Origin of the sequence: Gracilibacillus phocaeensis (assembly GCF_900626275.1) — a bacterium.
Lineage (GTDB): Bacteria > Bacillota > Bacilli > Bacillales > Amphibacillaceae > Gracilibacillus > Gracilibacillus timonensis.
The window spans coordinates 1,007,368-1,122,710 of the sequence record NZ_LR131144.1; the positions used below are offsets into that span (position 1 = coordinate 1,007,368).

Annotated in this window: 114 protein-coding genes, 1 other RNA gene and 1 pseudogene (2 of these 116 only partly in view); 95 read left to right on the forward strand and 21 right to left on the reverse strand. The window is 39.2% G+C overall.

Annotation, left to right across the window (positions count from 1 at the left end; translation table 11 throughout):
• The 8 genes from E0E32_RS22275 to E0E32_RS12685 all read left to right on the forward strand — a co-directional run.
• Window positions 1-69, forward strand: the end of a protein-coding gene (locus tag E0E32_RS22275; protein ID WP_161485719.1) for a hypothetical protein. The gene continues 75 nt to the left of window position 1, outside the view; only the last 69 of its 144 coding nucleotides appear in the window; its start codon lies off the left edge, out of view; the stop codon is at window positions 67-69.
• A gap of 180 nt (window positions 70-249) precedes the next feature.
• Window positions 250-627: a DUF1798 family protein gene (locus tag E0E32_RS12655; protein ID WP_286171905.1), complete on the forward strand. Its 378-nt coding sequence runs from the start codon at window positions 250-252 to the stop codon at window positions 625-627.
• A 91-nt stretch (window positions 628-718) separates the two neighbouring features.
• Complete coding sequence (locus E0E32_RS12660) at window positions 719-1,042, forward strand: CotD family spore coat protein (protein ID WP_078060122.1); 324 nt, start codon at window positions 719-721, stop codon at window positions 1,040-1,042.
• Between the two features lie 284 nt (window positions 1,043-1,326).
• Entirely contained in the window at window positions 1,327-1,872 is a 546-nt protein-coding gene (locus E0E32_RS12665; RefSeq protein ID WP_066193270.1) for an SLOG family protein, read from the forward strand.
• A gap of 75 nt (window positions 1,873-1,947) precedes the next feature.
• Window positions 1,948-2,235: a cell division regulator GpsB gene (gene gpsB, locus E0E32_RS12670; protein ID WP_066193272.1), complete on the forward strand. Its 288-nt coding sequence runs from the start codon at window positions 1,948-1,950 to the stop codon at window positions 2,233-2,235.
• Between the two features lie 69 nt (window positions 2,236-2,304).
• Window positions 2,305-2,698: RNase P RNA component class B (gene rnpB, locus E0E32_RS12675), an RNA gene on the forward strand.
• 107 nt (window positions 2,699-2,805) lie between these two features.
• A complete protein-coding gene (locus tag E0E32_RS12680) occupies window positions 2,806-3,942 on the forward strand; it encodes a THUMP domain-containing class I SAM-dependent RNA methyltransferase (protein ID WP_130859880.1) in 1,137 nt (378 codons plus the stop codon).
• A 48-nt stretch (window positions 3,943-3,990) separates the two neighbouring features.
• Window positions 3,991-4,269: a DUF6123 family protein gene (locus E0E32_RS12685; RefSeq protein WP_066193274.1), complete on the forward strand. Its 279-nt coding sequence runs from the start codon at window positions 3,991-3,993 to the stop codon at window positions 4,267-4,269.
• Here the strand turns inward: E0E32_RS12685 and E0E32_RS12690 are convergent.
• Window positions 4,264-4,659, reverse strand: coding sequence for a ribonuclease HI family protein (locus E0E32_RS12690; protein ID WP_130859881.1), 396 nt, complete (start codon window positions 4,657-4,659; stop codon window positions 4,264-4,266). The two genes, E0E32_RS12685 and E0E32_RS12690, sit on opposite strands and share 6 nt — an antisense overlap.
• Window positions 4,660-5,194: 535 nt before the next feature.
• Between E0E32_RS12690 and E0E32_RS12700 the strand changes: the two genes are divergently transcribed.
• A complete protein-coding gene (locus tag E0E32_RS12700; RefSeq protein WP_130859883.1) occupies window positions 5,195-5,755 on the forward strand; it encodes a hypothetical protein in 561 nt (186 codons plus the stop codon).
• A gap of 116 nt (window positions 5,756-5,871) precedes the next feature.
• On the opposite strand, the gene E0E32_RS12705 is transcribed toward E0E32_RS12700, so the two are convergent.
• Window positions 5,872-6,072, reverse strand: a complete 201-nt coding sequence (locus tag E0E32_RS12705; protein ID WP_066193285.1) for a cold-shock protein — start codon at window positions 6,070-6,072, stop codon at window positions 5,872-5,874.
• Between the two features lie 647 nt (window positions 6,073-6,719).
• On the opposite strand from E0E32_RS12705, the gene E0E32_RS12710 reads away from it, so the two are divergent.
• The 12 genes from E0E32_RS12710 (at window position 6,720) to E0E32_RS12765 (ending at window position 27,597) form a co-directional block, all read left to right on the forward strand.
• Window positions 6,720-7,688: a LacI family DNA-binding transcriptional regulator gene (locus tag E0E32_RS12710; protein WP_066193287.1), complete on the forward strand. Its 969-nt coding sequence runs from the start codon at window positions 6,720-6,722 to the stop codon at window positions 7,686-7,688.
• A 195-nt stretch (window positions 7,689-7,883) separates the two neighbouring features.
• A complete protein-coding gene (locus E0E32_RS12715; RefSeq protein ID WP_130859884.1) occupies window positions 7,884-9,266 on the forward strand; it encodes an ABC transporter substrate-binding protein in 1,383 nt (460 codons plus the stop codon).
• Window positions 9,267-9,296: 30 nt separating this feature from the next.
• A complete protein-coding gene (locus tag E0E32_RS12720) occupies window positions 9,297-12,215 on the forward strand; it encodes an extracellular solute-binding protein (protein WP_130859885.1) in 2,919 nt (972 codons plus the stop codon).
• Window positions 12,205-13,089, forward strand: coding sequence for a carbohydrate ABC transporter permease (locus tag E0E32_RS12725; protein WP_130859886.1), 885 nt, complete (start codon window positions 12,205-12,207; stop codon window positions 13,087-13,089). The genes E0E32_RS12720 and E0E32_RS12725 overlap by 11 nt, the downstream gene beginning before the upstream one ends.
• Before the next feature lie 20 nt (window positions 13,090-13,109).
• Window positions 13,110-13,988 carry a carbohydrate ABC transporter permease gene (locus E0E32_RS12730; protein WP_066193292.1) on the forward strand — a complete coding sequence of 293 codons (879 nt, stop codon included), beginning with the start codon at window positions 13,110-13,112 and terminating at the stop codon, window positions 13,986-13,988.
• Between the two features lie 12 nt (window positions 13,989-14,000).
• Window positions 14,001-16,028 (forward strand): YIP1 family protein, encoded by a 2,028-nt coding sequence (locus tag E0E32_RS12735; RefSeq protein ID WP_130859887.1) that lies wholly within the window; start codon window positions 14,001-14,003, stop codon window positions 16,026-16,028.
• Window positions 16,021-18,291, forward strand: coding sequence for a DUF5696 domain-containing protein (locus E0E32_RS12740; RefSeq protein ID WP_130859888.1), 2,271 nt, complete (start codon window positions 16,021-16,023; stop codon window positions 18,289-18,291). Before E0E32_RS12735 ends, E0E32_RS12740 begins: the two co-directional genes overlap by 8 nt.
• Window positions 18,288-19,154 (forward strand): carbohydrate ABC transporter permease, encoded by an 867-nt coding sequence (locus E0E32_RS12745; RefSeq protein WP_130859889.1) that lies wholly within the window; start codon window positions 18,288-18,290, stop codon window positions 19,152-19,154. Before E0E32_RS12740 ends, E0E32_RS12745 begins: the two co-directional genes overlap by 4 nt.
• A 13-nt stretch (window positions 19,155-19,167) precedes the next feature.
• Window positions 19,168-20,127 (forward strand): carbohydrate ABC transporter permease, encoded by a 960-nt coding sequence (locus E0E32_RS12750; RefSeq protein WP_078060125.1) that lies wholly within the window; start codon window positions 19,168-19,170, stop codon window positions 20,125-20,127.
• A gap of 71 nt (window positions 20,128-20,198) precedes the next feature.
• Complete coding sequence (locus E0E32_RS12755; RefSeq protein ID WP_130859890.1) at window positions 20,199-23,561, forward strand: GH36-type glycosyl hydrolase domain-containing protein; 3,363 nt, start codon at window positions 20,199-20,201, stop codon at window positions 23,559-23,561.
• 274 nt (window positions 23,562-23,835) lie between these two features.
• Window positions 23,836-25,155, forward strand: a complete 1,320-nt coding sequence (locus E0E32_RS12760; RefSeq protein WP_205410332.1) for a glucoamylase family protein — start codon at window positions 23,836-23,838, stop codon at window positions 25,153-25,155.
• 21 nt (window positions 25,156-25,176) lie between these two features.
• Window positions 25,177-27,597 (forward strand): beta-galactosidase, encoded by a 2,421-nt coding sequence (locus E0E32_RS12765; protein ID WP_130859891.1) that lies wholly within the window; start codon window positions 25,177-25,179, stop codon window positions 27,595-27,597.
• Here E0E32_RS12765 and E0E32_RS12770 read toward each other — a convergent pair.
• Window positions 27,578-28,348 carry a helix-turn-helix domain-containing protein gene (locus E0E32_RS12770; RefSeq protein ID WP_066193301.1) on the reverse strand — a complete coding sequence of 257 codons (771 nt, stop codon included), beginning with the start codon at window positions 28,346-28,348 and terminating at the stop codon, window positions 27,578-27,580. The genes E0E32_RS12765 and E0E32_RS12770 overlap by 20 nt on opposite strands.
• Before the next feature lie 158 nt (window positions 28,349-28,506).
• On the opposite strand from E0E32_RS12770, the gene E0E32_RS12775 reads away from it, so the two are divergent.
• Window positions 28,507-29,943, forward strand: a complete 1,437-nt coding sequence (locus E0E32_RS12775) for a sulfatase family protein (protein ID WP_130859892.1) — start codon at window positions 28,507-28,509, stop codon at window positions 29,941-29,943.
• Between the two features lie 95 nt (window positions 29,944-30,038).
• On the forward strand, window positions 30,039-31,289 hold the full coding sequence (locus tag E0E32_RS12780) for a hypothetical protein (RefSeq protein ID WP_130859893.1): 1,251 nt from the start codon (window positions 30,039-30,041) through the stop codon (window positions 31,287-31,289).
• Between the two features lie 62 nt (window positions 31,290-31,351).
• Here E0E32_RS12780 and E0E32_RS12785 read toward each other — a convergent pair whose 3' ends face one another.
• On the reverse strand, window positions 31,352-31,711 hold the full coding sequence (locus E0E32_RS12785) for a type II toxin-antitoxin system PemK/MazF family toxin (protein WP_130859894.1): 360 nt from the start codon (window positions 31,709-31,711) through the stop codon (window positions 31,352-31,354).
• Between the two features lie 6 nt (window positions 31,712-31,717).
• A complete protein-coding gene (locus E0E32_RS22280) occupies window positions 31,718-31,873 on the reverse strand; it encodes a hypothetical protein (protein WP_165445027.1) in 156 nt (51 codons plus the stop codon).
• Between the two features lie 436 nt (window positions 31,874-32,309).
• Between E0E32_RS22280 and E0E32_RS12790 the strand changes: the two genes are divergently transcribed.
• Entirely contained in the window at window positions 32,310-33,161 is an 852-nt protein-coding gene (locus tag E0E32_RS12790) for a DUF72 domain-containing protein (protein WP_130859895.1), read from the forward strand.
• A 148-nt stretch (window positions 33,162-33,309) separates the two neighbouring features.
• Here the strand turns inward: E0E32_RS12790 and E0E32_RS12795 are convergent, their stop codons facing one another.
• Complete coding sequence (locus E0E32_RS12795) at window positions 33,310-34,413, reverse strand: C40 family peptidase (RefSeq protein ID WP_286171906.1); 1,104 nt, start codon at window positions 34,411-34,413, stop codon at window positions 33,310-33,312.
• Between the two features lie 271 nt (window positions 34,414-34,684).
• On the opposite strand from E0E32_RS12795, the gene E0E32_RS12800 reads away from it, so the two are divergent.
• The 18 genes from E0E32_RS12800 (at window position 34,685) to E0E32_RS12885 (ending at window position 53,569) form a co-directional block, all read left to right on the forward strand.
• Window positions 34,685-35,971 (forward strand): IS110 family RNA-guided transposase, encoded by a 1,287-nt coding sequence (locus E0E32_RS12800; RefSeq protein WP_130859896.1) that lies wholly within the window; start codon window positions 34,685-34,687, stop codon window positions 35,969-35,971.
• 538 nt (window positions 35,972-36,509) lie between these two features.
• The gene (locus E0E32_RS12805) at window positions 36,510-37,463 is read left to right on the forward strand and encodes a thymidylate synthase (protein ID WP_130859897.1); all 954 of its coding nucleotides are present in this window, start codon (window positions 36,510-36,512) and stop codon (window positions 37,461-37,463) included.
• Between the two features lie 10 nt (window positions 37,464-37,473).
• A complete protein-coding gene (locus E0E32_RS12810) occupies window positions 37,474-37,971 on the forward strand; it encodes a dihydrofolate reductase (protein WP_066193316.1) in 498 nt (165 codons plus the stop codon).
• An 83-nt stretch (window positions 37,972-38,054) separates the two neighbouring features.
• Window positions 38,055-38,231: a twin-arginine translocase TatA/TatE family subunit gene (locus E0E32_RS12815; protein WP_066193318.1), complete on the forward strand. Its 177-nt coding sequence runs from the start codon at window positions 38,055-38,057 to the stop codon at window positions 38,229-38,231.
• Window positions 38,232-38,258: 27 nt separating this feature from the next.
• Window positions 38,259-38,435: a twin-arginine translocase TatA/TatE family subunit gene (locus E0E32_RS12820; RefSeq protein WP_066193320.1), complete on the forward strand. Its 177-nt coding sequence runs from the start codon at window positions 38,259-38,261 to the stop codon at window positions 38,433-38,435.
• Window positions 38,436-38,550: 115 nt separating this feature from the next.
• Entirely contained in the window at window positions 38,551-39,309 is a 759-nt protein-coding gene (gene tatC, locus E0E32_RS12825) for a twin-arginine translocase subunit TatC (protein ID WP_066193324.1), read from the forward strand.
• A gap of 2 nt (window positions 39,310-39,311) precedes the next feature.
• Window positions 39,312-39,533 carry a YozE family protein gene (locus E0E32_RS12830; protein WP_066193328.1) on the forward strand — a complete coding sequence of 74 codons (222 nt, stop codon included), beginning with the start codon at window positions 39,312-39,314 and terminating at the stop codon, window positions 39,531-39,533.
• Between the two features lie 280 nt (window positions 39,534-39,813).
• Window positions 39,814-42,846 carry an ATP-binding protein gene (locus E0E32_RS12835; RefSeq protein ID WP_130859898.1) on the forward strand — a complete coding sequence of 1,011 codons (3,033 nt, stop codon included), beginning with the start codon at window positions 39,814-39,816 and terminating at the stop codon, window positions 42,844-42,846.
• Between the two features lie 233 nt (window positions 42,847-43,079).
• A complete protein-coding gene (locus tag E0E32_RS12840) occupies window positions 43,080-44,228 on the forward strand; it encodes an exonuclease SbcCD subunit D (RefSeq protein WP_130859899.1) in 1,149 nt (382 codons plus the stop codon).
• 1 nt (window position 44,229) lies between these two features.
• Complete coding sequence (locus tag E0E32_RS12845) at window positions 44,230-47,334, forward strand: AAA family ATPase (protein WP_130859900.1); 3,105 nt, start codon at window positions 44,230-44,232, stop codon at window positions 47,332-47,334.
• Between the two features lie 175 nt (window positions 47,335-47,509).
• Entirely contained in the window at window positions 47,510-48,022 is a 513-nt protein-coding gene (gene vrrA / locus E0E32_RS12850; RefSeq protein ID WP_066193339.1) for a VrrA/YqfQ family protein, read from the forward strand.
• Between the two features lie 90 nt (window positions 48,023-48,112).
• On the forward strand, window positions 48,113-49,075 hold the full coding sequence (gene msrA / locus E0E32_RS12855; protein ID WP_130859901.1) for a peptide-methionine (S)-S-oxide reductase MsrA: 963 nt from the start codon (window positions 48,113-48,115) through the stop codon (window positions 49,073-49,075).
• A 159-nt stretch (window positions 49,076-49,234) separates the two neighbouring features.
• Window positions 49,235-50,278: an AbrB family transcriptional regulator gene (locus E0E32_RS12860; RefSeq protein ID WP_066193343.1), complete on the forward strand. Its 1,044-nt coding sequence runs from the start codon at window positions 49,235-49,237 to the stop codon at window positions 50,276-50,278.
• 81 nt (window positions 50,279-50,359) lie between these two features.
• Complete coding sequence (locus tag E0E32_RS12865; protein ID WP_066193345.1) at window positions 50,360-50,563, forward strand: DUF6501 family protein; 204 nt, start codon at window positions 50,360-50,362, stop codon at window positions 50,561-50,563.
• Window positions 50,564-50,643: 80 nt separating this feature from the next.
• On the forward strand, window positions 50,644-51,210 hold the full coding sequence (locus tag E0E32_RS12870) for a histidine phosphatase family protein (protein ID WP_066193347.1): 567 nt from the start codon (window positions 50,644-50,646) through the stop codon (window positions 51,208-51,210).
• 112 nt (window positions 51,211-51,322) lie between these two features.
• Window positions 51,323-51,562, forward strand: coding sequence for a ferredoxin family protein (locus E0E32_RS12875; protein WP_066193349.1), 240 nt, complete (start codon window positions 51,323-51,325; stop codon window positions 51,560-51,562).
• Window positions 51,563-51,784: 222 nt separating this feature from the next.
• Window positions 51,785-53,116 carry an alpha/beta hydrolase gene (locus tag E0E32_RS12880; protein ID WP_130859902.1) on the forward strand — a complete coding sequence of 444 codons (1,332 nt, stop codon included), beginning with the start codon at window positions 51,785-51,787 and terminating at the stop codon, window positions 53,114-53,116.
• Window positions 53,117-53,119: 3 nt separating this feature from the next.
• A complete protein-coding gene (locus tag E0E32_RS12885) occupies window positions 53,120-53,569 on the forward strand; it encodes a DUF3887 domain-containing protein (RefSeq protein ID WP_130859903.1) in 450 nt (149 codons plus the stop codon).
• A 31-nt stretch (window positions 53,570-53,600) separates the two neighbouring features.
• On the opposite strand, the gene E0E32_RS12890 is transcribed toward E0E32_RS12885, so the two are convergent.
• Complete coding sequence (locus tag E0E32_RS12890) at window positions 53,601-53,876, reverse strand: acylphosphatase (protein ID WP_066193352.1); 276 nt, start codon at window positions 53,874-53,876, stop codon at window positions 53,601-53,603.
• Between the two features lie 61 nt (window positions 53,877-53,937).
• On the opposite strand from E0E32_RS12890, the gene E0E32_RS12895 reads away from it, so the two are divergent.
• The 6 genes from E0E32_RS12895 to E0E32_RS12920 all read left to right on the forward strand — a co-directional run bounded on the left by E0E32_RS12895 (window position 53,938) and on the right by E0E32_RS12920 (window position 59,591).
• On the forward strand, window positions 53,938-54,930 hold the full coding sequence (locus E0E32_RS12895; RefSeq protein WP_187374482.1) for a P1 family peptidase: 993 nt from the start codon (window positions 53,938-53,940) through the stop codon (window positions 54,928-54,930).
• 162 nt (window positions 54,931-55,092) lie between these two features.
• Window positions 55,093-56,250 (forward strand): FAD/NAD(P)-binding protein, encoded by a 1,158-nt coding sequence (locus E0E32_RS12900; protein WP_066193354.1) that lies wholly within the window; start codon window positions 55,093-55,095, stop codon window positions 56,248-56,250.
• Between the two features lie 410 nt (window positions 56,251-56,660).
• Window positions 56,661-57,965: a Y-family DNA polymerase gene (locus E0E32_RS12905; RefSeq protein WP_078060128.1), complete on the forward strand. Its 1,305-nt coding sequence runs from the start codon at window positions 56,661-56,663 to the stop codon at window positions 57,963-57,965.
• Window positions 57,966-57,967: 2 nt separating this feature from the next.
• Window positions 57,968-58,372: a hypothetical protein gene (locus E0E32_RS12910; protein ID WP_130859904.1), complete on the forward strand. Its 405-nt coding sequence runs from the start codon at window positions 57,968-57,970 to the stop codon at window positions 58,370-58,372.
• Window positions 58,373-58,508: 136 nt separating this feature from the next.
• Complete coding sequence (locus tag E0E32_RS12915) at window positions 58,509-58,811, forward strand: hypothetical protein (protein WP_130860199.1); 303 nt, start codon at window positions 58,509-58,511, stop codon at window positions 58,809-58,811.
• Between the two features lie 54 nt (window positions 58,812-58,865).
• Window positions 58,866-59,591: a hypothetical protein gene (locus E0E32_RS12920; RefSeq protein ID WP_165445028.1), complete on the forward strand. Its 726-nt coding sequence runs from the start codon at window positions 58,866-58,868 to the stop codon at window positions 59,589-59,591.
• A gap of 188 nt (window positions 59,592-59,779) precedes the next feature.
• On the opposite strand, the gene E0E32_RS12925 is transcribed toward E0E32_RS12920, so the two are convergent.
• The gene (locus E0E32_RS12925; RefSeq protein ID WP_066193362.1) at window positions 59,780-61,150 is read right to left on the reverse strand and encodes a catalase; all 1,371 of its coding nucleotides are present in this window, start codon (window positions 61,148-61,150) and stop codon (window positions 59,780-59,782) included.
• Between the two features lie 242 nt (window positions 61,151-61,392).
• Here E0E32_RS12925 and E0E32_RS12930 point away from each other — a divergent pair, with 242 nt between their 5' ends.
• Together E0E32_RS12930 and wrbA are read left to right on the forward strand one after the other, a co-directional pair.
• A complete protein-coding gene (locus E0E32_RS12930; protein ID WP_066193364.1) occupies window positions 61,393-61,848 on the forward strand; it encodes a MarR family winged helix-turn-helix transcriptional regulator in 456 nt (151 codons plus the stop codon).
• Between the two features lie 363 nt (window positions 61,849-62,211).
• On the forward strand, window positions 62,212-62,823 hold the full coding sequence (gene wrbA / locus E0E32_RS12935; protein ID WP_066196506.1) for an NAD(P)H:quinone oxidoreductase: 612 nt from the start codon (window positions 62,212-62,214) through the stop codon (window positions 62,821-62,823).
• Window positions 62,824-63,006: 183 nt separating this feature from the next.
• Here wrbA and E0E32_RS12940 read toward each other — a convergent pair whose 3' ends face one another.
• Window positions 63,007-64,137: an Rpn family recombination-promoting nuclease/putative transposase gene (locus E0E32_RS12940; RefSeq protein ID WP_165445029.1), complete on the reverse strand. Its 1,131-nt coding sequence runs from the start codon at window positions 64,135-64,137 to the stop codon at window positions 63,007-63,009.
• 281 nt (window positions 64,138-64,418) lie between these two features.
• Between E0E32_RS12940 and E0E32_RS12945 the strand changes: the two genes are divergently transcribed.
• The 8 genes from E0E32_RS12945 to E0E32_RS12980 all read left to right on the forward strand — a co-directional run bounded on the left by E0E32_RS12945 (window position 64,419) and on the right by E0E32_RS12980 (window position 71,061).
• Window positions 64,419-65,153: a MerR family transcriptional regulator gene (locus tag E0E32_RS12945; protein ID WP_130859907.1), complete on the forward strand. Its 735-nt coding sequence runs from the start codon at window positions 64,419-64,421 to the stop codon at window positions 65,151-65,153.
• Between the two features lie 39 nt (window positions 65,154-65,192).
• Window positions 65,193-66,206 (forward strand): ATP-binding cassette domain-containing protein, encoded by a 1,014-nt coding sequence (locus E0E32_RS12950; RefSeq protein WP_207302286.1) that lies wholly within the window; start codon window positions 65,193-65,195, stop codon window positions 66,204-66,206.
• A gap of 6 nt (window positions 66,207-66,212) precedes the next feature.
• A complete protein-coding gene (locus E0E32_RS12955; RefSeq protein WP_066193369.1) occupies window positions 66,213-66,983 on the forward strand; it encodes an ABC transporter permease in 771 nt (256 codons plus the stop codon).
• 366 nt (window positions 66,984-67,349) lie between these two features.
• Window positions 67,350-68,075, forward strand: a complete 726-nt coding sequence (locus E0E32_RS12960) for an ABC transporter ATP-binding protein (protein WP_286171908.1) — start codon at window positions 67,350-67,352, stop codon at window positions 68,073-68,075.
• Between the two features lies 1 nt (window position 68,076).
• Window positions 68,077-68,790 carry an ABC transporter permease gene (locus E0E32_RS12965; RefSeq protein ID WP_066193373.1) on the forward strand — a complete coding sequence of 238 codons (714 nt, stop codon included), beginning with the start codon at window positions 68,077-68,079 and terminating at the stop codon, window positions 68,788-68,790.
• A gap of 2 nt (window positions 68,791-68,792) precedes the next feature.
• Entirely contained in the window at window positions 68,793-69,005 is a 213-nt protein-coding gene (locus E0E32_RS12970) for a hypothetical protein (protein WP_066193375.1), read from the forward strand.
• A 29-nt stretch (window positions 69,006-69,034) separates the two neighbouring features.
• On the forward strand, window positions 69,035-70,312 hold the full coding sequence (locus E0E32_RS12975; protein ID WP_165445030.1) for an MFS transporter: 1,278 nt from the start codon (window positions 69,035-69,037) through the stop codon (window positions 70,310-70,312).
• Window positions 70,313-70,506: 194 nt separating this feature from the next.
• Entirely contained in the window at window positions 70,507-71,061 is a 555-nt protein-coding gene (locus E0E32_RS12980) for a PadR family transcriptional regulator (RefSeq protein WP_130859909.1), read from the forward strand.
• A 192-nt stretch (window positions 71,062-71,253) separates the two neighbouring features.
• Here E0E32_RS12980 and E0E32_RS12985 read toward each other — a convergent pair whose 3' ends face one another.
• Entirely contained in the window at window positions 71,254-71,718 is a 465-nt protein-coding gene (locus tag E0E32_RS12985) for an SRPBCC domain-containing protein (RefSeq protein ID WP_066196514.1), read from the reverse strand.
• 646 nt (window positions 71,719-72,364) lie between these two features.
• Here E0E32_RS12985 and E0E32_RS12990 point away from each other — a divergent pair.
• Both E0E32_RS12990 and E0E32_RS12995 read left to right on the forward strand, forming a co-directional pair.
• Window positions 72,365-73,900, forward strand: coding sequence for a multicopper oxidase family protein (locus E0E32_RS12990; RefSeq protein ID WP_130859911.1), 1,536 nt, complete (start codon window positions 72,365-72,367; stop codon window positions 73,898-73,900).
• 323 nt (window positions 73,901-74,223) lie between these two features.
• Window positions 74,224-74,718 (forward strand): LysM peptidoglycan-binding domain-containing protein, encoded by a 495-nt coding sequence (locus E0E32_RS12995; protein ID WP_235817541.1) that lies wholly within the window; start codon window positions 74,224-74,226, stop codon window positions 74,716-74,718.
• A gap of 201 nt (window positions 74,719-74,919) precedes the next feature.
• On the opposite strand, the gene E0E32_RS13000 is transcribed toward E0E32_RS12995, so the two are convergent.
• Together E0E32_RS13000 and E0E32_RS13005 are read right to left on the reverse strand one after the other, a co-directional pair.
• Window positions 74,920-75,558 (reverse strand): NAD(P)H-binding protein, encoded by a 639-nt coding sequence (locus tag E0E32_RS13000; RefSeq protein ID WP_130859912.1) that lies wholly within the window; start codon window positions 75,556-75,558, stop codon window positions 74,920-74,922.
• 107 nt (window positions 75,559-75,665) lie between these two features.
• Window positions 75,666-76,388, reverse strand: a complete 723-nt coding sequence (locus E0E32_RS13005; protein ID WP_130859913.1) for a dihydrofolate reductase family protein — start codon at window positions 76,386-76,388, stop codon at window positions 75,666-75,668.
• A gap of 235 nt (window positions 76,389-76,623) precedes the next feature.
• On the opposite strand from E0E32_RS13005, the gene E0E32_RS13010 reads away from it, so the two are divergent.
• Both E0E32_RS13010 and E0E32_RS13015 read left to right on the forward strand, forming a co-directional pair.
• On the forward strand, window positions 76,624-77,880 hold the full coding sequence (locus tag E0E32_RS13010; RefSeq protein ID WP_130859914.1) for an ATP-grasp domain-containing protein: 1,257 nt from the start codon (window positions 76,624-76,626) through the stop codon (window positions 77,878-77,880).
• A gap of 277 nt (window positions 77,881-78,157) precedes the next feature.
• Entirely contained in the window at window positions 78,158-79,141 is a 984-nt protein-coding gene (locus tag E0E32_RS13015) for an aldo/keto reductase (RefSeq protein WP_066193389.1), read from the forward strand.
• A gap of 185 nt (window positions 79,142-79,326) precedes the next feature.
• Here the strand turns inward: E0E32_RS13015 and E0E32_RS13020 are convergent, their stop codons facing one another.
• On the reverse strand, window positions 79,327-79,722 hold the full coding sequence (locus tag E0E32_RS13020) for a RidA family protein (RefSeq protein WP_066193391.1): 396 nt from the start codon (window positions 79,720-79,722) through the stop codon (window positions 79,327-79,329).
• 409 nt (window positions 79,723-80,131) lie between these two features.
• Here E0E32_RS13020 and E0E32_RS13025 point away from each other — a divergent pair, with 409 nt between their 5' ends.
• The 5 genes from E0E32_RS13025 to E0E32_RS13045 all read left to right on the forward strand — a co-directional run bounded on the left by E0E32_RS13025 (window position 80,132) and on the right by E0E32_RS13045 (window position 85,005).
• Window positions 80,132-80,803, forward strand: coding sequence for a response regulator transcription factor (locus E0E32_RS13025; protein WP_066193393.1), 672 nt, complete (start codon window positions 80,132-80,134; stop codon window positions 80,801-80,803).
• A gap of 1 nt (window position 80,804) precedes the next feature.
• The gene (locus E0E32_RS13030) at window positions 80,805-81,791 is read left to right on the forward strand and encodes a sensor histidine kinase (RefSeq protein WP_066193395.1); all 987 of its coding nucleotides are present in this window, start codon (window positions 80,805-80,807) and stop codon (window positions 81,789-81,791) included.
• A 121-nt stretch (window positions 81,792-81,912) separates the two neighbouring features.
• A complete protein-coding gene (locus E0E32_RS13035; RefSeq protein ID WP_130859915.1) occupies window positions 81,913-82,680 on the forward strand; it encodes an ABC transporter ATP-binding protein in 768 nt (255 codons plus the stop codon).
• Entirely contained in the window at window positions 82,673-84,691 is a 2,019-nt protein-coding gene (locus tag E0E32_RS13040) for an FtsX-like permease family protein (protein WP_130859916.1), read from the forward strand. The genes E0E32_RS13035 and E0E32_RS13040 overlap by 8 nt, the downstream gene beginning before the upstream one ends.
• A 29-nt stretch (window positions 84,692-84,720) precedes the next feature.
• On the forward strand, window positions 84,721-85,005 hold the full coding sequence (locus E0E32_RS13045; protein WP_066193404.1) for a hypothetical protein: 285 nt from the start codon (window positions 84,721-84,723) through the stop codon (window positions 85,003-85,005).
• Between the two features lie 75 nt (window positions 85,006-85,080).
• Here E0E32_RS13045 and E0E32_RS13050 read toward each other — a convergent pair whose 3' ends face one another.
• Entirely contained in the window at window positions 85,081-85,371 is a 291-nt protein-coding gene (locus E0E32_RS13050) for a sensor histidine kinase (RefSeq protein ID WP_130859917.1), read from the reverse strand.
• Window positions 85,372-85,801: 430 nt separating this feature from the next.
• On the opposite strand from E0E32_RS13050, the gene E0E32_RS13055 reads away from it, so the two are divergent.
• The 11 genes and pseudogenes from E0E32_RS13055 to E0E32_RS13100 all read left to right on the forward strand — a co-directional run bounded on the left by E0E32_RS13055 (window position 85,802) and on the right by E0E32_RS13100 (window position 93,392).
• Window positions 85,802-85,885 carry a GTP-binding protein gene (locus E0E32_RS13055; protein ID WP_207302293.1) on the forward strand — a complete coding sequence of 28 codons (84 nt, stop codon included), beginning with the start codon at window positions 85,802-85,804 and terminating at the stop codon, window positions 85,883-85,885.
• Window positions 85,886-86,042: 157 nt separating this feature from the next.
• Window positions 86,043-86,429 (forward strand): (2Fe-2S) ferredoxin domain-containing protein, encoded by a 387-nt coding sequence (locus E0E32_RS13060; protein ID WP_130859918.1) that lies wholly within the window; start codon window positions 86,043-86,045, stop codon window positions 86,427-86,429.
• Window positions 86,430-86,573: 144 nt separating this feature from the next.
• Entirely contained in the window at window positions 86,574-87,029 is a 456-nt protein-coding gene (gene sufU, locus E0E32_RS13065) for a Fe-S cluster assembly sulfur transfer protein SufU (protein ID WP_130859919.1), read from the forward strand.
• A gap of 193 nt (window positions 87,030-87,222) precedes the next feature.
• A complete protein-coding gene (locus E0E32_RS13070) occupies window positions 87,223-87,852 on the forward strand; it encodes a TetR family transcriptional regulator (protein ID WP_130859920.1) in 630 nt (209 codons plus the stop codon).
• A gap of 5 nt (window positions 87,853-87,857) precedes the next feature.
• Window positions 87,858-88,412 carry a GNAT family N-acetyltransferase gene (locus E0E32_RS13075; protein ID WP_130859921.1) on the forward strand — a complete coding sequence of 185 codons (555 nt, stop codon included), beginning with the start codon at window positions 87,858-87,860 and terminating at the stop codon, window positions 88,410-88,412.
• Between the two features lie 134 nt (window positions 88,413-88,546).
• A complete protein-coding gene (locus E0E32_RS13080; protein ID WP_130859922.1) occupies window positions 88,547-89,380 on the forward strand; it encodes a helix-turn-helix domain-containing protein in 834 nt (277 codons plus the stop codon).
• A complete protein-coding gene (locus tag E0E32_RS22635; protein ID WP_165445031.1) occupies window positions 89,377-89,478 on the forward strand; it encodes a DUF2000 domain-containing protein in 102 nt (33 codons plus the stop codon). The genes E0E32_RS13080 and E0E32_RS22635 overlap by 4 nt, the downstream gene beginning before the upstream one ends.
• 28 nt (window positions 89,479-89,506) lie before the next feature.
• Window positions 89,507-89,701: pseudogene (locus E0E32_RS22830) on the forward strand (DUF2000 family protein); the annotation flags it as partial.
• 70 nt (window positions 89,702-89,771) lie between these two features.
• Window positions 89,772-90,392 carry a LysE family transporter gene (locus tag E0E32_RS13090; RefSeq protein WP_130859924.1) on the forward strand — a complete coding sequence of 207 codons (621 nt, stop codon included), beginning with the start codon at window positions 89,772-89,774 and terminating at the stop codon, window positions 90,390-90,392.
• A 297-nt stretch (window positions 90,393-90,689) separates the two neighbouring features.
• Window positions 90,690-92,564, forward strand: a complete 1,875-nt coding sequence (locus tag E0E32_RS13095; protein WP_130859925.1) for a heavy metal translocating P-type ATPase — start codon at window positions 90,690-90,692, stop codon at window positions 92,562-92,564.
• 144 nt (window positions 92,565-92,708) lie between these two features.
• The gene (locus E0E32_RS13100; RefSeq protein WP_207302287.1) at window positions 92,709-93,392 is read left to right on the forward strand and encodes a hypothetical protein; all 684 of its coding nucleotides are present in this window, start codon (window positions 92,709-92,711) and stop codon (window positions 93,390-93,392) included.
• A gap of 161 nt (window positions 93,393-93,553) precedes the next feature.
• Here E0E32_RS13100 and E0E32_RS13105 read toward each other — a convergent pair whose 3' ends face one another.
• The 3 genes from E0E32_RS13105 to E0E32_RS13115 all read right to left on the reverse strand — a co-directional run bounded on the left by E0E32_RS13105 (window position 93,554) and on the right by E0E32_RS13115 (window position 95,942).
• Entirely contained in the window at window positions 93,554-94,051 is a 498-nt protein-coding gene (locus E0E32_RS13105; RefSeq protein WP_130859926.1) for a hypothetical protein, read from the reverse strand.
• A gap of 254 nt (window positions 94,052-94,305) precedes the next feature.
• The gene (locus tag E0E32_RS13110) at window positions 94,306-95,169 is read right to left on the reverse strand and encodes a DUF3307 domain-containing protein (RefSeq protein ID WP_130859927.1); all 864 of its coding nucleotides are present in this window, start codon (window positions 95,167-95,169) and stop codon (window positions 94,306-94,308) included.
• Entirely contained in the window at window positions 95,166-95,942 is a 777-nt protein-coding gene (locus E0E32_RS13115; RefSeq protein ID WP_130859928.1) for a hypothetical protein, read from the reverse strand. Before E0E32_RS13115 ends, E0E32_RS13110 begins: the two co-directional genes overlap by 4 nt.
• A 255-nt stretch (window positions 95,943-96,197) precedes the next feature.
• Between E0E32_RS13115 and E0E32_RS13120 the strand changes: the two genes are divergently transcribed.
• Both E0E32_RS13120 and E0E32_RS13125 read left to right on the forward strand, forming a co-directional pair.
• The gene (locus E0E32_RS13120) at window positions 96,198-97,199 is read left to right on the forward strand and encodes a phosphotransferase (RefSeq protein ID WP_130859929.1); all 1,002 of its coding nucleotides are present in this window, start codon (window positions 96,198-96,200) and stop codon (window positions 97,197-97,199) included.
• Between the two features lie 149 nt (window positions 97,200-97,348).
• Window positions 97,349-97,669 (forward strand): antibiotic biosynthesis monooxygenase, encoded by a 321-nt coding sequence (locus tag E0E32_RS13125; protein WP_130859930.1) that lies wholly within the window; start codon window positions 97,349-97,351, stop codon window positions 97,667-97,669.
• Between the two features lie 125 nt (window positions 97,670-97,794).
• Here E0E32_RS13125 and E0E32_RS13130 read toward each other — a convergent pair whose 3' ends face one another.
• Window positions 97,795-98,847 (reverse strand): helix-turn-helix transcriptional regulator, encoded by a 1,053-nt coding sequence (locus E0E32_RS13130; RefSeq protein ID WP_130859931.1) that lies wholly within the window; start codon window positions 98,845-98,847, stop codon window positions 97,795-97,797.
• Window positions 98,848-99,060: 213 nt separating this feature from the next.
• On the opposite strand from E0E32_RS13130, the gene E0E32_RS13135 reads away from it, so the two are divergent.
• Window positions 99,061-99,735, forward strand: coding sequence for a class I SAM-dependent methyltransferase (locus E0E32_RS13135; protein WP_130859932.1), 675 nt, complete (start codon window positions 99,061-99,063; stop codon window positions 99,733-99,735).
• Window positions 99,729-100,757: a saccharopine dehydrogenase family protein gene (locus tag E0E32_RS13140; RefSeq protein WP_130859933.1), complete on the forward strand. Its 1,029-nt coding sequence runs from the start codon at window positions 99,729-99,731 to the stop codon at window positions 100,755-100,757. Before E0E32_RS13135 ends, E0E32_RS13140 begins: the two co-directional genes overlap by 7 nt.
• 260 nt (window positions 100,758-101,017) lie before the next feature.
• Here the strand turns inward: E0E32_RS13140 and E0E32_RS13145 are convergent, their stop codons facing one another.
• Window positions 101,018-101,674 carry an alpha/beta hydrolase gene (locus tag E0E32_RS13145; RefSeq protein WP_207302288.1) on the reverse strand — a complete coding sequence of 219 codons (657 nt, stop codon included), beginning with the start codon at window positions 101,672-101,674 and terminating at the stop codon, window positions 101,018-101,020.
• Window positions 101,675-101,677: 3 nt separating this feature from the next.
• A complete protein-coding gene (locus E0E32_RS22640; RefSeq protein WP_286171912.1) occupies window positions 101,678-101,800 on the reverse strand; it encodes a hypothetical protein in 123 nt (40 codons plus the stop codon).
• Window positions 101,801-102,405: 605 nt separating this feature from the next.
• Here E0E32_RS22640 and E0E32_RS13150 point away from each other — a divergent pair.
• The 7 genes from E0E32_RS13150 (at window position 102,406) to E0E32_RS13180 (ending at window position 107,751) form a co-directional block, all read left to right on the forward strand.
• A complete protein-coding gene (locus tag E0E32_RS13150) occupies window positions 102,406-102,924 on the forward strand; it encodes a cupin domain-containing protein (protein WP_078060131.1) in 519 nt (172 codons plus the stop codon).
• A 235-nt stretch (window positions 102,925-103,159) separates the two neighbouring features.
• Window positions 103,160-103,840 (forward strand): Na-translocating system protein MpsC family protein, encoded by a 681-nt coding sequence (locus tag E0E32_RS13155; protein ID WP_130859934.1) that lies wholly within the window; start codon window positions 103,160-103,162, stop codon window positions 103,838-103,840.
• A gap of 119 nt (window positions 103,841-103,959) precedes the next feature.
• Complete coding sequence (locus tag E0E32_RS13160) at window positions 103,960-104,541, forward strand: DUF6431 domain-containing protein (protein WP_066189519.1); 582 nt, start codon at window positions 103,960-103,962, stop codon at window positions 104,539-104,541.
• Between the two features lie 86 nt (window positions 104,542-104,627).
• Window positions 104,628-105,896 (forward strand): TnsB C-terminal domain-containing protein, encoded by a 1,269-nt coding sequence (locus tag E0E32_RS13165; protein WP_066189521.1) that lies wholly within the window; start codon window positions 104,628-104,630, stop codon window positions 105,894-105,896.
• Complete coding sequence (locus E0E32_RS13170) at window positions 105,889-106,689, forward strand: ExeA family protein (RefSeq protein ID WP_066189525.1); 801 nt, start codon at window positions 105,889-105,891, stop codon at window positions 106,687-106,689. The genes E0E32_RS13165 and E0E32_RS13170 overlap by 8 nt, the downstream gene beginning before the upstream one ends.
• On the forward strand, window positions 106,686-106,940 hold the full coding sequence (locus tag E0E32_RS13175; protein WP_066189527.1) for a DUF5348 domain-containing protein: 255 nt from the start codon (window positions 106,686-106,688) through the stop codon (window positions 106,938-106,940). The genes E0E32_RS13170 and E0E32_RS13175 overlap by 4 nt, the downstream gene beginning before the upstream one ends.
• Before the next feature lie 400 nt (window positions 106,941-107,340).
• A complete protein-coding gene (locus E0E32_RS13180; RefSeq protein ID WP_434059213.1) occupies window positions 107,341-107,751 on the forward strand; it encodes an anti-sigma regulatory factor in 411 nt (136 codons plus the stop codon).
• Window positions 107,752-108,066: 315 nt separating this feature from the next.
• Here the strand turns inward: E0E32_RS13180 and E0E32_RS13185 are convergent, their stop codons facing one another.
• A complete protein-coding gene (locus E0E32_RS13185) occupies window positions 108,067-108,393 on the reverse strand; it encodes a four-helix bundle copper-binding protein (RefSeq protein ID WP_130859935.1) in 327 nt (108 codons plus the stop codon).
• A gap of 303 nt (window positions 108,394-108,696) precedes the next feature.
• Here E0E32_RS13185 and E0E32_RS13190 point away from each other — a divergent pair, with 303 nt between their 5' ends.
• The 6 genes from E0E32_RS13190 to E0E32_RS13210 all read left to right on the forward strand — a co-directional run.
• Window positions 108,697-109,128, forward strand: a complete 432-nt coding sequence (locus tag E0E32_RS13190) for a MarR family winged helix-turn-helix transcriptional regulator (protein WP_130859936.1) — start codon at window positions 108,697-108,699, stop codon at window positions 109,126-109,128.
• Window positions 109,129-109,282: 154 nt separating this feature from the next.
• Window positions 109,283-109,735 carry an anthrone oxygenase family protein gene (locus tag E0E32_RS13195; RefSeq protein ID WP_165445032.1) on the forward strand — a complete coding sequence of 151 codons (453 nt, stop codon included), beginning with the start codon at window positions 109,283-109,285 and terminating at the stop codon, window positions 109,733-109,735.
• A 540-nt stretch (window positions 109,736-110,275) separates the two neighbouring features.
• Window positions 110,276-111,067: an MBL fold metallo-hydrolase gene (locus E0E32_RS13200; protein ID WP_066193452.1), complete on the forward strand. Its 792-nt coding sequence runs from the start codon at window positions 110,276-110,278 to the stop codon at window positions 111,065-111,067.
• A gap of 53 nt (window positions 111,068-111,120) precedes the next feature.
• Entirely contained in the window at window positions 111,121-111,801 is a 681-nt protein-coding gene (locus E0E32_RS13205) for a class I SAM-dependent methyltransferase (protein WP_130859938.1), read from the forward strand.
• Between the two features lie 15 nt (window positions 111,802-111,816).
• The gene (locus E0E32_RS22645; RefSeq protein WP_286171913.1) at window positions 111,817-111,942 is read left to right on the forward strand and encodes a hypothetical protein; all 126 of its coding nucleotides are present in this window, start codon (window positions 111,817-111,819) and stop codon (window positions 111,940-111,942) included.
• Between the two features lie 736 nt (window positions 111,943-112,678).
• Window positions 112,679-115,343, forward strand: partial view of an ATP-binding protein gene (locus E0E32_RS13210; RefSeq protein ID WP_130859939.1) — the 5' portion only. 386 nt of this gene lie beyond the right edge of the window; the window shows 2,665 of its 3,051 coding nt (coding positions 1-2,665); it begins with the start codon at window positions 112,679-112,681; its stop codon lies beyond the right edge, outside the window.

The following is a 115,343-nucleotide window of genomic DNA, read 5'->3' on the forward strand; positions in this document are numbered from 1 at the left end:
CAAATAGAAGAAACATGGCCAGAATCAGAGGAGCAGGAAGTATATGTGCCGATAAAAGAGGGGGCGTAATGGCATTCTTTCGTAAAACATGTTAGGGTGTATATATAAATTGAACGTATAAAAACGTGTGATAAGCAAGTCTTTGCTCGCTTGATGTCCTGATAATACTTTGTTTGATCCACTCACACGAATGGTTCAAGAGCAGCTATACAGATCCATGAGAAATTATTTCATTCAATTTATATAGTAATGAGGCAGAAAGGCGGTTCATTATTTATGCTGCTAACCTATATAGAATCACTGGAAGAGATTTTGCTCCAATTGCAACAACGATATTTGACGCATGAGCGCCCGGACAATAGACGAGATCCTGACTTTTTTTCACTAGTAAAGGAAGAAACGGACCCCATCTTTACCTTAATTGATCAATGGTATCAAGAGGCTGTTCCTTTCGTACAGGACCGTGAAGTGCGTGTTCATCCGCAGCAAGTCGACTCTACAGAGGAAAACATGAAGCTGTTGTTGCTGCATAGTTATTATATCGATACCCCAAAATCACGGTATATGGAATTACATCAATCGGTTTTGTACGTGATGGAATTATTGAAGCAGGATCTCAAACAATAAAAAAATTAGCTCTGCATAGGTAAGTGTCTTAGACAATCTCTCACGCATGACATACGCTAGTATGGAATAATAAATAGTGAGGTGACTTATAATGAGACATTGTCGACCTAACATGGGTTGTGGAATGCCTACGAAAACCATTGTTCATCCAACCAAGTGTAATGAGGTTCATACCTGTAGCGAGAGCCTTGTTAACCATATTCACCCATCCCATACCAATGTAGTAAATCATCATTTAGTAAAGAATGCACACTATTATCCACATACTACCTCTAACCAAAACACGGTTAATTCGGTGAATGTAAATGGTGGTGGCATGATGCCGCAGCAAATGGGCCCAATGAACAACTCCATGAATCCGATGAACCAGAACCAATCCATGAATCCAAACGGGAACGGTTCCTGCGGTTGCTAGCTCCTTGAATCAGGAAGTCCTGCGTGTGCAAACCTGTCATAATCAGACGTTATGACAGGTTTTTTTGCATGGGGAAAATAGGATCTGTGATATGGATCAGATCATTCGCAGCGAAGGCGGCAAAAAAGTTTGTCTGACAGTAAGACTAGAATATATTTGTTATTTGTTTTATACTAAGGTAAAGTAAGACATAGCAGGATATAAAGTTCCTGTTGTTTTAGCTGTATTTGTTTATACAGGGAGACTCACGGACGCAGCGAACGAGGTAAAGGCAGGGTCATAAAGTGAAAATTATTACAATTTCAGGTAATAAGCCCCATGAACTCCAAATTCGTAATGAGAATGATCCGCGTATCCCTTACGTGAAGTTAGCATTAAAACAGCGGTTAATTGCTTTATTGGAAGAAGGACTCGAATGGGTGATTATGACGGGTCAAATGGGAGTGGAATTATGGGCAGCAGAAGTTATTCTGGACTTAAAGCAAATGTATCCCATTAAATTAGGCATATTTCCTCCTTTTTTAGAATATGAATCTAGATGGCCGGACATTTATCAAGAAAAATATTTGAAAATAACGGAAAAGGCGGACCATTTTCAGCCTTTATATAACGAAACCTATCAAGCAGCATATCAACTCATCAATAAAGACCGCTGGCTGATTGATAAGACAGAAGGGGCCTTATTGCTAGTGGATGAGGAACATCCTGGAAGTGTGCACTTTTTGTTGGACAAGATCAAGGTTGCAGTTGATCAAAGGCAGTACTTGTTGATGTACATTACACCAGAGGATTTAGAAGAAGTGGTACGAGAACAACAAGACTTTTTTTGAATAGGCAGCCGGTTCATCTTGGGTAGTGTGACTTGCTTACAAACGAAAATGGACTGATTAAATGAGGTGGAGAGAATGGCAAATCAACTGAATGGCAAAGAAATTTTGGAAAAGACATTTAAAACTTCCATGAGAGGTTACAATCAAGAGGAAGTCGATGAATTTTTAGACACGATTATTCAAGATTATGAATTCTTTCAAGATGAAATAGCTCGACTACAGCAAGAGAATGACCGCATGAAGAAAAGCACTGAACAAACGAGGTTACGTCCGTCTACATCCAATCATCAAGTCAATTATGATGTATTAAAACGATTATCGAACTTGGAAAAAGAAGTGTTTGGCAAAAAGTTTGAGGAGTAGACGTTTGGGCTGTTTTTCCATTGACTATTGTGCGATTCATGGTAAAATGGTAGAGGCTTTAATGAATGAATGTGGAAGTAATCGCTGCACATCCCTTAGAGGATATGTAGAGGAAAGTCCATGCTCACACAGGCTGAGATGCCTGTAGTGTTCGTGCTTGACGAAATCATAAGTCAAGGTAACCATGCTTTCATGGTTAACGGCAGGGAAAACACCTACGTCCGACTGGATAGGGTGTGAATACCTTGAAAGTGCCACAGTGACGTAGCTAAAGAGGAAACGATTTAGGTGGAACGAGGTAAACCCCTCGAGTGAGCAACCCAAATATTGGTAGGGGCATCTTTTAGTAGGGAATTCAACCGAACGAAGGACAAGCTTTTGCTTGTAGACAGATGATTACGCCTTTTGTACGAGGCTGACCACCGCTTGTAGTACACAAAAGGACAGAACATGGCTTATGACATATTCATTTGGTCCTTGTCTATAGTAACGAAACCCCTTTTTACATGTTAAAAAGGGGTTTTATTCTTATATGTATCGCTCGTAATATATGCTGAAAGGAATGACATAATGAAGAATAAGGTAACCTTGATTGCTACTGCAGCAATGGGTTTAGAGGCTATCGTTGCAAAAGAGGTGCGCGACTTAGGGTATCATGAGGTAACCGTAGAAAATGGAAAAGTACGATTTGAAGCGGATGTAAAGGCGATTGCGCGCTGTAATTTATGGCTTAGAACAGCAGACCGAGTCAAATTATTAGTGGGGGAGTTCAAAGCATATAGCTATGATGAGCTCTTTGAACAGACGAAGGCGCTGCCATGGGATCAGTATATCCCTGAAGAGGGGATGTTTCCTGTCACAGGAAAATCACATAAATCTACTTTATACAGTGTGCCAGACTGTCAAGCGATTGTGAAAAAGGCGATTGTCGAGAAATTAAAACAAAAGCACGGGGTGGCTAACTGGCTTCCAGAGACAGGGCCACTTCACAAAATCGAAGTAGCGCTGTTAAAAGATGAGGTAAGCTTGACATTAGACACATCTGGTGCGGGATTACATAAACGAGGTTATCGTCTTCACCAAGGAGAGGCTCCTTTAAAGGAAACATTAGCCGCTGCCTTAGTCAAACTGACCAATTGGCGTGCAGATGCCCCATTTTATGATCTATTCTGTGGTTCAGGCACGATTCCCATTGAGGCTGCCTTGATTGGACAGAACATTGCCCCCGGTTTTAATCGTTCCTTTGCGGCAGAGGAATGGGGATTTGTTCCGTCTAACTATTGGGAAGAGGCGCTGGAGGAAGCGGAAGATGTCGCGGAATATGATCGTCCGTTAGCGATTTATGGTTCGGATTTAGATCCGCGGATGCCTGAAATAGCTCGCGAGAATGCACTAGAGGCTGGACTGGCTGACTTGATTGATTGGAAACAGATGCAGGCAGCGGATTTTCATTCCAAAGCAGAAGGCGGTTATATTGTCAGTAATCCGCCATACGGGGAACGAATAGGGGATAGAAAACAAGTGGAAGAGACCTATCGAAGACTCGGGGAGACATTGCGTGATTATCCGTCCTGGAATATCTATATCTTAACGGCAAACGAAAACTTTGAACAGCTCTTCGGCAAAGAGGCATCCAAGAAACGAAAGCTGTTTAATGCTTTTATCAGAACTGATTATTACCAATACTTTGGTCAAAGGAAACGATAAATGGCCTTTTCAATATAGTGAATTTTCTAGAAAAGGGGGAGGGTTAACATGAGAGATAGTGAGAGGCTGGCCTACTTTTTAGAGCATTTATGGTCTAAAGGCTTTAAGCTAACAGACGATGAAGTAAACTTTATCTATTTTGGTCATAAATACACGGATTCCTCTGTAGAACATGTCCAGTTAGCCATCCGCTTTACTTTACAGCTGCAATTAACCTTTGACCGAAGCTTCTATATCAGTTTATTGGAACTGTTTAATCAGCATCAAGTGGCACATGAAGATCAAGCCATTGCCTTACTGCAGCAAAATGGCTTGATTACTTCATGATCCCTGTTGATTTAATGCCTTCCGCGCCAAAAGATCCGCTCGTTTATTCTGTTTTTCAGGAATCCATTTTACAAATACATAAGAAAAGCTGGCGGCAATATGATTGATTTGCTCTAGATAAGATTGAAAAGGTTTATTCTTGGCATAATTCTTTTCATATGCATCGGCAACCACCTTGGAGTCGGTGCGGCAAGAAATAATCTCATCAGGAAAGTGCTCCTGACATAGCTGCAACCCCTTAATCAATGCAATAAATTCCGCCTCGTGGTTGGTTTGTTCACCAATAAAAACATACTCCTCCCATTGACGGTTCCCTTGTTTCATATAAATACCAATACCACTTGGACCGGGATTGCCCCTGGTGGCAGCGTCTGTATAAACCTCTATCATATACTATTTCTCCCTTGTTTCTATTCGTGTTTCGCATGACGTCCAGCTTGCATGGTGTTTGGAAGGATTCAACTTGTATATTAAAGTACCATATTGCTTTTATTCCTGCAAATGATCGTGTTTTATTATAGCGCTTACAAAAACAAACCTATTTTCCGAATTTCCAAAGAGAAGTTTTGTTACGATAGACAAACAGTGGGGGAGTCCATATTTGTAAATTAATATACAAATATCGGTAAGGGGGGTTGTTTTTATACTAATATATGTTACTATGAACTTACTAAATTCTCATTGGTTCCTTATCCTACTATTTTTGGAAAGGAGAGTGAGATTATAAAAGAGAAAAAACTTAACATGACCGCTACTACATTGTCCATTATTTATTCTATCGTTCTGTATTATTTTTTAACAAAAGCACCTCCAGGAGAAGCTCCAGATCATCCACTGTGGGTATTCTCTTTAATGCCCGCCGGAGTTGTAGTAATTTTGTTCTTTTTTAAATATATTATTAAAAAAGACTTTCTGCGAGATTTCTTTGATAAGAACGAATGAGACTCAACTTGTTCAAAAAGAAGACTTTTATATCACCAAAGACGAAAATGGGAATGATGCCTATAAAGTTACTCAGATTAATGAAAATAAAGTGAAGTATGAAAATTTACAGACTGGTGAGGTGAATTTTGCTGAGAAAGAAACGGAAGAGTACGTAGAATCTGAACGTGAGTTATTAGAAATGGACAAGCTGATTAGTAAATCTGCTTCAGAGGATGCTTTTGATTTGGGAGCGGTTTCACCTAGTGCTTCAAGTGGATTCACTTATGATAGAACGGTTAATAACTCTACAAGCCTTACTGTAGAATCTATTGCATTGGTTGCTGGTATTTTAGCTTCTTTTATAGGTTTAACAACAGGTATTGTGACAGCAATTGCTGGTTTTTATGTAAGTCAGTCTATTCCCAAAGCCTGGTGGAAAGAACGGTACTATGGTAAAAGTGAAACGGATGGTCATAGAGTAGTGTTTACAGAGAAAATTCAATATGTATATTACAAATATCATGATTATACGAATTATATTAATACGGTTACAACGTATTAGGACATAACTAATTTAGGTGGCAGGGGACCGATAAGAAGTACTCCTTAAGTGAATAATTACCCCAAAACCAACCAAGAAAAAGGCGATGCATCCGCACCGCCTTTTTATATGATCTATTATTTTTTTTCAACATTAGCAGCTTGTGGACCGCGTTCGCCTTCAATGATTTCAAATGATACTTCCTGACCTTCTTCTAGCGTTTTGAAACCTTCTTCTTGGATGGCGGAATAGTGTACAAATACATCATTTCCTTCTTCCAATTGAATAAAGCCGTAGCCTTTTTCTGCGTTGAACCATTTTACTGTACCGTTTTCCATGTTACGTTCCTCCTAAAAGCTTTCACGCAAATAACGTGGTAATACAAACAAGATGGTGGATAATGAAAAAGGTAGCAACTACAGAAGTATAGGATCATCATTCCCTTTACTCCTTGTAGAAGCTACCTGATCATAATGAACCCAAACATCTTCTTTGCTTGTAAACACTATAGCTTATTTTTCCAATGACGTCAAGGGGGGAATCGACAAAAAATCCTTTATTTATAAGGGAGTAACCACTTACATTTGTCTTTGAATAGTTGGAATAAACAGATGTTCCTGTTGTTCAATTTCTGACATTCTTCTTTCCTATCTAATGAAAGTTTTCTCACCTATCTATATAATCTGGTATGTGCTCTTGATCCATTTACGCAGCAGAACTGAAAGGCGTGTGAATGGTTATTCACACGAATGGATCAAACTAGTTATTATCAGGAAATAATGCGAGCAAAGACTTGTTTGTCACACGTTTTGTTACATTTATAAGTTCAATTTATATAGAGTTGTTTCATAGGAGAAAGTGAAAGTAATATCCCTGAGTAGAAAAAATTTCACAAAACACTTGAAAACGATTACAGAATCGTTTATAATCAGTTCAAACGTTTCAATGAATATTTTTTGTTTTAGATGGGAGAAGTGGAAAGCCTGTGACTACGCTAAAAGATGTGGCGAGAGAGGCGAATGTCAGTGTATCAACGGTATCTTATGCTATTAATGGAAGTAACTTAATTTCCAAAGGTACAAGAGATAAAGTATTGCAGGTGGCAAATGAATTAGGTTATCACCCTAATGGAAACGCCAAGAATTTAAAAAAGAATAAAAGTGACATTATTGGTTTATTTCTCAGCGGTTTCAAGGGTCCTTTTTTTAATGAAATGCTGGAAGGGATTCAGAACGAGGTAGAGAGGAATGGCTATGAGATGGTGGTTTGTGCCTCGTCAGATATGCATCGATTGTTGAAAGAGCGTTACGTTGGCGGAGCGATTATTTTGAATTATCATATTCCCGATGATTTGTTGCAGGTATTGGCTACCGAGAAATATCCATTTGTAGTGCTTGATCGTGAAATTGATCATCCTCACATTGAACAAATACTGCTGCCAAATAAAAAAGGAATCAATCATGCCATTGATCATTTAGTAGAGAATGGTCACCAGCGTATTGGATTTATTGCAGGATCAAAGGAATCGTTCGATGGTGAAAAGCGTTTAGAGGGTTTTGGAGAAGCACTGCAAAGACATCAACTACCATTCGACAGGCAGGATATCATAAGGGCAGATTTCACCGAAGTAAGTGGATTGTTAAGCATGAAGGCCTATTTGAAAGATCGAAAAGATTACCCAACTGCCTTTGTATCTGCGAACGATGAGATGGCCATGGGTGCGATTAAAGCGCTGCAGCAAGAAGGTTTTAAGGTGCCAGAGGATATTGCCATGGTTGGCTTTGATGATATTGAATTGGCAAAGCATTTTCAGCCAGCGTTATCCACCATACGTGTCCAACAGAAGGAATGGGGGGAGATATCGGCTAGAACATTGTTTCAAATGATCAATAAAGAAGAGAGGCAACAGCCAACAACGATTCCCATTGAACTTGTTGTGCGCCAAAGTACCTGATTGTATTTGTATCACCCTTAATATATTGATAGCTTGGCTTTTAAGGGTGATATGATGTGCCGATTGTGAAAGCGGATTCATAAAATAGTGAAATAGAGATGAGCCCATCATCCTTTTTATTTGGCAATTCATTGAAACGTTTCAATTCAAAACAAAATGCTTGGTTTAAAAATTCAAAATAAGGAGTGTTAGGTGATGAAAAAGCTAGTTTCCGTTTTATTGTTTGGACTGTTAATCATGATTCTTATCGCTTGTAGTAATGATGAGGAAGCCAGTGACGCAGGTGAAGGCGAAGATTCCAGTGAAAATGGGGATCAAGTTGTATTGAAAATGGCAAGCTGGTCCTTCGGTACGGAGGGAGATCAAAACATTAACCGCTTAATGCTAGAAGCCTTTATGGAAGAACACCCTAATATTAAAGTAGAAATTGATGAATCATTTGGTGATCCTTGGCAGGAATCACTAGCGGCTGCAGCAAGTGCAAATGCCATGCCAGATGTATTTTCCATTACCAATATACCGACTGGAATAGCCAATGATTGGATGATGGATGTAAAGCCGTATCTGGAAGAAGATGAAGAGTTTGAAACATTGCCGGACTCTGTGATAGAAACCATTACCATGAATGACCAAATTTATGCCATTCCAGCTTCTCAGCATCTGCTCGGCTACTATGTGAATAAAGAACTATTTGAAAACGCTAATCTGAATGTCCCAGAGCTCGGTATGGATTTAGATAGTTTTAATGAGGCCGTTCGAAATGTAACGAATGTGAACCAAGGGGTTATTGGCTTAAATGAGACATTTTCGATCATTGATTGGTACCCAGCAGCAGCAAATGAGGATTTAGGATGGTATACCTATAACGAAGATGGATTCCATTTGGATAGTAATGAATTTATCGCTGGTCTTGACTTCGCACAGTCACTGAACAGTAATGGTTATGTGTATCAATCTCTAACAGATGATCAAAAGACGAATTTCAACGGAGAGGATGCCAATGAGGTTTGGTTTAACCAAGGTATCGGCATTAGATGGGATGGTACTTGGGCAATTAGTGGTTTAACAGAAAATGCTGATTTTGACTGGGATTTTATTGGGATTCCAGGTGAAAGAGACTTACTCACGCACGATTATTATGGTATGTCCAGTTCCACGGAACATCCGGAAGAAGCTTATTTATTGGCAAAATGGATGGGATTCGGTAAAGATGGCTATTTAAAACGCTTAGAGATTGCAGAAGAAGTGGATGGTGTAACGATTGATCGCTTACCATTAACGACCGACCAGGAAGTGCTCGATTCCTTCTTTGATGGCTTGGACGTACCTGGGTTAGAACAAGCCTTTGAGAATATCGATGACGCCGTAGTAGAACCATTTAAAACAACACCAGGTTATGGCCAGGCTCGTTGGGAGGCATCTACTGGTGTGGAAATAGGCGATGAGGCAAATGCTTCTATTGGTACGTTGATCGACAATGCCGTAACTGGAGAAATTAATTATGAGAATTATGCACAGCAGGTGAATGAATTAGCTAACGAAAAATATCAAGAAGCCCTTGAAGCATTAGAAAATTAAGTTATTGGGTAAAGTTGAGGAGGTAACAACATGAAATGTAAGTTAGTGGTTGTATCGATAATAATGTTTCTGGTTCTTCCTGTTCTATCTGTGCAAGCAGAGGAGGCCAATGAAGCACAAATAGAAGAACCACATTATTATAATAAACTCAACGAATGGCAAGAAGCAGGATTGGATCGGATTGCTCCTTATGAGCAATCCATCCCTCCGTCTGCTTTTATCGATGGCGGAGAAAATATATTGCCTGCTGAAGAAAGTAATGAATACGGGGATAGCGTATTCTATTGGCATAATCAGAATGCTGCAACGTTAGAAGTAGAAGTAGAGGAAGCAGGATTATATGAGCTTTCGATCGATTATTCACCTCAAGGAGATTCGATTATCCCAGTAGAGGGTGCCATCCAGGTTAATGGTGAATACCAATACGAAGAAAGCAGACGGATCGTGTTTCCAACCTTTTGGCAAAACCAAACGGATCAGTTTGAAACGGATCGTTCCGGAAACGAGATGATTCCTGAGCAGGTAAAGGTACCAGATTGGAAGCAGATGAAGATAGAAGACTCACAATATTTATACAAGGGTCCTCTGCGCTTTCATTTGGAAGAAGGGGAAAATACGATCACCTTAAATAACTTACGCGGGGAAATGCTGATTGGAAACGTAGAAATAAGCTCTTTCCAATTAGATAGAACGTATGAAGAATATCGTGAAATGCATCAAGAAGCTACTATACAAGAAGAGATGATCATACATGAATCAGAGCAACTGCTGGAGAAGAATAATTCCTATATACGCCCAGTTTCTACTTCAGATCCATCTGTTCATCCTTACGATAATGATATGCTTCACCTGAATACATTAGGTGGCGAGTCATGGGATACACCAGGTCAAGCAGTCAGCTGGGATATAGAGGTGGAGAACGCTGGGTTATATCAGCTCTCTTTCAAGGCCTTACAAGAAAAGGAATCCAGTTCTCCTGTTTACCGAACGTTATTAATCAATGATGAAGTACCTTTTGAAGAGATGGAAGCTTACTCGTTTCCATACAGCAAAAGCTGGTATCAAGAAACCTTAAGCAACCCAGACGGAGAACCGTACTTGTTTTATTTAGAAGAGGGGACAAACAAGATTACTCTACAGGCAAATGCATACCCTCATGCACAAGCACTTTTTACCATAGACGAAGTGATGCAAGAAATCGAAGAACTCTCGCTATCTATTCGTAAGCTGACTGGCAACCAGGAAGGAGAAAGAGATTGGGAGATTGATGAGTACTTACCTGGTATTGATGAGGAATTAATGGCATGGACGGAGCGTCTAGAAGAAGAGATGGAACACTTGCACTCCTTAAATGGAGGGGAGGAAACAACGGAAATCTCTTCATTAAAAATAGCCATTGATAAATTAACGACGCTTGCCAATAAACCAGATGAAATACCTAATCGACTAACGGAACTATCGACAGGATCGAACTCGGTGGCACAATTTTTAGGTGATATTCGATCAGAACTACAAAGTCAACCATTACTTCTCGATCAGATGTATGTACATGGTGAAGAAGAGTTACCTGCTGTAGAAGCAAGTTGGTGGGTGAAGGTACAGGATGCTGTATATAGCTTTTTCCGCTCTTTTACAGAAGAAAATTTAGCAACCTCTGATGTAGCAGATGATACCTTAGAGGTGTGGGTAAACCGACCGCGCCAATATGTGGAAGTGTTACAAAATATGGCTGATCAAAACTTTACTCCAGAGACAGGAATCGAAGTGAAGTTCTCGTTAATGCCGGATGAACAAAAATTGGTGTTAGCAAGTGCTGCTGATACACAGCCCGATTTGGCTATTGGTGTTAGTAATTGGATCCCTTATGAACTAGCTATTCGTGGATCTGCTGTAGACTTACGCCAATTTGATGATTTTGCTTCGGTTGGTAAACAGTTTTCACCTGGTGCGTTTTTACCAATGATTGTTGAGGACAGTGTATATGCCTTACCGGAAACACAAGATTTCTTCGTTCAATTTTATCGGAAAGATATTATGGATGAATTGAATTTACCTATCCCTAATACGTGGGATGATGTAACAGAAATTCTGCCAGAATTACAAAGGTATGGCTTGAATTATTATACACCGTTAGCTGAGGAATCCGCCTTCAAGGCATTTCAAACGACATCTCCGTTTATTTATCAGTTTGGAGGCGATATTTTTCAAGAGAACGGTTTTGGATCAACGATTGATGAGGATAATGCCTTGGAAGGGATTCAGTTTATGTCTGATTTAAGTACTATTTATAGTATGCCATTACAAGTGCCAAGATTTTATAACCATTTTCGCTATGCTACGCTGCCCATTGGTATTGCTCCATTTGGAACGTATGTCGAACTGACAACCGCAGCGCCTGAAATCTCTGGGTGGTGGGATATTACTCCACATCCCGGCATTGAAAATGAAGAGGGCGAAGTAGAACGTTGGGCGGCAGGATCAGGTCAAGCTGGCATGATTTTTAATGGAAGTGATCAAACAGAGGAAGCTTGGGAGTTACTGAAATGGTGGATGTCTACAGAAACACAGGTGGAATATGGATCTACCTTGCAAACCTTATATGGACCAGAATATATGTGGAATACGGCCAATTTGGAAGCATTTAAGGAATCTCCATTGCCCGAAGAGCACAAAGATGTCATTTTGGAACAATGGGAGTATTTACATGAGGTACCGAAAACACCATATGCATACATGGTCGAACGGGAGATCAGCAATGCATGGAACCGATCGGTATTTGATGGAGACAACGTAAGGGCTTCCGTCGATGACAGTGTGATTTTAATCAATCGAGAAATGCGGAGGAAAATGGAAGAGTTTGGCTATATGCAAAATGGAAAAGAGGTTGAGCCATATCCAGTACCAACTATTGAGAAAGTAGAAAGGTGGCTGGAAGAAGATGAAGAATAATCAGGTGAGTACGACGATTTTTTTGGCGCCTTATGTCATTTTGTTTACTACCTTTATTATTATACCGGTGACGATAGCGATTGGGTTATCCTTTACCTATTTCAATGCGATTGAGAGTCCCAGCTTTATTGGGTTAGACAACTATGTCAATATTCTGACGCAAGATAATACTTTCATGCAGTTTGTTTTGCCTAACACACTCATTTTTGCATTGATTGTCGGACCTGGTGGATATATTATGGCGTTTTTGCTGGCATGGATGCTGGCGCAGGTTTCCAAGGTACCACGAACGATTTTAGCGCTTATCTTATATTCTCCATCGATGACAGCAGGGATTGCGATGGCAGTAGTATGGAAGATTATTTTTAGTGGAGATGAAGCAGGTTATTTAAATAGTCTTTTAATTTCGATGGGATTTATTAATCAGCCGATACAATTCCTCCAATCCCCGGAGTATTTAATGGTTATTATGATCGTAGTCACTCTTTGGGGCAGTATGGGTGTAGGGTTTCTTGCGATGTTATCAGGGGTTTTAAACATTGATCAAGAGATTTATGAAGCAGCCTATATCGATGGGATTAAGAACCGCTTTCAAGAGATTATCTACATCACGATTCCATCAATGAAGCCACAGATGCTGTTTGGTGCCGTAATGGCAGTTGTTACCACGTTTCAAGCAGGTGCGATTGGTGTGGAGTTATCTGGTCAAAACCCGACCCCGCAATATGCTGGACAGTTAATTGTGAATCACTTAGAAGACTTTGGTTTCATTCGATATGAAATGGGTTATGCGGCGGCATTATCCGTTTTACTACTATTGTTTATATATGGATTTTCGAAGATTGCGATGAAATTATTTGGCGAAAAGGACTAAAAGATAGGAGGAGAAGAAGTATGGCATCATTTCATGGGTCAAAAATTAATCCAGATCGTTTTCACCGAAGTCAGTTAAAATTCTATGCCATTTTGATACCGATTAGTATCTTGATGTTGTTACCCATTGTATATATATTCTCGCATGCCTTAAAGCCGATTGATGAATTATTTGCTTATCCACCTAGGTTCTTTGTCCAAAAGCCAACCTTTCAGAACTTTCAGGATCTAGTCAATAATTCAAATGAAACGGGCGTACCCATGTCACGATACTTGTTTAATAGTATTACGGTTACGGCTATTGTGGTATTTTTTACCGTGATCATCAGTACAATGGCTGGGTTTGCGTTATCGAAGAAACATTTTAAAGGGAAGAAAACGTTGTTTGAGATTAACACATTGGCATTAATGTTTGTTCCTGCCGCAGTAACGATTCCACGTTACCTGTTGATGGATGAAATTAGTCTATTAGATACGTTTGTTGCTCATATTTTCCCTTTATTAGCAATGCCAGTAGGACTATTTTTGGTCAAACAGTTTATTGATCAAATTCCCGATGAATTAATCGAAGCGGCTAAAATTGACGGGGCCAATGACTTTCAAATTTTCAGGAAAATTATTGTACCACTTGTCAAGCCTGCCATAGCTACGATAGCTATTCTATCATTCCAAGCCGTTTGGAATAATGCGGAAACGTCGACTTTATTTGTAGATGATGAGAATTTAAAGACGTTTGCCTTCTATATGTCTACCTTAGCAGTGGACACGGGAGGAAATACGGTTGCTGGTCAAGGGATGGCAGCGGCTGCCGCGTTAATCATGTTTATACCAAACCTGCTTATTTTTATTTTTATGCAGAGTAAAGTCATGAACACGATGGCTCATTCAGGGATTAAGTAAGGAGGAACGGGGATGAAAAAAAATGTAACCATTTTACTTTCGATTGTTTGGTTTTTACTCATGTTTCCCGTTTATTCCTCTGCTTCCGTTTCTGTGCCCTATAAAACAGAAACACTGACAGCTGATGGGAACATTATTGAGACGCAGACGGCCTATGTACCGATTGGTTTATTTGCCAAAGGAGCGGAAATCATTAATCCTGAAGATATTTACATTAGTGCAGAGGATGAAGTGATTGTTGCTGATTCTGGTACACAAACGGTTAAGAAGTTTGATGTAGAAGGTAACTTGATTCAGGAATACGGCAGCGAAACATTACAACAACCAATGGGTGTGACCGCTGACCAAAACAATAACGTTTATGTAGCCGATTATGGACAGGAAATTGTCTTTAAGTTTAGTGAATCAGGTGAACTGCTGCAAGAATATGCCCGGCCTGAATCCCCGTTATTTGGACGGTCTGCTCCATACAAACCACAAAAGGTATCCATTGATCAACGGGGAAATATCTATATTATTGGTGAAAGTGCCACTAACGGCATTATTCAACTAAGTCAGGATGGAAGTTTTCTTGGGTATTACGGTGCAAATACGCTGGAGCCGACCTTCAGTGGAGCACTAGAAAGCTTTATTACCACACAAAGACAGCGAGCAAATTTATTTTTACGTGAACCTCCTGCAGCACAAAATATAGCGATCGATGATCAAGGGCTAACCTATACGATAACGTCAGGAACGGCTTGGGAAGCGATTCGCAAATTAAATATTGCAGGAGATAACATCCTGCCTCCAGACATCACAGAGGAGACGAATCTGCTCGATGTTGCGGTTGGTGGCATTGGAAATATTTACGCTGTTGGTAATGACGGGGTGATCTATGAATTTGACAGCTCCGGTAACTTTCTCTTTTCGTTTGGTGGCAGTACAGAGGAAACCAATCGTTTAGGCTTAATGGTGCAGCCGACTAGTATTGAAGTGGATAGTGTGGGTCGCGTCTATGTTACTGATCAAGAGTTGGGTGTTATTCAAGTTTATGAACCTACGGAATTTACGACAATTCTTCATCAAGGCTTATCCTTGTTTGAAGATGGCTACTATGTTGAAAGTGAAACATATTGGGATGAGATTCTAAGCCTAAATTCCTCCTTTGGGTTAGCCCATTCTGCCAAGGGGGAGGCTTTATATAAACAGCAATCATTTGATGAAGCATTAACGGAATTCACCTTAGCCAATGATAAAGATGGATATTCTACGGCTTTTTGGGAGGTTCGTTATCAATGGATGGAGGATAACTTAGCGACGGTATTTATCGTATTATTCACGTTACTTGTTTTGCGATTTGTGATCCGCATATTAGATAAGAAACGTAACCTATTACAACCGTTACGACGACTCCGTTCCAAATGGCAACAACGATTTAATTTGCTGAATGAAGTGCTTTATGTGAAAAATTTTATCAGGAAGCCGCTTGATAGTCTGTATTACTTGAAAGAGTATGAGAAAGTATCGATTTTATCGGCTTCGATTCTGTATATGGTGTTACTTGTCGAATACATTCTGATGATTTATTGGACTGGGTTTTTGTTCAGTGATCAAGCCCTGGAAGAAATAAATATTTTCTTTGAAATGGGTAAAATCGTGCTTCCATTGATCTTGTTTATTGTGATCAATTACTTAGTTAGTACGATTACAGAAGGAGAAGGCAGGTTTAGGGATGTATACAATGGTACGATCTATTCCTTAGCGCCGTTTCTATTATTTGTTATTCCGATCACACTGGTCTCCAATGTGCTCACTTATAATGAAGCCTTTATTTATACACTTTCTTTTCAGGTTATCATAGCGTGGTGTGTCATCCTATTGTTTATGACCATAAAAGAAATTCACGATTATTCATTCTGGGGAACAGTGCGAAATATATTGCTTACATTGTTTGGTATGTTTTTAACGGTGTTAATTTTCTTTGTGTTGTATGTATTGTTTGATCAAGTTTATGACTTTGTACGTTCGATTATACAGGAGGTGATTCTACGTGTTTAAGAAATGGAAATGGTTGATGCTTGTCATGGTCCTTGTCTTCCCCGTTCAATTGCTTGTGCATGGAACCACCGAAGATGCTGCAACAGAAGAAGTAGAAGAGATCGAAGAACAGCGATCGAATGATATGCTGCGGTACCAATCGAATCAATACACCCAGCCAGAACAAGAAGATGGGGCATTAGAGGAAAATCGGTTACTGGAAGGATATGAACTGGTGACGGAGAATGATCAGCTAGCCTTATATGTAGAAGAAGCCTCCCTTGCTCTGCAAATCGAAAATAAACAAACGGGTCATATTTGGAACTCGGGTGTGGATCGTACGCAAGAGTACAATCTAAATGATACATGGTTGAGTATGGCACACTCTGCGCTAACTATCAGTTACATGGATGAGGGAGGCGATGAATCCAGTGAAAGTATTTTATCTAATGATTCAAACGTTGAGCTTGAGCTAGTGGAAGATGGGTTCAATGCAAGAGTAGACATGGAAGAAGCGGATATCGGTATTGCGTTAGAAGTCCGTTTAACCGAAGATTCTCTGGAATTTCGGGTACCACAAGAAGCGATCGAAGAGGGCGACAATCTATTAACAAAAATGAGAGTCTACCCATTTCTTGGTGCGGAGGAAGGAACGGCTAATGAGAGCGGCTACCTCTTTATTCCAGATGGAAGTGGCGCACTAATGCGTTTTTCGGAACAACAATTAGCTTCATCTGCTCCTTATCAAGCGGCGATATACGGTGAAGATGTAGGGTTTACTAGAACAGTGACGAGTGAGGAAGAGAGCCGTACTAGAGAAGCCCAGCAAATTACCGTCCCTGTTTATGGCGTAACCCATGCTGCTAATCAGGATGCCTATGTCGGGGTGATTGAAGAAGGGCAGAGCTTTGCAGAGATATTGGCATATCCTTCGGGGGTGTCGACTGATTTTCATTGGATTACGGCGGAATATAACTATCGTTATCAATATTATCAACCGACTAGTCAAAGTATGAATGGTTATAACGTATTTCAGCAAGAAATGAATGGGTTTGATATTCAAGAAAAAATAACATTTTTAAGTAACGATGAGGCGAATTATACCGGCATGGCCAAGTCTTACAAAAATGATTTGCAAGAACAAGAACGTTTGCCAGAAGTAGAAGATACCGTTGATGTACGTCTAGAGTTTTTGGGTGGTGAAGTGAAAAGCGGTTTGATTTGGGATTCTGTCCAAGTGATGACCAGCATAAACGAATTGCCACAAATGGTCAATCGCTTGCAGCAACAAGACGTGACAGATATGCATCTTGTATACCGTGGATGGTCGGAAGGTGGATTGACGGGCGCACTGCCTCAAAAATTCCCGCTGGAAGATAAGCTAGGCAGCTCTTCTGATTTCGAAGAGATGAATCAACAAATGGAGGAACAAGGTATCCCACTTTATTATTATACGGATTATACGAAGGCTTATGAAGGGGCAGGGGATTTTTCGGGGAGCACGGACATTGCTCGTAAAATCAATGCCGAACCTATCTTTGGCAATCAGCAAAGAGAATATTACTATTTAAATCCGGTAAAAACAGAGGAAATGATGGCAGCGGACCGTGAACAATATCAAGACCATCAAATGCATCAGTTAGCCATTGACACAACTGGGAACACCTTATTCTCAGATTTTAATTCTAACACGATCCGTTCCGCGTCTATTCCGCTGTATCAAGACATCTTCTCGCAATTAAAGGATACGATGGAATCGATCGCTTTGTACACACCGAATGATTATATGTTTCCTGTCATGGATCGTTATTTAGATGTTCCGATGTATTCATCTAACTATCAATTTGTAACGGATACCGTGCCATTCTTACAGATTGTGTTAAAGGGAGATGTCCCTTATTATGCATCTTTTGCTAACTTTCAATATAATCCAGAGGATGAGTTATTAAGAATGATCGAATACGGTGCTTATCCATCCTTTTATTTAACGTCAGAGCCGTCTCATGAATTAATGCACACACCTTCTAGTGATCTGTATACATCCCAATTTTCCGATTGGGAGGAGAAGATAGTCAACCAGTATAACACGATGAAGCAATCACTAGAGCCGGTGGCAGGAGAAGCCATTAACAAACATATCGTTCACGAAACAGGTGTTGTTGAGGTGCAGTATACCAATGGCATATCGATCTATGTGAATTATACGAATCAAGCAAAAGACATTCGTGGTGTGACGGTAGAAGCGAAAGGTTATCAAGTGGTAGAAGGAGGCGATCCTTCGTGAAACAGCTATCCTTAAAAAACAAAAAAAGTCTAATTGGTTATACTTTTATTCTGCCGTGGATTGTGGGGTTTTTGGTTTTCACAGCTTTTCCGTTTATTTATTCGTTGTTTTTAAGTTTCCAGCAAGTAAAGATTACACCAAGTGGGATTGTCACCACAAATATCCAATGGGAGAATTATGCATCTGCCCTTAGCGCAGATCTAGAATTCACCCAAATTTTGTTACGATTTTTACGAGAATTAGTGATCTCGACACCGATTATTATCGTATTTGCCTTGATTATTGCCTTACTGTTAAATCAGCCGATTCGGTTTCGAACGTTTTTCCGAATGGTGTTCTTCTTACCTGTTATTATTGCCAGTGGCCCCGTTATTACGGATTTGATGGATCAGGAGGTTACATCGATTCCTGCGATAGAAGATTATGCGATCTTTGCTGCGGTATTGACGAATACAGAGGGTACACTGCAAACGATTTTGACTTATTTAATGGATAACCTGGTGATCATCTTATGGTATTCAGGGGTGCAGATACTCATCTTTTTGGCAGCACTACAAAAGATGGATCGACAAGTATATGAGGCTGCCAAAATTGATGGGGCCTCCAACTGGGAATGTTTTTGGATGGTGACATTGCCATCTCTATTCCCGATGATTCTAGTGAACTTAATTTATACGATTGTCACCTATTCCATCTTTGCACTTAATCCGGTAGTAGAACATATTCAAAATCATATGTTCGAGGTATCAACCGGCTTTGGTTATGCATCGGCACTTTCTTGGATTTATTTTGTCGTAATTACGATTGTCCTTGCTGTTGGAGCAGGAATTCTCATGATACAAGGAAGGAAAAATTATCGCTAAAAGGAGGGATTGGATGTCCCTAGCAAAACGAAATAAACAAGACAAGCGGCAAACGTATTATTCATTAGGGAAAGTCCGGAGTTTTTTCTTAGGTGCGCAAGGTAATCATGGTTTTTTGTTGAAGCTATCTGTCTATTTACTGTTAATCGGTATCGGATTTGTTTATTTGTATCCGCTCATCTATATGGGTTCCTATAGCTTGAAGTCATTGGAAGATTTATTAAATCCATTGATCAGCTGGATACCAACAGCCTTTTATTTCGATAATTACCTTACCGCTTTTCAAGTGTTAGATTTTTGGCCGACGTTGGCTCAAACATTATATGTAACGGTGATTCCTGCTGTGGCACAGACCGTTATTGCTGCGATCATTGGCTATGGTTTTGCCAGATTTGATTTTCCTTTTAAACGAATCTTCTTTGTGATTGTGTTGATTACGTTTATTATTCCACCGCAAGTATTGATGATACCAAGATATGTGTTCTTCAATGAATTAGATTTAATCGGCAGTATTTTTTCCTTTTTGTTACCGGCAGCTTTTGGGCAAGGGCTAAACAGCACCATTTTTATCCTGATTTTCTATCAATTTTTTCGTATGATGCCTCAAGCGTTGGAAGAGGCAGCTCATCTGGATGGGGCAGGGAATTTTCGGGTGTTTTTGACCATTGCTATTCCTATGGCTGTGCCGGCAATTATCATTTCCTTTCTCTTTTCTTTTGTATGGTATTGGAATGAGACGGCTTTGGCCAGTTTATACTTTGGTAACAGTTTAACGACATTGCCGGTTGAACTAGAGAAATTTAGTGATACCTTTAATGAAATGAGCAGCACGGAAACGAGTTCCAATGATATCAATGAAGGGATTAGTATGGCGGGAACGATGCTATCGATTTTACCACTATTAGTCGTCTACATCTTTACACAAAAATGGTTTATTGAAGGGGTGGATAGGTCTGGTATCACTGGTGAATAGAGGAATATCGTTTATTCCTCTCGCCACCCTTTGAAACGTTTAAACTTGCAGAATAATTTAGGAGGGATTATATGATTCAAACGGAATCTAGTATGGTGCATGTTGCAGTAAATCAACTTAATTTTTCTTTTTTAAACAGTGGAGATATTTACGAAATAACCAATCAATCGGTGCTACTTAATCAGTTGCGAGGAAATCCCATTGATGGATCTTTAAATCAGCTTTATTTACGCATTCATAAAGAAGACTCGATGACGTTCTATCCCTTATTAGGAATAGAGGCGAATCCGTCGGTTAGTTATGGAACAAATCTGGTTCGCTGGACAGGAAGTGTCGAAGGAATTACCTATCAGGTAAGCTTTATACTGACAGACGAAAATATCTGGTTTTGGGATGTCAAGCTGAATGGGAATGGACAAGAAGTTGATCTAATTTATGGGCAGGATGTCGGTTTGGCGGATAAGGGTGCCGTTCTCAATAATGAGGCCTATGTTTCCCAATATATTGATCATCACATTTTTGAAGAGGAAGAGAGCGGTTATGTTGTCTGTTCTCGCCAAAATCAAACCCAATCGACTGGTCATCCTTATTTACAGCAAGGAAGTCTTACCAAAACGGTGGGCTTTTCAACAGACGGCTTTCAATTTTTTGGTAAACGTTATAAGGAAACCAATCAGCCGGAAGCACTCTCACAAGCAAATCTAGCTAATGATGTATATCAATATGAATTTGCTTATGTCGCTTTGCAATCAGAAAAAGTCCGATTACAAGAAGAAGCACAATTTGTTTTTTATGGTTTATTTGAAGAAGACCATCCAGAGGCCGTTATGAAATTAGCGTTTCAAAACCGTATCTGGGAAGTATGGAATAAGTATGCAAAAGAAGATCTATCTACTTCCCATCAGTTGCCAGCTGTTAGCAAACAAGCGGATATCGGTGCACCTGTTCAGACGATACCGATGACAACGCAAGAGATCGAACAACGCTTTCCCAAACGTCATCAAGAGGAGCGGGAAGATGCTCAATTGCTATCTTTTTTTACCGATACGTATGAACATGTCGTCCTAAAAGAAAAAGAATTACTGGTTGAACGGCCGCATGGTCACATGATAATGTCTGGAAATAATCATCGCATCAAAGAGGATACCATGTGTACTACTTCTTGGATGTATGGCATCTTTAATGCCCAATTAGTGATTGGTAATTCTAGTTTTAATAAATTATTATCGAATGCAAGAAATCCATTAAACATCCAGAAAATATCTGGCCAAAGGATTTATGTAGAGTTGGACGGGGAATTTTGCTTATTGACGCTGCCATCCCTATTCGAAATGGGCTTTAACTATGCGCGTTGGTTTTATAAAACAAAAGAGGAAATGTTTATCATCACTAACTACACCAGCGTTGATCATGCAGAAGTGGTATTAACCATGGAAACTCAAAGTGGAAGAAATTACCGTTATCTAGTCACCAATCAATTGGTTATGCACGCCAATGAAGGAGAAGTTCCTTATCAGGTCAAACAAGAAGAAAACATCGTGACGATAACTGCAGATAGGCAAGCAATGAATGCGGAGGTTTACCCGCAATTAAACTATCGTCTTCAATTAAACGGTACAGGATATCAATGGCTGGATTCAACGAGACTGGCTACACATCATTCGTTTCAGCCGGAAACGGTTCAAATCTATCAACTAGAACCAACAAATGCCTGGCAATTAACGATCCAAGGTAGTTTAAAAGGAGAACAGTCATCCGAACGAGCAGCCGATTGGCAAACGGAAACAGAGCGTTATCGTGCGTATTACCAGCAAATCATGAATCAGTTTCAATTAACAACGCAAGCGGGTATGACCGAAGAATTAAATAAAATGAATGCGACTGCCTGGTGGTATACCCATAATATGCTGGTGCATTTTTCTTCTCCACATGGCTTGGAACAGTATAGTGGTGCGGCTTGGGGAACGAGGGATGTATGTCAAGGTCCTTTCGAATACTTTATGGCCACACAGAACTTTGCAACGGTTAGAGAGATTATTAAAACCGTTTACCAGCACCAATTTCACGAGGATGGTAATTGGCCACAGTGGTTTATGTTTGATAACTATTATACGATTCAGGCTGGGGAAAGTCATGGTGATATTATTGTTTGGCCATTAAAGGTTGTTGGGGATTATCTAGCGGCTACGGAGGATTTTGGACTGCTGGAAGAGCGTGTACCTTACACTTGTAGAGATGAAGGCTTCCAACCGACAGATAAACAAGCAACCATCTGGGAACATATGGAGAAGCAGATACAGTATATACAAGATCATTTTTTACATGACACTTTCCTCTCATCCTATGGTGACGGGGACTGGGACGATACACTGCAACCAGCTAATGCCCAATTAAAACAAAATATGGTGAGCAGTTGGACGGTTGCTTTAACCTACCAATCCTTTAGTAAGCTGGCAACTATTCTCCGAGAAGTGTATCCAAAAAGAGCTCAGCAACTAGAAATGTTAGCTCAAGGGGTTGCTGGTGATTTCCGAAAATACATGTTAACGACACAGGTTATACCAGGTTTCCTCTATTTGGAGGAACCAGATCAACCGAAACCAATGCTGCATCCGCAAGATCAAAGCACATCGATTGATTATCGTTTATTACCAATGCAGCGCAGTATGATTAGTGAATTATTCAGCAAAGAAGAGGTAGAAGCCCACTATCAATTAATCAAAACCTATTTGTCATTTCCTGATGGTGTGCGTCTTATGAATCGCCCTGCTTTCTATATGGGAGGGATAAGCAGACACTTTAAACGGGCAGAACAAGCGGCTAATTTTGGCCGGGAGATAGGCTTGCAATATGTTCATGCCCACATTCGCTATGTAGAGGCAATGGCCAAATTAGGTAAAAAAGAAGAAGTGTGGAATGGCCTGCAAGTGATTAATCCGATACAAATTCAAACACAAGTACCTAATGCAGAACGTCGGCAAAGTAACAGCTATTTTAGCAGTTCGGATGGAGCTTTTCACACGCGTTATGAGGCACAAGCCGATTTTGATCAATTAAGGCATGGGGAGAAGAAAGTGAAAGGCGGCTGGCGTATTTATTCTAGCGGTCCAGGGATTTATATCAATCAGCTGATTTCCCATTGTCTCGGTATTCGTATCGAGCACAGGCAGCTTGTCATAGATCCCGTCTTAGAGGAACGATTAAACGGTTTAATTTTTCACTTTGAATTATACGGAAAAAAAATAGCGTTCATCTATCATTTAGGAGCCCAGGAAAACAGAATAGAGATCAATCAGCAAAAGATAGACCATCTGTCAAACGTTCACAATCGCTATCGAGAAGGTGGATTTATTATTCCAGAAGAAACATTGGAAGCCTATTTACAGGAAGAAGAAAATACGATTGCTATTTACCACCGCGTTAAGTGTCCGTAAGTTTTCCTGCTGTAAAAGCGTTAATCGATAAAGAGTATGGAAAACAACGGACTCTAAACATCCTGATAAGTCTCGCTATCGTTCAGGGGCAAAAAGCAGCCCCACAGAACGAAGTCTCGCTTTACCACCGCGTTAAGTGTCCGTAAGTTTTCCTGCTGTAAAAGCGTTAATCGATAAAGAGTATGGAAAACAACGGACTCTAAACATCCTGATAAGTCTTGCTTTATTTACCATAGTGGTTACTTACGAATAGAAACATGAAAGGAGCAATGCAATGCTGTTGTTAGTTACAAAACGCTTCATCGTTATGGCTCTGTCACTAGGTATGATGAGTATGCTGATCAGTAGTTGTTCGGTATCGGCCCCAACAGAACAGCAGCAAACGGAAAAAACACTGCCAGATATCCTAGAGCAAGAAAGTGAGCTTAGTTTTACGTTTTTTTGGGAAGAAGTAAATAACAACAAACAAAGCAAGGGCTATGGTCTGATTAGAGACCGGGCTCCCAGTAATCCAGATTTATCAAGTGTAGCTTCTACTGGTTTTGGTTTAACCGCTATTCCTATTGCGGTAGAAAGGGGTTGGATCAGTAAAGAAGAGGCGATAGATAGGGTGAATGGAACATTGGATACTTTGTTACAGCGGGCAGATCACGTAAATGGTGTGTTTTATCACTTTTTAAATATGGAGGATGCCACCAGAGCAGGCAACAGTGAAGTTTCCATTATTGATACCGCTTTGCTAGTCAGTGGTGCGTTAACGGCGGGTGAGTATTTCGGTGGGGATATAAGTGAAAAAGCAGAAGATATCTATAAGCGAGTGGATTGGGAATGGTATCGTAATCCGAACACCAATCAGTTTTACATGTCTTATTCGCCTGAGGAGGGCTTTTCCGGAGCATGGGATTTTTATGCAGAACAGCTCATTCTTTATGTATTAGGAGCTGGTTCTCCTACGCATCCTACGAATCCAGAGATGTTTTACGACTTTACACGTGAACAAAAGGCATATGGGGATGGGGAACCATTTATTCATTCTTGGTTTGGCTCCATTTTTACGCATCAGTTTTCGCATGCGTGGTTTGATTTTAGGGGGCTCCTGGATCAAGAAGGGGTGGATTGGTTTGCTAATTCGATCGAGGCCTCAAAGGCAAGTCGTTCTTTCTCCATCGATCATGCCGAGCAGTTTCAGACATTTGGTCCAACTGCCTGGGGATTAACAGCCAGTGATGGTCCGGACGGTTACAAAGGAGAGTATGGCTCTAGTCCGTCTGGAGGCGATAATAGTGCTCATTTTACCGATGGAACGATTCCACCTTCTGGAGCGGCAGGCTCGATTGTCTTCACTCCTGAGGCCTCCGTGGAAGCGCTAGAACACTATGCTACGATTTCGGAGCTATGGGGAGAGTATGGGTTTTATGACGCCTATAATCTTGATGTCAACCCGGCATGGTTCGCCTCTGATGTGATTGGTATTAATAAAGGGATCACCTTGTTGATGATCGAAAACTATCGCAGTGCATTGGTTTGGAAATGGTTTATGCAGAATTCGTATGTCCAACAAGGGATGGAGCGCATCGATTTAACGGAAGAATAATAATAGAAAGGAAGTGGGAACATGATAGAAGTCAAAGAGAAACAGATCCTGATTGATGGCAAAGCCGAGATCATTATGAGCGGAGAAGTGCATTATTTCCGCTTAGATCGCTCCGAATGGCAAGATCGTTTGGATAAGTTAAAAAAGGCTGGTTGTAATGCCGTTGCTAGTTATGTACCGTGGATTTGTCATGAAGAAGTAGAAGGGGTGGTCGACTTAACCGGTACGACCAGACCGGAATTAGATTTGCAAGGATTTATCGATCTGTGTGCGGCCAATGATTTGTATTTTTTCTTACGACCTGGTCCTTTTATTATGGCAGAAATGCGTAATGAGGGTATTCCAGATTGGTTGATTGAAAAGCATCCAGAAATCGTCCCGGTTACATGGGATGAGAAGAAGACATTAGCAAAAACGTTAGATTATACAGCACCTGCCTTTTTGAAGTATACAAAAAAATGGTATGAACAGGTTATGAAGGTTGCTGCACCGCGGATTCAGCCAAATGGTGGAAATATTATTGCTTTGCAGCTGGATAATGAGGTAGGCATGTTGTCGTGGGTCAGTAATTCCCCGGATTTGACAGATAACAATATCGATCATTTGATCGAGTGGTTGCATACAACCTATGACAGAGAGGAATTAAAGACGCGTTATCCCTTTACCCTAGACAAGGAGGGCCCCAACTATCAGGCTATCCGTTCGCCTGAGCAATCCTATCAAGCTAGTTTGCATCATGATCTGGGATATTATATGCGCCATCGTTTTGCTCGCTATGTTGCGGAGTTAAGGAAATATGCAGAAACCTACGGGGTAAAGGATATCCCATTTGTTGTCAATATACACGGTATGGGCGGGGGAAGGGCCTTTACCTTTCCCATTGGCATTAGTCAATTATACGAATCCTATACACAAACGGAAGGCTATTTATCAGGATCTGATATCTATTTTGGCGATTTGAATATGGAAACCTTTCAAGATTTGTATTTGATTAATGCCTTTATGGATGCCGTACATCGGGAAGAACAGCCGCTAACTTCGGTTGAATTTAATTGTGGCGATGGCAATTTTGGCAACAACTTTAGTGGACGTGTTGATCCCTCTGCCACTGATTTTAAGGCCAGAATGTGTGTGGCGCAAGGGAATCGGCTGCTTAATTATTACTTGATGACAGGTGGGAGAAACTATCGCTTCCAAAACAAGAAACATGATGGAAATGATCGTATTGCTCACACCGGTGAACGACATGGATTCGCTGCACCAATTAGTCCAGAAGGAAAATTGAATTATACGTTTCCGCGAATGGCACGATCGATCGGAGCGATTAGAGCGGTTTCCGATAAACTCGCAGCCACGAAAGAAGAACGCGACGACGTAAGCTTTGCCTTTATTCCCGACTATTATATGACGGAATCTTGTTATCCAGATAGTTTCCAAATGAGATCGATGTATCAGAACCTGCAAGAACACCGGGCCCATGCAGCTTGGGAGAATATGGCGAGAGCTATGTTGCTTGCCGGTTACCGTTTTGGTGCTACCGATATGCAACATAAGCCGCTAGAAGTAACAACGACACCTGTGCTTGCGTTACCATCGGCAAGCTATATGTCACTTGCCATTCAAGAAAAGTTAGTGCTCTTTCTGCAACAAGGCGGCTCCATCCTGTTGTACGGCGAAGTGCCACGTTATGATATGGAAGGGAATAGCTGTGAGTTATTGGCAAAGGCACTTGGTGTGCAACACAAAACGATGCATCATGCCAGTCAAGATTTCGCCTTATCTGTTTATGGAGATGGATGGGCGAGAGAACAAGCAGAAATTCGCGTTCCTAAGGCACAAGCATTTACGTTTGATCGAGAAGTAGAACCTCTATTTCGTGTATACGGCAGTGATGATATTTGTGGGTTTGAATGTCAGGCAGGTGCAGGCAAAGCAATTATTATGGCAACACCTTATGTATGTGATTTGCCCTTGTTTACGCAGGCATTGGAACGTTTAGGAGCAAAAGCGAAGTTAACGCATGATGGCGCAGAACACGGTATCTTTATGACTTCCACCAGCAATAAGCAGCAGGAAACCTTTCTACATCTTCTGAATTTAGACGGTTTTGATAAAGAGATTCATATCAAGTATGAAGGAGAAAAACTGTTTGATGGGCGAACGTTATCGATACAAGCAAAAGAAGGTGTGATGCTGCCGATCAATATCGAACTAGGCAATATCAAGATAAAGTATGCAACAGCTGAGATTAGTAAGATAGGGGAGCAGCAGCTAGTGTTTCGGCTGACACAGCCCCAAGATATTATCGTATTAGAAACCGAGCGTTCTGTTCTTCCTAGTGAAGATTATGATGTGCATACCGAAGGCAACACACACTATCTTTTATCTAAAAAACATGCCAAAGTGGACGATGACTTCATTGTTACGTTTTCGGATGAGTAGAGCGTCTTGCATGGGATGGTGCTATTCCCATCCACTTTTTAAACATGCGGTTAAAATAAGATTGATCACAGTAGCCTAGATATTCTGCTACCTCCTTAACAGACATATTCGTTGTGGTCAGCAGGTTATGGGCCGCATTAATCCTTGTTTGGTGCAGATACTGGATCGGCGTCATTCCCATGACCTCTTTAAATAAAACCGTCACATAATTGGGCGTGACGTCGACCAGTTCTGAGAGTTCTTCAATAGTGACATGGCTGCGGAAATGATATAGCAGATGGTTTTGCATTTTACGTACAACCACTTCTTTAGCAGGAGAAGCATTTTGTTCAAACCGTTCTTGGGCAATGAAAAATAATAATTCTCTGATTAACTGTTGCGATAACTGTTGATAATAAGCGCGTTTGCCTAGCCATTGCACATATAAAAAAGAAAGTCGCTGTTCATAATAGGCCATGTTTCTTGGGCGATAGGAAAAGAATTGCCCCTTTTGTGGAAAGGGGAGTTCTTCCTGCTCGATCTCACATAGCAACGTATATTTCGTATGATTGATACTAGGCGCACTTTTCCAAGAACGATAAACATCGTCTGGAATCCAAAGAAAATCACCTGCTGTTAATATAATTTGTTCGTCATTGATAATATAATGGACTTCTCCCTCTGTGACAAAAACGATGGTATACAAACCACGTGCTTTCCCTGTATGCCAATGAGGGGCGATGTCATGATAGATGCCTTCGACTTGTATCATTTTTGAACACTCCTATGATTTAATCGATGAATTATACAAATATATTGATTTTGTTTATGGTGATTATAACATGAATATCATATAATTTGTTTTAAGAAGTTCACAATAAATAGGATAGTACAAGAAATGAATTATCCAAAGGAAGGGTGAAGAGAAAAATGAAGATTTTGTATATTGATGTAGATTCATTAAGACCAGATCATTTGGGAGCTTATGGGTATCATCGGAACACCTCCCCAAATATCGATCGGATTGCTGCAAACGGGGTGCGATTTACCAATTACTATGCCTCAGACGCACCATGTGCACCGTCCAGGAATGCCCTATTTAGTTCTCGATTTGGTATTCATACTGGCTCTATTAATCACGGTGGGTTAGACGCAGATACCCGGCCAATCGGGAGTGATCGACCATTTAATCATCACCATACACCTTATCAGGCGTGGGTAGAAGATTTGCGTTTTAAAGGTCATCATACCGCCATGATTAGTCCATTCCCAGGGCGCCATGCGAAATGGAATGTATTGGAAGGATTTCTTGAAATGCATGATACTGGGAAGCATGCTGGAGAGACGGCAGGAGACGTATCCAAGCAGGCAGTCAATTGGCTTCAAAGTACAGGGGTGGAGAAAGATGACTGGTTTTTGTATCTCAATTTTTGGGATCCACATACACCATATCGCACCCCGGAAGACTATGGTAATCCTTTCAAAGACGACCCTGCTCCAGAGTGGTTAACAGAGGAGATTATCCAACAACAACGAGACAGTTTTGGACCAATGAGTGCCAGAGAATTACCTAGAGGGGATCAATGGCCAAACTTACCAGATGAAATCCGCCATCCGGAAGATTTTAAACGTTGGATTGATGGGTATGATACAGCCATCAAACACGTCGATGACCATATCGGTCTTTTATTAGATACCTTGGAAGAGAATGGCATGCTAGAAGAAACGATCATTATTCTTTCGGCAGACCACGGGGAGAATCAAGGAGAGCTGAATGTATATGGAGATCATCAAACGGCTGATCATATCACGAGTCGTATCCCATTAATTATCAGTGGACCATCCTTTAAAAAGGGATATGTCGATGAAGATTTTCACTATCAAATCGATTTAGGACCAACATTAACCGAGTTTGTTGGCATGGAATCTAGTGAAAGAAGAGACGGTAAAAGCTTTTTGCCTGCTATTACAACGGGAGACTCGGCAGGTCGCCCCTATTTAGTAGTGAGTCAAGCAGCTTGGAGCTGCCAACGTAGTGTGCGTTTTGACCAATGGATCTTGATTCGTACCTATCACGACGGTTTAAAGGATTTCCCTAACCTCATGCTTTTTAACGTCGAGGAAGATCCGCATGAAACGAATAATCTAGTCGATCAAAGGCCAGAAATTGTAGCAAAAGGATTGCGCCTGTTGGATGAGTGGGTAGCAGAGCAAATGGCAATCTCTGATTCGCCAACAGATCCTATGTGGAGCGTTATTCAAGAAGGTGGCCCTTATCATACAAGAGGAAATCTTCATTCCTATGTCGAAAAGCTGCAAAAACAAGGCAGACACGAAGCAGCCAATCGCCTGCTTAGCAGACATTAGAAAAACGCGCATTCACTCCAACAAAGAGTGAATGCGTTCGTTATAAAAAAATGAATCTTACAAAAATTAGACATGAATAAAGGGGTAAATCAGGTATGGAAGAAACAACTGCGTATTATCGTCACTTACCAAAACAGGTTCAAGCATTTGTCGACCAGCAATATCAGGATGCCTTTCAGCTAATCAACGCTTCTCGTCATCCAGAAACAGGGTTGTATGCGGATAGCTATATGACGTTTGGTCAGAATCCTGATCACCGTTGTTCGATTGCAGCAACAGGTGTCGGTTTAATCAGTCTTTGTATAGCCGATCAAGAGGAATGGGATCCTCAGGCTGCGACGAAAGCGCTTAGTACACTACAGACAGTTTTAGGAAAACGAAAAGGATGCCAGGTAGCTCGCGATGCACAAACTGGTTTCTATGCCCATTTTGTCGATATGGAAACAGGTGAAAATATCCGTTCCGAGTTTTCTACGATTGACACGTCACTATTAGTCGCCGGAGCGTTGTTTGCAGGTAACTACTTTGAGGCATCTGTTCCAGCTATCAAACAACTGGCGCTTGAATTGCTCCACGAGATCGATTGGTCGGTGATTGTTGCTGATCTTGCTACCGGATCGATTCATATGGTGGTGGAAGAAGGGCAAGGAAAATTACCACTGCCCGCCTTTAATGAATATGTGCTTGCTGCCTACTTGGCCTTGTTGGCTCAACCAGATGATGAGAATATTCAGGCGTTATGGCACCATTTTAGTGAAGAAAAGATAAAAGATTTACCGCACACGTCTTATCGTGATATTCCAGTGCTAACTGATACAAACGGAGGGGCGACTACATTTCTTTCTTCGTTCGTGCATCAATTTCCTTTTTATTTGGTACCTGAGTATGCAACGAGTGACGTCTATCGTCATTATTTTGAGAATGCCTGCCTTGCCGATCGATTGAAATGGAAAGAGCTGTCTGACGTTCCTTCTTATGTTTGGGGATATGGCGCAGGTTCTAATGATGGCTTACATGGCGGTTATCATGCCGATAAAATAAACAATGCACCAGGTGATATCGCCTCGGCTTATATTGTAGCTGGTTTTTTACCGGTATACCCTGCAGGTGTTTATGATTTGTTTGCCGTGTACGAGCAGCATATACCATATAATAAAGACCATGTCGATCCTGGTTTACGTTCGGCTTATCGATTTGGCTTGCACCGTTATTCATTTTGGCATTTGGATGAAGGTACGCGCTGGTACCCAGAGAAGGTTACGTTGATTGACTGGAGTTCGATGCTCTATGGATTGGCTGCGTTTAAGCGCGGAATGGGTTTCTTTGCTGATAAGGTGAAATTGTAAATGAGTCAGAACGGTCAACTATGGATGGTTGACCGTTCTGACACGAAAAAAATGCATATAAATCATGCGTCATGTAGTCTGCTCAATTCATCTTGAATGTAGATGAAATCAACTTCGACCAATTTTCCTATATAATCATCGTCTTGAACGGTATCTTTAAGTTCTGATAATGACAATTCTAATAAAACTTTCCCTCTGCACCAAGAAGGCTCCGTTAATCCGGATTTTCTCCAATTGTGAATCGGTATTTTATAATAATCATGCCTATGGAACGGATGGTTACGTTCTTTGCTAGTAGTAGTAATTAGTATTTTTAAATCTTCTTTATCTTCGCTTATAATAATTGCTGGTCTTCTCTTTGATTGTGTTGGATCGTCATCATAAGCAACTTCTATATAGAAGATGTCTCCTAGTTCAAACAATTATCCCTAATCGTCCTCTACAATGTAACGGTGATCTGATTTTTTTCTACTAAGCAATAATTTTCCATCTTTCACTTTTGGCTTGATCGATATTTTTTTCAATTTATTTGAGGATACTGAGGACATTTTTTGGCTACCACTTCTGTGGACTAATGCATTCATCTTTTTTTCCTCCTCATTGTTTCCCACTATACAACACCACCTTTAGAATCAGTGTTACAGTATATGAAGGAACCTATACATTGTGTTTTCTCTATACTTCTAGTTTAAACCAAAAGTACTATATCTGCAATCATTTTTTATTTTTTTATGAGAGTGAGAATAAGTGAAATCAATGTATGATCTATATTTATAGGCAGGTTTCGCTAATCTTTTTCTTAATGACTTTTGAAGCTCCAATGATTCGGACTAAAAAAGAACAAATCATTGATATAACGAAGAAGTTTTGATGTAAGATGGGGATAACAAGTGGTAAAATGGAAACAATTCCTGCTTAGTTGACGTTGTATTTTTAGAGTTGGATCGTTTCTAAGCAGAACATAATGACTAATATTATCCTATCCATGTTAGATATAGACAATAATCGGAGGTGAATAATATGTCCATATCCGTTGGCTTAACAGGGTGGGGAGATCATCACTCTTTGTATCTCACACCTGAAGAAAGACAAAGCAAACTATATACATACAGTGCCCATTTTCCCGTCGTAGAAGTAGATAGTTCCTTTTATGCTGTACAACCAACCACTAATTATCAAAAATGGGTGGAAGAAACACCAGAGGCCTTTCGTTTTGTAATTAAAGCGACGCAAAACTTAACTGGTCATGATCGAAAACCCCGTACGAATAAAGAAATGAAACAATTGGTGGAAGAATTCAAACAATCGATTGTCCCCGTAAGACAGGCCAATAAATTAAAAGCTGTGTTGTTTCAGTTTCCGCCGTGGTTTAATCTAAAGGCCAATAATATTCAAAAAATAAAAAAACTAAAGGAATGGATGGGGGAAATCCCCCTTGCGATTGAATTTCGCAATCAAACATGGTTTACTGAGGAGTCACGAGAGCAGACCATTACATTTCTACAGACGCTGGGCGTTACTCATGTGATTTGCGATGAACCACAAGCGGGAGAAGGATCTGTTCCATTGGTGTTGGCGACAACCAATGACCATGTACTCATTCGCTTTCACGGGCGAAATATACACGGTTGGAATAATCATGGACAGGAGAATTGGCGGGAGGTTCGTTTTTTATATCGCTATAACGAACAGGAGTTAATGGAGTGGGTCGAGCACATTCGGCAATTACAGCAGCAGACAAAAGATATAACCATTCTATTTAACAATAATTCCGGTGGAGATGCTGCTGATAATGCCAAACAATTCATTGACTTGCTAGGTATTCAATATCAGGGACTCCATCCAAAGCAGATGGATCTTTTTGACTTATGATAGAGGCTGTTCAAGGGGGAACTACGCCGCCTTGAACTTTATCATTGCACGGACATGGCAATTATCGTCGCGAGTTCAGCTATATGTTTAACAGGATATCGCGGTTCTAACCGACGGGACCTGTTAGTTGGATTTTTGGAACATGCCATTATAGTGCTTCTACTCTTTTGGCACCTAAGTATCGTTCTGTCCAATAGCTGTTACTTAATTCGCTGATCTGCACACCATTCGAAGAACCGGCGTGGATAAACTGGCCATTCCCAACATAAATACCAGCATGGGAGGGGCCGGATTGATAGGTCTCAAAAAAGACAATGTCTCCTACGGATGGTTTTTCTACTTGGCTGGTGGCGTTCCACATTTCACTAACCGTTCTTGGCAGGCTAATATCAAGCTGTTGGTAGACATATTGTAAATAGCCGCTGCAATCAAATCCATCGGTTGACGTCCCGCCCCATACATATGGTATCCCGATATATTGTTTCGCAATAGCGACGGCATCGGCAGGCGGGGCACTTTCGACTTCTACCATTGTTTCTGCTTCAGCTGGTGGTTCTTCTTCGGATGAGCTATTTTCCTCTGTCTCTGGTAGGGTTTCCTCTTCTATCTGTGTGTCCGTATTCCCTTGCGCTTCCTCGTTTGCAGCAACCGTCTCTGCTGTCTCCACAGATTCTTGTGGTGGCTCTAGCTCTGGTTCGGGTTCTGGCTCGACTTTTTCCACGTGAAGAATTTCTTGACCGCTATCTTGTTTATATGCCGTAACCGCCTGCTCAGATAGCGGACCATAGATTCCATCCAATTCTGCTTGATAATAACCCAAATAAAAAAGAGCTTCCTGAACCTCTTTAATTTGTTTGCTTTGTTCTCCTTGCTCGAACTCCAGCTCATTTGACCTCAAGATATTATGGTAATAGGATTCTTCTTTTTCTAAAATAGCTTGAACGGTATCCTCATCTGCTTTACCATTAGAGGGAAGCACTTGTTCATCCTGAAATTTTTTGACGGCATATTCCGTCAATAGACCATATTCTCCGTCTATGGTATCTTCGTAGTAATTTAATTTCTTCAATTTGTGCTGCAGGATGCGCACGGCTTGATGTTGCACACCATAGTGTAACTCCTTTGTTTGTTCTAATAGCTGGTTCTGCATGAATGGGTAGGCATCCACATAGAACGCAAATGGCTGGCTAAAGGCAAAGCTGTAGGCAACAGAGTGTTTCACTACGAGTGATAGTTGATCTTGTAACAACACAAATCACCCCTTAAAAAATTACTTACTTAGGGCAAATTTATGTTAAAATAAATAGAATATGTGTAGTTAATGATTTTGTTACTTTTTTGTAATACTTTATAGTGTGTGTTCAAACACTTGGAACATGTATTTAGAGAAAGCATTCCTGTATATAAAAAAATATGAAGGTAAGTGGGGCTAGAATCGATTGTACAAAAATAGAGCCCTCTTGGTACGATAGAGAGTGTCATCGCGATGACCTCGAAATTAGATACCAAGGAGGACTCCTACCATGGATTCTACACAAAATAATCGCTTAGAGCAAATCACAGACAAGACACTTATTATCGGAATAGACGTGGCCAAGGACAAACATGTCGCGCGTGCCATAGATGATCGTGGACGCGACCTGGCTAAACGATTGGTGTTTGAAAATAGTCTAACAGGTTTTCAATCATTGTTGGATTGGGCAGAGCATCTTGCTGAGCAACAACAGCGCCCCCATTTTATGTTTGGGATGGAACCAACAGGACATTACTGGCTCAACCTGGCTTATCATTTAAAGGCACAAGGGTTGCACGCTGTGGTTGTTAACCCAACGAAAGTCAAACGCACCAAAGAGTTGGATGATGACTCGCCAACGAAAAACGATACAAAAGATGCGAAAGTAATAGCACAGGTAGTGCGGGCAGGACGCTTTCATGAACCGATTTTACTGGAAGGTCTTTATGCTGAATTGCGGGAAGGGATGAAACTCCATGACATAATGGAGAAAGATTTGACATCTATAAAAGCGCAGGTACAGAATGCGCTAGATCGCTATTTCCCGGAGTTTACAACTGTTTTTAAAGACTGGACGAAGAAAACACCGATCCATTTCTTGAAAAAAGGTTATCTTCCCGTTGATATCGCCTCCTGTTCGGAAGAGGCTTTACTGGCGGAAATCAAAGAAGCGGCGAAGCGTGGCGTTGGAATCAAGCAAGCTCGATCCCTGAAACATGCGGCTGAAACGAGTGTAGGTATGACCGTTGGACTGACCATGGCACGAGAGGAAATCAGCTATTTAATCGATCAATATGTAGCTATAAAGGGACGTATCGAGGCTCATGAAGCACGATTGGAAGAACTTGTTCTCCAGGTGCCCGGTGCCCGTCAAATGATCGCGATAAAAGGGGTTGGTGTCATGACCGTTGCCGGGTTTTTCGCTGAAGTAGGAGATTTATCCAATTATCAAGATCCACGCCAAATCATTAAATTAGCGGGACTTAATCTGCAGCTGAACCAATCGGGCAAATTCAAGGGTCAAACAACGATTACGAAACGTGGTCGCCGTCGATTAAGATCTATATTGTACCTTGCCGCACGCCCTTTATCAGCTAATAACGAAGGTTTCAAACAGCTGCATCATTATTATAGAAATCGCCCGGACCATCCACTGACAGGCAAAGAATCGTTCGTAGCACTTGGCCGAAAGCTTATCAAGATCTTTTATGTCATGGGTACGCGCAACTGTGCATTCGATGGAGAACGCATGATGAGGGATATCCCTTCATTGAGATCCCTGCAGAAAGTAGCTTGATGAGACAGATTGCAGACAGAAACGCGTGAATGCTTGATACAGGCGAATGTAGGATAGCTTGTATAACAGGCTATGCCTCCACCAAAACCAAATAATGCATGATATACAGGAATGTGGCGTGATACAACAGAAAATACGCTGTCTATTTGTTTAAATTCGATGACATCTGAAGCACGGATTAGCCGGTCGGTATCTACTCCGTTAGGGCATAGACCCACTTAGAAAGCATATCCGGCATCCACACATGGTAAGGTTGAACAAAGGAATCTACGCGCACGACGCCGAGAAACATGGGAGGATCCACCGCCATGTTGAATGTGGAGATCCAAAGGTGCAATCATACGGTATATTTTACTTAGTTTTCATAAATATGGATGCTAAGTTCGTGAGGGGCTACTTATTATTTCCATACTTAACCCCCCGGGCGTATACTTTCCTTCACCTTAACCAGATAGCTTCACCAAATGTGGTAGAAAAAGATAGAAAAACAGCGATATTTTAAGGAAATCAAAATAAATTGAGGGAGGAAGAGTAAAAGATGTCTACGAACGAGCAACAATACATAAATCTTTGTCAGAAAATATTAACAGAAGGCATGAGAAGAGAGGATCGTACCAAGACGGGGACACTATCGATTTTTGGCCACCAAATGCGCTTTGATTTAGCGGAAGGCTTTCCCTTATTAACGACCAAGAAAGTTCCATTCCGTTTAATAGTTAGTGAATTACTTTGGTTTATTAAGGGAGATACGAATATTCGCTATTTATTACAGCACAATAATAATATCTGGAATGAATGGGCCTTTAAAAATTGGATAGAAAGCAGCGACTACCACGGGCCGGATATGACTGACTTTGGAAATCGATCCCTTGCTGATCCCTCGTTTAAAAAGGTGTACGAGGAACAAATGACCCTTTTTAAGGAAAAAATCCTGGCAGATGATGATTTTGCCAAACAATACGGTGAGCTGGGATCGGTATATGGCAAACAGTGGCGCGCTTGGCAGACAAGCAGAGGGGAAACGATTGATCAATTAAAAGAGGTTATCGAATCGATCAAGCATTCTCCTTACTCCAGAAGGCATATTGTATCTGCCTGGAATCCAGAAGACTTGCCATCGATGGCGTTACCACCTTGTCATACCATGTTTCAGTTTTACGTAGCAGATGGCAAGTTAAGCTGTCAATTATATCAACGAAGCGCTGATACTTTTTTGGGAGTACCCTTTAATATTGCCAGCTACGCCTTGTTAACGATGATGATCGCACAGGAATGCGGCTTGGAGCCAGGAGAGTTTGTTCATACACTTGGTGATGCTCATATTTATGCCAACCATCAAGAACAAGTTCAGCAGCAATTAGAACGTGAACCACGTTCGCTGCCAAATGTGGTGATCAACCAACACAAATCCATCTTTGATATGGAAATCGAGGATATCCAATTAGAAGGATACGATCCACATCCAGCAATTAAGGCACCCATTGCCGTATAGGAGGTAAACAATGATTTCATTATTATTTGCAATGAGTAAAAATAGGGTAATTGGCAAGGATCAACAGCTGCCCTGGCATTTACCGAAAGATTTGAAATTTTTCAAAGACAAAACATTGGGACAAACGGTGATCATGGGAAGAAAGACGTTTGAGTCCATGAATGCTCCCTTACCTAAGCGCCATAATATTTTATTGACGACAAAAGAAGTGGACCAGCCTGATGGTTACGATGTCATTCATTCGATAGATGATATTCAGGCACTGGAGGCGCAAGATCCAACGAAGGAATGGTTTGTGATTGGTGGTCAAGAAGTGTATCGAAAAGCATTAGCATTTGCCGATCGTATCTATATGACTTTGATTGAAGAGGAATTTGAAGGGGATACCTTTTTCCCAACATTTGATGAAAGTAAATGGGAGATCACCTCCAAAGAAAAAGGGATCAAGGACGAAAAGAACCCCTATGACTATTATTTTATCCAGTATGATCGAAAAAAGTCGCAATAAATGTTGTGTTATTACAGACAAGCAGATAAAATCATGTTAAGATAAGAGGTAATGAAATTCTATACAAAAGGGGAGTAGCTGTCATGCTATCATCAATTGGTATTCCCGGATTGATTTTGATTTTAGTCATTGCTTTAGTGATCTTTGGTCCAAAGAAACTACCAGAGATTGGTAAAGCTACTGGTGAAACGTTGCGTGAATTCAAGAAATCAGCACGTGATTTGACGGACGATCAACAAGATCAAAAAGAAAATAAATGATAAGCCATTAATCGAGGTGAAGATCGGATGTTATCAAACATTGGCTTTCCAGGTTTATTTTTAATCCTTATTGTTGCCTTAATCATTTTCGGACCATCGAAACTCCCGGAAATAGGCAAAGCGGTCGGCAGTTCCTTACGAGAGTTCAAAAAGGCAACTAATGATTTACTTCGTGAGGATAAAAACAATTCAGAACATAAGTAGAGCGAGAAGGGCTGTCAACACGTTCGTAAGTGACAGTTCTTTTTTGTGGGATAGAAAGACAAAGCGTTTGTTTTAATAAATGGAACAGCTTTATATGTAGGAAGGAACGTTGCCCATGACGCAAGATAATGCAACATCAACGGAAAAAGAAATGGGGTACTTAGACCATTTTGCAGAATTGCGAAACCGGCTGTTATGGACTGCCGTTGTCTTTATCGTTTTTTTTATTGTCGGTTTTTATTTCGAGAGCCATATTCGTGCATTCTTTTTACAAGATATAGATATTAACTTACACTTAATGGCGCCAGAAGAAATGCTCTGGATTATCATTATGATTGCTTTTTTGGTTGCCTGTACCATCACGTTGCCATTTCTATGTGTGCAAATTTGGCTGTTTGTGAAACCAGGATTAACGAGACATGAACAACGGACAACGGTTTGGTATATTCCCGTTATCTTTCTTTTGTTTCTTGGCGGTTTGGTGTTTGGTTATTTTATCTTTATTCAGTTAATCTTGCCATTTGTATTATCACTTAATGATGGTATGTTTGATACGGTATTTACGGTAGAGAGATATTTTCGCTTTATGTTTCGAGTAGTCTTTCCGTTTGCGATCTTTTTTGAAATACCTGTTATTACGATGTTTTTGACTAGTTTAGGCATGGTAACGCCAAAATTCTTAAGCAAAACGCGAAAGTATGCCTATTTTATCTTGATTATTATCGGAACGATGATTTCACCGCCAGAGTTTATCACACAAATTGTTGTTGCCATACCACTTATCGTTTTATATGAAATCAGTATTATGCTCTCCCGCATGATCTATCGCAGAAAAGAGAGGCAGCGGCAAGCGTTTATGAAGGAAGGTGAATGATCATGAAGTCTTTTTATCATTTTATGATGCGCTATCGCGGTAATAAACAGCTGGATGATGCACGTAAGCTAGCAGATTGGATGTTCTATGAATCAGGTTTTCCTAAACATTCGAAAGATTATCATGAGATTAGCGAATTTATGGAGTGGCATGCTCCGTTTCCATCTGCCGTAGCAACTTTTGATCAATTATGGAATGAATACGAGGAACAAGAAAGGCCTTGAGCGGGAATGCTCATGGCTTTTTTTAAAAGATAAAAAAGCATAAAACCATTGATATAATAGGATTTGGGACGATTTGACCTTGAATGAATCAGAGTACCAATAAGATGGATTATGTAAAGTAATAAGAAATTCCAAGTAATCATGTTGAACGTTTTTAATGTGCTAGGAAAAATAATGCTCCCTCCTAACAATTATCGCAATCCCTTCGACAGTTCTCGATTCTTCTTATATCAAGAAGAATAATTTGAATCTATAGTAAACTAATAGCTAAAAAAAGGTAATGATTATTCTGCTATTCCTATTATTTCTCACTGGCCTACGACTTCTATGGTTTGCTTTTGTTGAGACAGGAGAGTCCAGTCCAGTTTTAATTCAAGAAGGTCATGGACACATTCAAGAGCAAAACGCGGAAAAGTCAGAGATTTTTCAACTTGAAGGAGAGTGGGAATTTTATCCTGAACAAATAATTGATCCAGAGAAAGTAGAGGATGGAGCAGCATTTCAAAATAAAAAATATACCGTATTCCCGGATCAGTGGTTTTCCTATATAGATAATCAAGCATTCTCCTCAGGCACCTTTCGCATGCAAGCTAGCCTTGATGAAAGTTTTGTGGATCAACCGTTAGCGATTTATATACCAAGGATCCCCTCGGCTAATCATATATATATTAATGGAGAACTGATAGGGAAATCAGGGAATCCATCTATGCTTCGAGAAAGCTTTGTAGCAAATACTTTGCCGTACTATATTATGTTTCAGGTGCATTCACCTGATTTGGATATCGTAGTGCAGGCAAGTGATGATGGCAGAGTATCTAATTTTGGTATACAACCACTCTTATTTGGTTTCACAGCAGATATTCAGCATACCTATCAAATGAATATGCTGTGGAAGGGAATCGTTTTGATTTTTATGCTACTTCTTTTCATTGCAGCTGTTCTCTTATTTTGTATGCAATATAAAACGAAATTAGCATTATATTTCGGTTTGTTGATGATGAGTGCTTCTCTCATGATTTTGTTTGACCCAGATGGAGCCCCTTTATTATCGCTTTTTATCGATGCTACTATACGATCAAAAATAATATTCTTAATACATATTTCCATTGCAACCTCTTTATTGAAATTTATAGAATATTTTTTGCCAGGCTATTTCCCTGCGTTGATTTATCGAATGGTTACAACGATGTATCTGCTATATGGTTTACTGATTATCCTATTACCTATTTCTATTATTTGGGAATATCAATTCTTACTTGGTATCGTGTATTTTAGTTGTCTTTCTATAGTTATTACGCAGATTGTTAAAGCGAATTTAGCTGGAGAACCGAATACATTGTTACTGATACTAGCTGCTATCGCCGTATTAAATAGTATTATATGGTCTACATTAAAGCATGAAAAAAATATGATAATGAATTTTTACCCTTTTGACCTCTTCATTGCTTTGTTTCTATTTGAGTTATTCTGGATTTGCATGTTTTTGAAACATGTAAGGGATGTAGAAGAAAAGAATACCAAATTGCAGTTAGCAAATAAAAGCAGAGATGACTTTTTAGCTAATACCTCCCATGAAATGCGAAATCCATTACATAGTATGATGCATATCGCGCAATATGTGTTGGATAACCCAGCAAATAAAATCACCAATAAAGATCGTGATGACCTTCTCTTATTAATACAGGTAGGAAGAAGAATGTCGATGCTCATTAATGATTTAATTGATCTGTCCCAATTAAAGGAACATCACTTACGATTGGATAAAAAGTCTGTTGATCTTCATGTGCAAATGAAGATGGTTTTGGATATGTTAACGCATGTAGTGGAAGGGAAACCATTACAAATTATAAATCGGGTTGATCCATCCTTTCCTTTATTAGATGCGGACGAAAATCGTTTGAATCAAATATTATTGAATCTTTTACATAATGCCATTAAATTTACTGATGAAGGTACCATTATGGTTCGATCACATGTAGCAAATGATATGGCAGTGATAGAAGTTATTGACTCAGGAGAAGGTATTGAAGCCGATAAGATAGAAAAAATCTTTTTACCATATGAACAAATCATTACAGAATATAATGCCTATCATTCCGGAACAGGGATTGGCTTAGCAATTACGAAGGAACTGATTGAATTACAAGGTGGTACGATTGATGTAGAATCAGAGTTAGGAAAAGGCACCACATTTCGTTTTACACTTGATTTATATCAAGGAAAAAGGGAGAACCTAGAGAATTTAGAAATTCCTACAACAGAAATCATTATGCCAGAAGGGTTGGAAGATGCATCACCTGCTGCTAGTAATCAGAAGCACTTTAAGTTATTACTCGTAGATGATGAAAAGATCAATTTAACTGTGGTATCTAAAATATTAGATCAACATCGGTATGAAATTACTTTTGCTAATAATGGGGAGGAAGCATGGCATTATATCAATAACCAACGATTTGATTTAGTAATAAGTGATGTGATGATGCCAGGCATATCAGGATTTGAACTAACAAGAAAAATAAGAATAAAACACAATTTATCAGAACTGCCAATCCTTTTACTTACTGCTAGAGCACGAGCAGAAGATTTAGAGGCAGGTTTTAAAGCGGGAGCTAATGATTATGTTGTGAAACCTATTGAACCATTAGAATTACGGGCAAGAGTACAGGTACTTACAGACCTAAAAGAAGCTATCTCCGATCGATTAAGTATGGAAGCTGCATGGTTAAGAGCACAAGTTAATCCACATTTTATTTTTAATACTCTTACGTCTATTCTAAGTTTAATGGTAGTTGATAAAGAAAAAATGACGGAATTATTAGATCATTTTAATTATTTTATGCAATCTAGCTTTGCCTTTCAAAATATGGATGAATTGGTTTCATTGAAACAAGAATTGAAATTAGTTGACGCCTATCTTGGTATTGAACAAGCTCGTTTTGGAGATAAAATCAAAGTGAATAAACAAATTGACGTAAAAACAGAGGGCATTTTAATTCCACCACTTACGGTTCAGACATTAGTAGAAAATGCGATCAAACATGGCATATTGAAACGCCAGCAAGGTGGAGAAGTTACTATTCAGGCAGTTTATAGCAAAGGAAAATGTGAAATGAGAATAAAAGACAACGGTGTTGGATTCCAAAAAGAGGTAAAAGAAAAATGGCGTAGTGAGAAAAGGAAACATGGAGTGGGATTATTAAATACGGAAAAAAGATTATTTCAATATATGGGAGAAGGTTTGATGATTGATAGCAGTCCGGATAAAGGAACGATAATTAGTTTCCGACTTCCCGTTGTTAATGATGTAAAATAATGTTTTTAGTCTATAAAACAGAAAAAATAATCCACCTAATACGGACGAGGATGATTGGCTTATTCATCTTGTCGATAGTTCAATAGACAGTTGTATGATTTGAAAAAGTAACAAACTTTAATGAGGATGTGCAGTAATGAAAAATAATATTATTTTTAAGGCAATTTGCTGACAGCGATCATTTGTTCGTGTATAATGATAAGTAAGATTAGAGGAGAAAGGCTGGGAACGTAATGAAGATATTACATACGGCGGATTGGCACTTAGGCAAGATTGTACATGGATTACATATGACTAATGATCAAGCGGAAATGATGCAGCAATTACTAGCTATTATTAAAGAACAAAAGCCAGATATCATTATCATTGCAGGCGATTTGTATGATCGCGCTGTGCCCCCGCGAGAAGCGGTGGAGTTATTGAATGCCTTTTTTACAACGATTACTACAGAATTACATATTCCGATTATGGCGATTTCAGGTAATCACGACAGCCCTGATCGGTTAGGGTTCGGTGCTAGCTTATTTCATGCTAACCAATTGTATCTAGCAACCACAATGGCAGATATTTTTCAGCCGGTGACCTTTACACAGGATGGACAAGATGTGACCTTCCACCTTGTTCCATATGTAGAGCCTGAGCAAGTAAAACACTATTTTCAGGAGTCAGATATCCAGACACATCAGCAGGCTATGGAACGTATTATTCAAGAAATAAAAAAACAAATGAACCCAGAATCGAAGCATGTGCTTGTTGCCCATGCCTTTATTGCCGGAGGAATGGAATCGGAATCGGAAGAACGACTCACCATGATTGGCGGCAGCCCCTATATCGACGTCTCTCTCTTTGATGCCTTTGATTATGTGGCACTTGGGCATCTTCACCAGCCGCAGAAAATCAAGCGGGATACGGTTCGTTACAGCGGTTCTCCCATGAAATATTCTTTTTCCGAAGCCAATCATCAAAAATCGGTGACCATCGTAGAAAGCACCGATACGATCGAGCTAAGCACCATACCTATTAAGCCTGTTAGGGATTTACGTATTGTTGAAGGTTATTTTGAGGAGTTATTGACTGGTAATTCAGAACCTCCTAGTGAAGATTATTTACAGATTCGCCTTCTGGATGATGGAGCTATCATCGATCCAGTTACCAAGCTGCGGCGATTATTCCCTAATATTTTACGATTGGAACGAAAGCAGTATTTCATCCATCAATCTTTAAAAGAGATCGAATCCATCAAAGAAAAACAGCAAATGACGCATGAGCAATTGTTTGCCGCTTTCTATAAAGAAATGAAAGGGGAAGACCTGCCGAAAGAACGGGAGCCTTACGTAAAGGAAGCGATAGATCAGGTTATGCAAGCAGAAAGGGAGAAGTAATATGCGAGCGATAAAATTGGAACTAACGGCATTTGGGCCCTATCGAAATAAACAGGTCATCGATTTTTCGAAACTAGGGGAAGAACCTATCTTTTTAATCACTGGTCCAACTGGAGCAGGAAAGACAACGATTTTTGATGCGATTTGTTATAGCCTATATGGCAAGGCGAGTGGAATGGATCGAGATCAAGAAGCCTTTCGCAGTCACTTTGCTGAAGTAGGGGAGCCAACGTTTGTGCAATTTACCTTCCAGCTTCATGACTCCTTATATTGCGTTACCAGAAGTCCAAAGCAACAGAAGCTTAAGGCGCGTGGTGAGGGCTATACGGAGGAAGTGGCAGCCGCCAGTTTATATCAATGTAACGCGCTCGGTGAGTGGGTATTGCAAAGCTCTAAGATTAAGGACGTCAATGAGGCGATAGAGTCGATGATCGGTCTGGATTACGAACAATTTAAGAAAATGATTATGATCCCCCAAGGTGAATTCAGAAAACTGATTTCGGAAAATAGCCGAGAACGAGAAGAAATTTTGCAGAAGATATTTCGGACGCATTTTTATCAACAGATGACCGAGGCGTTCAAGGAAAAGGCCAGCAAATTAAGCGATGAGATTGCTAAGCTGGATTGGAAATATCAGCAAGCAATCGCTAAGCTGCCATCCGAGTGGATAGATCAAGCGTTGCCTGCGGACGTTACAGACCAATTGGAGGACCGTCTGCGTCAATTGACAGAGCAGAAACAACAGGAAGAGCACATTCAGACAGAGCTAGCTGAGAAATTGCAACGATTACAAGAGGCATATTATCAGATGAAACAGCTGCTTGAAGTTTTTCAACAATATGAACAATTGCAACAGCAACAAGCGGAACTTATTTCAGCTCAGCCAACCGTGAATAAACATCGGGAGGAGTTGGAACTTGCCAAGATCGCTGATCAGGTCTATCCGCTGGAACAACAAGCTAAGGAAAGAGAAGAAGAGCGACAGATACAGTACAAGCAGTTGCAGACCTTAACACAGCAGTATCAACAATCGGAGGAGAACTACCAGGATGTCAAGCGTCGTTATGTGGTAGAGAAAGATCGAGAACAGGAACGGACAGATCTCCAATTTGAGTTGAAGAAACAACAAGAACTTCTGTCACAAATGGACCGGTTTCATCGTTTGCAAGAGAAGCTCCAAACAAGTAAAGTTAAACTGGATCAGGAGGAGAAGGATAGCGCCGAATGGGGAGAACGGCTGGAAAAACTCGATCAATTAAGAAAAAAGATTTATCAGGATAAAGATGAATTACAATTCATCAAAGAGCGAACGTTTGAACTGTTTCAACAACAAGAAAAATATAAGCAAGTCATTCAAATGGTAGCAGAATTTGTACAGAAAGAACGAGAACGACAGGAATTGGGGGAACAGGTTCAGAAAGAAAGTCAGCGTGTAAAGGAACTGCAAAGCAAGCAAAAACAGCAAGAGGAAACATGCCATCATATTGAAATACAGCAGCAAGAACAACTATCCAGTTATTTAGCGACGACACTGACCAGTGGGGAGGCATGCCCAGTTTGTGGTTCCACTACACACCCATCTCCAGCGGAACCAACAGACGCCTTGGTGTTGCAAGATGAGCTGGAACAAGCCAAACAGCGCCTGAGAGATATACAGCAAGAAACCAATCAAGCGGAACTAGCAGTACTTCAGGTAGAACAATCACTTAAAAATAATCAACAGCAAAGACAACACATGGCTGATCAATTAGAATGGCCGGTTACTGATCGTTCACTAGATGACATACAACAGCATGAACAACAACTGGAAGAAAAGCGCCAACAACTAAATGATGAACATAAACGGCTGATGGCAGAACAAGAAACGATCACTACAAGACTATCTGCTAATCAACAAGAAGTAGACCGGTATGATGAGTATAAGCAGCAACAGATGAACATAGAACAGAAACATCAAGCTACTCAGCAAGAGTATCATCAATATGCTGCTGAGTATAAGCAGCTGCAGCAGCAAATGCCAGAGCACATTGATTCAGACCAAGCCTTCCAAGACAAGGTGGCCTCGCTTGAGAAAGAGGTAACCCAACAAATACAAGCTTGGGAGAACATACAATTAGAATTGGAAACTGCCTTGACCGATAAAAACAAAAAAGAGAGCGCCTATCATGAAGCGGTGAAATATGATCGTCAGCTGCAAGAGAAGGCGGAGGCGGCAAAGCAACAGTTTCACCAAACCTTACTAGAATATGGATTCAAAAAACAGGCCGATTATCAGGAGGCGCTTCGATCTTCGCAGGAAAAAGTTCGGTTAGAAGAAGTGATAAATAGACATAATAAACAGAAGGATCTTGTCCAACACCAGATGCAAGAACTTGATAAACAGATTGCTCAAAAGCAAAAACCAGATTTAGCTAAGGCAGACAAGGAAATTCAACAAGTGTCAGCAGAAAAAGAATTGGCAAATGAGCGTTTGCAGCATAGGAAACAACAGTTGCAGCAACTGCAAGAAACGATTGGACAAACCAATCAATTAACCAAAGAAAAAAAGGAACTGGAAAAAGAATACTTGCATGTTGGGGAATTAGCTGATTTGGCGCGAGGTGATAATAGCGCTCGTTTATCATTGGAACGATTTGTTTTGGCTACCTTTTTAGATGAAATTGTCTTACAAGCCAATTTGCGCCTGAGCCAAATGACGGATCATCGTTTTCAGTTATTGCGCAGCGAATCCTTGGCTAAACGTGGAGCTCAAAGTGGGTTAGATTTAGAAGTACTTGATCATTACACCGGTAAACAAAGATCTGTGAAAACATTGTCCGGTGGAGAAGGTTTTAAGACGGCTTTAAGTTTGGCTTTAGGTATGGCTGATATTGTACAAGCACATGCGGGCGGGGTGCAGTTAGACACGCTGTTTATTGACGAAGGTTTTGGAACATTGGATGAGGTATCACTGGAGCAAGCGATTAAATGTCTTAAAGATTTACAGCAGGATCATCGAACCATTGGTGTTATCTCTCACGTAGCTCAGTTAAAAGAAGAAATCAAGGCAAAATTAGTGATTGAAACCTCACCATCTGGGTCCTCCGCAGCTTTTCGGATCGATTGACGGCATGATATGACATGATCTAACAATAAATAACAATTATATGTCAGTTCCTGCGCTTGCCCAGGAAATAATCGAAGTCAAGAGAGATTATTTCCTCTCTTGGCTAATGACCTATAACTTTTTGCAGGTGGGAACATATACTATATAGCAACTAGTGTATGGAAGGAGAATGTCTATGTTTCGACCACCTAATCAACCTCCATTCTTTCAGCAGCAACAGATGCCGCCTCCATCATCCTTTATGTCGCCCTTTCCGAACCAAGGTCCCAGCTCGTTTGTACCGAATCAAGCAGCTAATCCAAGAGGTCTCCAAGGTTTGCTGCAACGATTTTTACCGTCGCGAGGTGCTGCCGGCGCAGCACAATTGCCAGCCAATATAGCGAGCGGTGCTGCCTCAACCGGTTCCGGTCTAACCAATACCTTGTCAAATGTGCAGCAAGTAATGAAGGTTGCCCAACAGGCTACGCCACTCATTAAAGAATATGGACCAATGGTTAAGAATGCACCGAAATTAATCAATATGATGAAGGCATTAAGTGACATTAATAGTGAGGAAGAAGAAGAGGCGGAAGTAACAGCCGAAACTGCGGAAGAAGTTATTCCAATTGCAGAGGACGCAGAAAAGGGGGAATGGGCGGAGCCAGAAGAGCAGACGTCACGCGAATCCCAACCGAAACTTTTCTTCTAAATAAGTAACCAACAAACAGACCACTTGCATTTTTTGCAGGTAAATAGCAGAATAATTAGTAAGAATGTATCGATATAGGAGGCTTTTTTCATGACAGATCAAGCAATAGAAAAAGCAATTTTTGCCGGTGGTTGTTTTTGGTGTATGGTAGAACCTTTTGACCAACAGCCAGGTATTAAACAAGTGATTTCTGGATATACGGGTGGGGATAAACCAAATCCAACTTATGAAGAAGTCTGTACGAACACAACAGGCCATCGAGAAGCAGTCGAGATTACATTTGATCCAACGGTTTTTCCTTATGAGAAACTACTATCGCTTTTTTGGAAACAAATAGATCCTACTGATGCAGGAGGACAGTTCCATGATCGAGGTGAATCCTATAAAACAGCGATTTTCTATACCAATGATCGCCAGAAAAAACTAGCTGAGGCGTCCAAACAGGAACTGGAGGAAAGCGGGAAGTTTAATCAATCTATAGCAACAGATGTCCTACCGGCTAAGACCTTTTATCCCGCTGAAGAAAAGCATCAAGATTATTATAAAAAACAAAGATTTCACTATAAAATGTATAAAAAAGGGTCCGGCAGGGAAGATTTTATCAAACGAAATTGGTCTAAAACGCCAAATAAAGCGGAGTTAAAAGAAAAATTAACACCCATACAATACCATGTGACACAAGAAAACGGGACGGAACGCCCGTTCGATAATGAATATTGGAATAATAATCAGCAAGGAATTTATGTCGATATTGTGAGTGGCGAACCTTTATTTTCCACCACTAATCAATATGATGCTGGATGTGGTTGGCCAAGCTTCACCAAACCATTGAATCGAAACGCTTTAAATGAAAAAATGGATACTTCCCATGGAATGAGAAGGATTGAGGTCAGAAGTGATGAGGCTAATTCCCATCTGGGACACATCTTTGACGACGGTCCTATTGATCAAGGTGGTATGCGATATTGTATCAACTCAGCAGCCTTGCGATTTATCCCTAAAGATGAATTAGAAGAGAATGGACTGGAAGCATACCGAACCATCTTTGAATAAATTCTATAGAAAATAGAGTTGTCCATCAGTGCAGTTTGCTGATGGGCAACATCCATTACTGTAAATGAAAACGATTGATATTATAACATGATCCGGGGGATGTGGTTGGAGACCCTCAGACAATAAAATATGTTTCCAGAAATATGAAAGAGGATGTTTATGCCTTTGCAAATTGGTTATCTTATAATGATGTATACCGTTGGTTTATTGGGTACTGGGTTGTTTTACATTTTACATATACCACTGCCATGGATCTTGGGTCCCTTAATCGCTATATTTACATTAAATTCCTTTATCAAACCTTCCTTACATCAATCAAAGTCGCTTTTACAGTGGAGCTTTCTGATTACGGGGGCCCAAATCGGGACCAATTTCACCGAGGACACATTAGCACAAGTCTTGCCGTACTTTATTCCTTTTTTATTAATGACCGTCATTCTTGTTTTCATCTGTATTAAAAGTGGAGAATGGATGGCTCAATATGCAGAAATTGACCGCACGACAGGTATACTAGGAAGTGTTCCTGGCGGTTTGTCCGTTATGTTGGAAATTAGTGATTCGGTCAAGGCGAATACCGGTATGGTTGCGATTTTCCATACCATTCGTTTAATGAGTGTGTTGATGTTAGTACCTATGTTAGTGATGTTTTTGTTTACTCCTGAGCAAAGCGGAGGTATTTCTTCTGAAGAGGTGATTCCGCTAAATGGTTGGACGATTGCTCTATTTATTGCCTTATTTGGTTTGGCGTATCTCGTTCGTTTTAAAATGCCTGCTCCGTTTGTATTGATACCGATGTTTATCATTGCTATTTTACGAATTATATCCATTCCTGTCAGTGATGTGCCGATTGAAATATACCATGTGGCTCAACTGTCTATTGGCATTCATTTAGGATTATCGATTTCTTTTTCTGATTTTAAAACTATTGGCCGCTATTCTTTTTTATTCTTTTTATTTTCGACAGCGCTCATTGCTATATCTGCCTTATTCGGTTATTTATTATCTCTTTGGTCCAGTCTGACGTTTGCTACGGCAATGCTTAGTTTAGCACCTGGAGGGCTAGTAGAAATGGCAATAACGGCCCATGAAGTAAACGCAGATCCTGCCATTGTTGGTTCCTTACAATTAATTAGGATGTTGTTTATCAGTTTGATTCTTCCTTTTGTGTTGAAAAAGGTGTTCACACAACATAGTAGTCAATAATATTATTATGTAAACTAAAATGAAAAAGCTCTTGTAATCAGCCAAATATATGTTTATGATAAAGGTGGGGAGGGATAATAGATGATTCACCATGGTTGGGAAAACAATGAGACCTTGAAAAAAGTAAAATGTATACACACTAACGCAAAAAAATATAAAGTGGATTCGGTATTAACAGTAGGTAATTTATATGAAGTCAAAAATGAAACGGATGAATTTTATTTTATCATAGATAATACCAATCGCATGGCTGGCTTCAAAAAAGATTATTTTGCGGATGCCTAATGTTTATTCAAAGAAAATAAAGGGAAAATTAAGTAATAAAACATATTTTTAGTAATAGATTCTCCATAGGAGCTGATGAAATGAAAAGAATTCTATTAATTCGACATTGCCATGCACCAGGGCAGCATAGTGATTCCCCGTTATCGAAGAATGGTATTAAACAAGCCCATGCATTATCGTGGAAGTTGGAAAATATGAGTTTCCAAATAGATCGTATTATTTCCAGCCCTTATTTACGTGCCCAGGAAAGTATTAAACCCTTTGCGGAGAAACAGCATGTGGATATTGAGATAGATGACCGGTTAAAAGAACGTATCCTAAGTGAAGAGCCGGTAGATGACTGGATGGATATACTAGAGGAATCTTTTCAAAATTCACACTTTAAATTACCTGGTGGAGAATCATCCACAGAAGCATATGATCGTGGAGTAGCAGTCTTAAACACTTGTATCCAAGATGAAACGAGCGAGAATATTGCGATCGTCACCCACGGTAATTTACTGGCACTGATGTTAAGAAAGTTTCGTGTTGATTTTGGTTTTCAAGAATGGAAAACATTAACAAATCCTGACATTTTCCTAATCCAACGCATCGGTGGAGAGTTTATTACAGAAAGAATATGGGACGATACCAAAAGTTATGACTAAATAACTTGCAAACTCGACAAATTGAGCTATAATGGTATTCGTTTTTACGAAAATATGATAAGATAAACATATGTCAAGCTACATAGAGAGTTAGTGTAAAGGAGGGACAGTCATGGCATTTATTATTACTTCACCTTGTGAGGCTGAAAAATCAGGCGAATGTGTAGAAGTTTGCCCTGTTGATTGTATAGAGGAAGGCAAAGATATGTTTTATATCGATCCGGATATCTGTATTGATTGCGGTGCATGTGAAGCGGTATGCCCCGTTGAAGCAATCTATATGGAAGACGAGGTACCGGATGAGGAACACGAATATATTGCACTGAACCGCAAATTTTTTGAAGAAAAGTAAGATTTTTCAATATGCTTCGAAAAGAAACATTCATAAAGACGACTGCACATATTCTTCAGAAGGTGCAGTCGTTTTTATTTATTATTATAACCTTTTTGCTAGACATAATGAAGATGGGGCTGTCATCAGTTGGGTCTGGTAGATAAAATATTGAAACTATTTGCTCGTTTTTTTCGTATAGTTCGTATAGATGGATGAGAGATTTTTTAGGGGGCAATACGCATGATGAAAAGATTATGGATCGTCACCGCCTTAGTGGTGTTAGTGAGTTGCGCAAATCAGTCAGAAGAAGATGTCGAGACAAAATCTCGTGATTTGCTTTCTTTACTTGCAGATGGTTCCTATCAAACGCTAGTGGAGGATTATTATGCAGAGACACTTCAGGAGCAATCAACTGCGGCTGACTTACAACATAGTTGGGAAACAAATAAAGGAGACAACTTTATCGAATTAGGTGAACTGAATGCAACTACGCAACAGGATTATACGATCATAGAAACAGAAGCAAGATTTGAAGAGACGTCAGTACATATCAGATTAACGTGGAATGAAGATGAAAAGCTGCAAGGAATATACATACAAGCGAATACACAAGAGGTGGAGAAGAGTCAGCCTCCGGAAGATGTAACCGAGGAAGAAATCGTCCTTAACCAAGGGAAGGCGTATGAATTGTCTGGTAGGATAACTATGCCGACAAAGACAGATGCAGAAAGTCCGATTCCTGGTGTAGTGTTGGTGCATGGTTCTGGGCCCTCTGATATGAATGAGGCCATCTATGCTTATCAACCATTCCAAAATATAGCTTACGGCCTAGCAGAGCAAGGAATAGCTGTTCTGCGTTATCACAAGCGTACCTATCAATACGGAGAAGAGTTGATGGAAGACGTGGGGAATAAGCTTACGGTCCAGGAAGAAACGATAGATGACGCAGTGGAGGCAGCAAAGTTGTTACAAGAGGATGAACGAATCGATCGAGTATACATTATCGGGCATTCACTCGGTGGCATGCTAGCCCCGCGCATCGGTCAGCAGGCAGAAACGGAAGGTCTAGTAATACTGGCAGGTTCTCCACGATTCTTTTGGGAAATCATTTCGGACCAACAGTTAGCAGCTATCCCATCAGACATGGATGAAGAAGAAAAAGCACAATATGTTAAGGAAATAGAAAAACAAAAAGAACTTGCTTCTAGTATGCTGGATGTGTCGGATGAAGCAGCTGCTCAACAGGAAATTTATGGAGTAAGCGGTTATTATTTAAAAGAAATGGCACAATATGACGCAGGACAAATCGCATTAGAATCAGACAAACCTCTATTGATTTTACAAGGTGAAGCGGATTTTCAAGTTAGTATGGAGCACGATTTCTCCGAATGGCAGGAGCTGATGCACAATCACTCATTAGCTACGTTAAAAAGTTATCCTGAATTAAATCATTTCTTTATCGAATCACAGGGAGAACAGCAAGGAACTGTTCAAGAGTACACCATTCCAGATCATGTAGATGAACAAGTTATTTCCGACATAGCCGAGTGGGTATTTCAACAAGGAGGGTAAAGCATGAAAAAAATCATTTGGGTATTATGCATAGGGTTATTTACGCTTGTGGCATGTAATGATGACGATGATACAGTCATATTATCATCAGATGAAGAGGAAGAGCAAACAAATGAAGAGATAGCTTCAGCAGATCAAAACGAAGACGTACCAAGTGAGGTAACAATGGCTGCTGATTCTTTTCTATCATCCTTTGTCCATGAAGAATTTGACGCGGCAGCAGAGAATTTAAGCGCGGAAGTGAGCGCTGAATTAGGTTCTACTGAATTGCAGCAGTTATGGCAGCAGCTTAAGGAACAATATGGTGATTTTATTGATTATGAATACCAACAATCGCAACAAGTAAATGGTTTTTATGTGCAGAGCTATGCAGGACTATTCTCAGGTGAAGAAATTACCTTCGAGGTGACGGTAGATCAAGCTGATCAAATAGCGGGTTTTTATTTGAAATAAGCGTAAAGCCAAAGAGCTGATTCTCTTTGGCTTAACCTTTAATACCAAACGATGTAAACCCAGGATCGCCTTTAAGTTTAGTCACATCTGCCTCTTGCACCTTGGCAAATCGTGAAGGGCCTTGTTTGATTTGGGTAATAAAGTTTTTCATATCTTGATCATCAGCCGTTGCCTCGATTAAGACACTGCCATCATCCTCATTCCTTACCCAGCCGAACACGTGATGTTCCATGGCTAGTTGCTGGGTAAAAAAACGAAATCCTACACCCTGCACTCTTCCTCTAACGTGTATACGCACATATTTCATTTTAATCACCTCTATTTACATGATATCATAGTTAAAAAGCTAGCAAAAAGAGAAAGGGTAGATGAATGTGAAAAGGCTTTCTTATGCAGGGTTAGTTGATTTTAAAATAGGCCATGCGACCAATGAACAAGCATTAACCGGCTGTACGACGGTGATTTGTCCGGAAGGTGCTGTTGCAGGCGTAGATGTAAGGGGTGGCGCTCCAGGCACAAGGGAAACAGATCTCTTGCAACCAACGAATACCGTGGAACAAGTCCATGCTGTATTTCTTGCTGGTGGGAGTGCTTTTGGGTTGGAGGCAGGCTCTGGAATCATGCGCTTTCTAGAAGAAAAACAAATTGGTATGGATACTGGAGCGGCTAAGGTTCCGATTGTACCAGGTGCTATTTTATTTGACCTTGGTGTGGGAGATGCTCGTATTCGTCCGGATCAAGCATTAGGGTATCAAGCGGCTTTAAACGCTTGGGAAAACTCATTTGAAGTGAGCGGTGGTAATGTCGGGGCAGGTACTGGTGCCACAGTGGGTAAATTGCTTGGTGAAGATTATCTGATGAAATCAGGCATAGGGTATGCTGGACTTCAAGTAGGGGAAGTGCAACTAGCAGCCGTTGTCGCCGTAAATGCTATCGGTGATATTTTTGACCCTGCCACTCATACCCAAATAGCTGGTCTCTATGATCGAGAGAAAAAGCAGTTATTAAACACGAATGATTGCCTGACAGCCCAATTCGAACAGGACGGTACAGTGGCGAATAGAGACAATTCTGGCAAAAATACCACTATCGGCGTCGTCATGACCAATGCTAAGTTAACCAAATCACAAACAAATAAAATAGCCCAGCTTGCCCATAACGGTATAGCACGCACGATTCAACCTGCCCATACAGCGATGGATGGTGACACCTTGTTTGCGATGTCGAGCAGCAGAGTTGATGCACCAGTTGATTTGGTCGGAATGCTGGCAACGAGGGTGGTTGAATCAGCCATCGTCCATGCTGTTAAAGAGGCGGATGCCGTCGGTAATATTCCTTCTTATCATTCCATAGGTTTTTAACTTGCTTCTCCCTTTGTGAGTCTAGTTAAAGAAAATAGGTGCCAACATCTCATACCTAAGGGAATGACAGACATATACCACAAAAACATTGTACTTCTTCCTATTTCATGATAAAGTAAATCGTAATGATTACGTTTTTTACAAGTGAAAGAAGGTATATATATGTTTAAATGGATCATCATTGGCGGGGGGATGCAAGGGAGTTGCATAGCTTCCCGGCTGCTTGAAGAGAAAAAGGTGGAGAAAGAAGATCTATTAATCATTGATCCGCATCAACAACCATTAGCAAGGTGGATAACCATTACGGATAAGATTGGAATGGAATATTTACGTTCCCCTTTGGTTCATCATTTAGATAAAAATCCCTACAGTTTAAAGAAATATGCAACGGCACATGACTATGCGGCTGCCTTTAAAGGTCAGTACAAAAGACCGCGTTTAGATATGTTCAATCAGCATAGTTTAGATTTATTTAACAAAACTGGAGTAATGGAATGCTGGCTGCAAGGAGAAGTAAATGGACTCACGTGGACAGAACAGGGCTGGAAGGTTTGTGTATCGGATGGTCATTGTTTCTTTAGTGAACAGGTGATACTAGCTGTTGGTGTAAATCACATCCCGCATTATCCAGTATGGGCAGAGGAATATAAAGGAACCAGCTCCATTAGTCACATCTTTGAAATGCAGCATAACCTTCCAGAAACAGGGGATGTTGTAGTGGTGGGCGGTGGAATGACGGCTGCACATCTGGTATATGCCCTTACCCAAAAAGAAACAATCAACTCGGTTACCATGATCAAACGCCATCCGCTCCGCATTCACCATTTTGATAGTGACCCAGGCTGGTTGGGACCTAAATATCTCAATAAATTTGAAAAGCTAACCAGCTATAAAGAAAGACGAACAGTTATACAAAAGGCAAGAAATAAAGGCTCGATCACCAAAGATTTATTAATCAAATTGAGAAAACAGGAAACGTTAGGGAATCTTTGTATATACACGGGCAGTATTCAAGGGGTACAGGAAGAGGCAGAACAATGGCAACTTTGGTTGGAAAATGGTGAGAGATTAAAAGCAAGTTCTATCTTGTTAGCTACTGGTGCAGCCATTGAAAGACCGGGGAAAAACTGGCTGGACTCCGTGATAAAACAATTGCAGTTGCCATGTGCACCGTGTGGATTTCCGATTGTTCCAGCTTCCCTTGAATGGAAAAATGGGCTTTATGTGGCAGGGCCATTGGCGGAACTGGAACTTGGTCCGATTTCTAGAAATATTTCCGGTGCAAGGAAGGCAACCGAGAGAATATTACAACAAGCATAAGAAAAACAGACGAAAGAGGCTGATCATTCATCAGTCTCTTTTTTGATCATTGTGCTAACACGATCTGTAGAGCAGCCGCTTAAGATGCCAGAAGATCAAAGAAGCTAAGAGGGGGCAACAGATGCTAAATATCCTGGTTAGTCTTGCTTTATTAGCATAAGAGAATAATAATACTTCTGTTGATAAACTTGTAGAGAATCAAGCAGGTTTTGGTCTGACTCTTCTTAATCATAGAAAACTACTTTCTGTAAAGATGATCTTATCAGCATGCTTATTTACGCGATGATAATGAACTGCTTCCAATCTATCCACATATTGGCATGTGTTTGCAGCCTTACGTCACTTGACTACAAGAATATTTGTTCGTATAATAAAAACACAAACACTTATTCGTATTAGGAGAGAGTACAATGTCACGGATGATCATGATGGATTATACAAAAGAGCCACGCAGGGATATTTTATGCATTGATGTCAAATCATTCTTTGCAAGTGTTGAAGCAGCTGAAAGAGGGGAGGACCCTTTGCATGCCCGAATTGCCGTGGTCTCCAAACCAGCTAATCAAGGAGGATTAGTTTTAGCATCATCCCCTTTAATCAAACAAGAATATGGTGTGAAAACAGGTACTCGAATATATGAAATCCCTAAACAAGCGAATATTCAAATAGTAGAGCCGCGAATGGCCTTGTATCTGGAAAGAAATTTAGCCATTATGCGTATCTTTAAACGCTATATTCCCGAAGAGGATCTGCTGGTTTATTCGATAGACGAATCACTTCTCGATGTAACGAAATCACATAAGTTATTCGGCAGTACGTTCAATATCGCCAAGAAAATTCAAGATGATGTAAAGCGAGAATTAGGGTTAGTATTGACAGTAGGAATAGGTGATAATCCGTTGTTAGCAAAATTGGCTCTTGATCATCAGGCCAAACATGATAGAATGAATGATTTTATTGGAGAATGGCATTATGAAGATGTACCAAATACCGTGTGGAAAATAGAAGCACTACAAGATTTTTGGGGGATAGGGGCGAGAACAGCGGCCAGCTTGAATCGGATGGGTATTCAAAATATTTATGATTTGTCCCAATATAGTATCGATCGATTAAAGGCCAGATTCGGTGTCATTGGAGAACAACTCTTTTTTCACGCTCATGGTATCGATCGAACGTTGTTATCCGACAAGTATACACTCCAAAGTACATCCTTCAGCAAAAATCAGATACTCAACAGTGATTATCTGGTGAAGCATAACATAGAAGTGGTGATTCGGGAGATGACAGACGAGAATGCAGCAAGACTCAGAAAGCACAAGTTGACGACCGCTGTAGTAAAACTATCGATTGGATATTCAAGAAACAGCCTACAAAGTGGTTTTAATCATCAAATGAAGATCAACGCCACTGATTCATCCAAGAAATTGAAAGCGTACATGCTGCAAATTTTTCATAAATATTATCAGGAACATATCCCTGTAAGAGTGATTAATGTCACCTTTGGGAAGGTTCGTCCGAAACAATCATTGCAACTCAATTTGTTCGAACCAGCCGAAGAAACGATGGAAAGGGAAGAACTGGATAAAGCTATCGATTCTGTTAGAGAAAAGTATGGCTATACGTCTTTGTTACATGCTTCCAGTTTATCAGAAGGGGGGATGGCCAAATATCGGGCTACCTTACTTGGAGGTCACAGATCTGGAAAGGAAGAGTGAATATGGAACCGACATCGATCACACGCATCACTCCGGAACAATTGGGCTATAGAGACAGAGGTATTGTGAAGTGGCTCGGCATGATGCTGTCCGATCACTCAGAGGCGCTAAAGAAAGAGAAAAACAAGCTAGAAGTGAAAGCGAAAGAAATGATGACAGAAGAGGAAGTAGCCATGGTATTGCAGCAAGCTTTTGCAACGAAATCACCTGTTTTGATTCAAGCTAACACGATTCGAGATGGCAATTATTATAAAGATGTAGAGTGCAAAGTTGCTGGGTACGCTGAAAATCAGATATATCTATGTTTAAAAGATGGCCGGGTAACTAGTTGTACCCTAGAGGAAATAAGAAATATTGAATGGATGAATCCTCTTAATTGGTATGATAACAGAAATAACGAGGTTTAAAAGGTAGGCCGTTCTCAAAATTTAAATTAGTATAAGATGCGTAACGATGGCGGGTTATGTTACCATAAAGTAACTATCCGTCCATCTCACTATAACATTTAGGGAGATGGACCTCGTGAATCAACGGGAGGGAGCTATGCAAATTATTGCGCAACAACCATACGTAAAAATTGTTCGTCAGGTTCGTTCATTAGAACAAAAGGATGTAGAAGAACAGCGTTATTTATACCTTTATCCAGACAAGATTGTTACTAAATATCGGGAATTTCCCATCGAGAACGTTCTGGATATGTCCTATCGTTTTTCTGGAGACAGAGGTTTGCTTTATCTACACACACTTCAAGGGGTCTATTCTTATATTATTAAATCTTCACCACAATCGTTTGTCGAGGCATTTAAAGCTCGAACGGAAAGTACAATCTATCCTGCTAAGAGGTAAAGCGATGGGAAATGAGGTTTTTGATCCTCCTTTGTCGTAAACTTTTGTCCCTCTGTGCATAAGCTGATGTTAGAGGTGATGAAAATGGTGTATCTGAATCAGCAAAAGCCTATTTATGCGGAAAAGATACAAGGCGCTTCGTCCAATCAGGAAATATTTACGTATAAACATGCTAGTGAACAAGAGCGAAAGCAGTTGGAAATGCAGCGAGAGTCTGCAGAATTGTTACGAGGTCTCCAGCGAGAAGTGTACGCAAAAAAACAGCAGTTGAAACGTATGGAGAAAAGCTTAAAAGAGATAGACAAAAATAAAAAGCATAACCAACAGCTGCAAGAAAAAATAGTTCATCGCTTAGATTTGCTGGATGACCATGCCGAAGCTAAAAACAAACAATGGCTCGATGTTCTTGCCACACAAGAAATGGCAAAACAAGAAGCGAAAGACTTCAAGGATAATCAAATATTAATGCAGGCTAAGCTTGAAAAAATCGAACGAGAGAACAAAAATAATGCAGAAAAACAGCAGAATAAACTGGATGAAATCTATCATCAAACAAAACAACGAGAAGAAGCGTTTACTAAACTGCATGAAAGGCTCGATAAGCATGAGGCATGGCTGGAGAAATTGATGCGGCAAGTGCATGATTTAAGGGGTATTATTTATGAAAGAGCAGATGAAATCATCAAAAAGCTAGAAAAAAGCATGCACTTATTTGGTAGTAAGTGGAGTATGATGCAGCGAAATGATACAACGTCTTCTAAAGAGACTAGCAAACAATGAGAAAGCGAAATGCAGTTGAGAAAACAACAGCTCTAATAGATAGCTGTTGTTTTCTTGTATCCCAATTCGTAATGCCAGTTGGATGGCATAGGTAAGTACACCAAAGTCGTTACCAAACGGCGACAAACTAAATTTTGTTCCTCCCATCCTTCGTTTTCAGCCCTAGATCTGCGCTTCAGTAGTAATTTTCATCCTTGCAAGCCTTCCGAGACATGTTCACCGAGATCCTGAGAAGCAAGCGAAAGGTATTCGAGCACCTTGACCTGTAAATTACGCTGTACTCCACTCAATGCCGTGACAAGATTGGAGATAAGATGGGATTTTCCTACTTGTGATAACGATTGATAGAAATCCCCTGCTTGTGAAAAATCATCTTGTTTTGCGATGTCCGCGCGCACGAGTTTACCTTCCACATATCTGCCTTCACCACTAGTCTGTAAATCGCTTGGGCGCCAATACTTTTGCGCATTCACCGGCACCTTACGGAATCCTGGGCCGATACGATAACGCTGTGAATCCCAGTATACATTCGCTCGTCCTTGTAGAATCTTATCATCCGACAACTCTGCCCCATCCAATAAGTTCGATGGAGAGAAGGCAATCTTCTCGACTTGCTCCATATAGTTTTCTGGATTGCGGTTCAGTACCATTTTTCCGACAGGATGTAAGGGGTACTTCTTTTCATCCCACACCTTGGTGTCGTCAAGCGGGTTGAATAGAAGTTGTTCTGCCTCCCGCGGATCCATCACCTGCACGTATAAACCGTATTGCACGGACTTCCCACTTGCAATCGTTTGGAAGAGATCTTCACCGGCGTAATCAGGATTGATTGCTGCAATTTTTTCGGCTTCCTCACTTGTGATGTATTCGACACCGTCAAATGGCATCCACAGGTATTTAATGTAGTGACGTTTCCCTTCCAAATTTCGCCATACATACGTACTGACACTGTGACCGGGAATTCGCCGCAAGCTTTTAACCGTACCGTGATCAGAATAAAGACGGACGATAAAATGAATAGATTCGGGATTACGGGCGACAAATTTCCAAAGCAGATTTGGGTCCATTAAATTGTTCCGCGGTGATGGTGATAATGCTGCGATACTTTCTGGAAAACGCATTGGATCACGTAACAAAAAGACCGGGATATGGTTGCAAATCAAATCAAAGATTCCGTCGTCTGTATAAAATTTGGTTGAAAATCCACGAATGTTTCGTGAGGTATCTGGTGTACCTTTATTGCTAGCCCCGAGTGAAAAACGAACAGCAACAGGAACGGTTTGCCCAGCCTGTTGAAGAAAAGGCAGTTTGGTATATTCACTCATGTCATGCAATGTTTCAAAATAGCCAAAGGCACCAAATCCTTTTACATGTAAAGGGCGCTCCACAATTTTTTCGTGAACAAACGTTTCCAACTTTTCATGCAATATGTTATCTTGCTCCAGGATAGGACCATTCTTGCCAATCGTTTGTGCAAAAAATGGAGCGGAGTGATCCAATTGCTTGTTTTCTTTTGCTTTTTGAGAATTGGGAATATTTCTCTCTTTATTATCGTTCATTGCTACCTCCTCGTAAAAAAATGATCTACATTCTATGGTTATGAATGAGGCTTGTTTCAATATGCATGATGTGCAAAGAACAATCGAAGGAACGAAAAGATTGATGGCATAATGGGAGTAAGTCTAAACATCTCGCGACATTTTATGTTAAATCAAATGGTTGACAAAAATAGATAGTCGATATATAATTTATCTCGAGTTAAAGATATATGAATTCAAGATATTTAGAGAGAAGGATAAAAATGATTGAAAACGAAAAAATCGCACAAGAAGAAGAATTATCTTTGAAGTTATTTGTTGTCTTGAACCGAGCGCTAGATGCACTTCAAAAACGGGCAGAAGAAAAAATAAGATCTTTAGGGTTAAACCCAACCGAATTTGGTGTTCTTGAGCTCATTTATCATAAAGGTGAACAGCCTATTCAGAAAATCAGTCAAAAGGTATTGATTGCTAGCAGTAGTATCACGTATGTAGTCGATAAATTAGAAAAGAAAAGGTTGTTAAAAAGAAAACCATGCCCGGACGACCGACGCATCACTTATGCAGCCATAACAGCGGAAGGAACAGCATGGATGGATCAAGTCTTTCCAAAGCATCAATCGGCCATAAAGGAAATATGTGCAGGTTTAGATACAGAAGAAAAGAAAGGAATGATTGAACAGTTAAAAAAGTTGGGTTATTACGCACAACGATGGTGATTTTTTTATCCAATTATCTCGAATTCAAAATATATTAATTCATAATAAATAAAGTATGTTATTTTCAAAAACTTAAGGCTGAATCTAGCTGATTTAAATAACCGGACTATTGGAAAGGATAAATAAACGTTTTTGACAAATAATAGGTAAAGCTTCAAAAAGACGGTGTTGCCGGACGCATTTTATTAAAAGTTCGTATTCAAAAAATTTGATAAAAAGGACCAAGAAGTTCCTTGTTTGACAACACAGAGACTCGGTGCGTTCATTTTGTTGGATTTTTGAACAACCTCTAAAAGGGGGATAAAGATGGGGTTTTTAAATAAACTATTTGGAAGGTCAAATGAATCAAGGGAGATGGAAAATATGTCAAATGCAAAAGTAGCAGTTATTTATTATAGTATGGGTGGTACAAACTATCAAATGGCGAAATGGGCAGTGGAAGCAGCTGAAGCTAATGGTGCGGAAGCAAGATTATTAAAAGTGGAGGAATTAGCTCCAGAATCCGTAATTGAGGGAAATCCGGTATGGAAAGCAACAGTGGAAGCAACAAAGGATGTTCCAGTAGCTTCTTCAGCAGATATTGAGTGGGCAGATGCCATCATTTTCAGTGTTCCTACACGTTTTGGAAATATGCCTTCTCAAATGAAGCAATTCTTGGATATTCAAGGCGGTATTTGGGGAGAAGGAAAAACAATTAATAAAGTAGTAAGTGCCATGTCATCAGCGCAAAACCCTCATGGCGGTCAAGAAGCAACCATTTTATCTCTTTACACGAGTATGATGCATTGGGGAGCTATTATTGTCCCTCCAGGTTATTCCGATCAGGCTTTATTTGCAGCTGGTGGTAATCCTTATGGTACAAGTGTTACCGTTGGTCAAGATGGAAAAATGGTGGAAAAAGTAGAGGAAGCTGTTAAACATCAAGCACAGCGTACCATTACTACAGCAGAATGGGTTAAAAAAGGGAATCAATAACCACTTTCACTATGATCTATTACGTAAGGCGCAAGAACCGGGATTTCTCCTGGTTCTTTTTAATGGTTCTGTTAAAGTTTAACATTGATATAATGAACAAGAATAATCTTCATCGTAATGCCAGTAAAGGCAATATCTTCAGCCTGCTCTTACGTCATAATAGTAAACTTACTTGTTTTGACATTAATGCTCAAGTGATTTCCGAAGCTTCATTATTTCTTCCAATTCCAGACTGGTTAATTCCAATATTTCTTCATCTGAATAGTCCCGACCTATCAGCTTTTTGGCAACATTACGTTCCGCTTCTTCGATGCCTTCCATTTTGCCTTCTTCTCGTCCTACTTCTCTCCCGCGCTCCATCCCTTGTTCCATCCCACGTTCCATGCCTTGCTCCATGCCTTGTTCCATGCCTTGCTCCATCCCACGTTCCAATCCTTGTTTTGTAGCTGCTTCTTCAATCTCTCTAATCAATCGGCCAAACGTCGGGGTGTCTCTTAATTTTTCCATTCCCATAATGTTTTTGCCCTCCTTCTCGTTTTGGATGATGGGTAATGATTCGTAAAATTGTTCCTGTAATTCGTCTGGTAGCTTCATGATATAATCAATAAAATACAATAAGGCAGAAAGATACATGGGATGATGCCGATATTTTTCGTAGGCTAGGTCGACCAGTATCTTCTTATGATCAAACTTGGTTTCCTCGCGTTCTTGCTTCTTTTGTTCCTTACTCTTTTTGTGTTCATCTTTTATTTTGATTTTTTTACTGGCATAGATACCGGCAAGCACCACTAATGCGAAGGGGTTCGGCGATTGTTTCAGTTCTTCTTCGTCTTTCCCGTAAAAGTGATAGGTGTTGTAACGATACGTGATTTCCGTGCCATAAAAGGCATCATGAAACTGATCTTCATAGTTTGCTTCGCTGGCATCCGTTAACAGTGCGATGGCATAAATCGGTTCTGTATGGTTTTCGTAGATGCGGTAAAAATATTGAAACATGCGTCGGGCAAATTTTTTATTCCCAACTGCCTGCACTTCAATATGGATATGGACGTATTGATTTTCCCCGTTTTTTAGTGTTACTTTGGCTAGCTTATCCGTATATCTTTTCCCTTTTGCCTGTCTCAAAATATGCGGGAGAAGCTCTGTACCTTCAAAGTCGATGCCTTTGTCAAAATCAATGTCCGGATACAAATCGGGCGCAAAAAAGGCCATAAATGCTTGAAACAGTTCTTGAATAATGTTTTTCCATAGGCCATCATAATCCGGAGGTGTCGAGCGATAATCATGGGTATCTTCTTTTACTGCGGTTAACATTAGTATACCACATCCTTTCGTTAGCATAAATTTGTTTTCATCTTATCGCTTTATGGCGGGCAAGGCAAAACGGTAAAAGTAGATTTTCATGAGGTGTAGAGGGGAGATAATCGGAATAGTGCCTGGCTATTTGATGATTTTTGCTGAGGTGAACACCTTCAAAATGGGATGTTGCTTTTTTTCAAGAAAGTACAGCAGCAGGTATAGAATTTTCCCTTGAATCACACGTGACGTGATGTTTTATACTTAAATTGCAAGATAAACGGAAAGGAGCAGATGTTATGTATTCCATCGGCCAATTATCCAAAAAAACCGGTGTGACCGTTCGTACACTGGATTACTATGACGAGGTCCAATTACTTCAGCCATCTTCTGCAACGGAGGGAGGCCATCGTCTATACGATGACCAGGATGTATTACGGTTACAGCAAATATTAGCCTTGAAATATATGGGTTTTTCGCTGGAACTAATCAAAGAAAACTTGGATAATCCAGCAGCAACGTGGGAGCAATCACTGGAACAACAGTTGGAGATGGTGAAGCAGCAACAGAGGCAGTTACAGGCACTAGAACAAGCGTTAAGGGGAGTGCTGCACTCTGTTCAAATGGAAGATGAGCTTAAATGGCCCCTTATCTTCGACATTATTCACTTGTTTCAACGCGATCAAGATGCCGTTAACCAACTATATCAGAAATATCTAAGTGAACAAGAACAAGAGATGATTATGCAATTACAAGTAGAAAGAGATAAAGACGATATTCAGGAATGGGCTTGTATTATTCGTAATGTACGTGCCATTTCACACGAACACCCTGGGTCGGAAAAGGCACAAAGATTAGCGGAACAGTGGATGAATAAAGTTCATGCGATGTTTGGGGATAATCATCAGTTACAAGAAAAGATGTGGGATGTAATCCGAAATCATTCCGGAGAGGTTGAATTATATCCCATGGATGAAGAGGTAGTGACGTTTATGGAACGAGCTGTTCGTATCATGAATGAGCGAAAAGGGTAATCATAATGACGAGTTCAAGGAGTGGGGGGAGACGATCAAGTGAAGAAAACGGCGCAAAATCAATATAAAAAGAAGTACCACATTGCTTCCGATAAAAGCTTGGCAATAGAAGTGCAAGCACTGACGAAAAGGTATAATCCAGATGTCCTTGCTCTTAATGGTTTGACTTTCTCTATTAACCGAGGGGAGATTTTTGGATTAATAGGCCCAAATGGTGCGGGAAAATCGACTGCAGTAAAAATAATGACCACATTATCACGGCCAAGTCAAGGAAAGATTCGGCTTTATAATATCGATGCTACCCAGTATCCCAAAAAGGCTCGCCATCTATTTGGATACGTAGCTCAACAATCTGGAGTAGATGGAGAGAGTACAGGTCGTGAAAATCTGATGCTGCAAGGACGTTTATATGGATTAAGAGGGCTCAGATTGCGTGAAAGGGTTGGACAATTATTGACACAATTTAATTTGATAGAGGCTGCGGATCGCCTGACAAAGACCTATTCGGGTGGTATGCAGCGCAAACTGGATTTGGCTATGGGACTGATTCATCGTCCACAACTATTGTTTCTCGATGAACCAACGACTGGACTAGATCCAGAAGCACGCACGTCCCTATGGAAGATGATTCATCACTTAGCTGAGGAAGAAGGTTTAACAGTGTTGTTAACCACGCATTATTTGGAAGAAGCGGATCAACTCTGTAACCGCATGGCCATTATCGATCAGGGGAAGGTTGTCAAACAAGGAACAGCGGGAGAGTTAAAAGCAGAATTAAATGGTGACGTCGTACATATGGAGATAACAGAGACAATAACAGAGTCACGAGCGACAACGATTTTACAAGATATTTCGGGCCTAGATGAAATAATCGTTGAGGCATCCACCTTATATGTTCGTACGAATCGCGGTGCGGAACAACTACCCACATTGATCAATGCTATTAAATCAGCAAATATAGAAGTACAGTCAGCAACTATTTCTCGTCCATCGCTAGATGATGTGTATTTACGTCATACCGGGCGAATATTTGCTGAAAATGAGGAGGTATAACCCAAGATGAATATAATGATAGATTCTTGGTATATGATGATGCGCAATCTGCGGCAAATTGCTCGTTCCCCATTTATTATCGCCATCAATCTTATACAGCCAATTCTTTATATGCTTTTGTTCAGTTCGATATTTACCAACGTTGTACAGCTTCCAGGATTTGAAGCAGATGCTTATATTGATTTTCTTAGTCCGGGGATTGTAGTGATGAGTACGCTGACGGCAGGAAGTTATGCTGGCATGGGTATCCTTTCTGATTATAGACAAGGAGTACTGCAGCGTTTTCTTGTTACGCCGATTCACCGTTCATCCATTATCATTGGTTTCCTTTCCCAACATGTTGTCACGTTGATGGTGCAAGCAAGTATGATGATTGGTCTGGCATTTGTTATGGGCGCTCGTTTTGAAGGAGGTCTCAGCGGCATTGCCATCCTTCTTTTATGTAGTGTCTTACTTGGCGTTTCCTTTGGCGCATTATCCATCGCGTTTGCTATTATCATTCGCCAAGAAGAAGGATTAACCTCTATTGTCGCTTTTTCGACGATGCCTCTCTTATTTATCTCAGGCTTGTTTATGCCTTTACAGCTGGTGCCAAACTGGGTACAAACCTTAGCTGGTTTCAACCCAGTAAATTGGGCAATCGAAGCAAGTCGAGGAGCATTAACGATGAGTATTAATGGTAGTATCTGGATTCCTGTCGGATATTTAATTATTTTCACAGTTGTTGCCCTTGGTTTAGCTACTTATGCTTTTTACCGTTATCAGCGTTCTGTATAAAATGGAATGTGATAAGGGTGGTCCTGAAAAAATGGATAGTATGGTCATCACGTATCTAAACCTAACTGTTTTTAATCAGTTAGGTTTTTTCATGCTCTATTAGAAGTTGACAAGCAAAACGGGAACGTCTATACTAAATAAAACCGACCGGTTGGTATTTTTATAGTATAGGAAGTGATTCGTTTATTTAAAAAATAATGCGCAGCACAGGTAATGGTTGAAAATACAGTAATTGTTCGATATTTCAAGGAGACGCGAAAAGATAGAAAGGCGGTTACCATTTTTACAGTACATGATGAAGTTATTGGCAGCGGCGTATGTCGTAATATATAGATTGCAAACGTTATATTAGAGGAGGAATGAACATTGAGTAAATCGTACGTGGTAGAGGTAGAAAATCTGACAAAAACCTTTTCTGGAAAGGAAGTGATCAAGCAGTGTGATATGCATGTGACAGAAGGTACCATCTATGGCTTTTTGGGGGCAAACGGAGCAGGGAAGACGACGGTATTCAAGCTCTTGTCCGGGTTACTGACGCCAACCATGGGTGAAGTATATGTTTTAGGGAAAGAGGTTAGCTCGCAGCGCCATTCGATTTTAGCGAAGATTGGTACATTAATTGAAACACCATTATTTTATGAGCACTTATCCGCAACAGAAAATCTCAAGATACATCTAGCTTATATGGCAAAGGATCATGGGGATATCGCTTCTGTTTTATCCAAAGTTGGACTCCCTCATACAGGAGCTCAGCCTGTTTCGGAATTTTCACTAGGTATGCGGCAGCGCTTAGCAATTGCAAGGGCCATTATTCACCAGCCCAGATTGTTGATCTTAGACGAACCAGTAAACGGGCTGGATCCGGTAGGTATTCGAGAAATGCGAGAGCTCTTTTTGGATCTTGTTATCAACGAACAGATGACCATCCTGATATCCAGTCATATATTAAGTGAAATGGAGCAGGTAGCCGATGAAATTGGTGTGATTGTCGATGGTCAGATCATCGAGGAAGTTCCTTTATCTTCTATCCAACAACAATTTCCCAATGGCTTAGAACCATATTTTTTTGATTTAATGAGTGGGGGTAAGTAACATGGTTGCTTTAATGAAACTGGAATTAAGAAAACATCATATAAACACCTACCTCATTGCGGCTTTGGTTCTTACTATGGTGATGCTGGCTTTTATTTATCTATTTGCTTATGTACCGCAATTTGATCCCAATGATGCCGATTTACACTTGTTTGTTGGTTACCAAAACATTATCTCTTTATTTGGTGTCATCCATATGACAGTCTTTTGTATATTAGCATCCGTTATGTATACACGTTTCGTGATTGACGAATATACAGGAAAACGAGTGATACGTCTTTTTTCGTACCCTGTCAAAAGAGGAAAGGTATTCTTTTCCAAGGTGCTGGTTATTTCGTTATTTACCATGATAACGATGCTGATTAGCAGTATCCTTATTTTCAGTATTTTTGGATTAAGTGAAACGATCTCTCCAATAGTCGATGAAAGGATGACAGTTGCCTTTATCACCAAAGCCATAAAAACTACCATTGTGCTGGCCATTGCTGCTGCAAGCTTAAGTATCATTGCCATGGGGATTGGATTCATCCAGCGATCGGTTCCGACAACTATTATTTCTGCTATTCTGCTTAGCTCTATTTTTTGCAATATCGTCGCTGGGACCTTAAGCACATCAGACACACCGATTATTCTCGCTATGATCTTGGCCATCTTAGGTGGAGTCTTTGTAGTCGGCATGTTAGCAAAGAAAATTAATCAAATGGAGGCCGGATAACCATGGAAGAAAAAATCGAAAACAATATAGACAATGCTTTAGGCGTGATCGCTCCTCAGCTTACAATATTTAGTATGATAATAGGTATGGTGCTGATTGTCTTAGGTATGATATTCTGCTTGAAAAAATCATCCAAAAAACACTTGAAAACAACCTGGATCCTATGTATCGGTATTGGTATTCTTGCCATCATCAGCAATTTAATGCAGCTATGATCATTTGCATGTGACGAAGGAGTGTTATTTTGAAGGAAAAGAATAATCGCAATAGAATATGGAGTAACTTTAATTTTGTTGTCCTGTTAATAGGGCGGTGTCTTTCCAATATCGGCAGCAGCTTGTATGCAGTTGCCGCCATGTGGCTAGTGTATGAATTAGGTGGTTCTAGTTTTTATACAGGGCTGGCACTTTTTCTCACCCAGGCACCTGCACTTTTGCAAGTGATACTTGGCCCTGTGATCGATCAATTCCACATAAAAAAATTGTTGGTTTATACGCAAATGTTACAAGTATTACTTCTGCTTGTCATTCCTATGGCGGATCTGTTTGGATTTTTAACGATTACGGCCGTGCTCATCATCATGCCGATGATTGCTTTATGCAATCAATTTCTGTACCCAGCTCAATTATCGCTCCTGCCAAAAATTCTAAAGAAAGACCAGCTAACAAAAGGAAATTCCCTTTTTGCGGTTGCGTATCAAGGAACGGAGGCGCTCTTTGATGCCATTGCTGGTTTACTGCTGGTCTTGATCGGAGCTGTTACCATCTTGTATATTAACAGTTTTATGTTTATATTATCGGGACTTATGTTTTTAGCTCTTCGTTTTCCTTTTACATCACTTTCTAGAACGTCAGATTCTCAAAAGAAGACGATAAAAGAGCTGGTCTCAGGCTATTACATTCAATTAAAGGAAGGCATACAAACGCTCTTGCATCCATTTTTTATGTGGCTGCTCGGAGGTGTTCTATTTGTAAATTTGGCAGGCTCTGCAATGTTTGCCATTCTTCCTGCATTTAGTGCTGCACAAGGCGGAGCTTCCTACTATGGATTCTTTTTGTCTGCAGCGGGGATCGGAATGATTGCAGGTGCAGGACTTGTATCCGTCTTCCAACTTCAGAAAGTTCGAGTCGGGAGATTATATACGATAATCATAGCTCTAAAAGGAATTTGCATGATTATCCTTGCCTTCATTACTACTCCTTGGATGTCTATTATATTGTTTGGTTTAGCTTGGCTTCCAGCAGGGATTATAAATGTCACGTCACAAGTGATTATTCAGTCTTCTATCTCGGAAGATAAATTAGGTCGTGTGATGGCAGCGGTATTAGGTATATCTGCAGGTATTGCACCGATAGGCGCTTTGCTTGGCGGCGCTATAGGAGCTATTACATCAAGTGTGTTCATTATTCTTGTAGGAGGTATATGGATGTTTAGCGTAGGTGTGATTTGGCGATTTAGTAAAACGATGCGAAATGTTCCTGCGATAGAAGAACTAACGCCGGACTCATGGAGCATAAGATAATGTTTCACCTACATAAGTGAGGGTGTCTTATTTTCAAACGAGGTACTATCAGGAAATAAAGCGAGCAAAGACTTGTTTGTCACACGTTTTTGTGCTTTTATCCCAAACCAAATCGCAACAAAAAAAGAGCATTTTTTGACTTCTACATATATTCATTATATAATACTCAACATTAAGTAAAGGATGTGATGTTGATGACAAGGTTGCTGGTTCTCTGCATGTTGGACATAAAGCCAATGTCTGGTTATGATATTCAACAGGCATTGCGAATGACTGACGCAGAAAGGTGGGGCGGTGTACTCATTGGTTCGATTTATCATGCACTTAAAAAATTAGAGAAAGACGGCTATATTATGATAGACCGGGTGGAGCAAACAGGTCACCGGCAAAAATTCACCTATCGAATCACAGAAAAGGGTAAAGAGCACCTTCAAGAGTTGATTCGTGATGCATTAACCAATCCTTCTATCTCCTATCCGTCGTCTTTATATGCAGGCATCTCTTTTTTTGATAAGTTACCTGTTGAAGAAGCGCGACAAGCATTGGAACAACAACAAATCCATTTGGAAAAAGAATATACAAGTGTTCAAATGGGATGGGAGGAAAAGCGTGAAGCCACGGAAGGTGCGATTCCTCCTATGGTACAATTGGTTTTTGATCATATGTTCGCCACTATTAGGCAGCAACAGGATTTCGTTGAAAAAGCTTTGGCCTATTTGCAATCAGACGATTCGTCATTCTCTCTCTAAGTGGGGCGGTCTCTGAGTGATTCAGTTTACCAATCAAACTATGTTGCATCGGACTGATGGTATTAGTGTATATGCTATTTTTTGCCGGAATGACGTGGTTAAAAGGCAGAGCCAATGAAAAGTTATAAGATATGGAAAGCATCTATGATGGATAGATGCTTTTTGTTTGGTATGAATAAAAGAGCAAGTTGATCATTCTGTAAAGGTTGCAAGGTTTTCTAATGTGGAGTTTAAACCAACATCATGGTCTTCCTTTGTCACTCCTTCCGGTACATTCTCACAAACAACCGTAACTTTTGTACCATTTGAAACAGGTTCCAATACCCAGCTTTGGATCATTTCACCTGAAAAGGCTGGATCATCCGAAGCAAATAGGATCGCTTGCACAATCCGTTTATTCGGAACTAGTTCTAAAAACTTACCTTGTATGGCATCTGTGTTTTCCGATGACTTACCATGTATAGAGGTAGCCTCTTCATAAGTAAGAGTTATGTTGAAAAATCCTCCCTCTACAGGATCAAACTTGCCGATAGTACCTGTCATACCCTGTGGAGGAAGCCATGAGATCAGCGCCTCCGGATTTAGAAAGGCCTGATAAATAGTTTGGATAGATGAATGAATGACTCTGGAAGCAGAATCTGTTCTTCTATTACGCATCATATTCACTCCCTTCTAGAGTTGGTCCATTCTAAGTATAGCAAATAGTGAATGTCTAGATTTCTTTTCGATTGCTAAAACTTAAGGAAATTAGTTATCGACTAGACGAATGAGCCTTTTATACGTTTTGTTTTTGTGTGTTCAAAAGACAACGCCTTATTAGTTTCCGGCTCTTATACTCATCCATCAAATGCGTAATAGGAGGCTTACCTATTAACGGGTCCAAAAGAGAAATTGCTTTATGGGATATTGGAGTGGGCCTGGCTACTATGGTGACACAGATTTAAAAAACATCCAATATGCTCAAATACTTGCTTTTTTGGCGACTGTATGAGGTGGCTTATTGGGTGCCCATCACTTGATCGCCACTTTAACTTATTCGGCTAATACTTCCTTACATTGGCTTGGAGCGATAGAAGTGCTCGGAATCGGAAACTTACTTGGTTTGTTCGCTCTTTATCAATCTTCGTTTTTTCATAACCTATTTCAACGATCGGATACTTAGTTCACCGAACGGTCAGGAATATCTTTCTGGTTTTGATTGGACAAACGCAATAAGGAATTTAGTTGATACCGTACATTTGCCTTTCCCCTTTGGCCTGTAGTTACATTTACTATGTTAAGGAAAGAAATGGGGTGCATACAAATGCGTTATCAACTAGAAAAATATGTCGATCCACTTCCAAGAATGAAGCGTCTCCAACCGATGAAAAAAACGAAGGACGGCGTTCATTATGAGATGACGATGAAGCCATTCAAGAGTAAGTTGCATCGTGATTTACCAGCTACCTCTTTATGGGGATATAACGGACAATTTCCTGGGCCGATAATAGAAGCAAATCGTGATGAACCTGTTCACGTCACCTGGCTTAATCAATTGCCAAATAAACATCTTCTGCCGGTCGATGTATCCATTCATGGACTCAACCAGCTTCCTGCTGTACGCACGGTCGTACATTTACATGGAATAGAAACTAAACCAGACAGTGATGGTCATCCAGAAGCATGGTACACCAATGGTTTTCGCGAAATAGGGCCTAATTTTTCCAGAAAAACGTTCACGTATCCGAATCATCAGCGCAGCAGCCTCTTATGGTACCATGATCATGCGATGGGCATTACACGATTGAATGTGTATGCAGGGCTAGCTGGAATGTATATTCTTCGAGATAAGCAAGAGAAAGAATTAAACCTGCCAAGCGGTGAATATGAGGTTCCTCTTATGATTACAGACAAAAGCTTTCAGGAAGATGGGTCGTTATTTTACCCATCACAGCCTGATGGAGCAGCAGCAAGTTTGCCCAACCCATCTATTCTACCCGCCTTCAATGGTGATACGATATTAGTGAATGGAAAGGTATGGCCATACTTGGAGGTGGAACCTAGAAAATATCGTTTTCGAATGTTGAATGCTTCCAATACAAGGTCTTATCGACTACAGCTTGATCCCAATATAGGCCTCCAGCAAATTGGCTCTGATGGGGGATTACTCAGAAATGCGGTAGGGATGGAAGAAATCCATTTTCATCCCGCCGAACGAATCGATGTCATTATTGATTTCTCGCAAGCAGGGGGCAGGTCCATTTTGTTGAAAAATAACTTAGGGCAAGACGCAGATCCAAAAGATGACACCAGTCATATCATGCAATTTCGTGTTACAAAGGGATTAAAAAATAAAGATCAAAGTCTCTTGCCTGCAGATCTATCTACTATTCCTTCGTTAAAACAAAATAATATTTCTACCATTCGCTATTTAAAATTAGTGGGGTCATCAGACCAATTTGGTCGCCCTTTATTGCTGCTAAACAATAAGCATTGGCATGATCCCGTTACCGAAAAACCAAAGCTAGGGGCAACGGAGGTTTGGGCTTTTACCAATACCACCAATTTTTCTCATCCGATTCACATCCATCTAATACAATTTCAAATATTGGATCATCAGCCATTTGACCTTGAACGATATAATGCAGACGGTCACATCACCTTTACAGGCCCACCTAAAGCACCAGCCGCCAATCAGCGCGGGTGGAAAGATACATTGGAGGTTCCTGCCGCCAATATTACCAGAGTCATTGCAAAGTTTGCACCATATAGCGGGGAATTCGTCTGGCACTGTCATATTTTAGAACATGAAGATTATGATATGATGCGTCCTTATATAGTGGAAGACGACGAACAGTAGCCCTGATGGAGATCAACTAGAATGGTTTCGGATTGCTTGGTAACGTAGAACGGAATAATAACGATAAAAGGGGCATCCACATTTCGTTGCTTCTTTTATCGTTTTATTATAAATAGCCGCCATCTATTCGAACAGATGAATAAAACCTTTCTATATGGATGATGTATTAAAAAACACAATTTAGTCATGCGGTACATGATTTGCATGATCGTTAATCAAGTAAATAGAATAGAAGTTTACAAATTTAAAAGTAGGGTAGATAGTAATTACATAATAGAGAGGGAGGCGTTATTATCAAGTATACTTCTTTAATCATCCTTACGTTGGTCGGGTTCGTACTCTTCGCAGGGACAGTAGCGGCCGAGAAGCATTATGAAGTACAATCAGGAGATACGGTATACCGTATTGCGCAGGACTATCAAGTAGATGTAAATACAATCATTGCCGCCAATTCATCTATAGCAGATACTGCTTCTATTGTACCCGGGCAAACATTAAACATCCCAGATGAAACGGGAACACCTTTTACCGTTACAGCTTATACGGCTGGACCCGAATCTACAGGAAAAGAACCCGGTGATCCCGCTTATGGTATCACAGCGTCTGGTGAAGTGGTAGAAGAAGGAAGGACCATTGCGTGCCCGTCATCTCTTTCTTTTGGTACGAAGATACATATTCCCGAGTTAAATGAAACGTATGTGTGTGAAGACCGGGGGAGTGCGATTACAAATGGCCATTTAGATATTTATATAGAAGACTTAGACGAGGCATTGGAATTTGGTGTACAACAATTGCAAGCGAAAGTGTGGACCTATTAAGCCGAAGAGAAAGATGGAGGAATTTAACACAACAAGCAGTCGATCTATAGAATGTATGTAGGTTGGGTGCTTTCTTTTTTTGCGAATGGTAGGATGAAGCTTCATTATAAAAAAAGTGCCCGCTGGATAAGTAAGCAGACACTTACAAGAATCGTTCAACATAGCAGGGATCAAAATGAATGATTTCAATCACTTCTACACTTAATAAAAAGAAGGTTTGGACCAATTAGTATTTGGTTCCACTACACCTAAACTGTTGTTTCGATATTTTTCCGGGTCCGAAAGAATATCCATAATCAATCGCACAACGGCTTCGCGCGTCACTTGTGCACCGGTAAAGGGTTCCCCCTTTTGAGAAATTTCATAGTTTTCGTTTCCTTTTTGATTGTATAACCAGGTTAGTCTTAAGAGCGTATAATGCAGTCCTGAAGTTTCCACTATTCTAGCAGATTCTTTATGACGATTAACAGCCCTTTGACCAACCATTCGAACATTCCATTTACCAAATTCACCTACTACTTCATCGTAAATACCTAGCACACTTGCGCAAATAATCCAGGATTTCTTCTCCTGTTTCATTACTTCTATAATGTTTTGAGTTGGTTCTGGATAAGTCATATCATTCAAGAAAACCAAATCAACATCTTGCATGGCTTGTGCCAAAGTCGCTGTATCCTCGAAATCTCCTGAGACAATTTTCTCTCTGTAGGGTTCCTGGATATGCAAGCGCCGAACAGCATTACGTGCATATAGAATCAGTTGATGGTCTGTTTCAGCCAACAGTCTTTCCGTCAGCATGCGGCCAATTTGTCCTGCAGCTCCTAAAATTAATATTTTCATTGGTTAAAGACTCCTTTCATTTCCTGCATCCGTATACGTATGTCAAAAATGCTTTCTGAATCCGAAGATACAGAAAGCATAGTGACAGACTATTGGATATAACAGGATTAATTTTTTACTTTATAACGTAACCAAACCGTGCCATCTTCCTTACTTTCCACATGATCTAAGTCAAACGAAACAGGGGTATCCGTTGACAATCCCTCTTTTGTTTCAAATAGAGAGGCAGCGGAAGCAGAACCATCAGCAAACGGGGCCATAACAACACTCACTTCATCACATAATCCAGCTTGTACAAAAGACCAGTTAAGCACAGCACCGCCACCAAGCATCAAGGTTTCAATATGGAATAAATCACTTAGCTTTTCCATGAGAACTTCGTAATCGAGTGCGTCCTTTCCTGCAATAACATAAGAAATATTTAACTTTCGCAACATCGCTTTGTATTCATTACTTGCTTTTTCTGTTAGTACCTCAATGACATGCGCTTTCGTGTCTCGATACTTTAACGTATTATTGTCCCAAGCAAGCTTTCCAGATGGATCTACGGAAACATAATATTTTGGTAAATCTGTTTCAACGATGAAATCACCCTCTGGTACAGGAGCGGCGCTCTTGTCTACATCAGGTTCTTTATATTTAGTAAAGGCCTCGTCTGTTGTGGTACGTCCAGAAAGCCAAGCTTGCATATCATAGTGTGAGTCTTCTCCAAAGGCAACATTATAAAAGAAATCAGCACTTGACTTTCTTTCCGGTAATGCCTTATGTGTTCCATCAATTTTTCCGTCAATGGACACAATCATATGGCAAAAGATATAAGGTTTCTTCATTTTGAAAAACTCCTTTTTCCTTTATTTCTTTTTAATATAAAGGATAGAGTGCACTCTATGTCAACTAGAAAGCCTTAGCTAACATTTTATATACGAATCACTTGACCTAGAGTTCACTCTAATCGGTAAACTTTATTATCAAGTGGTAGTACCGATATTTTACACAACGTTTCTAATAGTCATGGAATGATTCAAAGGAAGATATTGACCATTCATTTTATAGGGAGGATTTATATTGAAGACTTTATTGTATGTAAATATTCGAAATTACAAAGTAGAGCGGTTGAAACCTATTTATACGGCAAAAAAAATGGGGTATAGAATCGCTTTACTGGCAGATGTTGATCCAGGATTAGATGAAGGACTGATTGATGATTTAATCTTAGTTAACACGTATGACATGAAAGCTTCGGTTAAAGCAAGTGTTATCTATGCGAAAAAACATGCAGTGGCCGGTGTACTAACTTGGTCGGAAAAAGATGTGGAACTAGTAGCAAAGATTGGGGCTGAATTAAGGCTGCCTACCATTAGTACAGAAGCAGCTAAAAGGGCAAGAAATAAATATTTCATGCGAGATGCATTAAGAGAGGTGGAAGGGATTTGTCCAAAATTCAAGCGAGTCTTGTCGTTGGATGATTGGAAGCAAGCGGTTGATGAAATTGGTACACCAGGAATTTTTAAACCAGTCGGGGCAGCGGGAAGTAAAGGGATTTTTAAAATTGAGGCCGATACGGATATTCATGAAGCGTATGAAGTAATGATTAACTCCACTTCTCCGGATGACGATAAAATTTATACCTACTACCCTAATGAATATATTTACGAAGAGTATTTGGATGGCGCCGAAGTATCTGTTGATGGCGTGGTGCAGGATCATAACGTATATATTACCGGGGTGGCTGATAATTTAGTTTCGGAAGAATATTCTTTAGACTATATGGAGATTTTCCCATCTGAGAAGGATGAGGCGACCGTTAACGAGATAAAGAAAAGCGCGGAAACGGTTGTGAAAACACTGGGATTTAACCATTGTTCTTTTCATTTGGAAGGCAGGGTGACTACAGATGGCTTCAAATTGATTGAAGTGGCAGCTCGACCGGCTGGTGGGTTCATTGCTTCTCATGTTATGGAGAATGCTTCAGGTATTTCTTATTTAGAGTTCATTATTAAGGTTGCAGTTGGGGAAAGTATTAAAGACAGCTGGCCAGACTTTGATACAATCAGCACCCATAGTGTATGTCATTATGAAGTATTAGCTGATCAGGAAGGTGTTGTTACAGATATACGTGGCTTGGATGATGTCATGGAAGATGAGGATGTTATCTTGATTATTCCTGTAAGACAAATCAATGAGGAAGTGGTCCTGCCTCCTGAAGATTTTGAATCAAGCTACTTGGCAACAGCGATTATTAGAGGAAAAGGGTACGAAGAAGTGAAGAAAAAAATAGATAGATTAGAAAGCAAATTAGAGTACAAGATAAATGAACAATGACGGATGATTTGAAGGAGAAATAGTAAGGAGAGTCGCACAATGCAATGCTTAAGAAAAGTGTTGGTGTAGGTGATCACTCTTGGACCTTTCATTAGATGGTGACAGCAGTCAACTGTGGGGCTTTGATTAAGAACTTCCCAGTGTCAGGTGCTTGTTCTTAACCAAGTCATGCGTTAATATATGATTTCTTTATTGGACTTCTAATGTATCTTTTAATAGTATTATTTATTAATAGAATATTGCAAATAACAATTCTACATTTGGAGGAGGATATGTAATGGAATATGTAAAGTTCGGAAATACCGGTTTAGATGTATCACGTATCTGTTTAGGAGCAATGGGGTTTGGAGACCCTGATAAATGGATTCATAAATGGGTGTTAAATGAGGAAAAGAGTCGCCCTGTCATTAAGAAAGCAATTGATTTAGGCATTAATTTCTTTGATACAGCTAATATTTATTCCATGGGAGAAAGCGAAAAAATTCTTGGTCGGGCGTTGAAAGATTATGCCAAACGAGACGATATCGTTCTTGCAACCAAGGTTTACATGTCGATGCGTCCTAATCAACCGAATAGCAGAGGTTTATCCCGAAAAGCCATTATGACAGAGATAGATCATAGTTTAGAACGATTGGGAACAGATTATGTCGATCTGTATATTACTCATCGTTGGGATTATGATACACCAATTGAAGAAACGATGGAAGCTCTTCATGACGTAGTGAAATCAGGAAAGGCACGCTATATTGGGGCTAGCGCCATGTATGCTTGGCAGTTTCAAAAAGCGCAACGAGTGGCGGAGCGTAATGGATGGACAAAATTTGCATCGATGCAAAACCATTATAATTTGATCTATCGGGAAGAAGAACGAGAAATGATTCCTTTCTGCCAGGATGAAAAAATAGCATTAACGCCTTATAGCCCGCTTGCTTCTGGTCGATTAACTCGTGACTGGTCAGACACGACCTTCCGCTCTGAAACAGATGAGGTTCAGCAATCCAAGTATGATGCAATGATGGAATCAGATTCTGGGATCGTAGAACGCGTAAAGGAGCTTGCAAATAGGCACCAAACGACTAGAGATAAAATTGCCTTAGCGTGGCTTCTTCATCAGGATCAGGTGGTTTCTCCTATCATTGGCGCTCAAAAAGAAAGTCATATTGAAAGTTCTGTAGCTGCGCTGGACATTCAGTTAACACCGGAGGAGTTAGCATATTTGGAAGAATTGTATATTCCTCATCCCGTAGTTGGAGCTCTTTGAAAACTCCAAAATCACAGCTGAAACTTTTTAAGTAAAGGAATACGATAACAAGCACCCAAAACGAGTGTTTATAAATCGCTAGTTTTGGGTGCTTGTTTGTAAATAATATACTCAATTTTTATGATGAATCTGATGACGTTAACGATTGGTTACAATGTAATGATAGTAATGGACCTCACACTAGTTTATGAAACGTCTGCACACCAAAGCTCGATTTCTATTTTCAATTCAGGCCATCCTAATGCAGTAATATAGGCAACGGTCATGGAAGGGTAGGCTGTTTCGAATAGCTTATCCCATTCGGTGTAAAAATGATCCCAGTCTATTTCCTCGGTTGCCCAAATGTTCACTTTTATTACGTTGTCCTCCGTCAAACCTTCGGAGGCCAGCACCTTACTCATGTTGACAAACGTATAGCTCACCTGTTCGTTTAAATGGGAGGGAATATGAGCCTCTTCATCTATTCCGACCTGACCTGATGTCACGACCAAACCAGCACCTTTGGGTACCCTTGTAACATGGCTGTAGTTACCTACCGGTTTAGGCATAAAGGTTGGATTGCTTCTCGTAATTTTTTGCATAGTATTTACCTCACTTATTATTATTTCTGCTGAAAGAAGACAGACTCCACCAATTTGTTGAAATCTAAAAGAAAACAGCAGTAGAGTATCCATAGCCCATCGATAAAAATAGCAGTATTTTTTTCTTCATGACTAGAACACTCCTTTCCCTCCGTCTGTGAAGTAATCTATTTACGTTTCTTAACCATTCCATCAAGATAGATCGATTAAATCAAATATAATTCTAACAAACCGCAACATTCCTGTCCAACGCAGTATCGATCAAAGTAGCACGCTGCCTAATGATATCATAAGAAGATTTGTTGTGAAGGCCCGAGCTTATTCTTTACGTGCACCCTGTTAAAAAGCATCATATTAGATGCAATAGTAGGATAAACTCTGTACAATCATAATAAAAAAGGTTGATAAAATGAAACTATTTATCGTAGAAGATGATTCCGTCATTGCTCAAAAGATGAAAGAACATGTAGAAAAATGGGGATACGAAGGTACGGTGACAGAGGATTTTCAGCATGTCCTCTCCGAATTCATTGCCTTAGATCCGCAACTAGTACTTATGGATATTTCGCTTCCTTTTTTCAATGGCTATTACTGGTGTGGCGAAATACGCAAGGTATCCAAAGTACCGATTATTTTCATTTCTTCCGCTGTAGATAATTTGAACATTGTCAGGGCGGTTGAAATGGGAGCGGATGACTACATTACTAAACCATTTGATTTGGAGGTGTTGATGGCAAAGATTCAAGCGATTCTCCGCCGGACATATGACTTTAGTGGAGATAGTCATTTAATGGAACATCAAGGGTTAATTTTTAATGTGAATAATTTTACGATTTCCTTTGCGGATAAAACAGAAGAATTAACCAAGAATGAAGCAAAAATATTTCAAAAACTATTAGAAAATAGAGGGAAAATTATCAAACGGGATGCGTTAATGATGGCTCTGTGGGAGTCTGACAGTTTTGTCGATGATAGCGCATTATATACCAATATCAATCGATTGAGAAAGAAATTGCATCACATGGGGTTGGAGCATTATATTACGACAAAAAAAGGGGAAGGGTATATCATTGAGAGTTAACATGAAAATCTTATTAACCTATATAAATGATTATAAACGACCGATTGGTTTATGGCTATTGTTTGGTTTAATCCATGTTCTCACCAGCTTTTTATATCAACTGCCGATGGAACGTTCTATGTTATGGCTGGTGGTGTGTGGCTTTATTGGAATGATTGCGGGGTGTTTCCATTTCTATAACTATTACACGAAACATAAGGAATTGGAAGTTCTCCCTAGACAACCACATCTGGATATAGAGCAATTACCGAAGCCGGAAAACGTAATAGAGGCTGACTACCAGGCAATACTAAAAGAATTAACGACTGCACTTTCTCAGCTTGAACATACGAAAGCGCAAAACGAACAGGAAATATTAGACTATTTTACGATGTGGGTACACCAAATAAAGGTACCAATTTCCGCGCTTCATTTAATTCTCCAAGAAGAAGACAGGGAAGTTTCTGCTGAAATGAGGGATCAGTTATTCAAAGTGGAACAATATGTGGAACTCCTCCTACAGTATGTACGGTTAGGCAGTTCATCTACTGATTATCAGTTCCATAAGATAGACTTGGATACAATGATTCGAGACACACTCAAGAAGTATGCCTCCCTCTTTATTCGAAAAAGACTGCCTGTCCGTTATGATGGGGTAGATCAACGTGTGATCACGGATTCAAAATGGTTGGGCTTTGTATTAGAACAACTATTATCTAATGCCTTGAAATACACCAATAAAGGAGTTATTTCAATTTATTGGGAAGAACATGCAATAGTGATAGAGGATACTGGCATCGGGATTCGTCCAGAAGATATACCGCGTGTAGGCGAAAAGAATTTCACCGGTTTTACCGGCCGCCAGCATAAAAGTGCCAGTGGTATTGGACTTCATCTTTCCAAGCAAATTCTAGCGAAACTCGGGCATAAGATCGAAATAGAATCAGAAGTGGATAAAGGTACGAAGGTTTCCATTCTGTTTGATCCTGGGCAAATAACAATCGAATAGCTATCTAACAAAAACGTTAGAAACAAAGGAGAAATGTCAGATCGAACGGTAGAATGGCATTTCTCTTTTTTGCTATCGTATAAGTAGCAACAAGATAGTTGCTCAAAGAAAGGAGACTAGTATGACACTGTTACAAGTTCAACATTTAGGAAAAGTTTATACAACAAGATTTGGAGGGAATCAAGTAGAGGCATTATCTGATGTTTCATTCAGCGTTGATTCCGGGGATTATATCGCTATTATGGGTGAATCGGGTTCTGGTAAAACAACGCTATTAAATATTCTTGCGGCATTGGATAAACCAACACGAGGCAATGTAATATTAAATCGAAAAAATATGGTGCACATACCCGAAAACGAAATTTCTGCATTTCGGCGTAATCATTTGGGATTTGTCTTTCAGGATTTTAACCTGTTAGATACGTTTTCCATTCAAGATAATATCTTTGTTCCCTTGGTGCTAGCTGGAAAAAAGCATAAAGAAATGGAACAAAAACTAATGCCGATAGCAAAGAAACTTGGTATTGAGAATATCTTAGCCAAATTTCCCTATGAGATATCTGGCGGTCAGAAGCAAAGAGCAGCTGTTGCCAGAGCATTAATTGCGAATCCGGAATTAATCTTGGCAGATGAGCCAACTGGTGCACTGGATTCAAAATCTTCTGATGACTTATTGGAACAATTCGAACAAATTAATGCGGAAGGTCAGACGATTCTCATGGTAACTCATAGCATTCGAGCTGCCAGCCATGCCAAACGAGTATTGTTTATCAAAGACGGCAATGTATTTCATGAGTTGTATAAAGGGGAGACATCAAATGAGGAAATGTTCCAAAAAATCTCTCATACGTTAACAATGTTAGCTACGGGGGAGGATAGCAATGCGTAATGGCTTTTATTTGAAAATGGCGGCAGACAGTATTCGCAAAAATAGCAAAATGTATTTACCTTTTATCATTTCTTGTATTAGTACGATCATGATGACGTATATTATCCAGGCATTATCCACCAACCCGGGACTTGCGGATATTCCAGGCGGAGCTAACTTACAAACTATTTTGTCCATGGGATATTTTGTCTTGCTTATCTTTTCCACTATTTTTCTTTTTTATATGAATAGTTTTTTAATGAAAGATAGGAAAAGGGAATTTGGCGTCTACAACATTTTGGGTATGGATAAAAAGCATATCACGAAAATGCTTGCTTACGAAACATTTTATATTGGTGTATGCAGTATGATCGTAGGGTTAATTGCCGGCACAATCCTGAATAAAGTATGCGTACTATTGATTCGCCAAATGATGGGGGCGAATGTAGCGCTTGGATTTGAATTTTCTTCTGGAGCCGTTATATGGACACTAAGCTTCTTTACCATCATTTTTCTAATGATTTTAATGGGGAATGTCTATCAAATTCGCTTAGCTCATCCGATAGATCTGCTGAAAAGCGGAAATGTTGGAGAAAAAGAGCCGAAAACCAAAATTTTTCTTTCCATTCTCGGTGTACTACTAACGGGTTGGGGATATTATATTGCGTTAACCTTACAATCTCCCATTCAAGGCATGCCTTATGTCTTGCTAGCAGCAGTCGTAATTATTGCAGGTACTTACCTCTTATTTACGACGGGAAGTATTGCCGTACTCAAAATCTTAAAAAACAATAAAAATTATTATTATCAGACCAACCATTTTATTCCGGTTTCCGGTATGATCTATCGGATGAAAAAGAATGCGGTAGGGCTTGGAAACATTACGGTTTTATCTGTGGGTGTTATTTTATTACTTTCGATTGCTGTTTCCTTATATATTATATCGGAGGGGGATGGCGATTCACAATATTCTGGCAATGTCATTTCAGAGGTAAGGTTATCAGAAGATGTAGCGGACACGGGGGAAGAAATAAAAGCAGATCTCAATGAACTCATTGATCAAACCGCTACGGAAACGAATCAAACAGTTACCGGGTCATCCACTAATCTCTATCTTACTTTTCAGACGATAGCTACAGACGATGGTTTTGAAGTCACCAAAGATGCTTATTCGATGTTAGGGAATCAGCGTACAGTCGGTTTATATTTCACGGATCAGGATAATTACAATCAGTTAACAGGCGATCATATATCGCTTGATGAAAATGAAGTGTATATACATGGGACGAATGATGAATATCCAAACGAAACTCTTTCACTGATGGATTATCAATTTACTGCCAATGTCATGGGAAATATGGAAGAGTTCTCAATGGGCAGTGAAACGACAAGTGCCATTGGGGCTACCTATTATATCATTGTCGAAAATGTAGCTGTTCTTCGACAAATTGACCAGCAGCAACAAGAAATATTGGAGGAATATGCTGCGGGCACGAATGTGTCTACACAAATCCATTTAGAACAAGGGATCAATGAGCAACAAGAAATAGCATTTGGCGACCAGCTGCGATCTAACATGGAACAAGCAGGTATGGACATTGTTGTCGTAGATACCAGAACAGAAGCAGCGAGTGATCTACAAGCTCTCCGAAGTGGTGTGTTGTTTATCGTCTTGAATTTAGCGATCTTACTGTTGTTAATGACGGTACTGATTATTTACTATAAACAGACATCGGAGGCGTATGATGATCAAGAGCGCTTTTCCATCTTACAAAAAATTGGTCTGAATCAATCAGAAATTAAAAAAGCAATCAAATCTCAGATTTTGACTGTGTTTTTCTTACCTGTGATCGTAACAGGAATCCATATTTTAGCACTTTATCTTCTGATGAGAAAATTGATGATTCTAGTGATGATCAATCAAGTGAATTTATTTCCCGTTGGTCTGCTTCTCGCTTTTTTGGTTTTCTTGATTGCTTATGTGATTGTTTACCGGATAACGGCTCGGGTTTATTACAAGATAGTTCAATAAATGATGTCATAAGAGGGGGGTGATGCTGTATGCATTTGAGTCTATTCGAGTTACTGCTTATTTTTGTTGGCGGGATGGTTATTTTAGGGGTTCAATTTTTCTTATCGACTAGAAAGAATCGATTAATGGGGCTTCTTTTCCCGCTAGTATCTTTGGGCTACTTCCTATATATGTTTTTACAATCAGATATCTTTGCTGATATGTCCTTCGGTATGAAAACGTATATGCTAATTGCTCAAAATATCCCAACACTTCTTTTGCTGGGGATTTACTTTGCCTCCCGTTACCGTATGAATAAGCGAAGGGAGGGGTAACGGAGTATTCAATGTCATTTCCATGATAAAGAACCGGACTGTTTTTTGTCCGGTTTTCCTTATGATTCAAAGAGATCAGCGTGGTAAAACAATACGACACTCTGTTCCGATATTTGGCTTGCTTTTGATCGTAATATCTCCATGATGAGCCAAGATAATTTGTTTGGCAATGGCCATTCCCAGGCCAGTTCCCGCATTACCCTCGGCAGAATTAGTTCCCCGGAAATAGCGATCAAATAAACGGTCGACAGTTTCTTGACTCATGCCAATTCCATCATCCTGTATGGTAATATGAATGCTGTCTGTTGTTTGCTGTAGTTTGATTCGGACGCTAGTGTTAGCTGGATTATGCTTGCTGTTTAGCATCTGGCATTTTCTCCATTTGCTTCACAATTCCTTTAATAAAAGATACCAAATAATGGTTGACTTTTACTGCTGAAGTTTAATATAATGATTTCGAATCGTAATAATTACGATTTAATGAATGTCTGTAGATTATGATGGTTTCAACCGTAACTGTAGTGTACGGAGAAAGGAAGAGGAAACTTGGCAGTAATCAACACACAAACAGAAGAAACATGGAGGTATCACAGCCTTCATGGTCTGAGTTAGGATCTCAACGGATTATCTTTTCAGCTATTTCATGCATGGAGTTAGAAAAATGGGAAGAAACAAAGAAGGATTTATCCATTCTTGAACACATTCGGATAATCGTGTTCATTTCTTTGAAAACACAGCAACAACGTTTCATAAAAGGAAAGAAAACAATAAAATTTATAGAAGTGAGGGAAAAAAGATGAGCTTTCTACAATCTAAAAAAATACCTGTTACCATTTTGACTGGTTACCTAGGGGCAGGAAAAACTACGCTGTTAATATGAACAATCATTCTATGGTGCGCTGCTTTCCTGGAAACCTATCACTAGGTAAGTGTGTTTTCAATGATTAGAAATGCAAAAGAAATAGGAAAATAATAAAAGAAGAAGGAGAAATAATAGGCTAAGCAGTCATTTTTATAATGTTTGGGGGTAAATGATAATGACAACATGGGATTTAAATAATATGGAGCATCACCTCCTTATTTGTAATGGGAGCACTTGTAATAAGAAGGGGGCTGAGGAACTAACACAAGCCATTCGAAAAGAAATTACAGATCGTGATCTAGATGATATTATTCATACAACACGGACAAAGTGCAATGGTAGATGTCTTGATAAGTGTGTGGTGATCGACTATCCGAAAGGGACATGGTACAAGGATCTGCAACCAAAAGATACGACACCCTTTATTCAGTCTCTTCTTATCAATGAAGATTACACAAAAAAAGTGAGCCATACCTTTGGCGACCAAAGTTTGGAACGTGTGGAAGGGATTTATGCAGAAATCTCGAAAGATAAAGAAAGAGTACGTAGAGTATCGAAGTGACAGAACATTCGTATTACTAGAAAACAAATATCAGATACGATAGTGATAAGAGCTATCAGGACATCACCCACCATAAAGGAGACAGTGAAAAGGGATAACGTCCAATCTTTTCCGTGTTTTTCTAATAAGAGGGGGGAGCTTACAATGCTTGATAACATATATCGCAAAGTGATTATGGATCACTATAAATATAAGAGAAATTTTGAGGAATTAGAAGGAGAAAATATCGTAAAAGTACATTATAAGAATCCGACGTGCGGTGATGTGATGTCTTTATTTTTAGATGTGGATTCGGATAAAGTAAGAAAAGCTGCTTTTCTTGGTGAAGGATGCAGTATTAGTATGGCTTCTGCGTCCATGATGACCGAATTGATCGAAAATAAATCATTAAAAGAGATTGCTATACTAAGAGATAAAATGGAAGATTTAATTCGTCATGCTAAAGCATCAGGTAATGAAGAATTGGGTGACAGCTTATCGCTGCAAGGAGTTCACGCTTTAAAAGCAAGGCATAATTGTGCGTTAATGACTTGGCAGGCTTTAGACAAAGCCTTGGAAGATACAGCCGGGTACGATGTTGGTACATGTCATCCAAAATAAGACCCAAAACTTTGAATATCAAATGACAACATGAATATCATGGTTTTCTCCTCACTTTTGTGGGGAGTTTTTTTGTGATGACGATTTTTTCAAGTGCGTCTTTCTTGAAACTATACACTAGTGTCGTTTATAATGGATACCATAAAACGACAACACTGTATAGTTTTATATCATTCAAATTGGAGGTGGTTTTATGGCGCCAAAAGTTAGTGCCGAATATAAAAGGGAAAGAAAAAAGGAACTGGTAGAGATAGCGAAGCAGGTGTTTATCGAGCAGGGTTTTATTCACACATCGATGCAGGATATTATGAATAAAGCTGGCATCTCAAGAGGGGCATTGTATAGTTACTTTGATAATAGGGAACACGTTTTTCTCGAAGTATTGCGCTATGATGACGAAAAAGATATGCCAGCTTTTGTGTCTGCAGCAGGGGAGTCCGTATGGCAACAATTAAAAAGCTGGCTTGATGAACAGCGATCCTACATAGAGCACATTGATCAAACATTGCTTCAAGCAAGAGCAGAGTTCTTTCTGTCATCTAATGATGCAAAGAATAAAGATAATTCCCCTTATATTTCGGAACGTTACAATCGAATAACGGAGGCTATAGCAACTGTATTAGATGAAGGAAAACGAAAAGGCGAATTAAATCCTCAACAATCTACACGCTCCATTGCGCGGTATTTGATATCTTTTATCAACGGTTTAATGTTAGATACGTATCATCTTGGGTATGACCAAACAAAAGTAAAGGAACAATTAGAGGTTTTGCTTTTTACTTTAGAAATAGTAGTTAATCCGAAATCTGTGAACAAGGAGTGAGGCTATTGTTGTTTGAATCATCCAGAGTGCAGCTGAGAAAGATGACAGAGGGTGATGTAACGGTGTATCACAAATGGAGAAACGACATGGAAGTGATGTACACGACCAATCCATCCATAGATGTTTATCCGATGGCAGCAACGCAGAAATTTGTCGATCAAGTTATCTTGGGATCCACTTCAGCCAAAAGTTATATCATGATGGAAAAAGAAGACGAAATCCCCATCGGTATTGTATCTTTAATCCATATCGATTATGAGAATAGAAATGCGGAATGTATTATAGATATCGGGGAAAAGGAATATTGGGGCAAAGGCTATGGTTCAGAAGCATTGCGGTTACTGTTAGATTACGTTTTCTATGAAATGAATCTTCATCGCGTTTCCCTTAAAGTATTTTCGTTTAATGATCGAGCCATTCATTTGTATACGAAAATTGGTTTTCAACCAGAAGGAACCAGTAGACAAAGCCTGTTTAGAAATGGCGAATGGCATGATATCATTCATATGGGATTGCTTCAAACGGAATACTTTGAGCAAAAACGAGGAATGAACAAGTAATGATGAGGAAAAAGGCATTACTTTCGTGATGAAGTAATGCCTTTTTTATATCCAATCGCAATATCATACAAGAAACCACAAAGAATACTTGTTATCTTAGAAAAAGATAAAGCAGGTTGAGAGGAGAGCAAGGGATGTCAGATACAACTCGAACGATTTACTTGGACCCTGATTTGAATTTAGAAGCCTATCGATTTAAAGGGATCACGCAAAAGTTCCTAGCACACTTTCATGATTATTATGTGATTGGTTTTATGGAGGAAGGAGAGCGGCATCTTATCTGCCAAGGAAAAGAATTTATTATTAACGCAGGAGATGTACTTATTTTTAATCCATACGATACCCATAGTTGTGAGCAAATCGATGGAAAAACATTAGATTATCGTTGTATCAATATCAAGATAGAAACAATGAAAAAGGCCGTTTTTGATATAAATGGTGAAGATAATTTACCGCATTTTCAAGCTAATGTGCTTTATCAAAGTGAAGTGGTATCTAATTTGAAGGAATTACATTTGAAAATAGGGCAGGGAGAGGATGCATTTGAAAAAGAAGAATTATTTTTATATGTAATAGAAGAACTAATGAAAACAAACTCGGACATGCCTATTCCGACCACAGTTCCGGAGTCTTCTCATCAAATTCAAGAAATAAGTGATTATATGGATGTGCATTATAACCAGAAAATTTCATTACAAGAGTTAAGTGATTTAATAGGATGGAGCAAATATCATTTATTGAGATCTTTCACTAGAAACAAAGGAATATCTCCGTACAGTTATTTGCAAACCAATAGGGTGAACCATGCAAAAAAACGGTTAGAACAAGGCATTAAGCCAATTGAAACAGCTTATGCAACGGGATTTAGTGATCAGAGTCATCTGACCAAATGTTTCAAAAGTATGATTGGATTGACACCTAAACAATATATGAAGACGTTTGAAGCAAAGGAGAGATCTAGTAAATGAAGAAAATGAAAACGGTACTTGTTATGGATGGAAATCTTCCGTTAGGATTGATCGTGAATACAGCAGCTATTCTAGATGCACCTGAAATTGTGAGCTAACCTATCCGTGATCAGTCTGGTGTAAAGCATGCAGGCATTGTCAAAACACCTTGACAGAAAACGCCGAGCTTCCATCAAATTGCTGATAGAGGAATTTACGAATCTAACGGTTGTTGATTTTTCCAATGCGGTCCAAAGCTATCCAACGTATGACGAATACATAAAGAAGCTTCAGGCAATGGATAAAACAGATTACCTGTACTATGGTCTAGGTATATATGGCGAAGAGAAAAAAGATCAATCAATTAACTGGCAGTCTTGCTTTATTAAGATAGTAGGAAGGGGGAGAGCGGATGGACCATTTAGCAGCATATATGTTGATGGCGCTGATGATGTCGATGCTACCTGGCACAGATACGGTATTGGTGATGAAAAACACGATGGCTCATGGCTCCAAGGCTGGCTATTATACCACGCTGGGGATAGCTTCAGGGCTAATTTTTTGGACGATGATTGCGGTATTCGGTTTGGCTGTTGTTATTGCCCGATCTGTCTTTCTGTTCCATGTTATTAAGTATCTAGGGGCCGCATATCTGATTTATTTAGGACTCCGGGCTTTTTTTACGAAAAGTACTTTTTCCATGGATAGCGTGCCGGATCACAACAAAAAATCTACCCATGCTTATGTAAAAGATTCGTTTTTTCAGGGGGCAGTGAGTAATGTATTGAATCCGAAAACGGTTTTGGTATATGTTACTTTCATGCCGCAGTTTATCCATGTAAATGGGAATACAAATCAACAATTGATAATACTAGGTTTCATTCTTACATTGATAGCAGCCGGCTGGTTTTTTATTCTGGTCTATTTCTTGGATGTGATGAAAAAATGGTTCAAGAAACCCGTATTCCAAAAGTTTTTTCAAAAATGTACTGGAGTGCTATTGATGGGCTTTGGTGTGAAAATGATTGTTTGATGTCTATCAGGCCAACGATGAAAAGTAACAGACGTGGCAGTTAAAAAAGATACCAACTTTTTCTAGATTGGTATCTTTTTTGTTTGTCTTTTTGTGTTCTCCTAAACCAAGTTCCCATGTTAATAATGCTATTTTCTCTGTTATCCCTAAAAAACATGAATTTGTCATAATTATAATAAACAAACAGTAGAAAATATGATATACTATTTATAATATTTATAAATTGATATTTATTATAAATAAATGAAAGTGATAATCACTATCAAAGATGATTATCGGTTAAAGGGGGACTACAAAATGACAACATTAAATGGTGGCTTATCTTACCTCAAACTACATGGTGAAATTATCGCTGCGGCCATAAGCGGAATACTTATTTTTACAGCCTGGATATTATCCGACTATCTTAGTCACGGTTCATGGATTACATTATTAATTGCCGCTTTTCTCATCGGTGGGTTTGCTAAAGCGAAGGAAGGGATTACTGAAACATATAAGACCAAACGTTTAAATGTGGAACTGCTGATGATTATTGCTGCCATTGGAGCGGCCTCGATCGGTTTTTGGGCAGAAGGGGCTATTTTGATTTTTATCTTTTCTTTATCTGGTGCTTTGGAAAGTTATACGGAAAATAAAAATAAGAATGAATTACAAAGCCTGATGAAGCTGCAGCCAGAAACAGCCACCTTGCTTAGTGGTGAGGTAGTAGCCATTGATCAATTAAAACCAGGCGAATTGATTACGGTAAAATCAGGAGAGCGAATTCCTGCTGACGGCGTGATCAGTAAAGGAGATACGACGGTAGATGAAAGTGCCTTATCTGGAGAGTCTATACCTATTTCCAAGACGATAAGTGACGAGGTTTTTGCTGGGACCGTTAATCTCGGTGGCAGTCTGCAAATTGAAATAAATACATTGCCAACAGAAACCATGTTCCAAAAAATTATCGAATTGGTGCAACATGCACACGAAGAACGTTCTCCTTCCCAGCAATTTATTGAAAAATTTGAAGGATTATATGTCAATATCGTGTTGATCACCGTAGCAATGATGATGTTTCTTCCTCATTTTATATTTGGCTGGTCTTGGACAGATACGATTTACCGTGCCATGATTCTATTAGTCGTCGCCTCTCCATGTGCGTTAGTAGCATCGATTATGCCGGCAACACTATCCGCTATCTCTAATGGGGCACGCCAGGGAGTTCTGTTTAAAGGAGGCGTCTATGTCGAAGCTTTAGCGAAATTAGACGCGATTGCTTTTGATAAAACAGGGACATTGACGAAAGGTGAACCAGCAGTAGTGGATTATTATATTGATCCTAATCAAGAGGTGGATGATGTAGCAAATGCCATTTATGCGATAGAAAATGAATCGATTCATCCGCTAGCTGCTGCCATGAAAAAATGGGCAGGGCCGAAACGCAGCAGCCAAGAGGAGTTATCTGTAACAGTGGAACATCATAATGGCAGGGGGTTATCTGCACAAGCAGACCATAGCCATTGGATGATTGGTAATGCAGAAATGATCGGAAAACAAGAGGCGGCTCAGCTCATGCAGCATTTTTCGACACATCAACAAGCAATGACGGAAATCTTTGTGAAAAAAGATACAAAGGTGATCGCTGTCTTTTTATTAAAAGACACCCTTCGGCAGGACGCAGTGGAAGCCATCCAAGAACTTCAAAGTTTGGGACTGCGGACGATTATGCTGACGGGAGATAATCAAGCCACCGCAGAAAATATTGCCAAAGAAGCGGGAATCGATGAATTTCATGCCAATTGTTTACCCGCAGATAAGGTGAAACACTTAAAACAACTGCGCCAGCAAAACCAGCAGTCGGTCATGATAGGAGACGGTATAAACGATGCTCCAGCCTTAGCTACTGCCAACATTGGTGTTGCGATGGGGACTGGCAGTGATATTGCATTGGAGACTGCAAATATCGTCCTGATGAAAAATAATCTAGCAAAAATGGTTCATGCCATTCGTGTTTCTAAAAAAATGAATACCATCATAAAACAAAACATTGCCTTTTCCTTATCCGTTATAGCTGTTTTGATTACCAGTAATTTTCTGCAGATGATCAATATGCCGCTAGGTGTGATCGGTCATGAGGGAAGTACCATTCTGGTTATTCTTAATGGATTGCGGGTATTAAGAGCGAAGTAAACGAATATTATTGATGGGATCATATACAGACAGCAAAGGGATATATGTTATTGCTCAATCGTTACTTATTATAGTAGAATTTAAAATTGGATCTCACATGACTTAAAGGACGAAGGAATACAAGAAACCAGGAAAATAATCAGAATGGAGAATAATATGACAAAAGCAAAAGGGACACTCATTATATTAGGAATAATAGATATAAGCCTTGTCATCATGCATTATAGTGATTATTATTTTCTTTTTTTAAAGCCAACAGGTTATATTATTCCTTTGATAATCAATGTTATTGTTATTGCAGTGCTTGCTTTTCGCTCCAAGTTTTCGAAAATAGGCTCAATCATTGGTCTGTTCCTGTTTGCTGGGTTTATTTTGATTTATAGTTTGACGATTTGGATGATGGATTATCATTATACGAAAATTGACTCGCCCTATGATCAGCAATCGTTGGTCATCGAGTACCGCTATTTTGCATTAGGGGAAATCACCTATTCCTATCATTTTTATGAGACGAAGTTGGGTATAATAGGCAAGCAGCTGAAGGATCAGTCCATTAGCATGGTTATTCGAGGCAGTTCTGGTGCTGATGTGGAAGAGGTTTTAGGGATAGGAACAGAAGAATGGGTGACAGACCATGTTGTTCGTTTTTTTACCTGGGAAGGAGAGCAGGATGTTTATCTAAGTTCGTCACAAACATCAGCTGAACCAGAGGATATCACTGAATCAATGGAGACATTTATCAATCAGATGGAGGAAAAAGATATTGGTCAATCGATCACCACCAACGGAAATCAATTGACTATACGCTACGATCAAGCGTCGGGGTAGGAATGGATAGATGTAATAAACTAACAAGGACCATATTCAACCAACAATGTTCTCGTGTTATACTAGGCGAACAGCGTGCTTATCTCATGTAGGAGGAACGTACACATCAATAGGAGTAGCTTTTATATCCTCTGTCTGAATGAACATTCTTACACAAAAAATCACACTATTGAAAACAGTAAGCTATATACACCAGCAACCACCACTGCTATGACAAGTCCTATTACGATTCCTTTCAAAAAGGCTACAAAATGAAACCAGTAATTATGATAGTCTTTCACCATATCTTCTGTTCCAGGAATGCGGAATCTTTTCACATAACGAAATAGCAACCAGTCAATCACTATCAAATCATAGAGATTGACCACAGTAAATAAAAGGAACATATGAATAAACGCCTCTAGAAAACCATCTACCTCCGCTGTCCAGACTAGCAGCACACCAACAAGAACAAATACAACAGCACCCATTAACTTGAATGTTAGTTTATCATTTCCGCTTGGAATTCGCCCTTCATACTCTTTCATTGATTTTACTCGTTTTTGTATGTTGGGCGGGTAATTGTACAAGTTTTTCACGGAATCATTTTTAATTAGTTGCACCAGGATAGCGAGAGAGAATAAGAGAGAGACAACCATACATTGAATAAACAAAACCATTTTTATCCCTCCTTACTTCATTAGCTAAAAAAATAATGTACTTGTTTCCATGCAGGATATATATGGGTGGAATGGGGTAGATAATTAGCTTGTTAGTTTCTCTGTTGAAAATAAGTTTATCTAAAGAAACTTTAAAAGTAAAGAGGAGAAAGGAAGATCGTAATAGGAAACATTTCATGAGAGGGAATTATATCATGTTGTCAGGCAAGGGAAGAGGTCCCTTGCCTGACCATGTAGCTGTGACTCGAAATCTCTTACAAAATCATCTTTTGCACCACGAGTCCAAGCACTAAACCAAGCAAAATAGACGAGAGGGTACCTAACAAGAAATATTCTGCCCAGTTGCGATCATCTAACTGTTTAAAGCGAGCAATCGACTTGGCTGCAATAATGAAGGCAATCGATTCATAGGCTCCAATGGCCGTTAAGAGAATCACTAGCAATCTCTCGATATAGCCAATCCATTTTCCATGCGAGCGCAGCGGGGCGGAGTAGGTATAATAATGGTATTCCTCGGTAAAATTATTTTCTGTCTGAGGTTCGTTTGTTCCTGCTGCATGGTTCATTTGATTTCGTAACGTCAATGCTCCGGCAAAATTGGCAAGTTCTGACGGAAAGGAACCAATGATATACTTGACGATATGACCGCTGACACTAGTGGCTAATATATAAATGATGAGCAGCAATAACGTGGCATCGAATAAGTTTAAGCGAGCCTCTCCATACAAGTCTGCTAAACTTGCTGCCATTTCTGATGTCTGCATTTGGAAGAATAGAATGCCAGCAATGAGTATCATCAATACATGTAATGCTTGATCTAACAAGAAATATCCCAGGCTGGTCAGATTGCTAATTTTATTGGCGTTTACTAGTTTTATTTTTAACCAATCAATCAGCAGATGTGTGACGTTAATAAAGGCGAGAGGCAAGATAAAATAACGGAACACATGTTGAAACTCATAGGAATAGCCCCAGATAAAAACCAGTGCGATCCCTGTTGTCAGCAAGTGATGGATCATGTGTTTTTTTAAATATTTGATTTTATGCTTTACCATTTGGTCGGATTGCAGCCAAAAGTCAGCGATGAAATGGGCAAGAAGCAGCAATAGAATTGTCATGTTGAACTCCCTTCTTTCGGCAAATAAGCGTCTAAGTGATGGCGGATCTGTTGTTTCATATTACTTTGCAGCTTATCCATTAAAAATGTCTTATCTGTTTCTTCTAATGAACCGAGCACCTTTACCATATCATCAAATGCTTGTAAAATAACCTGTGTTTTACCCTGTTTGATATGATGGGAAATAGTAGCGGTTGTCCGTCCCAGATATTGGCTGACTTTATTTTGCTGACCGAGTATCAGATAAAGCGAACAGACAAGCGATTGAACGTCAGTTTGTCCGTTCAAATGCTCTTGCTTTAGTGTTAAACTGGTGTTGATCAACGACTCAAACTGTTCGTGATAGACAGTATATCCCTGTTCTGCTTGTGAACGAGGTAATGCAAAGCGAAAAAGATTTCTATTCGCTTGATTTTTCAGGTAATCATTGGCCTGTCTTGCTTGTTTCATTAATGGATGAATCCAGGTTTCCAAGTTTAAGGTGCCCACATCCGTTTCAATATCACCAAATGAAAGACCGAAATAAGGCCGGTGGTCAGTGAATTTCCAAATACGGCTAATATAGAAAGCAAGTACATATGCGGTGGCATAGCCTTTGCAAACAACGACCAGTTCATCGCCAGCCCGATGACTCACTCTTGTCTCTACCGTATATTGTGTCCATTCAGTTAGGCTACCTCTTATTTGTGCTAGGTATTCACTGATTTCATTCCCGATATGTTCTACTGATGAGTTACTGACATCCATGATAAAGACGGAAACTTGTTGGGACATGTAGAAATAACTCCTTCCTTAACCAAAATAAATAAATTCGATTATATGATCTAATATATCAAAAGTTAGATGAAATAGTCAAACTTTATTGTGGTTAGATGATAAAAACTAATATAATCCCTTTTTCCGAACGAATGTTCTATTAATTATTTTACTATATAGAGAATAAAAAATCTAGTAAAAAAAGGATGCAACTAATGATAGAATAGAAAAAGAGAGTGTCGGCACCCAAACTAGATAAGGAGACTTGATTTTATGCAAATGAACTATGCCAAAGAAATAAAAGCTAGGACGTCGGAGTTCCGTCAGTATCTAGAGAGTGGGCGATACACTGCGGACGATCAATTCCGTGTGATTTTCAAAGCATCCAAACGTAATAGCCCGATTTTGGCAGGATTAAATGTAGAAGTACTTGATAATCGCGTAAGTATACCTCAGCAAACACCTGCACACTTTGCAGGAAATATGCTGTGGTTTTGCAGCAATGGAGATGTCAAAATATTCTCTGATTCGGAAGTACTTACCTTATGCTGTAGTCAAGATAATTACGTAAGGAAAATCAGTAATTATGATTATTTCTCACGTTTTTTTCGAATACCTGCGTGGATCTGCCGTGATGATAAAAACTATATATTGGTAGAGAAATTAGTTACATTTGAGAACAAAAAAGACCAGGATGACGCCTTCCTATTAGAAACCATATACAATGATTACACCCATTATTTCAACTACATTTATCGTGAGGCGATGATGAACTACCGATCGATCAATGATTTGATAAGGCTTAGTCCCAATACGACTCACCGTAAAGAATTCGAGGATATTATTCATCTCATCGATCCTTGTTTATTTGAGGTATCCTTTCCTTTTATGAGACTTCACGGCGATTTATGGACGGATAATCTTCTTTTGAAGAAAGAGAGCACAGATGATAAACAATTGTGGTATATCGACTGGGACGCTTCAGGAGAGTATATCTTCTTTTATGATTTCTTTAAATTTATCTGGAATGAGTTAGATGTGCATGATAATAATGTGTATTATGATCGATATGTAAAAGGCGAGTATGATGTCATGCTGGGAAAAATCTTTGCTATTTTCGATCTGGAATTTCGGCCCGAACAGAAATCCTCCTATTTTTGTATGTTCTTTTTGAATACTCTTCTAGAGGATAATGGAGTGATGGCGTATGAAGTAAAACGTATGGAATTAGCCGATTTTCAGAGGAAGGTAGTGGCATTCATGAAAGATTCCTGAAGGGTGCTATCGTTCAATAACAGTCGTTGGACAAAGTGGAATTTCATGCGGTGTTCATTGGAGATAAGATGAGATGGCTGGAAAACAAACAGAACCCGTATTAAAATATATACAAGGATTATTATCCAAATCAAAGGAGGTCGTTGCAAATGATGAAAGTAGTGAATACCTTACGTATTGAAAAAGGAAAAGTAAAGGAAGTGGCTGAACGGTTTCAAAAAGCGAAAGCAGTGCACACCTTTAATGGATTTGTTTTGATGGAGGTTCTGATAAAAGAAAATACAGAAGAATATGATGAGCTGCAGGTTTGTACAACCTGGGAAGATTACGCTTCCTTCGAGGTTTGGAAAAAAAGCAGAGAAACAAGAGAAGCACATGCCTCACAAGAAAAGCAAGGAAAAGAGAATAGTCCGATACTTGGATCTGAATTAGCTACATTTGAAGTCTTTGTACAGCACCATCCAGCATAGTTTCTTTCACTTAATAGCTCATCATTGTTCATGAAAATCCCCCCTTCCGATAGAAGAAGGGAGGATTTTTTGATGGGATTATTTCAAAGATTCACAAGGATCAGACAATTTTTTCCTTTTATAGTTTATGGGTGGTTCGCAAACAGCTTCCAAACCAATTCATTTCTTGTCTGGACCCCTACTTTGTAAAATATACCTTTTAAATGATCTTGAACGGTATAATAAGAAATCTTAAACTGATTAGCTATTTCTTTGGTACTGGCACCTTGTATACAGCTTGTCACAACTTGCTTCTCCCGAGCAGTTAAAGCATAAGTCTCCATAAGATGTCCAAACATTTCTTTAGGAGAAGCTTTATCTATTGTAATAGCGATCATTGTTTTGTGTGAAGCTCCGGAGCGCAAGAAGGAAGCGGATGCTACAAGTACTATTTTGTCTGCTAGCGGGATGAATACAGAAAAACTTTTTTCATCCTGTGCTGATAGCTTCGCGCATATAGCTTGAAGAGGTTTAGGAAGTCGATGGAGATTCTTTGAACGTTCAAATTCCTGCAATAAGGTGATGTATTGCTTTCCTGCTTCATTGGTTGACTGTAATGTTAAATATTGATCTAGTATTATGACCCCAGAGCCCATATAGCTAGATTTAGAATGCTTTTCTAACTCAATATAAAAGTAATCCCTTAATGCTTTACCCATTATTAGGGATAGACCTTCTAGTAATAATACTTCCTGATCTGTAAAATAGCTTTTCTCCTCTTTTTTAAATAGCGTTAAAAAGCCAAAACATTTTCCTTTATCCATTAATGTGACACGCAGCTCATCTGAAATTTGACGTGGACTTAATATGTCCGTGAAACGTCTGCTTTTCTGTTTACCAAAGGTATCACTTAACCTAGCCGATTTAACATTGCTTTCCACTAAATCTTGATATAGATGTACATCCTCTTTATCGTATTCAGCTGCTAATATATCTTGGTGAATGGACTCAAGAGAGCATTCTGTTATCGCTCCCACCGTAGTTAGCGTGGTCGGATTGACGACGGTACAACAGTATGCATCAAAAGAAATCTGTTTCTGTAATAGGAGAATCATTTGTTCACGATAAAGATAAGAATCTTTATATTTATCCCAAAAATAATCTGATTTTTCATTCCAATAGTTCATAGAATAGAGCAATTTTGGCTTCCCCCTTGTTTATGGGATAGTATATAAGTGCTAAAAGTTTATAATTGATAATGATTTTCAATGCTAATTATAACAGGAGGAAAATAAAAAATGAAGCGGATATTTCTTTTTATTACTAGTGTATACTTACTTTCTAGCGTGGGGACTGCAAATACAAAAAGAGAAAGTAAAATATGTCAGCCTGTGTGGTAAGGAGGAAAATAAATGACTAATAAAAATTGGGAAAGACCTGAAGTGGAATATTATCAACAAACCATTCGCAGTAAAATTCCTGGGTATGATCTTATATATGAACAAATGCTGGCAATTATGAAGACTCATTTCATACCTCAGGATATCTTGATTGTAGGTGCTGGAGGAGGTCAGGAATTACATGTTCTGGGAGAACAGTATCCACAAGCAACTTATACCGCTTTAGACCCTTCCCGAAGAATGTTGGAACTTGCTAAGCAAAGAATGAATAATAGGTCATTAAAAATAGATTGGCAACAAATAACCATAGACAAACTTTCTAGTGAAAAAGAATATGATATGGTTACTTGTCATTTAATGTTACATTTCTTAAAGGAAGAAAAAGCAGCAGTTATAAATCAAATCAGCCAAAGAGTAAAAGCGGGAGGAATTCTTTTCATATCAGCGATTGTGGAAGAAGAGAAAGATAACACCCTTCCATATTGGCTTCAACATATGCAATTATACAATGTTTCAGCTTCTGATTGTAAAAAATTTGAGGAGTCATTTGATAAGACCACACATCCACTATCTGCTTCACTACTGTTGCAGGCCTTAAATGCCAATGGCTTCGAAACGGTTCTTCCTTATTTCAAAAGTTATGCGCTGGAAGCCTATGTGGCAAAAAAGGAGAGAAAAGGATGGTAGAATCGGTTATGATTATCGGTGGTTACGGGAAAGTAGGTGGAAATATTGCAAAGCAGCTAATCCAATCTACAGACTTACAAATTTTAATTGCTGGCAGGTGCTTGGCTAAGGCTTGTACATTCAGCCAACAATTAGGTGAACGTGCTTTCCCTGTAGAGGTGGACATTGAAAATGAAGCAAATTATGAGTCCCTCCTGCAGGCGAACCTAGTTATCATGTGTATAGACCAAACAAACACAAGGGTGGTTCAATATTGCTTGAAACATGGTATACATTATATAGATATAACGGCTAGTTTTGCATTTCTTGAACAAATAGAATTACTCAAACCATTGGTGCAGCAGTCTACTGTTATACTTAGCGTCGGTTTTGCTCCCGGTCTCTCTAATTTATTAGCAAAGCAACTTAAAGAAAGCATGAAAATCGTGGATAAATTAGATATTACAATTCTATTAGGTTTAGGAGAGCAGCACGGTGATGGGGCTGTTCAATGGTTGCTAGAGCAAATGAACCAATCTTACCGTATTAAAAAGAACGGTAGCACGCAAACCGTCCAGAATTTTTCTGGCAAAAAAACTACTTATTTTAATCGCTTGGGTACGAGAAGTAGTTATTTATTTAACTTTTCCGATCAGCATACTCTTCAGCGACAGATGCCTTATAGTGAGGTGAACACTTACCTTACATTTGATATAGAATGGGTAAATCGACTGTTGGCAGGACTTCACTATTTAAACATAACCTCGTTTCTCCGATATAGCTGGGCAAGGCGAGTCTTGGTTAAAATCATCCAAGGATGGCAGTTTTTTTCGTCAGGTTCGGATATCTGTGCTATAAAAGTGGAAGCAGTCAACAAAGAAAATAACCAGATTAATGAAGCACATCAAGTATGGTATGAAAACAACGAGGCGTTGATAACAGCCAATGTAACTTCATTGGTTGTACAACATATGATACACTCATCGTTGCCTGCAGGTATTCATCATTTGGATGAGTTGTTTTGGTTGGATGATTTATTTTGATAATGACAGATGTATAATCATCTCTTTTATGATGAACAAGGTGATCATTTAATATGATACGTGACTTTTGTGGTGAGACACGACCCTAAGCTTTCACCTTTACTAGAGTACAGCAACCATTTCTCATATGAATCATTCGATTTGTTAAAAGAATTTGTACAGGGTAATATTTCGGAAAGAAAAGATAAACCAGGGAATCCAAAATAACTCTATTTACTTTGGATTCCTTTTTAAACTTAGAATAAAATAATTAGTCAAAATTAGTCGATCCGTTTTTTTTTATCACCATAAAGCCATCGAAGTGCACGGATGAAATGTGGACTAAAGAAATATACATCATGTGTACCTTCCGGATGCGTTTCAAACAGTAAATTTGAATCGGAGAAACCTTCCTTCTTTAGTTCAGCATACGCTTTTTTCGTATATTCCACCATGTGTTTTTGAGCACTATCTCGATAAATTCCTTCTATTTCACCAACATATAGGTACATTCGATGATTTTTTCGGTTGATAATTGGTTTTTGGAAGCTTCTTCCCGAACGAGTTACTAGATCTCCTCGCAAATATGGTAGCAAACCATCATACCAGAATGAGGCGGATAAAATAATATAGTCATGAAATACCTTTGGGTAATAATAAGAGGCAAAGATAGAGACAAGACCTCCAAATGAGCAGCCAGCAATTGCGGTATGACTCGGTGCAGCGTTTGTTGCATAGTTTGAATCAATAACTGGCTTGATTTCATGAACAAGTACGTGCAAATATTCTTTTGCTTGTCCACCCAGGTTTGGTTGATTTGGTAAAAGGGAAGGGCTCTCCCATGGTGTGTAATCATTATTTCGATCAATCGGTTCAATACCAACCAAAATCGCTGGTTCGATTTGTTCCGTAATGATAAGGTGGTCCACGTAATTCATGGCCTATGTTGCTGCATTTCCACCATCATGCATATAAATGGTGCGATATGCCTTTTCAGAATCATAATTTGTGGGTAAGACGACGTTTACTTGATAATTATGAATTTTTTCTTGTTGCCTTTGCATCAAAAATTCCCCCAGTGTTTCCATTTTGTTTTTTAATAAAGATGGTTTAATTGAAATCAATAATCATTATCAATTAAGATTATAATATAAAAAAGAAGAAAAATAAAGAAAGGCATGAGATAAATCTTGGAATTCTTGATTCTAGGGAGATATCTTTTAAAAGGCAACTTCGAGCAGGTGAAAGATGAGTGGTTCAACTAAACATCAATCAAAATGCTCGAGGTTTTCCGATTTTCAACACTGACCATGATGGCTAAGAACGATTTCTACGGTGTCTTTCTTTGTCACCTTTCATAGCATTTAGTTCTTCTTTGCTTTTCTTCTTTTTCCCTTTATTTACACTCATGAAAATACCCCCTTTTTGATTAGTATGGGCTAAGTGTTAAATAAAATGTAAATAAGCTCCTAAGTCATTAAAAAAATGAATGTCCTGCTCTTCATGAATAGATGCTAATTATCCCTTTTATTGCCTGTGAAAGATTTTTTTATTATAATCTATAGTATATTGCTGACGGACAGGCTGTCTAATAAAGGATCGATGTTTTCATAAAATAGTGGATGTTAGATGAATTAAGGGTTAAGTGGACAAAAGGGAGGCAAAAAAAATGAAAAAAGCTGAAAATATGGAGATGAAATCCTTTCTATACGAGAATGATGGCTTTATCCCTAATCATCCGAGCTATCCATTATTGTTGTATAAGAAGGTCTTGACTTCTGAGGATGATCCAAAACATATTTTGACACACAACAATTGGCTGGGGGCATGGCAGGGAACCGTGGCTCCTTTTCATCATTTTCATAGCAACACACACGAGGTGCTTGTTGTAACAAATGGAACTGCCTTACTGCAGCTTGGCGGAGAGCGGGGAGACAAAGTGCAGGTAGAACAAGGAGATGTCGTTATTCTTCCGGCCGGATTTGGTCATAAATTACTGGAAAGCAGTGTTGATTTTGCAGTGATAGGGGCTTATCCAAATGGGAAAAGTTATGATTTCTGCTATGGAAATGAATCCAATCGATCGGAACAAATAGAAAATATCAAACATGTTCCTTTACCAGATGCTGATCCGCTTTTTGGTGAAAAGGGACCATTGTTCTCCTATTGGACAGTCGACATAGATTAGTAGGCATGCGGGCAGCAAAGTTTTCACCTCTGTATAGATATAAAGCGTTGTTTTTAATGAAAATTCAGATTTTTTCTAATATCGATTTTCAAAATCTAAAATTAAGAGTATAATAGGGAAAGGGATTGTAAAATAATGTACGGTCCTTAATTTTTTTCAAAATCTACGCCATAACAATCGAGCCATTATCCTATTTAGCACGTTCATTACAAAATCTTACTAAAGGAGATACCACGTGGAAAAAACAGTCGAATCCGGAATATCTAGTGCAATCGGCAAGTTATTTCGAACTAATTTCGGAAAAGGACCGGAATCAATTTTTGTATCCCTATCAAAACCGTACATTACTATTTATTTGCGCAAGTTTCTGGCACCGATGGAAAAGGTTATCCTGAAACAGGAAAGTGAATTGAAATTTCAGGAAACACGAGATATGTTAATGAAAGAATTAACGCCTCATATACAATCCATCATTTCTTCACATGCAGGAGTGGTAGTGGATAAAATCTATTATGATTGGTCGATAGAGAATGAAAATGGCATTATTTTTGCGGAATTGGATTCTGAATTCGATACGACAACCGAGGACTATATTAACTATCCGGCAAAACAACAAATTCATGAAGAAATTAACCGATTTACGCAAAAAGCACAAAAATTTCCTAGGAAGCTTACTTCCTTTATGCTCAATGCTCGCACATTAATTTCCAGACGAGAGGATATTTTTGTTTTGATTGAACAAGAGCTTATTCAATCTGGTTTTGAAAATCAACTCAGATTGTCAAAACGAAAGTTGGAAAAAAGTTTGATTGATAGAACGTTTTTGGAATCTGTGCTGCAACAAGAAATACAAGATTTATTTGTAGACTGGGATTTTAAAAACGACATAGGTTTTGTTGTATTCATACTTATGTAAAGCATCACTTTATTTCCTCTCAAATAGGGTTATCTTGTTCAAACTCCTCCAGGATAATTACTGTACTTTCCTGAAGTAATATGCTAAATTTTTTGCATATTATAAGGGGGAGTTTTTTAATGATTTTTTTACACGACTTTGGAATTGGGATAGAAGAATATGAGAAGAAAGGAAAAAAGAATAACTTTCCGTTATTTAAATGGTGCCCAAATTGCCAAGCAATTGCTTATGGAAACTTGCACAGACATGGTTATTATTGGAGATACGGAATAAACCAGGAAGAGGAACTACACATTCCTATATGTCGTTTCAGGTGTTTGGTTTGTCAAGTAACGATCTCTATTTTACCGAGTTTCTTAATTCCCTATTTTCAACATACATTGGATACCATGATGGAAAGATTAAGCAGTGTGCTTAAGGGAGAGAAAGTAAAAGGAAGTCGCCAGCAATTAGAACAACATCTGAAACGTTTTTATGAAAGCATCCATTGGACCCATAGCTTTTTTACAGACGCAGGATATCAATTGGGTTTCACGAAGGATATAAAAAAAGAAGCCCAAAAATACGTGACAATGATCCAAGATTTTGGCGAATCAACCTCCTTCTTCCGAAGGAGCTGGGGTCATTTATCATCCTATTTTATGGGCAAATTAATTCTACCATATTTACCACCAAAAAAGAATACTATTCATCCCACATAGACTTTTCCTAGCACTGATGGGAAGGACAAAGTAGAATAAAAGCAATGGATAACCGGTTATCCTTCTATAAAAAGGAGGAAAAGTTCATGAATGAAAAAACACGGGAAGAAATTGCTTTATTTCGTTATGGATTGATTGCCCCACTTTTGAATGGACAAGTAAAGCCAAAGGATTATTTGAAAGAAATGGAAGGGAAAATGCATACGATTCCTTATTATGGGGAACGAAAGGTTGCAGCCAAGACAATGCAAGAATGGCATCTGCATTACCGAAGGAATGGATTTGATGCATTAAAGCCTAAAAGGCGTTCTGATCGAGGGGGCGCCAGAAGATTATCTCCGGATGACAAAGATCATATACTAGAAACACGAAAAAAATTTCTCCATATGCCTGTTAGTGTTTTCTACGAACAACTAATAGGAAATGGAGAAATCAACAAAAATCAAATCTCTTACTCTACTATAAACCGATTACTAAAAAAACACAAGATGGCAGGAAGGAATTATATTCATTATCATCCAGAGAAAGAACGAAAACGCTTTGCGCATGATAAAGTCAATGTACTATGGCAGGCAGATTTATCACACGGCCCTTATGTCCCGGTTAATGGAAAAATGAAGAAAACGTTTCTTATTGCTTATATTGATGATTGTTCGAGATTGGTACCGTATGGACAATTTTTCTCTTCTGAGAAATTTGATGGTTTAAGAGAAGTGACCAAAGAGGCATTCATACGCAGAGGAAAGCCAAACATCATTTATGCAGATAATGGAAAGATCTATCGGTCAGAAACGCTACAGTATGCATGTGCCCAATTAGGAATTACCTTAGCTCATACGCAACCCTACGATCCTAAAAGCAAAGGGAAAATAGAAAGGTTATTTAAGACGATACAAACGCGTTTTTATCCACTACTTCAAACCAATCCAGCTACCTCTTTGGAGGAATTAAATGAGAGATTCTGGTGTTGGCTCGAAGAGGATTATCATCGGAGAGTACACGCTTCCTTAGAAGGAAAAACGCCACATGAAGTATTCCAATCGCAGCTAGATCGAATCAGCTTTTTAGAGGACCTCTCTATTTTAGAAACCATCTTTTTAAGACGGGTAGAGAGAAAAGTAAAGCAAGATGGAACGATTACATTGGACAAGCAGTTATATGAAGTTCCTTCGGAATATATTGGTCAGCGAATTGAAGTTCGTATGGATGAACAACATGTTTATGTATTTGAGGACGGAAAAAAGGCAGCTGAAGCCAGAGCGGTCACCATCCACGATAACGCCCATATCAAACGTGGACCATCGCCGTTTTCTCTCTCTGAAGCAAGGCAGGAGGAGGGAAAGGATCATGTATAAAACATACTATTCCTTAGCAAAGGAAGCCTTTACCAAGGAAGCAACAGCAACAAATGCCTTCCAATCGACGAGTTATCAAGAGGCAATGAATGGTCTTGGGTATTTACAAAAGTCTAAAGGAATTGGGTTGTTGATAGGTGACCCTGGTGCTGGGAAGACGTACACCTTACGAGCCTTTAAGAATTCACTTAACCCAGCCTTATACCATGTCGTCTATTTTCCGTTGTCCACCGGAGGGGTGATGGATTTCTACCGGGGGCTAGCATACGGACTAGGAGAAGAACCTAAGTTTCGTAAAGTAGATTTATTTCGTCAGATTCAACAAGGAATTGAACGGATGGAGCAGGAGCGTAAAATAACGCCCATATTTATTTTAGATGAAATGCATATGGCAAAAGATGCTTTTTTACAGGACTTAGCTATTCTTTTCAATTTCCAAATGGATTCGTCGAATCCATTTATTCTGATACTAGCTGGTCTGCCGCATTTGAAAACGCGGCTCCATTTGAATCACCATCGCCCGTTGGCTCAACGAATTATTATGAGATACCAATTCCAGCCATTGAATAAAGAAGACGTTACTGCTTATATGGAGCATCAGTTAAAACTGGCAGGGGCAAAGATGCCGATTTTTACAGAGACAGGTTTAGAAGCTATCGCTTTACGTTCGCAAGGATGGCCACGCATCATTAACACATTAGCTTCAAATTGTCTTCTGTATGGAGCGCAGTTAAAAAAACAACAAATTGATGAAGAGATTGTTCGTATGGCAACAGAGGAAAGTGGCCTATGATGCGGCAAGGAATCATGATATTTGATTTACAGGGATGGAAGATCTGGATTGGCCAGCAAGACTATGAAACATTTGAAGGAATGGCTTTTGAATTACGTATTCAAAAGCATTATTTCAAAGCATATTTAGGAAAAGAAGATCAAGAGTGGTATGTGATATTAGATGAAGATGTAGCATTTAATTTACGTGTATTCGAGGTTTACAAAGTTCGTATAGAATACATAGATATCACATCAGGAAATGCCTCTTAAAAGGGGCATTTTTTCTGGAATAGTATCTGAAATAATTTTACAAAGTTTTTTCAAATCGGAAATTAAATGAATAAACGAGCACATTACTCCAGATTTCTCCCTGATATAAAATGGAAAAGGATGTCTGAATTAATGTGGTAGTTTACAATACTTAAACCTAAAAAATAATAATGGTGGGAATGTCTAGACATTAGCGCTAAGACATAAGCCGAAAAGGAAAATGAATCCTTTTCGGCTTTTTTTAATTGATGAAACGGCAAGGAAAAATTTTTACCTGGTATTTGATCTCCATTTTCTATAACGCTGATGGAATGAAGTATGAGTCTCCAGCATTTACTAAACGCACTTTATTGGAAGCAAGACATTTAAAATGATATCAAAAACTGGGGGGGAATAGATGATGATGAAGACTTCATCCAATGTGAGAGTACCCATTCACAAGGAATTGGACATCGTCCGTGCCAGGCAAGTAAGTCGGGAATTAGCAAAACAGCTGGGTTTCCATACCGTTGATCAGGCACGTATAACCACAGCTATTTCCGAATTAGCCCGCAATATTTACTTGTATGCGGGAAAAGGAGAAATTTCTTTTGACATCATCGATACACGTGATCGAAAAGGAATAATGATGATGGCAGCTGACTCCGGACCGGGAATTAGCGATATAAGATTGGTCTTACAGGATGGTTATACGACTTCTGGAGGTCTCGGCGCCGGTCTTCCTGGAGTAAAACGTTTGATGGATGAATTTGATATTCAATCCAATCTTGGAGACGGTACTATCGTCACCATATCGAAATGGTTGCAATGAGGTTCGAGATATATTCTACATACCCAAAAAAATTTTTACTGGTTTTGATCAATAAGGAATAAACAGGCTTGTGATCCTAACCCAGATATATTGTTAGATTTTTTACGACTCAAAAAGAATGTTTCTATTTTGTAGCGTTCGAGTGATCAATGGAATAAATAAGGATTTCCATTGGAAGAAGAATTTTATGGTGGCGTCACATGAATAGTGATAAAGGAACCAACTCGTAGTACTCTAAGATAGAATAACTAAAAGAAAAAGTTGCTCTAAACAAGATGAATGACTTGTCGAGCAACTTTTTTAAATAACTCTTCTTTAAGCAATACTTTTACATGCCTCTGCACATTGAAAACAGGCTTTTGCACATTTTTTACAATGTTCATGCTCATGCTTGTTGCATTCATTTCCACACGCTTCACAAATAGTAGCACAAGCAGCGGCTAGTTCCGACGCAAAAGGAGTATCTCTGCATAAAGCTTGTGCCAGATAAGAACAGATTTCTGCACATTCTCTGTCCAAACGGATACATTCAGCCATCATCTGCATATTTTCTTCTTTAAGACATGCGTCATAACAATGGTTACATACGATAATACAATCTTGTAAAGCGTTTATGACTTGTTGGTGTTGTTCGTGTGCCATTAAAGAAAACCTCCCTGTCTTTTCTTACATTGAATACTTTTCCCACTTTTGGCTGAAATAAACGAATGTTAATCATATCTTTTTTTAGATTTATCACAATGCTATCCATTCGTAAGACTCTTTTTAAAAGAGAATAGAAAGGAGGCCTTCCAAATGATTAGATAATGATTGATGAAAGCAAAAATGAAACCATAAAAAGTTGAACTAAATACTTGGAACTGGACACAAAATTCACAGCTTGACATTAGTTAATAGATGACCTATCATTTAGTTGCACAAGCAAATATAGAGGTGGTAAATAAGATGGAGCATTATTTAAATGAATGTTTATATTTTACAACAAGCAGGTTAAACAGGCTGTTAACAAAAATGGCCGAGGATACATTTTCTAAAATGGGACTTTCTCCCAATGGAGCATTTTTTATGATGATACTCTCTGAAAAAACGGGAGTGAGCCAAAAGGAGATGGGGGAGGCTTTGCATCTTCAGCCATCGACCATAACAAGGCTTATTGAAAGTTTAATAAAGAAAGATTTCATTTCAAAAGAAGTGAAAGGCCGATCAGCTCACTTGCATTTAACCAACAAAGGAGAAAAAATGATTGATGATATTTATCAAATATGGGATGAGCTTCGAAATAAATATAATGATATATTAGGAAAAGAAGTTGCTGATCAATTATCAGTAGACATACGCCAAACATCAGATGCATTAGAAAAAAATATATCTTACTAAAGGTATATTTTTCAAAAAAATGGCTTGTACAAACAAATAAATGGAGGGAATTTATGAGTATATCAGTTTTTTGGCTAGAGGGAATAGGTAAATTAGGCAGACGGGTTTATAAAGATAAATGTTTCACCTGTCCAATCTGGCAAGGAGTTTGGCAATGATGGATTGGCTTTTGATTATCTATACAGTTAGTGTGGCCATCCAAGCAGGTTTATTCTTTGTATTTTCCAACACAATTATGAATGTTTTACGGGATTATCCATTGACTGAAGCGCGTAAAGTGATGGTGAACATTAATAATGCTATACAAAACCCATTGTTTTTAACCATTTTCTTAAGTCCTTTTATTGTGATCATGATCAGCCTCTTGTTAATGGTAGTTCAACCATTGTTGTTTAATAGTTGGATAATCATTAGTTTTGCTATCTACTTTTTAGGTGCGTTTATGGTTACTATTTTTTTCAATGTTCCGATGAACAATCGTTTACAATCTAATGAAAACATGGAATACTGGTCACAATACTTAAGTCAGTGGACACGCTGGAATCATGTAAGAACTATTTCGTCTATAATAGCATTAGTCATTATTGTTGTACTGTTTGTGTTATGAAAATCTTCATTTGCTCCATGTTGTGAAATTATGCAGAATCGAAATAGAGCAATAGCTTTCTAAGCTGTGGATCGCAGTTTCTCATGCTGTCTAGGCGGTTTTCAAATTCTTAATGGAAGTCATTACATCAAAGTAAAGATTACCCTGAAATATAAAAATAGTTGATTTTTAATAGGTGAGTTTATATAATATTCATAAATCATAATGATTTCGATTTAAGAATATTATAGCACATGCTTAGAAAAGATAGCGTAAGGAATATTAAAAAGTCGTTGATAATCTAATGCCTAGGAAAGATTATCATTGTTTTGATTTGATTTGGGAGCGTTTCATTTTTCATCTTTCCATCTCATTTATAAAGATGGATTTTTTTGGAGGTTACATAGTAGATTTTATGTTTTGTAGTTATAGATAGAGAAAACCTTATGAAAGTTCATCGTTTAAAAACAAGATATAAATAAGCTTTAAATGAAATTAGAAAGTAATACACAATTTTCCAAACAGACACATCAAGAATAAATGAATAAGGAAGGGTTGTTCATGTCAAAGGTATATACTTTACAGTTAGGAAAAATCAACATGATGTCTATATCGGATGGAGCATTTCCAGTCTCTAAGCAATTCTTTTTTGCGAATACACCAGAGGAAATAATCCGAGATATTCCATCCCATTTTGACGCTCCGCTTAATTTTTTATACATAGATACAGGAGATAAACGGATATTAGTAGACGTTGGATTTGGACAAACGTTAGCAGAGGCTGGACAATTGTTTCTTCATCTAGAGTCACAAGGCATAGATCCAGCAGACATTGATACCATAATAATCACACATGCTCATATGGATCACATTGGAGGACTTTCCTATGATGGAAGCCCCGCTTTTCCAAATGCAGAGTATGTCATACGAAAAGATGAATGGGATCATTGGAAAAGCAAACCGGAATCCAATGAATTCAGGAAGCTAAAGGATATTGCGGATCACTTAACATTCATTACGTCGGATAGGGAGTTGTATCCTGGTATTCATCTTATTCACGCTCCAGGGCATACCGTAGGACACTTATCTCTTCATATCCAATCAGAGGGAAAATCTTTATTGGTTGCCTCTGATATATTGAATGATCCGATAACTTTGCAACATCTTCCTTCCTATATACGTGCAGAGATGTCGCCAAGACAAGGATTAGAAACTCGGAAAAAATTTTTACAAGATGCTGTAGATAAAAAGGCACTCGTTTTTGCCTGTCATTATCCTTTTCCTGGATTCGGGTATGTTCATAAAGCAAAGGAAAAGGATAGATGGAAGTGGTCACCGATTGTCACAGGCTAATATTTTTTTAGAATAGATCAACTTAATCAAAGAAAGGATGAGTGTGAACAAACATGAGTGAACAAATATACGATGTATGGTGGGATAACGACAAACGGGAAGCTGAGATGGAAACGGCGCATCAGAATGGCTGGAAAGATACGATATCGTTAATGAAAGAAAAGGACTTGTCCGCATATTCTGTGCTTGATTTTGGTTGTAACCGTGGAGGATTTTTACGTACTCTTTATCAGGAAAAACCTTTTAAAGAAGGGATCGGCATTGATCTAGGTACAGAATCTATCCAAATAGCAGAGGAAAGAAAACAAGGTTTGCCACTGCATTATATGACCACAGGTGTCCCAGGAAAAACAGGAAAAACATTTGATATCGGCTTCTGTCTTTCCGTTATTTATTTAATTGAAGATTTGGAAGATCATGCGCAGAAGATCAAACAAGTATTGAATACAGGAGGAGCTTATTACATCACCTATACTGAACTCCCTAAAAATAAAAGTTTTCCATACTTTAAAGAAAGTATAGAAGGATATAGCAAATTACAAGTTCAGTCACATACTATAGATGATATTGCTTTTGCCTTTATGCAAGAAGGATTCCAAGTAGAGGTTCAGAGAAAGATACCAAATGGGTTTATTTCGATCTCAGGTGAGCAAAACGGATTTCGATCCATTCATGATCAATTAATATCTCAATATGAACAAACGTACTTATTCAGAATGACCTTACCCTCTTAAAAGTAAGTGCTGCAGATGAAAAAAATATTGCCAAATGGTAGCTTTAGTGCATTTATGATGGCTTGTCAAGCAGAAGAAAAGGGTGCTAATCCTAATTCAAATGGGAGTAGTGACTGTTCTGATGCAACAGATTTTCAATGACTATAGATAAGTGTGGACGTGACATAACAATAGAAGAACCGCCTCAAAATATTTTGTCTTTAGGAGAGTAGCGGGTACATTATTGGAGCCGGCTATCATTAATGGATACTGTGATCAGGACAATCCGCAAGAGAATAATGATTTATGATCGATTTGAAAGCATTTTTGCAGATACAGAAACGTTAGCAAAGTTGACAGGAACAAAACATTAAGCACAGGAAAATATTGAAAACTATCGAGAAAGAGTAGTAACACGATACGAGAACAGACAGAAGGAATTTCAATATCTAGTAATTATGCAGTAACGCTATTCGTCTTACGTTTTGAAGATATTGGAGCATTTGGAGAGCGTAGCATCATTAATCAACAAATGGCGTATACAGAATGGTCCAATATATATAGATGAACCAGAACGTTACTTAGGGCCTGCTATAGAATCTATCATTGATCAAAATCCGGAATATATTATTGCGTTATATGAAAAAAGAGATATGACAGAAGGTAACTGTTTATTTTGCTCTCTCCACATTTGTTGGGTGGGGAGTCTTTTTTCGTTTTACAAAAAAATGGTGTTAAAATCTTGGGTGATAAACAGGTCCATTTGTCGTATAATTAGTGTAATTCGTCAACTATCATTGTACTGGATGGATGGAGGGAGATACTTCTTTTTGATGTCTCAGAATCTTTGAAGCCAAGCAATTACACTTTATGAAATATACTACGAAAAGGAGACATTATGCGAAAGAAAGTAGTCATCATTTTATCTATCATGGTTATACTGTTCTTCATCATTAGCATTATTGGGGGAGCGAGTAAATATTGGAAGCAAGAGATCACGGCAGAACAAGGGGTGCTTGATCTAACAGATTATAATGTAGAATCAAATGAAATGATTGTATTAAATGGAGAATGGCAATTTTATAAGGGGCAGTTTCTTGATCCAGCATCGGCTGTGAACACTAGTAATAGTGGCTATATTGACGTACCTGCTTCATGGGATGAAAGATATCCTTCCTTGAAAGAGGATGTGGAAGTAGGGACCTATCGACTGGTTATCCAACTTCCTGAAGATGGAAATTATGGCATTAGAGTAAACATGATTCGTAATGCAAGTAACGTATTTATTAATGGTGTAGAAGCTAATGAACAAGGGAAAGTTTCAACTGAATCTACTGAATACCAGTATCGTCAGGGGAAGTATGAGGCGTATGGTCAAAGTGATAATAAAGAAATGGAAATCATGATTCATGTTGCCAATTACCAACACCCAAATGGCGGCATTATTAAGCCAATTATTTTTGGAAATGAGGAACAGATAGAATTACTAGCTGATCGTAATAAAATGATGGAAGGCTTTGTGCTTAGCGGCTTCGTTTTGTTAGCGATTATTGCTTTTTCTAATTTTATTCAGCAAAATAAATCAAGGCATGAGTTATATTTTGCACTATCAAGTCTGCTCCTAGCAGTTTATATTGCTGCAGGTGGGAATGAAAAGCTGATTTATTTACTATTTCCTAACCTATCGAATAGTAATTTGTTAAGTATACAGCTACCGTCTGCGATTTTATTCACTTTATTTTTCCTGCTATTTATTTATTCGCTATTTCGGAAATACGCTAATTTGTATATTGTAAAAGTTCTGGTTATATTATTAATCTTACAGGTAGTGTATCATGCTGTACCAATAAGAATCTTTGAGGTCGTACCGTTTATTACCTTAGAGTCAGGTCTCGTTTATTTTGTCATTCTGATTTCATTGCCTTATTTGTATTTTATCTTTATTCTTTTTAAGGCTTTTAGAGATCGGGCAGAAGGAATAGAATACTTAATGCTGGTGGTAACCTCGCTCATATGCTACGCGATAGCGTTAAGTCTGGATCTTTTATTTGGTATTCATGTGGATCAGCTTACAATATTTTCACTTTTCTTTATGGGACTTGGTTTTTCATTTTACATTTCTTATCGACGTAGATTGATTTTTGAGAAGTTGGACAGACTTTCGTTGGATCTGTTAACGCAAGAACAGCTTAAGGAAGAATCCCTGTTTAAAACATCGAAAGAACTGGATCGTCCAATTGATGATATCATCCAATCCTCCACGATTCTGATGAAAGGGGAAAGTGGGCCTCTAAAAATGCAGCAGCAGGAACTAGTTTATGACGTGAAAAATAATGCGGATAAATTAGCTCAGCTTCTAGAAAATTTTCGTAATGCAATGGGCGATAAGGAGCAATTAACGATAAAAATAGAGCCTCTACACTTAAAGGTGATAAATGAAATGGTGGATGACATGTCCCTTCATGTAAACAATTCGGTTGAAGTGGTCATCGAAAATCGTCTTGCAATGGATTCGCCATTGGTGATGGCAAATGAGAATAGTTTAAAACAAGTGATACTGCAGTTACTTGAAAATGCTATTGAAAATACGGAAAGCGGAAAAATTGTGGTGGAGAATAAAGTAATCAATCAAATGATGCACCTTTCTGTAGAAGATACAGGGAAAGGTATTCAAGAAAAATATATCCCATATGTGTTTGATACTTTTTTCCAAATTCCCGAAGCGCAGAAAACAACATCGAGCGGAATGGGACTTGGTCTAACCATCACAAAAAATTTCGTTACGTTGATGCATGGTGAAATCTGGGTGGAATCCAGTTCGGCAAAAGGCACTAGGATCACGTTTACATTACCAATTGCTGAAACAAATCAGGAGGGGGAATGGCTGACTCAAGAAAAAGAAATGGCGAAGAAGGGATCTGAAGAAGTGTCTTTATCAGAGCAAACAGAAAAGGAAGCAATAGACGCTAAAGTCATTCTCATTGCTGATTCAGATCCAGATCATTTCCTGCATTTGTCCTTTATTTTATCTCAATCCGGCTACAGAGTGATAGCGGCTCATAAGGGTGCGGATATGGATGGTTTTTTAAAGCGTGAATCTATTCATTTGGCTGTGATTGATATTAAAATGCCTGATATCTCTAGCCTTGCATTAATTAACACGATTCGTCAAGAATACAATCAAGTAGAACTGCCGATTCTTTTACTTTCACCTTTTATTTTAAAAACGGACAAAAGCAGTTTATTGCAAGCTGGTGTCAATGATTTTATGAGAAAGCCAGTCGCTGAGAATGAGCTTTTACCAAAAATTCAATCCTTATTTGCTGTGCAAGATGCCGTTGAACAATCGATAACAAATGAATTGAAAGCCTATCATGCACAAATCACACCACATTTTTTGTTTAATACATTAAATACAATCATTGCACTGAGCTATAAAGATGGAGATAAATCAAGAGAGGCATTATCTTATTTATCGATTTATTTTCGAGCCAAGCTGAATTATCAAAAACAGCAAAGCCTGGTACCACTTGATGATGAAATAGAATTAGTACAAGCCTATT

Excerpts from the sequence above, each read along its gene's own strand:
- E0E32_RS12655 (WP_286171905.1), top strand. The coding sequence starts at position 250 with ATGAGGCAGAAAGGCGGTTCATTATTTATGCTGCTAACCTATATAGAA.
- E0E32_RS22280 (WP_165445027.1), bottom strand. The coding sequence starts at position 31,873 with ATGAATGCATTAGTCCACAGAAGTGGTAGCCAAAAAATGTCCTCAGTA.
- E0E32_RS12945 (WP_130859907.1), top strand. The coding sequence starts at position 64,419 with ATGTATTCCATCGGCCAATTATCCAAAAAAACCGGTGTGACCGTTCGT.
- E0E32_RS13190 (WP_130859936.1), top strand. The coding sequence starts at position 108,697 with ATGGAGCATTATTTAAATGAATGTTTATATTTTACAACAAGCAGGTTA.
- E0E32_RS12860 (WP_066193343.1), top strand. The coding sequence starts at position 49,235 with ATGCCTTTGCAAATTGGTTATCTTATAATGATGTATACCGTTGGTTTA.
- E0E32_RS22640 (WP_286171912.1), bottom strand. The coding sequence starts at position 101,800 with ATGCAAAGGCAACAAGAAAAAATTCATAATTATCAAGTAAACGTCGTC.
- E0E32_RS12980 (WP_130859909.1), top strand. The coding sequence starts at position 70,507 with ATGACAAGGTTGCTGGTTCTCTGCATGTTGGACATAAAGCCAATGTCT.
- E0E32_RS13050 (WP_130859917.1), bottom strand. The coding sequence starts at position 85,371 with ATGCTAAACAGCAAGCATAATCCAGCTAACACTAGCGTCCGAATCAAA.
- E0E32_RS12925 (WP_066193362.1), bottom strand. The coding sequence starts at position 61,150 with ATGAACGATAATAAAGAGAGAAATATTCCCAATTCTCAAAAAGCAAAA.
- E0E32_RS13005 (WP_130859913.1), bottom strand. The coding sequence starts at position 76,388 with ATGAAGAAACCTTATATCTTTTGCCATATGATTGTGTCCATTGACGGA.
- gpsB (WP_066193272.1), top strand. The coding sequence starts at position 1,948 with ATGGCAAATCAACTGAATGGCAAAGAAATTTTGGAAAAGACATTTAAA.
- E0E32_RS12800 (WP_130859896.1), top strand. The coding sequence starts at position 34,685 with ATGGATTCTACACAAAATAATCGCTTAGAGCAAATCACAGACAAGACA.
- E0E32_RS12780 (WP_130859893.1), top strand. The coding sequence starts at position 30,039 with ATGGAAGAAACAACTGCGTATTATCGTCACTTACCAAAACAGGTTCAA.
- E0E32_RS12755 (WP_130859890.1), top strand. The coding sequence starts at position 20,199 with ATGATTCAAACGGAATCTAGTATGGTGCATGTTGCAGTAAATCAACTT.
- E0E32_RS12815 (WP_066193318.1), top strand. The coding sequence starts at position 38,055 with ATGCTATCATCAATTGGTATTCCCGGATTGATTTTGATTTTAGTCATT.
- E0E32_RS12810 (WP_066193316.1), top strand. The coding sequence starts at position 37,474 with ATGATTTCATTATTATTTGCAATGAGTAAAAATAGGGTAATTGGCAAG.
- E0E32_RS12990 (WP_130859911.1), top strand. The coding sequence starts at position 72,365 with ATGCGTTATCAACTAGAAAAATATGTCGATCCACTTCCAAGAATGAAG.
- E0E32_RS13045 (WP_066193404.1), top strand. The coding sequence starts at position 84,721 with ATGCATTTGAGTCTATTCGAGTTACTGCTTATTTTTGTTGGCGGGATG.
- E0E32_RS12890 (WP_066193352.1), bottom strand. The coding sequence starts at position 53,876 with ATGAAATATGTGCGTATACACGTTAGAGGAAGAGTGCAGGGTGTAGGA.
- E0E32_RS12775 (WP_130859892.1), top strand. The coding sequence starts at position 28,507 with ATGAAGATTTTGTATATTGATGTAGATTCATTAAGACCAGATCATTTG.
- E0E32_RS12760 (WP_205410332.1), top strand. The coding sequence starts at position 23,836 with ATGCTGTTGTTAGTTACAAAACGCTTCATCGTTATGGCTCTGTCACTA.
- tatC (WP_066193324.1), top strand. The coding sequence starts at position 38,551 with ATGACGCAAGATAATGCAACATCAACGGAAAAAGAAATGGGGTACTTA.
- E0E32_RS13135 (WP_130859932.1), top strand. The coding sequence starts at position 99,061 with ATGACTAATAAAAATTGGGAAAGACCTGAAGTGGAATATTATCAACAA.
- E0E32_RS13100 (WP_207302287.1), top strand. The coding sequence starts at position 92,709 with ATGGAGAATAATATGACAAAAGCAAAAGGGACACTCATTATATTAGGA.
- E0E32_RS12820 (WP_066193320.1), top strand. The coding sequence starts at position 38,259 with ATGTTATCAAACATTGGCTTTCCAGGTTTATTTTTAATCCTTATTGTT.
- msrA (WP_130859901.1), top strand. The coding sequence starts at position 48,113 with ATGACAGATCAAGCAATAGAAAAAGCAATTTTTGCCGGTGGTTGTTTT.
- sufU (WP_130859919.1), top strand. The coding sequence starts at position 86,574 with ATGCTTGATAACATATATCGCAAAGTGATTATGGATCACTATAAATAT.
- E0E32_RS13090 (WP_130859924.1), top strand. The coding sequence starts at position 89,772 with ATGGACCATTTAGCAGCATATATGTTGATGGCGCTGATGATGTCGATG.
- E0E32_RS12840 (WP_130859899.1), top strand. The coding sequence starts at position 43,080 with ATGAAGATATTACATACGGCGGATTGGCACTTAGGCAAGATTGTACAT.
- E0E32_RS12715 (WP_130859884.1), top strand. The coding sequence starts at position 7,884 with ATGAAAAAGCTAGTTTCCGTTTTATTGTTTGGACTGTTAATCATGATT.
- E0E32_RS13195 (WP_165445032.1), top strand. The coding sequence starts at position 109,283 with ATGATGGATTGGCTTTTGATTATCTATACAGTTAGTGTGGCCATCCAA.
- E0E32_RS12725 (WP_130859886.1), top strand. The coding sequence starts at position 12,205 with ATGAAGAATAATCAGGTGAGTACGACGATTTTTTTGGCGCCTTATGTC.
- E0E32_RS12690 (WP_130859881.1), bottom strand. The coding sequence starts at position 4,659 with ATGATAGAGGTTTATACAGACGCTGCCACCAGGGGCAATCCCGGTCCA.
- E0E32_RS13140 (WP_130859933.1), top strand. The coding sequence starts at position 99,729 with ATGGTAGAATCGGTTATGATTATCGGTGGTTACGGGAAAGTAGGTGGA.
- E0E32_RS13030 (WP_066193395.1), top strand. The coding sequence starts at position 80,805 with ATGAAAATCTTATTAACCTATATAAATGATTATAAACGACCGATTGGT.
- E0E32_RS13095 (WP_130859925.1), top strand. The coding sequence starts at position 90,690 with ATGACAACATTAAATGGTGGCTTATCTTACCTCAAACTACATGGTGAA.
- E0E32_RS13185 (WP_130859935.1), bottom strand. The coding sequence starts at position 108,393 with ATGGCACACGAACAACACCAACAAGTCATAAACGCTTTACAAGATTGT.
- E0E32_RS12790 (WP_130859895.1), top strand. The coding sequence starts at position 32,310 with ATGTCCATATCCGTTGGCTTAACAGGGTGGGGAGATCATCACTCTTTG.
- E0E32_RS13205 (WP_130859938.1), top strand. The coding sequence starts at position 111,121 with ATGAGTGAACAAATATACGATGTATGGTGGGATAACGACAAACGGGAA.
- E0E32_RS12900 (WP_066193354.1), top strand. The coding sequence starts at position 55,093 with ATGTTTAAATGGATCATCATTGGCGGGGGGATGCAAGGGAGTTGCATA.
- E0E32_RS12660 (WP_078060122.1), top strand. The coding sequence starts at position 719 with ATGAGACATTGTCGACCTAACATGGGTTGTGGAATGCCTACGAAAACC.
- E0E32_RS22635 (WP_165445031.1), top strand. The coding sequence starts at position 89,377 with ATGAAGAAAATGAAAACGGTACTTGTTATGGATGGAAATCTTCCGTTA.
- E0E32_RS12830 (WP_066193328.1), top strand. The coding sequence starts at position 39,312 with ATGAAGTCTTTTTATCATTTTATGATGCGCTATCGCGGTAATAAACAG.
- E0E32_RS13150 (WP_078060131.1), top strand. The coding sequence starts at position 102,406 with ATGAAAAAAGCTGAAAATATGGAGATGAAATCCTTTCTATACGAGAAT.
- E0E32_RS12750 (WP_078060125.1), top strand. The coding sequence starts at position 19,168 with ATGTCCCTAGCAAAACGAAATAAACAAGACAAGCGGCAAACGTATTAT.
- E0E32_RS13025 (WP_066193393.1), top strand. The coding sequence starts at position 80,132 with ATGAAACTATTTATCGTAGAAGATGATTCCGTCATTGCTCAAAAGATG.
- E0E32_RS13105 (WP_130859926.1), bottom strand. The coding sequence starts at position 94,051 with ATGGTTTTGTTTATTCAATGTATGGTTGTCTCTCTCTTATTCTCTCTC.
- E0E32_RS12835 (WP_130859898.1), top strand. The coding sequence starts at position 39,814 with ATGATTATTCTGCTATTCCTATTATTTCTCACTGGCCTACGACTTCTA.
- E0E32_RS13145 (WP_207302288.1), bottom strand. The coding sequence starts at position 101,674 with ATGAATTACGTGGACCACCTTATCATTACGGAACAAATCGAACCAGCG.
- E0E32_RS12915 (WP_130860199.1), top strand. The coding sequence starts at position 58,509 with ATGCAAATTATTGCGCAACAACCATACGTAAAAATTGTTCGTCAGGTT.
- E0E32_RS13165 (WP_066189521.1), top strand. The coding sequence starts at position 104,628 with ATGAATGAAAAAACACGGGAAGAAATTGCTTTATTTCGTTATGGATTG.
- E0E32_RS13115 (WP_130859928.1), bottom strand. The coding sequence starts at position 95,942 with ATGTCCCAACAAGTTTCCGTCTTTATCATGGATGTCAGTAACTCATCA.
- E0E32_RS13170 (WP_066189525.1), top strand. The coding sequence starts at position 105,889 with ATGTATAAAACATACTATTCCTTAGCAAAGGAAGCCTTTACCAAGGAA.
- E0E32_RS12895 (WP_187374482.1), top strand. The coding sequence starts at position 53,938 with ATGAATGTGAAAAGGCTTTCTTATGCAGGGTTAGTTGATTTTAAAATA.
- E0E32_RS12730 (WP_066193292.1), top strand. The coding sequence starts at position 13,110 with ATGGCATCATTTCATGGGTCAAAAATTAATCCAGATCGTTTTCACCGA.
- E0E32_RS12885 (WP_130859903.1), top strand. The coding sequence starts at position 53,120 with ATGAAAAAAATCATTTGGGTATTATGCATAGGGTTATTTACGCTTGTG.
- E0E32_RS12805 (WP_130859897.1), top strand. The coding sequence starts at position 36,510 with ATGTCTACGAACGAGCAACAATACATAAATCTTTGTCAGAAAATATTA.
- E0E32_RS12965 (WP_066193373.1), top strand. The coding sequence starts at position 68,077 with ATGGTTGCTTTAATGAAACTGGAATTAAGAAAACATCATATAAACACC.
- E0E32_RS12680 (WP_130859880.1), top strand. The coding sequence starts at position 2,806 with ATGAAGAATAAGGTAACCTTGATTGCTACTGCAGCAATGGGTTTAGAG.
- E0E32_RS12865 (WP_066193345.1), top strand. The coding sequence starts at position 50,360 with ATGATTCACCATGGTTGGGAAAACAATGAGACCTTGAAAAAAGTAAAA.
- E0E32_RS12905 (WP_078060128.1), top strand. The coding sequence starts at position 56,661 with ATGTCACGGATGATCATGATGGATTATACAAAAGAGCCACGCAGGGAT.
- E0E32_RS12880 (WP_130859902.1), top strand. The coding sequence starts at position 51,785 with ATGATGAAAAGATTATGGATCGTCACCGCCTTAGTGGTGTTAGTGAGT.
- E0E32_RS12930 (WP_066193364.1), top strand. The coding sequence starts at position 61,393 with ATGATTGAAAACGAAAAAATCGCACAAGAAGAAGAATTATCTTTGAAG.
- E0E32_RS13060 (WP_130859918.1), top strand. The coding sequence starts at position 86,043 with ATGACAACATGGGATTTAAATAATATGGAGCATCACCTCCTTATTTGT.
- E0E32_RS12720 (WP_130859885.1), top strand. The coding sequence starts at position 9,297 with ATGAAATGTAAGTTAGTGGTTGTATCGATAATAATGTTTCTGGTTCTT.
- E0E32_RS12940 (WP_165445029.1), bottom strand. The coding sequence starts at position 64,137 with ATGTTAACCGCAGTAAAAGAAGATACCCATGATTATCGCTCGACACCT.
- E0E32_RS12735 (WP_130859887.1), top strand. The coding sequence starts at position 14,001 with ATGAAAAAAAATGTAACCATTTTACTTTCGATTGTTTGGTTTTTACTC.
- E0E32_RS12985 (WP_066196514.1), bottom strand. The coding sequence starts at position 71,718 with ATGCGTAATAGAAGAACAGATTCTGCTTCCAGAGTCATTCATTCATCT.
- E0E32_RS13125 (WP_130859930.1), top strand. The coding sequence starts at position 97,349 with ATGATGAAAGTAGTGAATACCTTACGTATTGAAAAAGGAAAAGTAAAG.
- E0E32_RS12870 (WP_066193347.1), top strand. The coding sequence starts at position 50,644 with ATGAAAAGAATTCTATTAATTCGACATTGCCATGCACCAGGGCAGCAT.
- E0E32_RS13055 (WP_207302293.1), top strand. The coding sequence starts at position 85,802 with ATGAGCTTTCTACAATCTAAAAAAATACCTGTTACCATTTTGACTGGT.
- E0E32_RS13180 (WP_434059213.1), top strand. The coding sequence starts at position 107,341 with ATGATGAAGACTTCATCCAATGTGAGAGTACCCATTCACAAGGAATTG.
- E0E32_RS12765 (WP_130859891.1), top strand. The coding sequence starts at position 25,177 with ATGATAGAAGTCAAAGAGAAACAGATCCTGATTGATGGCAAAGCCGAG.
- E0E32_RS12685 (WP_066193274.1), top strand. The coding sequence starts at position 3,991 with ATGAGAGATAGTGAGAGGCTGGCCTACTTTTTAGAGCATTTATGGTCT.
- E0E32_RS12845 (WP_130859900.1), top strand. The coding sequence starts at position 44,230 with ATGCGAGCGATAAAATTGGAACTAACGGCATTTGGGCCCTATCGAAAT.
- E0E32_RS12770 (WP_066193301.1), bottom strand. The coding sequence starts at position 28,348 with ATGATACAAGTCGAAGGCATCTATCATGACATCGCCCCTCATTGGCAT.
- E0E32_RS13020 (WP_066193391.1), bottom strand. The coding sequence starts at position 79,722 with ATGCAAAAAATTACGAGAAGCAATCCAACCTTTATGCCTAAACCGGTA.
- E0E32_RS13035 (WP_130859915.1), top strand. The coding sequence starts at position 81,913 with ATGACACTGTTACAAGTTCAACATTTAGGAAAAGTTTATACAACAAGA.
- E0E32_RS13015 (WP_066193389.1), top strand. The coding sequence starts at position 78,158 with ATGGAATATGTAAAGTTCGGAAATACCGGTTTAGATGTATCACGTATC.
- E0E32_RS12875 (WP_066193349.1), top strand. The coding sequence starts at position 51,323 with ATGGCATTTATTATTACTTCACCTTGTGAGGCTGAAAAATCAGGCGAA.
- E0E32_RS13160 (WP_066189519.1), top strand. The coding sequence starts at position 103,960 with ATGATTTTTTTACACGACTTTGGAATTGGGATAGAAGAATATGAGAAG.
- E0E32_RS13000 (WP_130859912.1), bottom strand. The coding sequence starts at position 75,558 with ATGAAAATATTAATTTTAGGAGCTGCAGGACAAATTGGCCGCATGCTG.
- E0E32_RS13040 (WP_130859916.1), top strand. The coding sequence starts at position 82,673 with ATGCGTAATGGCTTTTATTTGAAAATGGCGGCAGACAGTATTCGCAAA.
- E0E32_RS12955 (WP_066193369.1), top strand. The coding sequence starts at position 66,213 with ATGAATATAATGATAGATTCTTGGTATATGATGATGCGCAATCTGCGG.
- E0E32_RS13175 (WP_066189527.1), top strand. The coding sequence starts at position 106,686 with ATGATGCGGCAAGGAATCATGATATTTGATTTACAGGGATGGAAGATC.
- E0E32_RS13200 (WP_066193452.1), top strand. The coding sequence starts at position 110,276 with ATGTCAAAGGTATATACTTTACAGTTAGGAAAAATCAACATGATGTCT.
- E0E32_RS13110 (WP_130859927.1), bottom strand. The coding sequence starts at position 95,169 with ATGACAATTCTATTGCTGCTTCTTGCCCATTTCATCGCTGACTTTTGG.
- E0E32_RS13120 (WP_130859929.1), top strand. The coding sequence starts at position 96,198 with ATGCAAATGAACTATGCCAAAGAAATAAAAGCTAGGACGTCGGAGTTC.
- E0E32_RS12970 (WP_066193375.1), top strand. The coding sequence starts at position 68,793 with ATGGAAGAAAAAATCGAAAACAATATAGACAATGCTTTAGGCGTGATC.
- E0E32_RS22645 (WP_286171913.1), top strand. The coding sequence starts at position 111,817 with ATGAAAAAAATATTGCCAAATGGTAGCTTTAGTGCATTTATGATGGCT.
- E0E32_RS13080 (WP_130859922.1), top strand. The coding sequence starts at position 88,547 with ATGTCAGATACAACTCGAACGATTTACTTGGACCCTGATTTGAATTTA.
- E0E32_RS12910 (WP_130859904.1), top strand. The coding sequence starts at position 57,968 with ATGGAACCGACATCGATCACACGCATCACTCCGGAACAATTGGGCTAT.
- E0E32_RS13070 (WP_130859920.1), top strand. The coding sequence starts at position 87,223 with ATGGCGCCAAAAGTTAGTGCCGAATATAAAAGGGAAAGAAAAAAGGAA.
- E0E32_RS12705 (WP_066193285.1), bottom strand. The coding sequence starts at position 6,072 with ATGGAAAACGGTACAGTAAAATGGTTCAACGCAGAAAAAGGCTACGGC.
- wrbA (WP_066196506.1), top strand. The coding sequence starts at position 62,212 with ATGTCAAATGCAAAAGTAGCAGTTATTTATTATAGTATGGGTGGTACA.
- vrrA (WP_066193339.1), top strand. The coding sequence starts at position 47,510 with ATGTTTCGACCACCTAATCAACCTCCATTCTTTCAGCAGCAACAGATG.